This is a genomic window from Oleiagrimonas citrea, from assembly GCF_012395255.1.
Lineage (GTDB): Bacteria > Pseudomonadota > Gammaproteobacteria > Xanthomonadales > Rhodanobacteraceae > Oleiagrimonas > Oleiagrimonas citrea.
On the sequence record NZ_JAAZQD010000001.1, the window covers coordinates 516184 to 630106 of the forward strand.

Below are 113923 nucleotides of genomic sequence, written 5' to 3' on the forward strand. Positions count from 1 at the left end.
TGCTCTGCCTCAGGGAACCGAGACAGACGCCGCGGTTGCTGGCGAGGCGGATGAACTCGCGGCAGGTATCGCGGCCGAGGAAGCCGGTGCGGGCAGCGGCGCGACCGGCGTGGCGTCGCTGGCGCGCCACTTCATCTGGCCATTGTGGAACGTGTCATAGGCCACCTGATAGGACGCGATCGCCTCGTCGACTTCCTGCGTATCGACCGACTTGACCGGCGTGACATCGCCATTGGCGAAGTTCGGCGTCACCTGCTCGACTTCCCGGCGCGGCGAGAGGATTGTCAGCATGTCGCCCTTCAGATACCCCAGCCGCTGGTACGTCGACGGGAACGCACGCTCGCGCTCGCCCGGCGCCAGCTTGAACACGTCGTAGCCGAAGAAACGGCTGCGGTAGCTGAAATGCAGCAGACCGAGCAGCGTCGGCGGGATGTCCATCTGCGCCATCATCCGATTCACCACCTGCGGCTTGAATTGCGCGGGCGCGTAGATGATCAGCGGGATATGGTAGTGATTGACCGGAATCTCGGCGCTGCCGGCGCTGTGCGCGCAGTGGTCGGCCGTGATCACGAACACTGTATTGTCGAAGTACGGCTTCTTGCGCATGCGCTGGATGAAGTCGTTGATCGCCCAGTCGGTATAGCGGATGGCGCCGAAGCGGGTCTTCTGCTTGCCCTTCACGCGTCCGGTCGGGAACGTGTACGGCCGGTGGTTCGAGGTGGTCATGATGTGCAGGAAGAACGGCTTGCCCTTCGCATGGATCTTGTCCATCTGCAGCATCGCCAGCGAGAACAGATCCTCGTCGGACACGCCCCACACATTCTCGCTGTGGATCTTCATGCTCGAAGGAATGTCGCGGCGATCCACGGCCCGGTAGCCGTTTGCGGCGAAGAACGGATTCATGTTGTCGAACTCGCCGTAACCACCGTAGACGAATTCCGACTCATACCCGTGTTGATTGAATATGTCGGCCAGCGAGAACAGGCCCTGGTTGTGCTTCTGCTTGATCAGTGAATCGCCGGGCGTCGGCGGCACCGACAGCGACAATGCCTCCAGGCCGCGCACGGTACGTGTACCGTTGGCATACATGCGGGTGAAGAAGATGCTCTGGTCCGCCAGCTTGTCCAGATGCGGCGTCAGGTGCTTGGTGCTGCCGAAATGCGCCAGGTACTGGCCGGACAGACTCTCGACACTGATAAGCACCACGTTCAGATGCTTTTCGGGGCCGGGATTGCGGATGGCTCGGGTCAGATTGTGCGGATCATTGCTGACGTAGGTCGCATCCGGCGTCTTCAGCATCTTGCGCACAGTGGCGTAAGCCTGATCATCCGGCAGTGTCTTGTAGAACTGATCGAAATTGAGCTGATCGGCGCGGAACGCCGCGAAGAATTGATAGATGCCGTTGCCGCCCAGGTCGTTGACGTAGCGATTGGCGGTCTGGTTGCGCATGTTCGCATTGACGAAGTACGCCGTGGCGACCGTCGCGACCAGCCAGCCCAGCACGATCCCGGTGCGTCCGGCGAACGTGCTGCCGTCATCCTGCGCGCGAACGCTGCGGCGGCTGAGAAACATCACCGTCAGCGCGATCAGGCCGATGATCGTCAGCCACAGACCGACCGGATACGACTCCTCGATGTTGCCGACCACCTCTCGCGTGTAGACCAGGTAGTCCACCGCGATGAAATTGAAGCGCGCGCTGAACTCGTTCCAGAACGTCCACTCCGAGGCAGCGATGAACAGCAGCCCGAACGTCAGCAGCGTGCAGAATCCGTACAGCACCACGCGCCCTGTACGCGACGTATACGTGAACGCCGTCAGCGGCAGCATGAACAGCAGCGGGATCAGCACCGGCCACGTCACCTTCAGCGTGGCGTGATAAGCCACGTGCAGCGCCAGCAGCACCGCGCCGCAAATCGCACACAGCACCGCGGCGACAGCCAGCCAGCGCAACCAGCCTGGCAAGCGTCCCGGCTTCGTCGGCACCAGCCACAGGAACAACACCATGGGCCAGGCAAAATAAACGAATGCGATCAGATCGTAACCGAGCCCGACACCGAAGATGTACAACCAGTACAGCGGGTTGGCCGGTACACCGGAGCCGGTCTTGACGAGAAGTACCAGGCGGGTCAGAAACGAGATGACGAGAAAACAGACGCCCAGCCAGACCAGGGGACGGAAACGCTGGCGCAAGGGATTTACGGAAACGAACATCGATCTCATACGGGACCCTGCCCGAGGCAAAACATCCCCCATCATACGCCAGAAACCCGTGCGCATTCATGCGCCAGATCGTGATTCGGCGCCGTCCGCGCCATTGAAGCGCAACAAGAAAATCGCCCCCGGAAAGGGGGCGATGATGAGTGCATTCGTGCCGTGACGGATCTCTATCCCTACCAGCACTCGTCGAGCGGAGCCGCTCCCGTGATGGAACGCTGCCCGGTCTGGTCCAGTTTCAACGTACCGCACTTGGCATCACGGCTTGCCTGCACGCCTTGCGGCACGGCCTGAAGCGTGTAGGTCGCGCTGGTCGGCGTGCCATCGAACGAATACTTGTAGAAATTGCCCGTTTGCGACGTCGTGGCGCAACCCATCGTCGCGAACGGAGGCGCCGCGGAGCTACTCGAAGTCGGATAGGTCAGGCTCGTGGTGTAGGCGCGCTCCATGTAATTGGAGAACTCCGACAGACAGCCCTCGGCCGCGACACGATGCGTCTTCGTGATGTGCTGGATGTACGACGGATACGCGATGGCCGAGAGAATCGCGATCACGGCCACCACGATCATCAGTTCAAGCAGCGTGAAGCCATGCGTGCCCGCACGTCGCGACACAGCGCGGGAAGTTCCGGAGTACGGCCGTTGCATCATGATCATTCCTTACTGAGTCGTCAGTTCACGCCAGGACACTCGTCCCAGACCGCCCGTGCTGCCGGAGGTCTGCAGGCTGCCTGTCGTGCCGTTGTCGAAGCTGACCAGCATAGTGCCACCGACGAAGATCGGATTGTTGGGCAAGGAGCTGAAGCCGACGCCCGCCGAGGCATAGGTCTTGCCATTGATGGTGACGGAATCGCCGGAATTGATCTGCCCGTTTCCGTTCACGTCGAAGAAGTCGGAGACCGGATTGGTACCGGTGAACGGGTCTACTGCCATGATCCAGCCGCTGCCTGACGGGTTGCACAGATCCTTGGCCTGCGGAATGCGCGTCGTGCCCAGCAGCACATTGCCCTGGAACTGGTTCGGCGTGACCATGCGCTCGCCTTCGGCGATGTAGGACGTGGCCCCAGTCGAGGCGGACACGATAGGCGTGAGCAGATCCATGTACCAACCCGACTTTCCGGTCATGTCCGACGTGGACGGCGGCGGCGTGACGACGCGTGCAGGCAGTGTCGGCGGCGATGCCGTGGGATCACCCGGCGTCTGACCGATGATCTGTCGCTGCACCAGCGCCGAACGGCCGCTGGAGAGGTTGCTTACCAGACTGGTGGTCGCGGACTGCGCGATGATGCCGTACCAAGTCTGCGTGGACAGGTCGGTGAGGTCCGAGGAACTGAGATAGCGACCGGTTCCGAAGAACAACCAGACGTCGTTCGTCGTCGGATTCTTGCCTGCCAGCAGACCGCCCGTGATGGGCTGGATGTTGCCGCTCGCGTCCTTTGCGGTGAACAGCAGCGTGCCCGTACTGTCCGGCGTGGCCTTGTTGCCGCTGTTGTTCTGCAGCGCGAAGGACCAGACATGTCCGTCCAGATCGCCGGCATAGGCCGTGGTGCTGACACCGTTGGTCGGGGTATCGATCCAAACGGCCGGCGCGGACATGCCGTTGTCGGTGCTCGTATCCGAGGTCAGGTGGACCGAGAGATCGCCCGTCGCCAGATCGAACTGCAACAGTGCGGCGACGCCGTTGGTGCTGTTGTAGCCGTTGCCGATCAGTACCGACCAGCTACCGTCCAGGGTCTGCGCGATCACCGGCTTGCCGGTCATCTGTCCGATGTAGCCGCTGTTGGTCAGGCCATCTCCGGACGAGCGCTCCCAGAGCAACTTGATGTTGGAGGGGGACGTGATGTCCAGCGCATACACCGTCTTGGCGGTACCACGCCCGGTCGTGCCCACGAGCACCGTATGCCAGCTCCCGCTCATGTAGACATCGGCGACGGTCAATTCGCCGTCGTTGAAGTACTGATGCGGCGCGGCGATCGTGCCGTATTTCGGATCGGCCAGCGAAGCGATGCCATTGGTAATGACAGAGCCCGGCAGGTACGCGAACGTTTCCTTGCCGGTTGCGGCATCGAACGCATGCAGCATGCCGTCGTTGGCCGCCAGGTAGACCAGGGCCTTCCGGTTCTCGTTGTTCGTGGCGTAGAGCGGATAGTCCACCGAACCGGTGAACGACTCGCCGTAGAACTGGTTCGCGACCGGCGCACCCACGTAGACCGGCTGCGAGTCGACGATATCGCCGAGCGAGGTGTCACGCGTGCGGTAGATGCCGTTGGTCTGGCTCTGCTCCATCGAGGAGTCGCCGCGCAGGTAGTTGATGATGTTCTGCTGATCGGTGGCATTGAGACCCAGCGCCGCCTGCTGTGCCGCGGAAAGCGACGACAGCGTCTTGAACTGCACGTATTGCGCGCTCGGCGTGGAGCCCTGAGGGTTGTACGTGTAGATGTTGCGGGTCGACCACGAAGGCATCACGTTGGCGGCCTGCCACGCGGGACTGGCGGCGATCGCGCCCGTATTCGGATCGATCGTGAGCGCCTTGAGGTCGCCCTTCCACTTCACCGTGTAGTAGTTCGCCTGATAGGCGACCGTACCGGTCTTCAGCTCGGTCGAGTTGGCGGCAAGGCTTGCGCCGGTGCCGACACGTTCCGCGGCACGCTTCAGTGCATCCTGCAGGCCGTTGGTGAAGGCCTGCGGGCTCGTCGCCGAGTAGAACCCGCCGTGACCGTTCACGGCCGCATGTGCCAGGTCGGCAATGTTGTTGACGTCGTTCGAAGCCGGCTGCGGCCAGGAGAACCCGGAGATCGCGCTTCCACCGTTGGCCCAGTCGAAAACCTGATCGACCGTGGTGCCGGCAGGCGAGATGTGTTCCGGCTTGAAGCCCAGACCGAGGGTGAATGTCGTCATGTGCTGCCAGAACGCCGGATCGTCGGAACTCGGCGGCACTTCATTGCTCACCGAGGTGCGCAGATCGGTCAACCAGTACTTCATGGCCACATCGGCCAGCGTGTCGCTGTAGCTGTCCGCGTACGGCGCCACCGCATTGTAGGTATACGACTGGCCATTCGGTCCGGAACGCTGGGCGCCGCCGGTGCCGTCGACGTTGCCCACGCTGGGCGAGCCGCCGTTCCAGAAACCGTCGGTGGTCAGAATCGTGTAGGACTGACGGCAGGCCAGTTCGGTACTGTCGGAACTGGACGTCTGCCACGGCTGCGCGGACTCGTAGTACTTGCCCACCGCATCGAGCGAAAGACGCAATGGCGTGGAGTTGTTCGGCTCGACACCGGCCAGCCAGGTCCAGAAGGCGCTCTTCTGGGTGCCCGACGAACCATCCCCGAACGGCTGCACCTGGGCGATCGTCTTCGAGTTGTAGACGGCAGTGTTGGCCGGAAGATTGGCGTTGTTGCGCCCGTTGATCGAACCGAAACCGATCCGGAACGTCGGATCGATGTCGATGAACGAATTCATCAGGCCGCTCTTGGCCATCTCGATACGCGTGCGGTAGTACGAGAACCAGTTGGCGACACTCTGCTGCGTGGCCGCGCTGTAGTCACAGTCCGCACCTTCGGCGATCGCGACCGCGCAGTCCTGCTGCGTCTTGCCCACATAGTGACGTACATACCCACCGCTGCCGTCGGGCGTCGTGTAGGTGAAGAGCTTCGCGGTGACGTCCTGTACCTGGATGCACTTGTTCTGCGAACCGTCGAACGTGCCGCCCAGCGGGCAACTCGGCGTGTCCGGCGCGTAGTAGCTGTAGGTGATGTTCGCTTCCCGACAAGTCCAGCGATGATGATGGAAGACGAGCTTGTCATTGCCGTTGCACTGCAAATAGCGATCAGGCTTGTAGTAGCGGTACGAGACACTTTCCACATGCTGGCATTCCCCCTGATGATTGGGGTCGGTAGACAGCACATCCCCGTAATGACAGCTCATGACAGGGTCGTAGTTGTTCTGCACGTTGGACGTCAGCGTCTCGTAGTACCGATAGCTGCCCCAGTACTGGGTGATATCGACCTCGTTGCCGGTCGACTGATCGGTGAACCCGTCCCTGAACGCGTTGCCCAGGCCCGGAGAATTCGGATAGTCCGTGCCGTCCGCCTTCGGCGGCGGCGTGTAGATCAGGTTCGGGTTGTAGTAGGTGCCGTTGTTGCCGTAGTAGCGCAGACCGTCCACGGACGTATCGGGGATGTACGACCAATCGGGCATGAAATCCGAACTCATTGAACCGGAGTCATCCAGCATCAGGACGAGATTCGGCGGCAACGGCTGCTGAATGATGAGCGGCGACTGATCCACCGGCACGGCGGCCTGGGCGGCATACGGCGCGCCCAGCATCCACACGCCCAGACCGACGCAGAACAGGCTGCGCAGAAAGCGCACTGCACGTTCCTTCAAAGTATTCGTTGCATTCATGGCGGTATCGCTCTCGCTACGCGCATTCGCTTTCATGGTCATGCCCTATTCCGCTCAGCCTTTCTTGATGACGGCCTGAAGAGTGACGATCGCGCGGTTCTTGGTCGCGCTCAGACTCGGGTCGCCGCTGCGCGCCGTGACGCGATAGAACACCGACGTGGCCGACACGCCCTGCGCTCCGTAGTTGTGCGCGTTGGCGGTCTGGTTGAACCCTGTATTGGTACTGGCATCCGCCCAGTTGCCCATGTTCTCGATCACGTACTGCGGTTGTCCGGACGCCATGCTCGCTGCGGTGTACTTGCCTGCCGTTGTTCCAGTCTGCACCGTGTGGATCGAACCGCTGGGCAGGTTCGGGTCGTCGAAGGGATTGGTCAGACAGATGACGCCGCCCGCCTGGCAGTTGCGGGCGATCAAGGCGGGATTCGAGGAAATGAGATCCGCGGCGGCGCGCATGGCCGCCTCCGCATTCTGGAAGGCCACCTGGCGGTCGTACATGTTCGAGGCCAGCTTCTGCTGCACGATGGTGCCGCGCACGGCCGAGAAACCGACCAGGGTGATCACTACCAGCAGCAGCAGCGCGATAACCAAGGCGACGCCGCGCTGGCGCTCCTGGGCGAAACCCGGTGCGCGGCGCCCACGAAGAATAGGGAGAGACTGAACATGCATGATCATTTCACCCGATTGCGTACGGTGGTGGTCGAAGTGAATTCGCGTGTGAGCGCCTTGGTGTCGACGCCTGCCCGCTGGTCGGTGCTTTCAAGCTTCAAGTGCACCCGAACCGCATCGACCATGGACCAATTGGTCACGGATGCTGCGTTGACAAAATCGCTGTTCGGCGGCTGATGGAACGTGATCTGCATGTCGTCGACATTGCGGACCATTTCCTGAGGTTGTCCAGTGGGTGTACCGGAAACATTGGTCATCCGCATGTAGTAGAGCGAATGCCCTCCTTCCGGGTTGTTGCCGATGTACCAGTCCGATGCGACCAGCTTGGCAATGACCGAGTTGGGCGGGAACGCATAGCTGTTGCCGTTGGCCGTACAGGTCGTCGGGAAACCCAATCCCTTCGAACAGTTCCCCGGTGAACCCGTGCCGGTATTGTGAACAAGGGTCACGTTCGAGTCGTTGTAATTGGTGATCTGCGTGATCGCCGCATGGTCCGGATCACAGACGATGATGACATCGCCCGTTTTCAGGTCCGACGTGGCGTTATTGAGCTTGAACTGCGCGGACGTGGGGTTGTGACTGGCCACGCTCAATCCCGTCGAGCCAGACCCCAGAATCTGCAGCGAGGACGTGCTGGCGACACGCTGCTGGACCGCCGTGCCCGTAGTCACGGCCGGGTCCACCGTGTTGGGATCGTAGCCGCGCAGAGCATTGCCCCAGTTGGCGAACCAATCCGTGCTCTTGTCATTCAGCACATTGGCGACACGGCCATTGTTGTTGCACGCCGTCTGACCGGCATTGCGGATGTCGCGCGCCAGCAGCTCGAAGGCCACGCGCGCATTGGTCTGCACATCGCTCAGCGCCTGGTTCGTCTGGTACGTCCGTGAGCTGGCCAGAAACACACTACCGGCGCCCGCGATGACGACCAGACCGAGCACCATCGCGATCATCAGCTCGACCAGACTGAACCCCCGCTCGCGCCCGCTCGCACGAGCGAAAGACGTCTTGCGGGCAGGCATGTTCGATGTGTGCATGTTCATAGAATCGCCTTCGTGATGACCTGCTGCTTCTTGCCGCCACCCACGCCGGCACGGCTGTCGTCGAATTCGATCGTGATCGTGCACTCGCCGACATTGTCGCAATTGACGGTGCCCTTGGTGGTTGCTTCGGCGCCCATGTCGTGGCCGAGCTGGGCGCACCATGCATTCAACTGGAAAGCCGCCAGCGAGCCGCTCGCGGAAGGACAGGCATTCGCAATCACGGTCGTGTTGTAGTTGCCGGCCTTGGCGTTGGTCAGGTCGGCGCGCATCGCGTCGAGGATCGAGTAGCTGTTGACCGTCGCCATGCTTCGCGCCATCGCGCTGTTGTTGGTCGACAACGACATGGCCAGCAGCGCGCCAACACCAAGAAAGCCGATCGACAGCACCAGTACGGCGATCATGACCTCGATCAGGCCCACGCCGCCCTGGACGGAAGCCGACTTGCTGCGGTGGGCGAAAATGGGAAGTGAACGCTTCATCACGGGCAAGTCCCCGTAGTAGTGGTCGTCGTGATGATCGAACCCGTCACGATCTGGATCACGCGATGGTTGTTCGAACTGAGCTGGTCGGTGCAGATGTCGACCAGGGTGTCGTTCATCGGCGCCGTGCTGCCGATGGCGTGGCCGATGCCCTGGCCGTCGAAACGCACGGCCTTGATGTCGCCGTTGAGTTTCAGTGGCCCCGAGATCTGCGTGTTCTCGGCGTGCGCCAGGAACGTCTTGTCGCTGGCACTGGAGGCATTCGGGTCTTGCAGGAGAACCGCCGCGCCCGTCATGGTCCCGCACGCGGAACCCAGCGTGTCGGAGCCGTTGTTCGCCGCCACATTGCTGCAGAACTGCGCGAAATTGTTGCGCTTGACCGCCTCCAACTTCGCCGTGTTGATGGCATCCACCATATCGTTGGCGACCGTCGTCATGCGATTGGAGAGCGTGATCGACTTGAAGCTGGGGATCGCAATCGCAACCAGCACAGCGGCGACGGCCACGGTGATCATCAGCTCCACCAGAGTGAAGCCCCGCGCACGCGCGCACGAACCGTCATGACGGTAGGACACCGCGACAGGAACCGTCGGCTGCACTTCTCGAGTGCGGCGCTCCTGGCATGACGTAATCGAATGGATCATGGATCCGAACCCCTGACAGATATACCCCGCATACAGCATAAGCGGCGGGTACGGAATTGCCAGTTGGAAACGGACGAATGGTAGCGATTTCCCGATCAGCGGCGGCTCGAGGCCATAAAGCTGTGGCGCAAGTCACACCGACAGCGCCATCGGCGGCACGCCACGACACCCTGAAAACAAAAACGGACGCCCCGGGGGGGAGCGTCCGTCTGCTGCAAAGATGGTGCCGTTGAGAGGAGTCGAACCTCCGACCTACTGATTACGAATCAGTTGCTCTACCAACTGAGCTACAACGGCAGCGGCAAAGAGGCGAAATTCTAGGCGGACCGGCGCGATGACGCAAGCCGGAATCGCACGAATCCACCTGTTTTCTTGCTATGCGCTGATCTGGCGCAGTTCGCGCGGCAGCGCGAACGTGATGCTCTCCGGCTCACCGTCCAGTTCCTGCACGCTGTCGCCGCCGTGCGAACGCAGCCAGGCGATGACTTCCTGTACCAGATTCTCGGGTGCCGAGGCGCCGGCAGTGACCCCGACGCGCGAGACACCCTCGAGCCAGGACAGCTCGATGTGCTCCGCGCCGTCGATCAGGTACGAGGGCGTGCCCTCCTTCTGGGCCAGCTCGCGCAGGCGATTGGAATTGGAGCTGTTGACCGATCCCACCACCAACATCACATCGACGGCGTCGGCCAGCCGACGGACCGCATCCTGTCGATTCTGCGTGGCGTAGCAGATGTCGTCCTTGCGCGGCCCCTCGATGTCGGGGAAGCGCTCGCGCAGGGCGGCGATGATCGCCTTGGTGTCGTCGACCGACAGCGTCGTCTGCGTGACGTAGGCCAGGTTCCCAGGAGTCTTCGGCGCCAGCGCCTGCACATCGCCGACCGATTCCACCAGCAGGATCTCGCCCGTGTTGGCCGGATTCCACTGCCCCATGGTGCCCTCGACCTCGGGATGACCGGCGTGACCGATCAGCACCACGCTGCGCCCCTGCCGCCCCAGCCGCGCGACCTCCATGTGCACCTTGGTGACCAGCGGACAGGTCGCGTCGAACACCTTCAGCTTGCGCGCATCGGCCTCCTCGCGCACGGCCTTGGACACGCCGTGCGCGCTGAAGATCACCGTGGCGTCGTCCGGCACTTCGTGCAGCTCGTCGACGAACACCGCGCCCTTACGCTTGAGGTTGTCGACCACGTAGCGGTTGTGCACCACTTCGTGACGCACGTAGATCGGCGCGCCGTAGGATTCCAGCGCGCGTTCGACGATGGCGATGGCACGGTCCACGCCGGCGCAGAAGCCGCGAGGATTGGCGAGAAGAATGTCCATGAAACAACCTGGATCGTGATGGCCGATTGACGCCGCACACACCGGAACGGGCATGCCCTAGTGTACTGCAGCCACAGCGGTAGCCGGGTGCCGCCGTTCAGTCTCGCGGACTATTTGGAGCGGTGCGCGGGACCGCCGAACATACCGAAACCGATCAGCAGCACCGCCCCGACGAAGATCGACGAATCGGCCAGATTGAACGCGGGATAGGCCCAGCGCCCGAAGTACAGCAGCACGAAATCCGTCACCTGCCCGGCATGCAGACGGTCGATGAGGTTCCCCAGCGCCCCGCCGATGATCAATGCCAGCGGCAGCGCCGTGCGCCAGTCGCGGCGCGGCGTGCGCGCCATCCACACCGCCAGCACGGCACTGATGACCAGCGCCAGCCCGGTGAAGAACCAGCGCTGCCAGCCGCTACCGTCGGCCAGGAAGCTGAAGGCCGCCCCCTTGTTGAAGGCCAGCGTCCAGTACCAGAACCCGGAAATCACCGGCACCTGCTGGCCGGGATGGATGCTGGAAAGCACCCAGTACTTGCTCAGCTGGTCGAGCACGATGACCGCGGCGGTCAGCCACAGCCAGCTCAGCGCATTGGGTTTGGGCAGTTTGCTCATCGCCTGTCCTGCATGGTCCTTGCGTCACGGGCACGCACTGCGCGCCCGCATCGTTTCATCCGTTCACTTCGTGCACTGGTCAGAACCAGCGCCGTTCCTCGCCACCGGCATCCACGTTCTGCACGCAGCGCCCGCACAATTCCGGATGCTCCGCGTGGCTGCCGACGTCCTCGCGGTGGTGCCAGCAGCGCACGCACTTCGCGGCCGTGCTCGGCGTCGCAGACACCCAGGCTTCGCCCTCGTCCAGCTCCACGCGCACGGCGTCCTCGCCGCGCGCATCCAGCGCCGCCAGCTTGACATCCGAGGTGATGAAGAAGAAACGCAGCTCCTTGGCCATGTCCGCGTAGCGATCCAGTAGATCGGCATCCAGATACAGCGTGATCTCGGCCTGCAGCGAAGCGCCGATGTCACCGGCCTTGCGCATGCCTTCGAGCACGCGCGAGGCGGTCTCGCGAATATCCAGCAGGTCGCTCCAGAAGCAGCGCTGTTCGGCACTGCCCTGCTCTGCTTCCAGTCCGTCGTACCAGGTCTCGAACAGCACGCTCTCGCCGCGCTCGCCCGGCATGTGCTGCCACACTTCCTCGGCCGTGAAGCTGAGTACCGGTGCCAGCCAGCGCACCAGCGCCTCGAGGATGCGGTACATCGCACTCTGCGCCGAACGGCGGCCCAGGCTGTCGGCCTGCATGGTGTACAGGCGGTCCTTGGTCATGTCCAGGTACAACGCGCCCATCTCGTTGGTGCAGAAGTTCTGCACGCGCTGCACGATCTCCGGGAAATCGCAGCGCTCGTAGGCGCCGGTCACGGCCTGCTGCACGTCGTGCGCCACCTGCAGCGCCCATTGATCCAGCGGCAGGCACTGCGTCACCGGCAGCAGATCGTGCTTCGGATCGAAGCCGGCCAGGTTGCCGAGCAGGAAGCGGCAGGTGTTGCGGATACGGCGGTAGCTGTCGGCGACGCGCTTGAAGATCTCGTCGGAGACGGCCATCTCGTTGCGGTAGTCGGCCGCGGCCACCCACAGGCGCAGGATGTCGGCGCCGAGCGAGTCAGACACCTTCTGCGGCGCCACAACGTTCCTCTGCGATTTGGACATCTTGCGGCCGTTCTGGTCGACCGTGAAACCGTGCGTGAGCACCAAGTCGTACGGCGCACGACCGTGCATCGCCGCCGAGGTCAGCAGCGAGGACTGGAACCAGCCGCGATGCTGATCCGAGCCTTCCAGATACATGACGCGGTATTCCTCGGCATCGCCGGCCTGCAACTCGGGCCGCTGGTCGATCACGCAGGCGTGGGTGACGCCGGAATCGAACCACACGTCGAGCACGTCCGTGACTTTCTCGTACTCGCTCGCCTCGTCGCCCAGCAACTCGACCGGATCGAGCGTATCCCACATGTCGATGCCGTCCTTTTCGACACGCTGCGCGACCTGCTCCAGCAGTTCGATGCTGTCCGGATGCGGTTCCTGCGTCTGCTTGTGCACGAACAGGGCGATCGGCACGCCCCAGGTGCGCTGGCGCGAGATGCACCAGTCGGGACGGCCCTCGACCATGCCGGCGATGCGCTCCTGACCCCAGGACGGCACCCAGCGCACGCCCTTGATGGCGGTCAGCGCGGTGTCGCGCAGACCTTCCTTGTCCATGCTGATGAACCACTGCGGCGTGGCACGGAACGCCACGGGCGTCTTGTGCCGCCAGCAATGCGGATAGCTGTGCTCGATCTCGACGAAGGCCAGCAGCTTGCCGCGTTCGCGCAGCAGCTCGACGATGCCCGCATTGGCCTTCCAGATGTGCTGCCCCTCGAACAACGGCGTGCCCGGCAGGTACACGCCGCGCGCGTCGACCGGGTTCAGCACGTTGGCCGGGTAGCGGTCGACCAGACCGTAGCGGCGCGAGACGCTGAAGTCGTCGGCACCGTGGCCGGGGGCGGTATGCACCGCACCGGTGCCGTCCTCGGCCGACACATGGTCGCCGAGGATGACGGGGATCTCGCGCTCGTAGAACGGATGCGCCAGCAGCTGATTCTCCAGTTGCGCGCCGTTCGCCCGGCCGAGGATCGTCACAGACTCGACGCCGTAGCGGGTCGCGACCGATTCGGCCAGCGCCTCGGCGACGGCCAGCAGCACGCGACGGCCGTCACGAGCCACGCCCTCGATCAGCACGTAGTCCAGCTCGGGACCGACGCTGACCGCCAGACTGGCCGGCAGCGTCCACGGCGTGGTGGTCCAGATCGGCATGGCGACGATGGCATCGCCCGATTCGACGCCGAACAGCGCAGCGAAGCCCTTCGGGTCCAGCGCATCGTAGGCCACGTCGATGGCCGGCGAGCGCTTGTCGGCGTATTCGATCTCGGCCTCGGCCAGTGCCGAGCCACAGTCGAAGCACCAGTGCACCGGCTTGAAGCCGCGCACCACGTGATCGTTGCCGTAGATGCGCGCCAGCGCGCGCAACATGTCCGCCTCGAAGCGGAAGTCCATGCTGCGGTACGGCTTGTCCCAGTCGCCCAGCACACCCAGACGCTTGAAGCCCTCGCGCTGCTGATCGACCTGCTCGGCCGCGTACTCGCGGCACTTCTGGCGGAAGGCGGCGGCATCGAGCTTGTCGCCCGGCTTGCCGTGCTTCTTCTCGACCGCGATCTCGATGGGCAGGCCGTGGCAGTCCCAGCCCGGCACGTACGGCGCTCGGTAGCCGGCCAGCAGATGCGACTTGACCACAATGTCCTTGAGCACCTTGTTGACGGCGTGACCGATGTGAATCGCGCCGTTGGCGTACGGCGGGCCGTCGTGCAGCACGAACACGCGCTTGCGATCCGCGGTGTGCTGCTGGATCTGCGCGTAGCGGTCGACCTTCGCCCATTCGTCCAGCCAGGCCGGCTCGCGCTTGGGCAGGTTGCCGCGCATCGGGAAGTCCGTCTGCGGCAGATGGATGGTGCTCTTGTAGTCCTTGCTCATCGACAACTCGAATCCGGGTCGGTGTGATTTGTGTTCAATCAGGGCAGATTCCTGCATCGTCGACAACGGACAATGTGGAATAAACGAAACGGCATCTTTGACGACGCGCCAGCGCAAGGCAAGCCCGATCGTGGGTTTCAGGCTCCTTCGACCGGCGCGATGCCGAGCGCGGCACGTGCCGCGGCGGCGTCGCGATCCATCTGCACGACCAGCGCATCGAGGTCGTCGAACTTCTCCTCGTCGCGCAGGTGCGTCACGAACTCGACTCGGATGCGATGCCCGTAGATCTCCTCGTCGAAGTCGAACAGATGCGCTTCCAGCAACGGTTGCGGCAGACGATTCACAGTCGGCCGCACGCCCAGGCTGGCCACGCCCGGCAAGCCGGAGCGGCCATCGGGCAGATCCACGCGAACCGCGAAGATGCCCTGCAACGGCGTCACACGCCGGCCCAGCGGCACGTTCGCCGTCGGATATCCGAGCGTGCGGCCCAGCTTCTCGCCCTCGACCACATGCCCGCTCATCGCGAACGGGCGACCCAGAAGTCGCCCGGCGTGGGCAAAGTCGCCGTCCGCCAGCGCCTTGCGAATCGCGCTCGAAGAGACCTGCAGGCCGTCGATCTGCTGCACCGGCATGGCCCGCGCCGCAAAGCCGTGCTCCGCACCCATGCGCTCGAGCAGCGCGAAATCGCCGCCGCGCTTGTGTCCGAAGCGGAAATCGCCGCCGACCCAGACTTCGCGCGCGGCCACGCGCCGCACCAGCACGTCCCGCACGAACTGCTCGGCCGGCATCGCCGTCAACGCCCGGTTGAAGCGCAGCAGCAGCACGCGATCCATGCCCGCATCCCGCAGCCCCTCCAGCTTCTCGCGCATCGAGGCCAGGCGCGGCACCGGCTCGGGCGAGAAGAACGCGCGCGGCAACGGCTCGAAGCTGATCGCCACGGCCTCCACGCCGAGCACGTCCGCACGCTCGCGCACGCGCGCGAGCAGCGCGCGATGGCCGCGATGCAGCCCGTCGAACGCGCCAACGGTGACGACACTGCCGCCCGGGGCCACGCACGGCCCGGCGACATCCCGGTGAAGCTCAGTCATCGAGCCAGTATAGCGGCCCTGTCCAGCCCGGCGCATGCCGGAACCGCGCCCGGAAATGATTCGCCCCTCATGCACCGCGCAGGTCGCGAAGACGGAAGCCCGCCACGAACAGGCTTCCCGCGTAGGCCGCCGCGCCCGCCGCGACCAGCGCCGCCAGATGCCAGATACGCATCCAGGACGACTCAGTCGTCCACCCGGCCCAGTGTTCGCGCCCCAGCCACAACACCACTCCCATGACCGCGCAGGCGAACACCACGCGCCCCAGATGCCGCAGCCAGCCCGGCTGACGCTGGAAAACCCCTGCGCGACGCAAGCCGCGCCAGAGCAGCGCCAGCTGGATGTAGCTCGACAACGCACTGGCGATACCCAGCGCCATGTGCAGGCCCGGCACCTGCGCGATGCCGTCGAGCCAGCTGCCCTGCTTCAGGCTCGCCGGCGCCCACCACTGGTACAGCACGGCAATGAACGTCAACGCGAACGCCATGTTGGCGACCAGCACCACCACACTGATGCGCATCGGCGTGCGCGTGTCCTGGCGCGAATAGAACGCCGGCAGCATCACCTTGACCAGCGCGAACGCCGGCAGTCCGGACACGAAGGCCATGATCGACAGCGTCGCCATGTGGGTGTCGAAGGCGTTGAACTTGCCGTGCTGGAACAGCGTCGCGATCAGCGGCATGGCCAGCAACAGCAAGGCCAGCATCGCAGGGAGCGCAATCAGCAGGGCGATGCGCAGCCCCCAGTCCAGCGAGCGCGAGTAGCCATCGCCGTCCTTGTCGACGAAATGACGCGAAAGCGCCGGCAGGATCACCGTTCCCAGCGCCACGCCGAACACACCCAGCGGCAGCTCCAGGAAGCGCGTGGACAGCGACAGCCAGCTCTGCGAGCCGGTCAGCAGAAACGAGGCGATCACCGTGTCCAGCAGCAGATTGACCTGGTAGATCGACGAGCTGAACAGCGTCGGCAGCATCAGCCGCATGATCTTGCGCACGTCGGGATGCCCCCAGCCCCAACGTGGCCGCACCAGCAGACCGATCCGGCGCAGCGAGGGCACCAGGAACGCCAACTGGACCACGCCGCCGGCCATCACCGCCCAGCCCATCGCCATGATCGGCACCTGCAACCGCGGCGCCAGCCACACCGCACCGGCGATCATGCACAGATTCAGCAGCACCGGCGCGAAGGCCGGCATGGCGAACCGGTCGAAGCTGTTCAGCGCGCCCGCCACCATGGCTGTCATCGACACGAACCACAGGAACGGAAACGTCAGCCGCAGCAGATCGATGGTCAGGTCCAGCTTGTGCGGCTGGTCGATCGAACCCGGCGCGAACAGCGCGGCCACCTGCGGCGCGAAGAACATGCCCAGCGCGGTCACCACCAACAGCACGCCGCCCAGCGTGCCCGACACGCGCCGAACAAGGGCCTTCAGATCCTCGTGCGAACGGGTTTCCTTGATTTCGGTGAACACCGGCACGAAGGCCGTCGAGAACGAGCCTTCGGCGAACAGCCGGCGCATGAAATTGGGAATGCGGAACGCCACCCAGAACGCATCCGTGGCCGCATTGGCGCCGAAAGCCGTGTTGATGGCGATGTCGCGGATCAGGCCGAATACGCGTGACAGCATGGTCACGCTGCTGAACGAGAGCACGCCACGCAACAGACTATGCTTTTTCATGCCCGCAGCTCCCCTGCCGCGCACACGGAAGTAGCCACCAAGCCATTGACGGCACTATAATCTCGCCCCATAATTAGCGTCTTTTTCCACGCCAACAGATTCGGAGTCATCCCTTGGCCAACATCAAGTCCGCAAAGAAGCGCGCGCGTCAGTCCGAGCAGTCGCGTATGCGCAACGCCAGCGCGCGCTCCATGATGCGCACTGCCCTGAAGAAGGTCGTCAAGGCGATCGAAGCCAACGACAAGGCGGCTGCGACCGAAGCGTTCCAGAACGCCGCGCCGCTGCTGGATCGCTACGCCTCGCGTGGCCTGATCCACAAGAACAAGGCCGCTCGCCACAAGAGCCGCCTGAACGCGAAGATCCACGCTCTGGGCTGATTCAGCCTTCAGCACGCGTGCGAAAAAGCCGGCTTGCGCCGGCTTTTTTGTTGCCCGGCGCACGGGCAGAATCTGACGACCACGCACCGAAACCAGGCTCACGAACGCGGCTCCGCACCACCCTCGCCGCGCATGCGCACATCATCGCGCGCCTCGGCGGCCTCGCGCTCCTGCTCGCGCCGCGCATCGAAAAAGCGCTGCGCCTGCAGGCAGACCTCACGCGTGCCTTCGCGACCCACGGCGGAAATCAGGAACCACGGCTGCGTCCAGCCCAGCGCATCGACGATCTCCTGCGCGCGGGCCGCGCGCTCGTCCTCCGGCAACAGGTCGGCCTTGTTCAGTACCAGCCAGCGCGGGCGCTGCAGCAACTCGGGATCGAACTGCTCCAGCTCGGCCTCGATGGCGCGCACCTGCTCCACCGGGTCGCTGCCATCCATCGGCGCCATGTCGACCAGATGCAGCAGCAGGCTCGTGCGCGCCACGTGACGCAGGAACTGCATGCCCAGCCCCGCACCCTCGGCCGCGCCCTCGATCAGGCCGGGAATGTCAGCCACCACGAAGCTGCGGTCAGCCTCGACGCGCACCACACCCAGTCCGGGATGCAGGGTCGTGAACGGGTAGTCGGCCACGCGCGGCGTCGCCGCGGAGACGGCGCGAATGAAGGTCGACTTGCCGGCATTGGGGAAGCCCAGCAGGCCGACGTCGGCCAGCAACTTCAGCTCCATCTTCAGCTCGCGCTCGTCACCCACGGTTCCCGGCGTGGACTGCCGCGGCGCCCGGTTGACCGAGCTCTTGAAATGCATGTTGCCGAGGCCGCCCTTGCCACCCTGCGCGACCAGCAGGCGCTGCTCGTGCGTGGTCAGATCGCCGATGACCTCGTCGGTCTCGACGTTGGTGACGACGGTGCCGACCGGCACACGCACGACGATGTCCTCGCCGCCCTTGCCGTACATCTGGCTGCCCATGCCGTCCTGGCCGCGCGGCGCCTTGAACACGCGCTGATGGCGGAAGTCGATCAGCGTGTTCAGGCCTTCATCGGCCTCCAGCCACACCGAGCCGCCACGGCCGCCATCGCCGCCGTCTGGACCGCCGAAGGGAATGTATTTCTCCCGGCGGAAGCTGACGCAGCCGTTGCCGCCGTTGCCGGCCTTGACCCGAATTTTGACTTCATCGACGAATTTCATTGGACGGCTGGGAATGCTCAATCGGGAAAGGGGAATCCGCGGGCATGCGCCACGGAACCGAATGCACAAGCTTCGATCATAGGGCACACGTGACGCGAACACATCGGGACCGCGGAACTGTTCGGAAGCCGGTGCTCGCGAAGCCGGTCTCGCCGACTCCCCGCCACTCATGCTCTTCGCAGGACCTGCAAACAAAAGCCCCGCGCATGGCGGGGCTCTGTCGCGTCGATGGCGATGTCCGGGCAATCAGCCCTGGACGACGCTCACGAACTTGCGATTCTTCTCGCCGCGGGTCTTGAACTCGACCTTGCCGTCGACCAGCGCGAACAGCGTGTGGTCGCGGCCCAGGCCGACGCCGGTGCCGGCGTGGAACTTGGTGCCACGCTGACGCACGATGATGTTTCCGGCCTCGACTGCCTGGCCGCCGTAGATCTTCACGCCCAGGTATTTCGGGTTGGAGTCGCGGCCGTTACGGCTGGAACCTACGCCCTTTTTATGTGCCATGGTGTCTGACTCCTCTTACTTCGAGCCGCCGGCGATGCCGGTGATCTCGATTTCGGTGTAATACTGACGGTGGCCCTGCTGCTTCATGTGGTGCTTGCGGCGGCGGAACTTGATGATGCGGACCTTCTTGCCACGGCCGTGCGAAAGAACCTTCGCGCTGACCTTGGCGCCGTCGATGACCGGCGCGCCGACCGTCACGTTCTCGCCTTCGCCGACCAGCAGGACCTGGTCGAATTCGATGGTGCTGTCCACTTCGGCGTCGAGCTTCTCCACGCGCAGGTATTCGCCCTGCATCACGCGGTACTGCTTGCCGCCGGTCTTGATGACTGCGTACATGATGGGATCCTTCTGTAGTTTTTCTTCCGGGGTCTCGCGGATCGCTTTGCCCCGTTTGGTTGGTTTCGCGTCTTGCGCGAACCCGCGATTCTAGCGTTTCACCACATTCGCGCGCAAGCCCCTGATTCCCGTGGGCATGTCGTCCGCCGCCCAGGGACGACGGACGACGCCGCGGGTCACTTGCCGGTCTTGGCGTCCGGCTTGGTCGCCGGGCACTTGCCGTCGGCGGAGATGGTGCCGTCCTTCTTCAGCTGGGCGACCATCGCCTGCATGCGATTCTTGCCCCAGGACTGGCCGATCTGCATGGATTCGCGCATGGTCTCGGGCATCTCGTGGATGACCTTCTGGCCCAGCGGGGTGCGGTAGAACTTCAGCAGCCCGGTCATGTCGCGCTGCGTGAAGTGCTTCTGGTAGACCGGCACCAGCTTGTTGATCATGTCCTGCTCGGCCTTCGGACCGGCAAAATCCTGCCAGTAGCTGGCCGGCACGCAGGGCAGCGCCTGTTCCATGAACGAGGCCATGCGGCTGTTCATCTGCTCCATCATGCCGTGCATCATCTTGCCGCTGCCGGTGACTTCCAGCAGCTGGCGCACCTGCGCGGCCGTGGCCTGCTTGGGCTGGGCCTGGGCCACGCCGGCCGTCGCGAGGGAAAGGATCAGGGCGGCGGCCATGCCGGACGCGGAAAAGGCTTTCATGCGGTCTCTCCATTGAGTGAATTCGGCTGCATCGTCGCAGAACGTGCGACAACATCGCGTTGATATAGTAGCGGTTCGGCCGCATCTTCGGTGTCGGCCATCACCTACTCCACCTTTCCGGAACACCGCATGAGTCCCATCCGCATTCGCGGTGCGCGCACGCACAACCTGAAAAACCTGGATCTGGACCTGCCTCGCGACAAACTGATCGTGATCACCGGTCTGTCCGGTTCGGGCAAGTCCTCACTGGCTTTCGACACCGTGTATGCCGAAGGCCAGCGTCGCTATGTCGAATCGCTGTCGGCATACGCACGGCAGTTCCTGTCGATGATGGAGAAGCCCGATGTCGACAGCATCGAGGGCCTGTCGCCGGCGATTTCCATCGAACAGAAGGCGACCTCGCACAACCCGCGCTCGACCGTCGGCACCATCACCGAGGTGCACGACTATCTGCGCCTGCTGTTCGCCCGCGTCGGCAGCCCGCGCTGCCCGGACCACGGCACGCCGTTGGAGGCGCAGACCGTGAGCCAGATGGTCGACGCCACCCTGGCGCTGGACGCCGGCAAACGCTGGATGCTGCTGGCGCCGGTGATCCGCGAGCGCAAGGGCGAGCACGCGCAGATTTTCGAGCAGCTGCGCGCCCAGGGCTTCGTGCGCGCCCGCGTCGACGGCCACGTTCACGAACTGGACAGCGTGCCGCCGCTGGAACTGCGCAAGAAGCACACCATCGAGGCGGTGATCGACCGCTTCCGCCCGCGCGAGGAACTCAAGCAGCGCCTGGCCGAATCGTTCGAGACCGCGCTGCGCCTGGGCGACGGCCTGGCCATCGTCGCCGATCTGGACGACCCCAAGGCCGACGAGCACCTGTTCTCCTCGCGCTACGCCTGCCCGATCTGCGACTACGCCCTGCCCGAGCTGGAACCGCGCCTGTTCTCGTTCAATTCGCCGATCGGCGCCTGCCCGGCCTGTGACGGCCTGGGCGTGAACCAGGTGTTCGATGCCGCGCGCGTGGTGCGCCACCCCGAGCTGTCGCTGGCCGGCGGCGCGGTGCGCGGCTGGGACCGCCGCAATGCGCACTACTTCCAGCTGATCCTGTCGCTGGCCAAGCACTACGGCTTCGACGTCGACACACCCTGGAGCGAACTACCGAAGAAGGTGCAGGACGCCGTCATGCATGGCTCCGGCGGCGAGTCCATCGCCTTCCGCTACCTCACCGAGCGCGGCGGCAAGGTCACCCGCGAGCACGCTTTCGAAGGCATCCTGCCGAACCTGGAGCGCCGTTACCGCGAGACCGAATCCTCGGCCGTGCGCGAGGAGCTGTCGCGCTACATCGCCGAGAAACCCTGCGCCGAATGCGGCGGTCAGCGTCTGAACCGCTCCGCGCGCAACGTGTTCGTCGACGAACGCACGCTGCCCGAGATCGGCGCCGATTCCATCGAGGCCGCCGAACACTTCTTCGACCAGCTGAAACTGGACGGCTGGCGCGGCGAGATTGCGACCAAGATCGTCAAGGAGATCCGCGAGCGCCTGAAGTTCCTGGTCGACGTCGGCCTGGACTACCTGACCCTGGACCGCAAGGCCGACTCGCTGTCCGGCGGCGAAGCCCAGCGCATCCGCCTGGCCAGCCAGATCGGCGCCGGCCTGGTTGGCGTGATGTACGTGCTCGACGAGCCCTCCATCGGCCTGCACCAGCGCGACAACGAACGCCTGCTCGGCACGCTGACGCGCCTGCGCGATCTGGGCAATACCGTGATCGTGGTCGAGCACGACGAGGACGCCATCCGCGCCGCCGACCACATCCTCGACATCGGACCGGGTGCCGGCGTGCACGGCGGCGAGATCGTCGCCGAGGGTCAGCTCGAGGACGTGCTCGCATCCGAGCGATCCGTGACCGGTCAGTTCCTCTCCGGACAGCGCGCCATCGAAGTGCCCGAACAGCGGCGGCAACCGGATGACGAACTGTGGATGCGCCTGCGCGGCGCGTCCGGCAACAACCTGCAGAAGGTCGATCTGGACATCCCCGCCGGGCTGTTCACCTGCGTCACCGGCGTGTCCGGCTCGGGCAAGTCGACACTGATCAACGACACCCTGTTCCGCCTTGTCGCCGCCGAACTCAACGGCGCCAGCACCGAACCGGCACCGTACGAAAGCGTCGAGGGGCTGGACCTGTTCGACAAGGTGGTCGACATCGACCAGTCGCCGATCGGCCGCACGCCGCGTTCCAACCCGGCCACCTACACCGGCCTGTTCACGCCGCTGCGCGAACTGTTCGCGCAGGTGCCCGAATCGCGCGCGCGCGGTTACAAACCGGGCCGCTTCAGCTTCAACGTACGCGGCGGCCGCTGCGAGGCCTGCCAGGGCGACGGCCTGATCAAGGTCGAGATGCACTTCCTTCCCGACGTCTACGTGCCCTGCGACGTCTGCCACGGCAAGCGCTACAACCGCGAGACGCTGGAGATCCTCTACAAGGGCCACACCATCGCCGACGTGCTGGAGATGACCGTCGAGGATGCCCTGGAGCTGTTCGAGCCGGTGCCGGTGATCGCGCGCAAGCTGCAGACGCTGCGCGCGGTAGGCCTCGATTACATCAAGCTGGGCCAGAGCGCGACGACGCTGTCGGGCGGCGAAGCGCAGCGCGTGAAGCTGTCGCGCGAGCTGTCCAAGCGCGACACCGGACGCACCCTGTACATCCTCGACGAGCCGACCACCGGCCTGCACTTCCACGACATCGAGCAGCTGCTCGACGTTCTGCACCAGCTGGTCGACAACGGCAGCACGGTGGTGGTGATCGAGCATAACCTAGATGTCATCAAGACCGCCGACTGGATCGTCGACCTCGGCCCCGAGGGCGGCGCCGGCGGCGGACGCATCATTGCCGACGGTACGCCCGAAGACGTCGCCGCGAACAAGGCCTCGCACACGGGCCGCTTCCTCAAGCCGTACCTGAAGAAAGCGCCCGCGGCGAAGAAGACCGCGAAGAAAGCCGCAAAGAAAACCGCCAAGCCACGGAAACGCGCATGACCGAAGCCACCCCCACCCCGCTGTTCACCGCCCCGATCGAAGTGCGCTGGCGCGACCTGGACGCCTTCAACCACGTCAACAACGCGATGTACCTGACCTACCTGGAGCAGGCGCGCCTGGACTGGCTGCGGCACATCCCCGGCAACTGGATGAACGACCACGCCAAACCGGTGATGGCGGCCAGCGAACTGAACTACCGCGCGCCGATCCACTGGCCGGCCAGGGTCGAGATTCAGCTGTTCCGCGAACGCGTGGGCAACAGCTCGATGACCCTTGGACACCGCATCGTCGACGGCGAGGACCAACGGCTGTACTGCGACGGGCGTGTCACGCTGGTATGGATCGATCCCGCCAAGGGCACTTCGGTGGCGCTGCCCGACGCCCTCCGCAAGGCGGTCGAGAATCCTGCCTGAGAACACCTCGATCCGCGCGGCCCGCAGCGCCGCGCCCGGAGCCTGCGGACCCGCCCATCGGCACACCCCCGATTCAGCCCGGCCCGCTATGATGGGCGCCGGTCCACATCGGAGGTTGCCATCATGCATCGCGCCCTGCTCTCGCTGGCTCTGGCCGGCGTGCTCGTCACCCCCGTCGCGCTGGCCGCAAACGGCCCGGACATCACGCTCTACCGCAGCAACGACAATAACCTCTTCCAGGCCGGGCAGAACGCTGTCAACAGCGGGTACGCCGTCGTCCGCGAACAACGCAACATCGGCTACGCCAAGGGCACGCAGGATCTTGCCATCGGCAATCTGCCCAGCTACATCGAGCCGGAAGCCGTCACTCTGAGCTTCGGTTCCGGCCACGTGAAAGTGCTGTCCCAGCGCCTGCTGCTCGCGCAGGGCCACAACGGTGCGCTGATCGGCCAGATCGGCAAGCGTGTCACCGTGATCGGCGACAACGGACAAACCCTGGTGCAGGGGCAACTGGAAAGCGTCGGCGAGGATGGAAGCCTGGTCATCGGCGGCGATGTGTTCGGCCCGACCGTGGTCCGGCAGTACAGCGCGGTCAAACTGCTCAACGGCGAGATCGGCGGCGGCTCGCGCCTGATCGTGCGCACCCAGGCCGACGACGATGGTCACAGCGACGCCGTGCTGACCTACCCCACTCACGGCCTCGGCTGGCGCGCCGCCTACACCGCGACCCTGCAGTCCGGCAACAGCTGCCGCATGCGCCTGCGTGCGCAGGCCAGCATCGCCAACCGCAGCGGACGCGACTGGGACGATGCCGACATCAAGCTGATCGCCGGCCAGCCGAACATCGGAAACAACCGCTATATCGGACCACGCCCGGCCATGATGAGTGCCCGCGCCAAGGAAGCACCCATGCCGCAGCAGGGCACGCTGGACGCCTACCGTACCTTCACGCTTCCCGGCGCTGTCGATTTGCCCGACAACAGCGTCACCCTGACACCGCTCTACGCGCCCCGCATGATCGATTGCAAGCGCACCTGGACGTTCGAGAACGGCAATGCCTGGACGCCTTCGCGACCGATGACCAACCCCTCGATAGGCGCGGGCACCACCGAGGGAAGTATTCTCAGCGTGCTGCAATTCCAGGCACCCGACACCCTCCCCGAAGGGCACATGCGCGTCCTGACCGCCGACAAAGACGGCGCTCTGGAATTCATCGGCGAAGGCACCGTGGCCGACACGCCCAAGCACGCGCAGGTACGCCTGACACTCGGCTCGGCGTTCGATCTGCGCGCGAAGCGCGAGCGCACCTCGTTCGAGTATTCGAAGTCCCAGCGACGCATCGACGAAAGCTTCCACGTCACCCTGACCAACACCGGCGACCACGCCCGCACCATCAGCGTGATCGAGCATCCCAACCGCTGGACACAATGGACGCTGACCTCGTCGAGCGAGAAGCCCGCACGGCAGACGCCGGACACGCTCGAATTCCGCATCGACGTGCCCGCCAACGGCACCGCGACACTGGACTACGCCGTGCGCTACCAGTGGACATCGGCGGACGACTGAACGCATCCGCCGGCCCCTTCAGGAGAACGACATGCTCGACATCACCACTCGCGAAGGCGTCACCGAACTTCGCCTCAACCGACCGCCCGTGAACGCGCTTGACCCGGCCCTGGTCACGCGCCTGCGGACCGGCATCGAGGAGGCCGTGGCCGAAGGCGCGCAGGGTCTGCTTCTCACCGGCAACCAGGGCATGTTCTCGGCCGGTCTCGACGTGCCGACCCTGCTGACGCTGGACCGCGATGGCATGCGTGCGTTCTGGCGTGAATTCTTCGCCCTGTGCGCGACGCTCGCGCGCCTGCCGATTCCGTCGGTCGCGGCGATCTCCGGCCACAGCCCGGCCGGCGGCGCGGTGCTGGCGCTGTTCTGCGACTACCGCGTGATGGCGCGCGGCCCATTCCGCATCGGCCTCAACGAAGTGCAGGTCGGCCTGACCGTACCCGACTGCATCCAGTTGGCGCTTCGCCGCGTGGTCGGCGCCTATCGCGCCGAACGCCTGCTGGTGGCGGGAACCATGCTGACTGCCGAGGAGGCCCTGGCCTGCGGTTTCGTCGACGAACTGACGCCGGTCGAAGAGGTCACGGTACGCGCACAGCATTGGATGCACGAACTGCTGGCGTTGCCGCAGCAAGCCATGCGCAGCACCCGCGCCCTGGCCCGCGCCGACCTGGCCGATGCCTTCGCCGACCTCGACGCCCTGCCGGTCGAGGATTTTCTCGACGGCTGGTTCAGCGAGGAAACGCAGGGCGTGATGAAGGCGCTGGTCGCACAACTGAAGAGCAAGAAATAAGTCGCCGACAGCAAGGGCGGCGGCACATGCCTCGGCCGCCCCGACTACTTAGATCCGAGGTCTCACGCTTCGTCTTTCGCCACCGGCCGCTCGGGATCGCTGACCCAGCCGCTCCACGACGGCGTGTAAAGCCGCGCACCGGACAGACCCGCGTGCTCCATCGCCAGCAGATTGTGGCAGGCAGTCACGCCGGAGCCGCACATATGCACGACCCGCTCGGGCGACACGCCCTGCAGCAGCTGTTCGAACTCTGCACGCAGGACCTCGGGAGCGCGAAAACGACCTTCTTCGTCCAGATTGCCAGCGAACGGACGATTGACCGCGCCCGGCACATGCCCGGCAACGCGGTCGAGCGGCTCGGTCTCACCGCGATAGCGCGGCGCGGCGCGCGCGTCGACCAGGGTCACGCTGCCCGCGTCCAGTGCTTCCCGCAGCGCACGGGTCTCCATGTATGCCTGCGGATCGAATTGCAGCCGAACCTCGGTCGGCGTCACTTCGACCAGCCCCGTATCCAGCGCGCCACCGGCTTCGCGCCACGCGGCCAGACCGCCGTCCAGCACCGACGCCGACGCGCCGATGCTGCGCATCATCCACCACAACCTTCCCGCGATCGCGCCACCGGCCGTGTCGTAGGCGACCACGGTCCGCTGCGACGTCCAGCCCCAGCGTCCCAGCGTGCGCGCAAAGGCGTCCGGATCGGGCAAGGGGTGCCGGCCGAGTCCCTGCGGAATCTTGCCCAGGTCGGAAAGATCCTCGTCCAGACTGGCGTAGATCGCGCCGGGAAGATGGCCCTGCAGATAATCGCGCCGCCCCTGCTCCGGATCGGACAGCTCGAAGCGGCAGTCGACGATCAGCAGATCCTCGCCGGCACGGTCCATCAGGGTACGGGCATCGATCAACGGTCGGTTCATGGCTGGATTCCCATGCGGTCGAGCAGATTGGTCAACATGGCGGCGGTCGCGCCCCAGATGCGGTGCGGACCGTAGTGGAATTCCGCCATCTCGCGCTGATGTCCGCGGTACTGCATGGTGTAGCGGCGCAGATTCGCGGGGTCGAGCAGAAATGCCAACGGCACCTCGAATACTTCGTCGACTTCGCCGGGCTCGGGCCGCCAAGGCGGCCGCTGCGCCGAAACCATCGCCACCACCGGAGTCACGGCAAAGCCGCTGACGGTCTCGAAGCAGTCGAGAAATCCGACCGGCTCGACATGGTGCCGCGGCAAGCCGATTTCTTCCTCGGTCTCGCGCAGCGCGGCATCGACCACATCCGTGTCGGTATCGTCGACGCGGCCGCCAGGAAAGGCCACCTGGCCCGCGTGACGCGCCAGATGCTGCGTCCGGCGCGTCAGCACCACCGTGGGTTCCTCGACATCGAGTATCGGCACCAGCACCGCGGCAGGCGTCAGCGGCGCATCACCGATCAGATCGCGCATCATGGCGTGATTCCAGCCCGGCAGGCGCGGCGGAGCGGCCAGCGGCAGCAGCGCCTCGCGCCATTCGTTAGTCTGTGTGCGCATCATGCGGGCCAACGCTTGGGCAACTCCTCGCGCATCAGCCGCAGACGTTCGGTCTGGGACATCGTTCCCCAGCGCATGATCTCGTCGACGCTGCGCTTGCAGCCGACGCAGAACCCGGCCTCGTCCAGCCGACACACCTTCACGCAGGGGGTCAGCGGTTCACTTTCGTCGAGGCGTCGTGCTTGGGAAACCATCCAGACATGCTAGCGCAGTTGCGCATCGCGCAGGTGTGCGCCGTTCACTTCACGCCCAGCAGTTCGATCTCGAACACCAGCACCTCGTTCGGACCGATACGCGGCAGCTGCCCCCGCGCGCCATAGGCCTGATTGGGCGGAATCCAGACCTTCCATTTGCCGCCCACGCGCATGCGCGGCAGCACATCCTTCCAGCCCGGAAGCATGCGCTTGACCGGAAATGTCACCGGACGGCCGTGCGCATAGGAGCTGTCGAACTCCATGCCGTCGATAAGCGCGCCGCGGTAGTTGGCGACCACCGTGCTGCCCAGCGACGGATGCGCGCCGTTGCCCTTGCGCAGAATCTTGTACTGCACGCCCGACGGCAGCGTGACCACCCCGTCTTGCGTGCGATTCTGCGCCATGAAGCGACGGGCTTCGGCCGCGTTGGCCACGGCCTGCTTGTGGAAACCCTCCTCGGCACGCTTGTGCAGCTGCTGGCCGAGCAGATTCAGCTGCTCGCGCATCTGCGCGGCAGGCACTTTGGGCGCGCGACCGGCATACGCGTCGCGCAGCGCGCGCACCAGCGTGTCGATGTCGAACGTGCGCTTGCCCTGGGCCACTCGCGTACCGATCTGATAGCCCACCGCATACGATGCCTTGGTCCGGTCGAGACCGGCGGCCGGCTTGGACGACTGCGCTTTCTGCGCACCCCCGCCCTGCGCCCACGCCAGAGCCGGCGTGGCGAGCAGTGCAATCAGGGCAAGACGTGGATTCATCGATGCATTCGCCTCGGGCGTTTCATTCCGCCCACCATGGTAAGCCATGCGTATCGCCACCCGCATGCGCAGGACAACGACTCTCTGTTCAGATCACCATGGCGGGCGGATGGTTCCCCACTGGTACCATGCGCCTTTTCTCCACGGAGTCCACCCATGGCCTACCGCAACCTGCTCACCCGCGACGACGGCGCCGTCCGCACCATCACGGTCAACCGTCCCGACAAGCTCAACGCGCTCAATCTCGACACGCTGAACGAGCTGACCCTGGCCTTCAGCCAGGCCGCGCACGACAGCAGCATCCGCGCGGTTGTGCTGACTGGCGCCGGCGACAAGGCCTTCGTGGCTGGCGCCGACATCGCCGAGATGAACACCTACACGCCGACCCAGGCGCTGTCATTCTCCCGCGTCGGCCAGGCCTTGATGCTGACCATCGAACGTCTCGGCAAGCCCGTCATCGCGCGCATTCCCGGCTACGCGCTGGGCGGCGGCATGGAACTGGCGATGGCCTGCCATCTGCGCATCGCCTCCGCCAAGGCGAAGTTCGGCCAGCCGGAGATCAATCTCGGCCTGATTCCGGGCTTCGGTGGCACGCAGCGCCTGCTGCGCCTGGCCGGACGCGGCGCGGCGCTGGAACTGTGCCTGACGGGCAAGCAGATCGACGCCGCCCGCGCACATGCCCTGGGCGTGGTGACCGACGTGGTCGAACCGGAACAACTGGACGACGTCGTGAAGGACCTCGCCGAGCAGCTGGCCGCGAGCGCGCCGCGCGCCGCGGCGGGCATCCTCGACGCCGTGCTCAGCGGCGGCGAGTGCGCCATCGAACAGGGGCTGGACTACGAAAGCCAGGGCTTCGCGCTGTGCTTCGCCACCGAAGACATGCGCGAAGGCACCAGCGCCTTCCTGGAACGCCGCAAGCCCGCATTCAAGGGCCGCTGAACATCACCGACGGCATCGCGCGCCGCGTCAGGTTTCCAGGGCATCCAACCGGCGCGCGAGCCAAATCGTCAGTCCGCCGCACGAAGTATCTTCGGGGCAATGATCCACCACCTCGAAGCCGTGCTCATGCAGCAGCGCGCGGTAGGCCTCGGTATCCAGGCTGGCGTGGTACAGCGGCTCGCCACGGAACGTTCCCATCGCCACACCGTGCTCTGTGCCGCTGGTGAACATCAGCGGCGCACCGGGCGCGGCATGGCGGGCGAACACCGCGAACATGGCGCGCTGATCGTCGTGCGCGAGATGAAAGAAGCTGTTCCAGGCCAGCACGCCATCGAAGCGGCGCGCGAGATCCAGGCCGCGCATGTCGGCCTGCACCCAGGTCTGCGTCGGCAAGCGCGCTCGGCTCAACGCGACCATCGCCGCGCCATCCACGCCGGTCACGGCGCGGCCCTGCTCGACCAGATACGCCGCCACCGGCTCGCCGCAACCGCAGCCCAGGTCGAGCACCTCGCCCGACACCGGCACCATCTCCAGGAAGCGATCCATCCAGCTACGCTCGTCGAAATGCGTGCGCAGACGGTCGCTTTGCCAGGCCGCCGCGTGGCGCTGGTACAGGTCGAGAATGCGGTCGGCGCCCTTATTCACGGCGACGGCGCGCGGCGGCTCAGCCCTCGCCGCCCTTGTAGACCTTCTCGCCGGCCGTGACGCGGAAACCGAGCCGGTTCTCCGGCGGCGCCAGCGGACAGGTGGCGTACGGCGTGAAGGCGCACGGCGGGTTGTAGGCCTTGTTGAAGTCGATCACGACATGGCCGTCCTTCGGCTTGTCGATGTACAGGAAGCGCGCCGCGCCGTAGGTCTCCTTGCCGCTGGTGGCGTCGGCGAAGACCAGGAAGTACTGGCTGTCGCCCGGCACTTCGATCACCGGATACAACGTGTAATCGTGACCCTGGTAAGTGAATTCGGCCTTGCCCGGCACCGGAAAGGTATCCACCGCGCCGATCTCGTTGCCCATCTTCAGCGTGTGCGGTTTGGTGTACGGCACCCACTTGGCCACGATGCGCAGCGACGGGTCGACCGGGAAATGATCGATGCCGGCGAAATGCGTGCGCGTGGGCGATTCGCTGTCCTTCACGCGAAGACCCTTCCGGCCGTTGCGCGCGATCAGGTAGAACTCGGTGGTGCCGAAACGCACGACGGTCGGCTTGTCGTGGCTGTCGTCCAGCAGCGTGGCGCGGCGTTCGTGCTTGCCGTCGATGGTGGCGTGCGCGTCCGGCGCCAGCTCGATCGTCACCGTGCCGTCCTTGCGCCAGTCCACCGTACCCAGATGCGCAGGCGCCGTATCGATGACAATGGCGTTGTCCTTGGCGCTGCCAACTGTATTGGCGCCCTGCTCCAGCCACGGCAGTCCGATCAGGCTGAGCCAGCCGTACGGTGCAGTCAGCCGCTCCACGCGCTGCGTGCGCCAGTGTTCGATCTGCTGGGTGTAGGACGAGACGTCGGCGGCTTGCACGGTGGCGACTCCGGAAAGAGCGATGAGGAAGACAGCGAGAAGCGGGCTGGCGCGAAACATGGACGATCTCCGAGAACGACTTCCGAAAAATGGACTCCGTCGCAGGGTGCCCGACGGCGCATGGGACGTATACGAAATGTACGTCATGAGCTTATTGTCAACATGCCGAAAAGCATTCCCGCCCTCTTTCGTATACACGACGCGATGCCTTTCGCGAAACCCTTGAATGCCGACCGCCGACTCAGCGGCCACGGTTGAACAGACGGTCCAGTTCGTGCATGCCGAGCTGCACCCAGGTCGGGCGTCCGTGGTTGCACTGGCCGGAACGCTCGGTGGCCTCCATGTCGCGCAGCAGCGCGTTCATCTCGGCCACGGTCAGGCGGCGACCGGCGCGCACGGAACCGTGGCAGGCCATGGTCGACAGCAGCTCGTTCTCCAGCTCTTCCAGACGGCGGGAGCTGCCGTGCTGGGCCAGTTCGCCGAGTACGTCGCGGCTCAGCTGGGCCACGTCCGCACCTTCCAGCAGCGCGGGAATGCGGCGCACGGTGATCTGGTTCGGGCCGCTGCGGGAGAGTTCCAGCCCCCAGCCGGCCAGCGCTTCGGCGTGCTCCTCGGCCGCCTCGGCCTCGCGCGCGGAGACCGCCAACGCCAGCGGCACCAGCAGCATCTGCGTGCGCAGACCGCTACCGCTGCGCGCGTTCTTCATGCGCTCGTAGGTGATGCGCTCGTGCGCGGCGTGCATATCGACCAGCACCAGCCCGTGCGCGTTCTCGGCCAGCACGAAGATGCTCTTGAGCTGCGCCAGCGCGTAGCCGAGCGGCGGAATGTCCGCCTCGTCCGCCGACTCCGGCAGACCGCGCTGCGGCGCGTCGCCGACCAGCGCCTGATAGTCGGCCAGCGGCGCATCGCGCACGCCCAGCGACAGACCGGCCTGACTGCGCCAGACACCGCCATTGTGCGACCCGCCACCACCTCCACCGAACATCGCGGGCGAGGCGGCAGGAGCCGTGCCTTCGGGCGAGGACTGCGTTCCGGCCAGCGGGGCGACCGGCTGCGAAGTGATACTGCCCGCGCGCGTCTCCGACAGCGCCTCGTGCAGCGTACGGAACAGGAAATCGTGCACCAGCCGCTGCTCGCGAAAGCGCACCTCGCTCTTGGCCGGATGCACGTTGACGTCGACGCCGGCCGGGTCCAGTTCCAGAAACAGCACGAACGCCGGATGACGGCCGTGGAACAGCACGTCCGCATAGGCCTGGCGCACGGCATGCGCGACCACCTTGTCGCGCACCATGCGGCCGTTGACGTAGAAATACTGCTGATCGGCCTGGCTGCGCGCCGCCGTGGGCAGACCGACCCAGCCGGACAAGCGCATGCCCGCCGCCTGATGATCGATGCGCAGACTGGCCTCGGTGAAGCCCTCGCCCAGCACTTCGCCCACCCGCGCCAGCGCCGCGCGCTCGTCGTTCGCCGGACGCAGCATGCGCACTTGCCGGCCGTTGTGGCTGAGGCGGAATTCGACGTCCTCGTGCACCAGCGACAGGGTCTTCAGCAGTTCGTCGATGCGGCCGAACTCGGTACGCTCGGTACGCAGGAACTTGCGACGCGCCGGCACGTTGTAGAACAGGTCTCGCACGTCGACGCTGCTGCCCGGCGGATGCGGTGCGGGGCGCGAGTCGCCGATCGCGCCGCCGTCGACCTCGACACGGAACGCGGCTTCGGCGTCGCGCGGCCGCGAAGTCAGCGTGAAGCGCGACACCGAGGCGATCGAGGCCAGCGCCTCGCCACGGAACCCCATGGTGGCGACGTGCTCGAGATCGTCGAAGCTGCCGATCTTGCTGGTCGCGTGCGAGGCCACCGCCAGCGGCAGCTGCTCCGGGGCGATGCCGCCGCCGTCGTCGCGCACGCAGATGCGCCGTGCGCCACCGGCCTCGATCTCCACTTCGATGCGGCGCGCGCCGGCATCGAGGCTGTTCTCGACCAGCTCCTTGACCACCGATGCCGGCCGCTCGATGACCTCGCCGGCAGCAATCTGGTTGATGAGTTCGGGTGGAAGCGGACAGATATCGGACATGACGGACTCGCGGCTACGAGTCGCCAAGGATACCAGCGCGAACTCCGTGACCGGCGGGGATCAGCCGGTCGGAATCGCCAGCATGCTGCCGGCGCGAACCATGTTCGAGTCCATGTTGTTGGCGTTCTTGATGGCATCCATGCTGACGCCGTACTGATGCGCGATGCCCGACAGCGTCTCGCCGTTGCTGACCTTGTGCAGGTCCTGCACGCCGGAGTCGGCACTCGCCACACCCGAGGACGAAGACGCTGCTTCGGTCGAGGCGATCTTCACGCCGTGTTTCTTCGCCCACTGTGCAGCGAACCAGGTGCCTTGCGGCGGCGTGGTGGTGAAGTAGTGCTCGACGCCTTTCAGGATCGCGCGCGCCATCTTCTGGCGATATCTCGGCGAGCGCAGCAGACGCTCGTCGTGACGATTGCTGATGAAGGCGGTCTCGACCAGGATCGACGGCACGTCCGGCGAACGCAGCACCACGAAGTTGGCGTGCTGCACCCGCGGCTTGTACAGCGGAATGATGCCCTTCAGCGCGCCGAGCACATCGTGCCCGACCTGCTTGCTGGCCTGCATGCTGGCACCCTGGGAGAGATCCAGCAGCACCGCGGCCAGCGTGTGGCTGCGATTGTCCAGCGACACGCCGCCGACCAGGTCGGACGCGTTCTCGCTGCGCGCCAGCCACTTGCCTGCCTCGCTTTCCTTGCCGTGCGTGGACAGCACCCAGACCGAGGCGCCGCGCGCCGAGCAGTGGTTCGGGCAGGAGTTGGCGTGGATCGAGACGAACAGGTCGGCCTTGTGCTGGCGCGCGATCTCGAAACGGCGCTCCAGCGGAATGTAGGTGTCGTCATCACGGGTCAGGATGGCCTGCATGCCCGGCTGCTTGTCGACCAGCGCGGCCAACCGCTTGGCGATGGCCAGCGTGACGGTCTTCTCTTCCAGACCGCCCGGACCGTGCGCGCCGGAATCCTTGCCGCCGTGACCGGGGTCGATCGCGACCAGTACCTTGCGCTGGCTGACCGGCGCGGTGCGGCGCACGATGGCGCGCCCGGCGTCGGACGACGGGTACATGTCCAGCACCAGCCGGTAGCCGTTGCCGCCGGACGGATCGAGCAGGAAACTCTTGGGCCGCACGCCGGCCTTCATGTCCAGCACCACGCGCACGCCGTGCCGACCGTGCTTGCCCGTACGGACGTCCTTCAGCAATCCGCCGCCGTCCGGCGATTGGAATCCCTTCGCCAGATGGGCGCGACTGAAGTCCAGCACGACGCGATCCGGGTTCTTCAGCTGGAACAGCTTGTAATCCACCGGACCGGACAGATCGAACACCGCACGAGTGTGCTGGTCGCTCGTCGACATGCGTACGGCACGCACCTGCGTCGACGACGCCGCATACGCCGGACACAGGGCGACCGTCGCCGCAACGGCGAGCAGAAAAACAAGCAGTGGCCGGCAGAGTTCGCGCATGGTGGGTGTGATACCCCAATTTCTTTCGCGAAGCAAGACCTTTTCCCTTTTGAATCCGCGACCTGCACGACCTTTGTCAGAACTTACCTTCGTTCCAGTCGCGACCGAAAGAGCCCCAAAAATTCGACATTATTTCTTTCTATTCAAAAGGTTAACGATTCGATCAGGCGTTCACCCCGCGCGCTCGACGGCTCCATGCGCAATCGCCGGGCGGTATCGGCATGCTCCAGATGCAAGGAAAGATCCGCGGCCGGCAGCGCGCCCGCCCCCCGCTGCGGCCATTCGATCAGGATCACGGCGCGCGGATCGGCCAGCGCATCCAGGCCCAGCCATTCCAGTTCGCCGGGATCGGCGATGCGGTACAGATCCAGGTGCCAGGCCGGACGCCCGTCGTCCAGCGTGTACGGTTCGATCAGGCTGTAGGTCGGACTCTTGATGCGGTCGCCAGCGCCCAGCGCCGAGAGCCAGGCGCGCGCCAGCGAGGTCTTGCCGGCACCCAGGTCACCGTACAGGTAGATCACCAGACCGTCCGCGCCAGAGGCGGCCGCCAGCTGTCGTCCGAGCGTCTCGGTGGCTTCCGGGTCGGCCAACAGCAGAGACGGCGATTCAGTTCGGGTCGGCATTGAGCAACTCGCGCAAGGGAAGGAAAAGATCGGACGCCAGCAGACCGCGCTCGCCGTGGGCCGCCGCGGCGTGGTCCCCGGCGCGTGCATGCAGGCCGACGCCGAGTCCGGCCGCTTCCCAGGGCGAGAGGCCCTGCGCCAGCAGCGCCGCGATGACGCCGGTCAGCACGTCGCCCATGCCGCCGGCGGCCATGCCCGGATTGCCCCAGGGACAGACGGCCACGTGACCGTCGGGTGCGGCGATCAGGCTGCCGCTGCCCTTCAGCACCACAACGGCACCGTAGCGCTCGGCGAGGGCGCGCGCCGCCGCGAAGCGGTCGGCCTGAATGCTTGCCGTGTCGGTCTGCAGCAAACGCGCGGCCTCGCCCGGGTGCGGCGTGAGTACGGCATGCTCGGGCAACTCGACACGCTGGGCCGCCAGTAGATTCAGGGCGTCGGCATCGATCACGCACGGAAGCTCGCGGGTTCGCGCCGACTGCCACAGAGCACGCCCCCAGTCGTCCTGCCCCAGGCCGGGGCCGATGGCCAGCACGCTGGCCTGCCGTATCAGGGGTTCCAGATCGGCCTGCGCCTCGACGGCGTGCGCCATCAATTCGGGCCGCGCAGCGTTCAACCCGCCGATGTGCGCGGCCCGCGTCGCCACGCTGACCAGGCCGGCGCCCGCACGCAGCGCGGCCTCGGCGCACAGCCGGATCGCACCGCCCATGCCGGCGTCGCCGCCCAGCGCCAGCACGTGACCATTCGCGCCCTTGTGGCTGTTGCGACGGCGCGGTGGCAGACCGTGTGCGTGTAGCAGTTCAGCGTCAGGCGACTGAAAACCGGGTGGCGGCAGTTCGAGGCGATCCAGGTGCAGCGCGCCGCAGCAATCGCCGGCGTCGGCCGTGAACAGACCCCGCTTGTGCGCCACGAACGTGACCGTGGCCGCAGCGCGCACGCAAGGTTCGCGCGCAACGCCGGTATCCGCGTCCAGACCCGAAGGAAGATCCAGAGCCAGCAACGGACGACCGCTGGCGTTGACCTGCTCGATGAGCCGGGCAGCCGCGCCCTCCGGCGCACGGCTGAGTCCGGTGCCGAACAGGCCATCCACGATCACGTCGAACGCGCTCAGATCCGGCGCATCGTCCGCGCTCCCGCATGCCCCGCCGGCCTCTTCGTAAGCCTGCCTCGCGCGCAGCGCATCGCCCTCTGAAGTCGCACTCAACGCCAACGCATGAGCGCGGAGACCGGCCTGCAGGGCCAACGCGCCAAGCAGGAACGCATCGCCACCGTTGTTGCCCGGCCCGCACAGCAGCAGCAACGACCGCGCCTGCGGCCAGCGCGTGCGCAGGACACCGAGCGCGGCATGGGCCGCGCGCGTCATCAGGGTGAACCCGGGCACGCCGAGTTCCTCGATGGCGTGCCGATCCTGCGCACGCACCTGTGCTGCCGTGAACAGCGCGCGTTGCATGAGGAGCTTCATGCCGGAAGAAAGCGTCGGATCATGCGCGAAGCGTAGCAACGATGGCGCCCGCGCGGCAGTCCGTAGCGACGCGAACCACTACAATGCCACCATGTCCGCCCTGCCCGACCACATCGATCCGCACGCCCTCATCGCCGACATCCGCGGCTGGGCGAAGGAACTCGGATTCAGCGCGCTCGGCGTCACCGGCACATCTTTGCGTGAGGACGAATCCCACCTGGAAGACTGGCTCGACCAGGGCATGCACGGCGAGATGGCCTACATGCGCAGGCACGGCCGCAAGCGCAGCCGTCCCGAGGAGCTGGAACCGGGCACGCGGCGCGTGATCTGCGTGCGCATGGACTACATGCCGCCCGGCGTGCGCGGCGCCTGGAGCGTGATCGAAGATCCCGCTCTCGGCTACGTGGCGCGCTACGCGCTGGGCCGCGACTACCACAAGCTGATGCGCAACCGCCTGCAGAAGCTGGCCGACCGCATCGCTGGCGTCGTCGGACCGTTCGGCTACCGCGCCTTCGTCGATTCCGCCCCCGTGCTGGAAAAAGCGCTGGCGCGCAACGCCGGCCTCGGCTGGATCGGCAAGCACACGCTGCTGCTCAGCCGCGACGCCAGCTCCTGGTTCCTGCTCGGCGAACTGTTCACCGACCTGCCCCTGCCGCTGGACGAACCGGCCAGCGCGCACTGCGGCTCCTGCCGGCGCTGCATCGACATCTGCCCGACCCAGGCCATCGTCGCACCCTACCGGCTGGACGCGCGCCGCTGCATCTCCTACCTGACCATCGAACTGAAGGGATCGATTCCCGAACCACTGCGCGCGCCGATGGGCAACCGCATCTTCGGTTGTGACGACTGCCAGCTGGTGTGCCCGTGGAACAAGTTCGCGCAGCAGGCCACGGAGCCGGATTTCGCGCCAAGACACGGGCTGGACGGCGCGAAGCTGACCGAGCTATTCGCCTGGGACGAGGACACGTTCCTGCTGCGCACACAGGGCATGGCGATTCGTCGCACCGGCTACGAGGGCTGGCTGCGCAACATCGCCGTGGCGCTGGGCAACGCCGCACCCTCACCCGCCGTGGTCGATGCGCTGAAGGCGCGCGCCGACCATCCGTCCGCGCTGGTGCGCGAGCATGTCGCCTGGGCGCTGCGCGAACAGGACAAGAAAGCGGGGTGTGCCGGAACGGCCGGATGAATCAGGCGCCGATCAGCCAGCCCGGCATGCCCTCGGGCGCGCCGTACCAGCCCCAGGTGCGCAGCCGTTGCATGATCGCTTCATGGCTTTCGGCAACGTCGCGCTCAAATCCGAGCACGGTGTAGGCCCAGGCCTCGCGCATCAGCTCCTCACCGTAGTCCCCGATCTGTCCGGACTGCCCGAACAACAGCATGCCGCGCGGCGAGCCGAAGCCTTCGACCCACAGATCCGCGACCAGACACTTCGCCGAAGGAAGCAGCACCACGCGCCACGGCGTGACGTGCAACTCCAGTTCACGAGCAGCTTGCTGCCAGGTCTGTACGAAGCGGGTTCCGGGCATGCGCGGATGCACTCATCCAACGGGCGTCGAGTTCAGTACACGGCGCCACGCGGGGAATTGCAAGTTTTTTGTCGCCCCCGCGCATGGGCAACGGAGTGCCGGTCAGGCCGCCTGCTTCGGAATCGACGTGTTGGTATGGCTGATGCGGTTGTCGGCGTCGACGTAGACCAGCTGCGGCTTGTAGTCGGCCAGCTCGGCCTCGTCCAGGGTCACGAACGCGGCGATGATGATCAGATCGCCCGCCTGCGCGCTGCGCGCGGCGCTGCCGTTGACCGAGATGATCCCGGAGCCTTCTTCGGCACGCAGGGCGTAGGTCGTGAAGCGCTGCCCGCTGTTGATGTTCCAGGCGTGGATCTGCTCGTACTCACGGATGCCGGACGCATCCAGCAGATCGCCGTCGATGGCGATCGAACCTTCGTAGTGCAGCTCCGCGTGCGTGACGGTGGCGCGGTGGATCTTGGCCTTGAGCATGTTCAAATGCATGGCGTCGCCTCGACGGATGCGATGTGGGTGAAAGGGGAAATTATAGCGGCTGGGCGCGTTCGCTGCTGTATCCGCGTGCCGGACTAGTTCAGCAGCAGGTTGTCGATCAGTCGGGTCGCGCCCAGCCGGGCGGCGATCAGCGCGATGCGTTCCTCGCCCGGTTCGACACCCGGCTCGCCCAGATCGACGCTGCGCCGGACCGCCGCATAGTCGGGTTCGAAGCCCAGTTCGCGAAGCTGTGCGACGGCCTCCAGCTCGATTTCCTGCGGCGCGCGTCCCGCCTCGTGCGCGGTTTTCATCGCCAGCAGGGTGCGATGGATGCCTGTCGCACGCTTGCGTTCCTCGGGAGACAGGTACTGATTGCGCGAACTCATCGCCAGGCCATCCGCCTCGCGCACGATCGGCGCGGCCAGGACGGTCACCGGCAGGCCGAGATCGCGCACGAAGCGCTCGATCACGCGCAACTGCTGGAAATCCTTCTGTCCGAACACCGCGACATCCGGCTGCACCAGGTTGAACAACTTGCAGACCACGGTGGCCATGCCGTCGAAGTGCCCAGGACGATGCGCGCCCTCCAGCGACTCGGTCAGACGCGGCACCTGCACGCGCACGGACTGTTCCGGCCCGAACGGGTACATGGTTTCCACGCTGGGCGCGAACACCACATCGCAGTCGTGATCGGCCAGTCCGGCCTGATCCTGCGCCAGCGTGCGCGGGTAGCGCTCGAAGTCCTCGCCCGGCCCGAACTGGGTCGGGTTGACGAACACACTGGCGACCACGCGATCGCAACGCGCGCGCGCCTGCTTCAGGAGCGAATAGTGGCCCGCATGGAGATTGCCCATGGTGGGCACCAGGCCCACGGCCTGGCCGCTCTCGCGCCAGCCGCGCACGACGGCGCGCAGGGCCTGGATTTCGGTCACGGTCTGCATGCTTGGCGTCGCGCTCGCTCAGTACTGATGTTCGGCCGCGGGGAAGCTTCCCTCGCGCACATCGGCAGCGTAGGCAGCCATGGCTTCGACCACGGAGCCGCGACCAGCCAGGAAATCCTTGCTGAACTTGGGCCGTTTGCCGGGCGTGATCCCGAGCATGTCGTACACCACCAGCACCTGCCCATCGGTGTCCGCACCGGCACCGATGCCGATGGTCGGAATGTCCAGTTCTTCGGTGATGCGTGCAGCGAGCGCGGCCGGCACGGCCTCCAGCACCAGCAACTGCGCGCCGGCGGCGGCCACGGCATGCGCATCGGCCAGAATCTGTTCGGCGACGGCTTCCTCGCGCCCCTGCACACGATAGCCGCCTAGGCGATGCACCGACTGCGGCGTCAGACCCAGATGCGCACACACGGGGACGTTGCGTTCGACCAGCGCCTCGATCACGCCGCAGATGTGCCCGGCGCCCTCCAGCTTGACCATCGCCGCGCCGCCTTCGGCCATCAAGCGGCGTGCGGCCTCCAGCGCGAACGCGGGATCGCGATCGGCCATGAACGGCAGATCCGCCACCAGCAGCGCCTTGGACAGCCCGCGCGAGACCAGCGTGCTGTGATAGACCGCCTGATCCAGCGTCACCGGCAGCGTGCTGGCATGTCCCTGCACCACCATGCCCAGCGAATCACCAACCAGCACCACATCGACGCCAGCCATGTCCGCGCAGGTCGCGAAACTCGCGTCGTACGCGGTCAGCATGACGATCTTGCGGCCTTCGTTCTTCATCGCACGCAGACCGGGCACGGTCACGGGCTTGCGGTCGGCATGGGCGTTTTCGGTGTACACGTGAGGTGTTCTCGCGCAAAGAGTTCGATTATCGGGGGTGCGCCGTCCAGCGCTCAAGCGCGCGCGGCGCGAACCGTGAAGACGGCCGGCCCCGCAGTCATGTGGGCGACGCCAGTCGCTTGCAAGCACTGGCGTCGACTTTTTCCAACAGTGCGTCCACCCGGCCCCGTCCTGGAATATGCAGCGCAGACGCGAGTTCGGACAGCGGCAGCAGTACGAAGGCGCGTTCGGCGATGCGTGGATGCGGCACCGTCAGGTGCGGCTCGTCGATCTCGCGCTCACCGTAGACCAGCAGATCCAGATCCAGCGTGCGCGGCCCCCAGCGCCGCCCCTCTCGGGTGCGCCCGGCCAGGAGCTCGACTTCGAGCAGGGCCTGCATCAACGCCTGCGGCGGCAACGCGGTCTCCAGTTCGGCGACCGCGTTGATGAAGTCCGGCTGGTCGGTCACGCCCCAGGGCGGCGTCCGATACAGCGACGAACGCCGCTGCATCGTCGTCTGCGGCAGCGCATGCAGCGCGTCGAAGGCGGCGAGCACACGCGCCTGCGGATCGCCCTGATTGCTGCCCAGGGCCACGTATGCACGCATCGTCAATCCGCCTGATCGCCGCCACCGGCCTTCTTGCGCCCACCGCGGCGACGGCGACGCTTGCGCGTGCCACTGCCGGCGCTCTTGCTGCCGCGCGACGACGGCCCCAGTTGCTCGGCCAGTTGCTCGGCAGGCAGTTCCTGGGCCTCGGTCCACCATTGCCCCTGTTCGCGCAGCTCCTCGGATTCGCCCGCGCGCAGCAGCAGAAAATCGTAGGCAGCGCGAAAACGTGGATGCTCCAGCAGCCGGAACACACGCTTGCGGGTGCGCTGACCGAACCGCGACTGCAAGATCCAGATGTCTTCCATCACGTGCGTGAAGCGACGCGGGATCGCCACGTGCTGCGTCTGGTTCGCGAGCACGCGATGCGCCGCCCGCTGCCAGGCCAGCGCCGGCGACGTGCCGTCGTCGATCAACGCCTGCGCCTGGTCGCGCACATCACCCCACAGCAACACGGCGAAAAGGAACGCGGGCGTCACTGGCTTGCCCTCGGCGATGCGCGCATCGGTGTTGGCCATGCCCTGCTCGATCATAGCCAGCAGGCTTTCATCGCCCGCATCCAGCGCGCGCGCCGTGGCCGGGAACAGCGGCGCCAGCAGACCGTGACGGCGCAGCATGCGGAAGCTCTTCAGCGCGTAGCCGGCCATGAACAGCTTCAGCGACTCGTCGAACAGTCGCGCTGGCGCGGCGTCCTGCAGCAGCGGCGCCAGCTCGGCGAACGGCGCCGAAGCGGACGGGTCGATGTCGAAGTCCAGCTTCGCCGCCAGCCGCGCCGCGCGCAGCATGCGCACCGGGTCCTCGCGATAGCGGGTCTCCGGATCGCCGATCAGGTGCAGCACGCGGTCGTGCAGGTCCTGCATGCCGCCCACGTCGTCGCGCACGCTGAAATCGGCAATGTCGTAGTACATCGCGTTGACGCGGAAGTCGCGGCGCAGCGCGTCCTCCTCGATGGACCCCCAGATATTGTCGCGCACGATGCGGCCGTCGACGATGTGTCGGTCGCCGTCGCTATCGCCATCGCCGGATTCGCCGCTGCCGCGGAACGTGGCCACCTCGATGATCTCGCGGCCGAACACGACATGCGCCAGCCGGAAGCGTCGGCCGATCAGGCGGCAGTTGCGGAACAGCTTGCGCACTTCCTCGGGCGTGGCATCCGTGGCGATGTCGAAATCCTTCGGCTGCACATCAAGCAGCAGATCGCGCACGGCGCCGCCGACCAGCAGGGCGCGGTAGCCCGACTCGTGCAGGCGATACAGCACCTTCAGCGCCGCCTTGCTGATGTTGCGCCGTGAAACACTGTGCTGGTCACGGGGTATGATGCGCGTGGGGTGCGCGGAAAGGTTCGGTTTTTCTTGGTTCAAGCGGTCGGTTTCCTCGTTGGCCGCAAATCAGGCATTGCCCGGCGGCATATTTCCGTTATACTACCGCGCCTCGCGCTACAGCGCTCCCTTCGTCTAGCGGTCTAGGACGTCGCCCTCTCAAGGCGAAAACACGAGTTCGAGTCTCGTAGGGAGCGCCACTTAACTTTTGCGATCATCCCTGATCGCCGCTGAAAGCCTCTTGCGGCCAGTTTCAGGATGCGCGCAATGGATGCGACTCTGGAAGCGTCCATCCCTGGACGCGCTCCTTGAGAAGCGTCGTTACCATCTGCATCACCGGGGCAAACTTCATGACCTTCGTCGTTGTCGACAACTGCATCAAGTGCAAGTACACCGACTGCGTCGAAGTCTGTCCGGTCGACGCCTTCCACGAAGGCCCGAACTTCCTGGCCATCAACCCCGACGAATGCATCGACTGCACCCTGTGCGAGCCGGAGTGCCCCGTCAACGCCATCTATCCCGAGGACGACGTGCCGGCGGGACAGGAGGCGTTCACCGAGCTCAACGCCGAGCTGTGCAAGACCTGGCCGGTCATCACCGAACGCAAGGATGCTCCGGCCGACGCGGCCGAGTGGGAGAACAAGCCCAACAAACTTCCGCTGCTGGAGCGCTGATCCGGCAGCAGCACGATCGCCGGCCCCGCGACGAAAATCAAAACGCCGCCCGATGGGCGGCGTTTTCGTATCCGGACGAATGATCTCAGCCGCCCAGCCGCGCTCGCAGCGCGCCGATCAGACGACCGACCTGCTGCGGATCGCCCGTGGCGCTGACGATGCTCCCACCGTCCGCGGCCGGCTTGACCTGGACCATGACGGTCGGCGCAGCCTTGTCGCCCGACGTGGACGATCCGGACGAACCAGGCGCGTCCTGAGTGTTGCTGAAGTGGCGCTGCAGGAAGCCCTGCTTCGAGCCCAGCTCCATCTTCGGCGCCATCTTCACCTGATAGGTATGTTCGGCATCGCTCTGGCTGGCAATGGCGCCGATGTCGCCGTTGCCCAGCGCCAGGCCGACGCGCTTGTAGGCGCTGTCGACATCGTTGGGCAGATGCAGCGAATTCGGGCTGACCGTCGTCGCGGCGGCCTGCTCGTGCTGGGCGTTCACGGTCGGGATGGTCAGCGCATCGCTGACGTTGGGCCGATCCATGTTGGGCGGAATCTCGAGCGGGTTCTCCTGCTTGGCTTTCTCCCATGCCTTGCTGGAACGGAACATGCCGCAACCGGAAAGCATCACGGTGCTCAGCACGAGGGCGACGAGGATCTTCTTCATGTGGATATCCGTTGAAAGTCGTGTCAGTCCGCCAACGCCGCAGGCGTCAGACGGGCCAGTGTATCGCGTATGGCCTTGCGGTCCGAGTCATCTTCCAGCGCATGCAATGGAAGACGCAGGCTGCCGTCACCCAGCCCCAGCGTGGCCAGCCCCGCCTTGACCGGAATCGGGTTGGGCGCGCAATCCAGCGCCTGCAGCAGCGGCTGAATGGCCTGCGCCCGCTCGCGGGCCAGTGCGTGATCGCCATCGGTCGCCGCATCGCACAGGGAGCGGAAGGCCTCGGGAATCAGGTTCACCACCACCGAGATCGTGCCGGCGGCGCCCGCCAGCATGGCCTCGACGGCGCTGCCGTCATCCCCGGACAGATAGACGAAATCCTCGCCGGCAAGTTCCGCCATCGCATGAATGCGGGCGACATCCGCGCGCGCTTCCTTGATGCCGACGATACGCTCGTGACCGCGCAGCGCCGCGACCGTGTCCGGCAGCATGTCGCAGGCCGTGCGCGTGGGCACGTTGTACAGGATCACCGGCAGACCGCCCTGATCGGCCACTTCGTTGAAATGCCGGATCAGACCCTGCTGAGTCGGACGCACGTAGTACGGTGTGACCACCAGTGCCGCATCCGCGCCCAGATCCGCCGCATGCCGAGTCAGACGAACGGTTTTCGTCGTTCCGGCCTCACCGGTGCCGGCGATGACCGGCACACGGCCGTTCACGCGCGCCACGGCGCACGTCAGCAGGCGATCGTATTCATCGGCTTCGAGAAAGTGCGCCTCGCCGGTCGAGCCGGCCACCACGAGCGCCTGGGTACCGCCCTCGATCTGCTGTTCGATCAAGCGTTCGAAGGCTTCGATATCGAGTTCGCCGCCGGCGCGAAAAGGCGTCGCCAGGGCGCAAATGCTTCCACTGAGTTTCAACACGCGAACCTTGAGAAGGAATGTCGGCGATGTTACTTGCGGGTTCCGGTTGCGGGCAAGTAAGCTCGAACCGTGCGCGGCCGTCGGGCCGCGCCCGCTGACTCAGGTGTCCATGGTCTTGAACCGCAGCATCACGCAGCGCCCCGGGGGCGACAACCAACTGCTCGTGCAGACGCTTTCGCCGGCCTCTCGCTCGCCCTTGATGCCCCTCGTCCGTCGCATCGCCGACGCCGGATGCAATCTGGCCGACACGCGCGTGTCCACGCTCGGCAGCGACGTCTGCGTGATCCTGCTGGCGCAGGGTAGCTGGGACGCCGTGGCCAAGCTGGAAACGACGCTCGACAAGCTGGCCCGCGAGGACCGCGACCTGCACCTGGTGCACTACCGCACCCAGGCGCGCGCCGCGCAGACGCACCTGCTGCCGTACCTGGTCGAGGTGATCGCCGCCGACCGCAGCGGCGTGCTGGCCGACGTGATCGAGTTCTTCACCCGCAACGGCATCAGCATCGAGCAGCTGACCTCGATGCGCTACCAGGCCATGCAGACCGGCGCCGGCATGTTCCAGGCGCAGATCACCATCGGCATTCCCGCCGACAGCCACATCGCGACCCTGCGCGACGACTTCCTGGAACTGTGCGACCGCCTCAACCTCGATGCCATCATGGACCCGGTGAAATTCTGACCTTCCACGCCGTATCAAGGAGCACGCAATGATCGAAGTCGGCAAGACCGCCCCCGCACTCGAAGGCCCCACCGGCGACGGCGGCACGCTGTCGCTGAAGGACCTTCGCGGCAAGTGGGTGGTGGTGTACTTCTATCCGCGCGACAACACCCCCGGTTGCACCAACGAATCCAAGGACTTCCGCGACCTGTACAGCAAGTTCAAGCGCCGCGGCGCCGAAATCGTCGGCGTGTCGCGCGATTCGGTGAAGTCGCACGCCAACTTCGCCGCCAAGCACGAACTGCCCTTCCCGCTGGTCTCCGATCCGGACGAGACCTGGTGCAAGGCCTTCGACGTGATCCACGAGAAGAAGCTGTACGGCAAGACCCACATGGGCGTCGTCCGCAGCACCTTCCTGATCGACCCGAAGGGCAAACTGCAACATGAATGGCGCAAGGTGAAGGTACCCGGCCACGCTCAGGCCGTGCTGGACGAAGTGCCCACGAAGTGACTATCCGCTCTTTCCGACTCGTCGCCTGCCGCGGTTGCCGCCGCGGCCGGGCGGCGTCGTGCTGTCCGTCTTCCGACCAAAGCGAGGTCCGCGCATGACCCGAGGCAAGCGCATCTACGCCCTGGACACCAACGTGCTGCTGCATGACCCGACCGCCCTGTTCCGCTTCGAGGAACACGACGTGTTCATTCCCATGACCGTCCTGGAGGAGCTGGACGAGAAGAAGAAAGGCGGCTCGGAAGTGGCCCGCAACGCGCGTCAGGCCAGCCGTTTCCTCAACGAACTGATCGAACGCGGCAACGGCAGCGGCATCGCCGGCGGCCTGGAGCTGAGCAGTCCCGAGGGCCTGAACCTGCGTCGCGACAACAAGGTCGGCCGCCTGTACTTCCAGCATCGCTCCGAACGCACCCACGGCAAGGCGGACAACCAGATCCTCTCCGCCGTGGAGGAAGTCCGCGAGCAGCACCCGGACGCATCCGTCGCGCTGGTCACCAAGGACATCAATCTGCGCATCAAGGCGACCATCGCCGGCATCCACGCGGAGGACTACGAGAACGACCGCGCACTGGACGATTTCGCCCTGCTCTACACCGGTTCCACCGAACTGCCCGAGGACTTCTGGGACCGCCATCCCGAATTGCGCTCGTGGACCGAGAAGGGGCAGACCTGGTACGAGGTCGCGCCCGCCGAAGACGAACGCTGGCACCCCAACCAGTGCCTGTACCTGCCCGGCGAAAACAGCGTCGAGATGCGCGTGTTCGAGATCGCCGACGACAAGGTGCGCATGGTGCTGATGAACGACCACACGCACGCCAGCCACAGCGTCTGGGGCATCGCCGCGCGCAACCGCGAACAGAACTTCGCGCTGAATGTGCTGATGGACCCGGAGATCGATTTCGTCACCCTGCTCGGCAATGCCGGCACCGGCAAGACCCTCATCACCCTCGCCGCGGGTCTGGCGCAGGTGATGGACCAGCAGCGCTACCGCGAAATCATCATGACCCGCGCCACGGTCTCGGTCGGCGAGGACATCGGCTTCCTGCCCGGCACCGAGGAAGAGAAGATGACGCCGTGGATGGGCGCGCTGACCGACAACCTCGAAGTGCTCACCGACGGCGAGGAAGGCGGCAGTTGGGGCCGCGCGGCGACCAACGACCTGCTCGCCTCGCGCATCAAGATCCGCTCGCTGAACTTCATGCGCGGACGCACCTTCCTCAACCGCTACCTCATCATCGACGAGGCGCAGAACCTGACCTCAAAGCAGATGAAGACGCTGATCACGCGCGCCGGCCCCGGCACCAAGATCGTCTGCCTGGGCAACGTCGAGCAGATCGACACACCGTACCTGACCGAGACCACCTCGGGCCTGACCTACGCCGTCGACCGCTTCAAGGACTGGCCGCATTCGGCGCACGTCACGCTGCGTCGCGGCGAACGCTCGCGACTGGCGGACTTCGCGGCCGAGACGCTCTGATAAAAAGGAACGCACAAACCCGCACGGCCAGGCCGAACTCGAACACGACAAATTTCAGGGTCGTCATCCCGGCGAAAGCCGGGACCCAGCGCCTCCATGCAAGCCACTGGGTTCCCGCCTCCGCGGGAATGACGATCGTGAACAACCGATACCCGGCCAGCGTGCTCGACGGCTTCGAACCGCCCACACTGTCGCAGCCCGTATCCGCACACCAACAGCGTGCGTAAAATGGACGCGGATACCCAAGAATTCAGGCCTCGCCCGTGACCCCGCGTCTCATCATCTTCCTGATTCTCGCCGTCTTCGTGCTGTGCGTGCTGATCGTGCACCTGCGCGGCCGCGCGAAGCTGCGCTTCGACCGCCAACTGGTCGATCACTCGGCGGTCTTCGCGCCGTACAACCTGCTGATGTACGCCTTCTCCGCCGTCCCGGCCACGCCGATCCTCGACCGCGCCGGCTTCCCGCAGCTGGACCTGCTGAAGAACAACTGGCGCACCATCCGCGAAGAGGCCGCGCACCTGTTCGACCAGGGCTTCATCCGCGCCGCCGAGAAGAAGAACGACGCCAGCTTCAACTCGTTCTTCAAACAGGGATGGAAACGGTTCTACCTGAAGTGGTACGGCGAGGCCCTGCCGTCGGCCGAGGCGCTGTGTCCGCAGACCGTCGAACTGCTCAACCGCCTGCCCAACGTCAAGGCGGCGATGTTCGCGTTACTGCCGCCGGGCAGCAAACTCAACCCGCATCGCGACCCGTTCGCCGGCTCGCTGCGCTATCACCTGGGCCTGATCACGCCCAACTCCGACGACTGCCGTATCTTCGTCGACGGTCAGATCCACGCCTGGCGCGACGGCGAGGACGTAGTCTTCGACGAGACCTACGTGCACTGGGCCGAGAACAAGACCGATCAGACCCGTGTGATCCTGTTCTGCGACGTGGTCCGCCCGTTGCGCACCCGTGTGATGGCCGCCATCAACCGTCGCGTCAGCGCCTTCATGGGCCGCATCACCGCCTCGCCCAACGAGGAAAGCGACAGCACCGGCATCATCAATCGCCTGTACGCCTTCAACCACAGCGTCGGGCAGCGCAGCAAGTCGCTGAAGAAGCGCTGGCCGCGCGCCTTCCGGCTGACCAAGTACGCGCTGATCCTGATCGTGCTGTGGCTGATCTTCCTCGCGCCCTGGCCGTTCGCCGACTGAGCCTCCTCTCCGTGCGGACAGACCGCCCCACGAATCGACAAGGATGTGACCCCGTGACCGACACGCCCGAACTGGTCCTCACCGACGCGCCCGCCGCGACCGATGTCGCACTGATTTCCGATCACCTGGATCAGTTCAACATCGACGCCACCGACATCGAGGACCGCAAGCCCCTGGCCGTGCTGGCCAAGGACCCGGACACCGGCGAAGTGCTCGGCGGCGTGAGCGGAAGAACCTCGCTCGGCCTGCTGTTCGTGGACCTGTTCCACCTGCCCGCCTCTCTACGCGGCTCGGGCCTGGGCAGCCGCATGCTGCGCATGGCCGAAGAGGAAGCCAGACGCCGCGGCTGCAAGGCCGCCGTGCTGTACACCATCAGCTTCCAGGCCCCCGACTTCTACCGCCGTCACGGCTGGGAAGCCTTCGGAGAGATTCCCTGCGATCCACCCGGCACCAGCCGCATCTTCATGACCAAGTCCCTTGCGTGACGCATGACTGAAGAACGCACCGCGCCCGCACCCCGCGGAATATCCGACGACGACGCCATGCGCGCGGAACGGCCGCCGTTCCATCTCGCCTTCCCCGTGACCTCGCTGGCACAGGCCCGCGCGTTCTACGGCGAACTGCTGGGCTGCCCCGAAGGCCGCAGCGCCGACCACTGGGTCGACTTCGATTTCTTCGGCCACCAGATCGTCGCGCACCTCGCCCCGCAGCAGGCGACGCCGTACCGCAACGCCGTGGACGGCGACGACGTCCCGGTGCCGCACTTCGGCGTCGTACTGGACATGAGCACATGGGAAACGCTGGCCGACCGCCTGCGCGCCGCCGGCACACACTTCGTGATCGAACCGCACATCCGCTTCCGCGGCCTGCCCGGCGAACAGGCCACGATGTTCCTGCTCGACCCGTGCGGCAATGCGCTGGAGTTCAAGGCATTTGCCGACCGTCGCCAGATTTTCGCGCGGTGATTGGCGTGCTCGCTCTCGCTCTTTTTGAGCAAGCGGCTACGACGAACGTACCGGAAACCGTACGGCAGCCATCATCGAATGAAGCCGCGGATACAGTTTTTCCCACCGCCTGATATGGTTTCCGGCTGAGACCGGCGCAGCGCTGGTCTCAAGGGGGCGGGTCTTCGTCCTGAAGACCCAAGAAAGGAGTCCATTGCACATGTCTCAACCACTCAGCCGGATCGGCAACAAATTGCCGGTCGGCAAGCTCGTGATCGCACTGATCGCCGTCGTCCTGCTCTACAACAGTTTCTTCGTGGTCAAACCCAGCGATGAAGCCGGCGTGCGCTGGCTTGGCGGCACGGTCATCACCAAGGAGCCGCTGGATACCGGCCTGCACTTCAAGGTGCCGTTCCTGGAGGACGTCGACCGCCTGCAGACCTCACGCAGCGTGTACACGCTCAACAATCTGTCGGTCTACACCAACGACAACCAGTCGGTCGAACTGAGCATCAGCGTGATCTACGAGATCCCCAGCGCGTCGGTGCTCAACCTGCTGTACCACGTGGGTCGGTCCGGCAACGTGGATATCGACGACACCATTCTTCCGGTCGTGCGTGACCGGGCACTGGCAGCGTTCGCGCAGTACAACACGCTGAACATCTCCGACGAACGCGCCAAGATCAGTGCCAAGATGAAGTCGGAGATCTCCGAAGCCCTGCGTCGGCTGTTCGGCATTCAGGTCATCGACGTACAGCTGACCGGCATCAAGTATTCGCAGGTGTTCGTCGCCTCGGTCGAGGCCGCGGTGAAGGCCAAGGCCGACGCCGTGCGCGCGCAGAACACGGTCTTGCAGAAGAAATACGAAGGCCAGCAGAAGACTGTCACGGCCACGGCTGAAGCGCAGGCACGCATCGCCCAGGCCAAGGGCGAGGCACAATCGACCATCCTCGAAGCCGACGCCCAGGCCAAGGCCATCAAGACCGTCGGCGACGCCCTGCGCGCCAACCCGCAGTACGTGCGCTACTACGGCATCAAGCACTGGAACGGTGTCATGCCGCAGGTAGTCGGCGGCAAGGGCACGCTGCCGATGATCGACCTGGGCAAGAAGTAGCCATCGCCCGAGGGCGTGACGGCGGCTCCGAAAGCGGCCGTCACGCCTCGGCGTTCAGACACGGTTATTCGATTCAGATGCCCGTGCGCGTTCAGTCTGTGCCCAGAAGCGTCACCGTCAACGTGTCACCACTGTCCACATTGATCTCCGGCGCGTAGCCGCTGAGGAAATCGTTGAACGGGAAGGTGTAGACATCCGAGAAGTTCGCAACGAAGGCATTGGCCCAGGGGTTGTAGAACGGCTGGTTCGGCTGGATGTTGCTGAACACGTCCGTGGCGGATGCCTGCATCCAGGTCGAGCTATCCTTCGCGCCGTACTTCTCGCTGCCCACGAAACCATAGGCGAAACCCGCCATCAGATCGCGCGACACCGCCGAGAACACGTTGTTGTCGCCGGTATTGCCGTTGGCATCCGACGCACCGGGAATCGATCCCCCATTTCCGGCGTAGGACCAGCTGTAGTTCATCACCGCCAGGTAGATCACCGAATTGAACGTCTGCCAGATCATTTCGGAGCGCATGGTGAAGTCGCCCAGTAGGCTGGTGGTGCCCTTGATCTCGAGCGTCTGACCGGCATAGGTGACCGAGGTCGTCTGGAACGTCTGCGGCTTGAGGTCCGGTGAAGTTGATTTGCCGACGCCGCTGTAGGCATTGTTGATGGGAATCTGCTGGGTCGAGTCGATGAACACGCTCTTCAGATAATCCCTGAAGCTGGGATACAGCGGCAGCCAATTCGGATTGCCCGCGTTGGGGCTGATGACGCGCACGATCTGACCTTCGGCGTTTTTCACCACCGAGGCCGCATTCCCGCCGCTGAGCGCGGCCAGCGTGGCCGGCAGACCGGACAGGCTGGCGCCGGACCGCGGCGCGCCGCGCGTCTTCGAGGCCTGCTGCGTAGTGCTCTGCATTTCCAGCGGGATGGAATACCAGTTGATGTAGGTAATGTCCGCGCTGGCCGTGGAAGTCGAGCCCGCGAACTCCAGATACTGATAGCGGACGTGGTCACTGGTGTCCGTGTAGGCCATGTCCACCGGAAAGCTGCCGGAAGTAGGAGGTGTGAGCGCCGCATCGCTCAGGTATACGTGACCTTGCCAGTTTTCCGGCCCCATCTGCAGCGTGTTGCCGATCTCGGACAGGCTGTAGGACTTGCCGTTGACCAGCGCCGTCGTCTTGCCGCCGATGACGGCCGTGGCTTCGAGCTTCGGAGCGACCAACTCGGTGGATTTGCCCACCACCTTCGTCGCCTGGATGAAGGTCACCCAGGGTTCCGCGATGCCGGTGTTCTTGTTGCTGAATTCAATGGTGTACATCCGTGCACTCCTAGTTGATTGAGAAACCGATCCGCGGCGGATGTGCCGCGACGGTGGTTGATCGGGCTACCGACCGGCTCCGATCTTTCGAACGCTTGAATTATGCGTCATGCGTCATGCGCAATGCGTCACCGCATTGCGCTTCATCAGCTGTGGTGACGCTGGACCAAGCTACGGTCTGTTGCGGAGCATGCAACCGTATGGGCCCGAAGCGGTCGCCTGCTCTGCCCCGAGCATTCTCGCTCCGACTGTAGATCTGCTGACCGAACAGGATTCGAACGGTCGCAAGTGAACCTGGAACCGTTTTGCCTCTTGGCCAGGGACGCGTCTATGGCGGGGGCGATGATCTGCTTATCCTGACCTTTGACAACGGGCGTGCCGATGGGCCTGCACGCGGCGTATCGAGGCCGAGCATGGCTGGAAAGTGCGCGTGGTCGATCTGCGCTGACTGGGGCCGCTCAACGATGCCTTCATTATCGAACAGGTGCGCTCGACGCGGCGTGTGATCGTGCTCGACGAAGGCCGGCTCGGGATTTGATGACAGGCCCTAGTCGATCACACGCGGACGCGGGAGCAAGGTGCCGAGCTTTAGTCGATCACACGCGGATGCGGGAGCAAGGTGCCGAGCTTTGTGCGCGCTTTGTCGCCAGTCCGGCGTAGCAGACCGCGCTCGCCATCATCGACCAGCAGGTGCGCCAGCGCACTGCGGAAGGGCGTCACGCGTTGACTCAGGCGCAGCAAGCCTTCACGCATGGCCCGTGCCGGGGCGCGTTCATCGGTGTAAAGACCGACAATGCCACGGGTTATCTGGTACAGCGGCCAGGTGCCCAGGCGGTGACGATGCTGGTAGCGCGCCAGCAGCGTGGGATCGGCCAGACCGGTACCGTGCGCCAGTGCCTGGCGCAGACTGTCGCCGAGACGGCGCACGCTGGCCAGGCCGAAATTGAAGCCATGCGCGGTGACCGGATGCATGCCCACGGCGGCATCACCGGCCAATGCCAACCGCTGTCCGATGAAGCGGTGTGCATAGGTGCCCACCAGCGGATAGGCATGACGAGTACTTTCCAGCCTCATGTCGCCCAGCCGGTCGGCAAAACGCCGCCGCATATCGGCGTTGAAGTCGGCTTCGTCCATGTCCAGCAGGGCCTGCACCTCGGTGTCGGGCACCGTCAGGACGATGGAGGCGTGATGCTCGGCCAGTGGCAGCAGGGCCAGGGTCTGGCCGTGGTCGAACCACTCCCACGCCGTATGCGCGTGCTCGCCTTCGTGCTGCATGCGGCAGACCAGCATGGTCTTGCCAAAGTCCTGCATGTGCGCGCCGATGCCGCGCGCACGACGGGTTTCGGAGAAGCGGCTGTCGGCGGCGATCACCAGGTCTGCATGCACGCGCTGGCCGTTGCCCAGTTGCACCGTGCCGCGTTCGTGATCGGCGCCGGTGCCGGTGACCTCGACGCCGTCATGCAGCCGGATATCGGGGTGATCTTGTGCGGCGGCCCACGCGGCGCGACGAATCGCCTGGTTGGGCACCAGATGTCCCAGTTGTTGGCGGCGTGCCATCTGCGCATCGACGAACAGGCCCTGTTCTGCGGCGCCGTTCATGATGCGCGCACGTTGCAGTGGCGAGACATCTTCAGCGGCGATGTGCGCCGCGACGCCCAAGGTGCGCAGCTGCTGCATGGAGGCCTGAGTGAGGGCGATCTCGCGGCCATCGAAGGCCGGCTCGGCCAGCGCTTTGGCCGGCTGACGCTCGATCAATGCGACCGACAGTGACTGATCGGCCAATGCGCGGGCCAGGCAAAGACCGACCGGACCGGCACCAATGATGGCAACGTCGTAATGCATGGACAAACCCTCGAATGAGCTCAGGAGGTAGAGTCTAGGCAGCATCGCCGTGTGGCGGCCTGACCTGAGTCAAATACCAGGCTAGGCCGTGTTCGTGAATTTTTTTAAAGGGTGGCCAGTTCCGTGCCGGTGTAGGTGGCAAAACGGTTACAAAACGGTTCCAGGTTCACTTTCCCAACGCCCGCAAAGGGTCGTTCCCGGACAAATTTTTGAACTTCACCAATCACTGGCAATCAGCGAAGCCTGCCCCTTCGCCCACTATGTCGCCAAGAGCGAGCCACCCAGCTCCGGTCACAACCCCACCGACTCGCACGTCCTTGCGGTATGTTCGCACCGAGAATCGCCCATGGACCCGAAGACCGCCCAATTCCAGCAATTCCGCCCGCGCCTGTTCGGGCTGGCGTATCGCATGCTCGGCACGCCGGTCGATGCGGAGGACGTGCTGCATGAAGCCTGGCTGCGCTGGCATGCGCAGAAGGTGTCGGCGCTGGACGATGCCGAGGCATGGCTGGTCACAGTGACCACGCGGCTGGCGCTGGATCGGCTGCGGCGCGCGCGGACGGAGCGCGAGCGCTACACCGGACCCTGGCTGCCCGAGCCGGCGAGGATGGACACGGGATCGCCGGACGAGCGCATCGAGCGCGACGAGACGCTGACGCTGTCGTTCCTGCTGCTGCTCGAACGTCTGGCGCCGGAGGAGCGCGCGGCGTTTCTGCTGCGCGAGGTGTTCGACTACAGCCATGCCGAGACCGCCGCCATGCTGGGGATCGGTGAGGCCGCCTGCCGTCAGCGCGTGCACCGCGCGCGGACGCGGCTGCGCGAGGGACGTCCGCGCTTCCAGGTCGATGCGGATACACAGCGGCGTCTGCTGCAACGTTTCGTGGCGGCGCTGGAACAGCCCGATCTGGACACGCTGCGCGCACTATTCGCCGAAGACGCCGTGCACATCGCCGACGGCGGCGGACGCGCCAGCGCCACGCGGCGACCACTGTGCGGCGCGGATCGTCTGGCGCGGCTGTACCGGCAGATCGCACGCAACGTCGGCGCACAGCGCCCGTGCTACGAACTCGCCACGCTCAACGGCCTGCCCGCCCTGCTGACCTGGATCGACGGACAGCTGGTCACGGCCACCTGGATCGACGTCGAGACCGACGGCGAGCACATCGGCGCGATCCACGCCCTGCGCCATCCCGACAAGCTGGCGCGCCTGCGGGCAGTCACGAAACCGACGGCGGCGGCGTCCTTGCACTGAACGGTCCGTCGCGTCCGCCCATCCTGCAAGGAGTCCCCATGTCCCGTTTCGCCATCCGCGATCATCTCGACGCACTCGCGCCCCTGCTCACGCTGGGCCGAAACATCCGCACCGGCACACTGGAAGCGCCGCTCACCGAACTCGTCCTCGCCCGCGCCTCGCAGATCAACGGCTGCGCGTTCTGCCTGGACATGCATACCCAGGACGCGCGCAACGCCGGCGAGACCGAACAGCGTCTGCACCTGCTTCCCGCCTGGCGCGACACGGACCTGTACAGCCCGCGCGAGCGTGCGGCGCTGACCTGGTGCGAGGCGCTGACGCAACTGGGTCACGATGCGGTGCCCGATGCGCTGTACGAAACCGTGCGCGCACACTTTGACGAGAGTGAACTGGTTGATCTGACGCTGCTGATCACGCTCATCAACAGCTGGAACCGGGTCAATATCGCGGCCGCCACGCGCGGCGGCGACTACCGCCCGGGGATGTTCGCCTGACGCCCCCGGCTGATTGACGGGGAGCATCCGTGCCACGGACGCTTGCTACGGTCGCGTACCAGAGGCACTTCCTGCGGTCGCACCACGGGCACTTCCTACGGTCGCACCACGGGCACTTCCTACGGTCGTCATTCCTGTGCAAGCAGGAATCCAGCGCCTTGCCGCCTCGCGCAATAGTCACTGGGTCCCGGCTTTCGCCGGGATGACATGCAAGAGTGGGTTTTTCGAAACAGTCGGAGAGCAGGCACGAAAAAGGCCGCGGTAACGAACCGCGGCCTTTTCATGTTCACGCAGCGCGTCGGCTTCAGGCCGTAACGCGCTCGACCAGGGCGTCGGCGAAGCTGTCCGTGGTGCCGGTGCCGCCGAGATCCGGCGTGGTACGGTCGCCCGCGGCCAGAGTCTCGCGGATGGCGGTGCGGATCTTGGTGCCCTTCTCGGCCATGCCCAGATGGTCAAGCATGTCGGCCGCCGCCAGCAGCAGCGCGCAGGGGTTGGCCACGCCCTTGCCGGCGATGTCCGGCGCGGAGCCGTGCACGGCCTCGAAGATCGCCGCCTCGGCGCCGATGTTGGAACCCGGGGCCAGACCCAGGCCGCCGACCAGACCTGCGCACAGGTCGGAGATGATGTCGCCGAACAGGTTGGTGGTGACGATCACGTCGAACTGCTCCGGGCGCATCACCAGCTGCATGCAGGTGTTGTCGACGATCAGCTCGTTGAACTCGATGTCCGGATATTCCTTGGCGATCTCGCGCGCCACGTTCAGGAACAGGCCCGACGTGGTCTTCATGATGTTCGCCTTGTGCACCGCCGTGACCTTCTTGCGGCCCTTGCTGCGCGCCATCTCGAAGGCGTAGCGCACGATGCGATTGCAGCCGCGGCGCGTGGTGCGGATCATCGAGGAAGCGGTCTCGCCGTCCTCGGACAGGGTCTGACCCTCGGCCAGGTAGGCACCTTCAGTGTTCTCGCGCACCGTGATGATGTCGATGTTCTCGAAGCGCGCCTTGGTGCCCGGGAAGCTGATCGCCGGTCGCACGTTGGCGTACAGGTCGAAATGACGGCGCAGCTGCACGTTGATCGACGAGAAGCCGCCGCCGACCGGCGTGGTCAGCGGGCTCTTCAGCGCGATGCTGTGCTTGGCGATGGTGTCCAGCGTGGCGGTCGGCAGCAGTTCCCCGTGCTTGTCCAGCGCCTCCATGCCGGCCTCGACGAACTCGTAGTTCAGATCGCAGTCCAGGGCGTCGAGGACGCGCAGGGTGGCGTTCATGATTTCGGGGCCGATACCGTCCCCTCGAATCACGGCAATGGTCTTGCTCATGGGAAACTCCTTGACGACGCGCCGTCACGCGCGTGGTTGCGACATGGGACCGCGCGTAACGGAGTGCGGCAGGCGGGGGAGTTGCCTGCTGCGCGCGGCATCAGCCGCCCATTATAGCGTGCTTGCGTGAACGCGCGCCGACATTCAGGATTCGGCGCCGCCCTGCTCCAGTTCGTCCAGCGCATCCACGGCCCGCCGCAGGTGCGGAATCACGATCGATCCGCCCACCACCAGGCCGACCTGGAACACTTCGAAGAACTCGTCGCGGGTGACGCCGGCCGCATGCGCCTGGTTGACGTGATAGCGGATGCAATCGTCGCAACGCAGCACCATCGAGGCGACCAGGCCGAGCATTTCCTTGGTCTTCACGTTCAGCGCGCCGTCGCGGTAAGTCTGCGAATCCAGCGAGAAGAAGCGCTTCACAACCTGGTTGTCCTGCTCCAGGATGCGCTGATTCATGCGTTCGCGAAAATCCGCGAATTCGTCGTTCTTGCCGCTCATGCATCCGGTTCCAGCAGGGTCGCCAGCTTGCCACTGCGATCAGCGGCGGCGAGATCATCGAAACCGCCCACGTGTGCGCCGTTGACGAAAATCTGCGGCACGGTGCGGCGGCCGGAACTGCGTTCCAGCATCTCGCTCAGACGCGCGGGATCGGTATCAATGCGGATTTCCTGCCATTCCAGCCCCTTGGACTTCAACAGGTTCTTGGCCGCGACGCAGTACGGGCACACGGCCGTGGTGTACATCTGGATGTCAGGCATCTCGCAAAGTTCCTCGGTTCGGACTCGAAAGCACACAAGATGCGGATATCGTGGCCGATTAACAAGGGTGAACCGGCAACACGGCTCCTGCTGGCCGGTGAACCGGGCGTGGGGTATCGTGGTCGAACATCAGGACAACCCGCGCCGTTCGCGGCACGCCCGGCCCGTTCACGACCTTCGCGACCGTACATGTCCCTACGCTCTCCGCTGCTCGCCCTGTTCATCGCCAGCCTCAGCTTCGCCGCCGGGGCGCAGAATCGCGACGTGCGTCTGCCGGATCTGGGCAGCTCCGCCGGTGCGCTGATCTCGCCGCAGGAGGCCTCGCAGTACGGCTCCGCGATGCTGCATCAGATGCGCGCGCTGCACATGGTGCTGGACGACCCGCAGGCCAACGAATACCTCAACAGTGTCGGCTACCGCCTGGTCGCCGCCAGCGACGATCCGAAGCAGAAGTTCACGTTCTTCGTGGTCCGCGACAAGGAAATCAACGCCTTCGCCGCGCCCGGCGGCTACATTGGTGTGAACGCTGGTCTGATTACCATCGCCCAGGACGAGAGCGAACTGGCCGGCGTGATGGCGCACGAGATCGGCCACATCTCGCAGCATCATCTGGAACGCGCCTTCGAGGCCTCGAAGAAGGATGCGCCGCTGATGGCGCTGGTGCTGCTCGGCGCCATCGCCGCCGGCGCCTCCGGCCACAACAGTGGCGATGCCGGCATGGCCGTTCTGGCCGGCGGTCAGGGCCTGATCGCGCAGCGGCAGATCAACTTCACCCGCTCCGACGAGGCCGAGGCCGACCGCGTCGGCATCCAGACCCTGGCGCGCGCCGGCTACGACCCGGAGGCCATGGCCGACTTCTTCCAGCGCATGGAGGACACGCTGCGTCCCGGCAGCGGCGGGGTCTCCGTGCCCGAACTGCTGCAGACCCATCCGGTGACCGCCTCGCGCATCAGTGATGCCCGCGCCCGCGCACGTACGCTCGAACAGCAGATGAAGGAACAGCCGCATCCCACGCTGAACCGCGCCGCGCTGGAGAACAGCACCGTGCCGTTGCCGTTCGTGAAGGACCCGAGCACGCTGACCGCCCGGCCGACATCGAACGGTCACAAAGGCGTCGCGGGACTGTCATTGTTCAAGCTCATGCGCGAGCGTGTCCGTGTGCTCAGCGGCGACCCCAACAAGCTGCTGGACTACTACGCCGGCAATTTCTCGCGTCCGGGCTTCGACACGCCCTCCAACCGCTATGGCTACGCGCTGACCCTGATCCAGACCGGCCAGCCGGCGAAGGCCATCCGCCAGCTGCAGCCGCTGCTGAAACAGCATCCGGGCAACACCACGCTGCGCCTGGCACTGGCCCAGGCGGAATTCCAGAACGGCGAGCACGCCGCCGCGTTCGATCTCTACGCGGCCCTGTCCGCGAACGCGCCGGACGACCACGCCATCGCCATGGCCTATGCCCACGCGCTGACCCAGGCTGGCACGCAGAAGCAGGCGCGCAAGGCCGAGGACATGCTGCGTCCGATGCTGGACGACAGCGAGGACCCGGACCTGTTCACCAGCTACGCGCGCGCCAGCGAGAAAGCCGGCATGCCGGTCCGCGCCGGCGAAGCCTTCGCCTACGCCAGCTACCTGTCCGGGCGCCCCTTCGACGCCATGCAGCAATTCCGCCGCCTGCTCGATCGCCCGAACCTGGACTACTACCAGCGCGCACGCATCAACGCGCACATCGCCCAGTTGACGCCCCTTCTGCTGGAACTGCGCAAACGCAAGGTCGACACTCCCGACCGCGACGATGACAGTAATTCGCTGCCGGATCGCAGCAAGGAAGGCTCCGCATCGCAGTTATGTTTCAGTCTGACATGCGGATGAACCGGGTTGTCATCGCCCGGTAACACTGGGACGCTGCAATAATCGTGTCACAGCCCAACAAGGCAGGGAACGAGGCGTGCACAAGCGCATCCTGATCGTCGAAGATGAAGCCTCCATCCGCGAGATGGTGGCATTCGCTGTCCGCAAGGCGGACATGGAACCGATTCACGCCGAAGACGCGCAGGCCGCTCACCTGGCCATCGCCGACACGGTGCCGGACCTGATCCTGCTGGACTGGATGCTCCCCGGCACCAGCGGCCTGGAATTCGCCCGTCGACTGCGACGCGAAGAACTGACCCGCGAGGTGCCGATCATCATGCTCACCGCGCGCGGCGAGGAGATGGACCGCGTCAGCGGTCTGGAGGCCGGCGTCGACGACTACGTGGTCAAACCGTTCTCGACCCGCGAACTGATCGCCCGCATCAAGGCCGTGCTGCGCCGCAGCCACGGCGACGACGAGGCCGGCATGATCGAGATCGGCGGCCTGCGTCTGGACGGTCCGGCGCACCGCGTGTTCGCCGGCGAGGAACCGGTCCGCATCGGCCCGACCGAGTACCGCCTGCTGTACTTCTTCATGACCCACCCCGAGCGCGTCTACTCCCGTTCGCAACTGCTGGACCACGTCTGGGGCGGCAGCGTCTACGTGGAGGAACGCACCGTGGACGTGCATATCCGCCGCCTGCGCAAGGCGCTGGAGCCGTGGCAGCTGGACGGCCTGGTGCAGACCGTGCGCGGCGCCGGCTACCGTTTCTCCGGCAACGTGTGACGTGAAGCGCACCGTGTCCGCACCGGGGTTCACCACGACCGTGATCGCCATCGGCGGCGGCCTGCTGCTGGCCGGCCTGCTCGGCGCGGCGATCGGTCAGACGCTGCTGTGCCTGACGCTGGCGGCGCTGATCGCGATCATCGTGCTTCTGGTGCGCGTGTACCGGCTGGCCGTCACCGTCGAGAACAACCGCTTCATCCCCGACGCCCGCTATGAGCGCCTGCGCATGCGTTCGCGGCGCCTGTCGTTGCAGCTGCGCGATCTGCGCAGCGCCGCCGCTGCCCTGCCCGACGCCGCGGTGCTGCTCGATGGCGAGGGCCGCATCCGCTGGTTCAATCACGCCAGCGAGGATCTGCTCGGCTTGCGCCGCCCGCAAGACCGCGGCGTGCCGCTGATCGAACGCCTGCGCGAAAGCACGCTGGGGCCGTGGCTGGAGAGCGGCGCCAGGGAACCGCTCAACGACGTGCCCGCGCCCAACCGCCCGGCGCTGCGCCTGGGCATGGTGATGATGCCGTTCGGTCAGCACCAGCGGCTCATGCTCGGCCGCGACATCAGCGACCTGATGCGTCTGGAGCAGGTCCGCCAGGACTTCGTCGCCAACGTCTCGCACGAACTGCGCACGCCACTGACCGTGATCCACGGCTACCTCGAACTGCTCGACCCCGGCGAACAGCCGGAACTGGCACCGGTGATCGCCGAGATGCGCGTGCAGTCCGAACGCATGGGCCAGATCGTCGAGGACCTGCTGATGCTGTCGCGCCTGGAAACGCACCAGCCGCTGCAGGAAGAACACGTCGCCATGCGTCCGCTGCTGGCCACGCTGCGCAAGGAGGCCCTCGCGCTGAGCCACGGCCGCCACCACATCGAACTGCAGGAACGCACCGAGACCGACCTGTACGGTTCGGTGCGCGAGCTGCACAGCGCGTTCTCCAACCTGGTCTCCAACGCCGTGCGCTACACGCCCACGCAGGGCCGCATCACGCTGATCTGGGAACGCACCGAGGACGGCGCGCGCTTCACCGTCGAAGACACCGGCTACGGCATTCCCGCCAATCACCTGGCGCGCCTGACCGAACGCTTCTACCGCGTCTCGTCCAGCCGCTCGCGCGACACCGGCGGCACCGGCCTGGGCCTGTCCATCGTCAAGCACGTGCTGAACCGCCATCAGGCACAATTGCACATCGAGAGCGAGCCGGGCCAGGGTTCGCGCTTCAGCTGCCTGTTCGGTTCCATGCGCCTGCTCAAACCGGTGCGCATGGACGCCTGAACGGCGCGCCATCCCCTCGTCATCATCCCGGGTCTATCATGGACCCGAGCCGCCAGGATTCCGCCGTGAACGCCTCGCCCGAACACGCCCACTCCAAGCCCGCGCCCGATCTGCTGCAGCCGGAGCTGTACATCAACCGCGAACTGGCCGCGCTGGAATTCAATTTCCGCGTGCTGGCGCAGGCGCGCGACCCGGACGTGCCGCTGCTCGAACGCCTGCGCTTTCTGTGCATCACCAACACCAACCTCGACGAATTCTTCGAGGTGCGCGTGGCCGCGCTGCGTCATCACTACGCGTTCGGCGACGCCATCCCCGGCCCCGACCGCATGGCCGCGCGCGAGGTGCTGGACCAGATCCGCGAACGCGCGCTGGAGCTGACCGCCGAGCAGTACGTGGTCTGGCACGAGGAACTGCTCCCGGCGCTGGAGGCCGAGGGCATTCGCTTCGTCAGCCGGCGCGACTGGAGCGACAAGCAGCAGCGCTGGCTGAAGGGCTACTTCCAGAACGAGATCCTGCCGGTGCTGTCGCCGCTGGGTCTGGACCCGGCGCACCCGTTCCCGCGCATCCTCAACAAGAGCCTGAACCTGGCCGTGACGCTGGAAGGCCGCGACGCCTTCGGTCGCGAGGGTCACATGGCGCTGGTACGCGCGCCGCGTTCGCTGCCGCGCATCATCCGCCTGCCGGACGAAGTCGCCGGCGGACCGCACGATTTCGTGTTCCTGTCCGGCCTGCTGCACCACTTCGCCGATGACATGTTCCCCGGCTTCGAGGTCAAGGGTTCGTACCAGTTCCGCGTCACCCGCAACAGCGAGCTGATCGTCGACGAGGACGAGGTCGAGAACCTGGCCTCCGCGCTGTCCGAGGAACTGGCCGGACGCGGCTACGCCATGCCGGTGCGACTGGAAATCGCCAGCGACTGCCCGAAGCCGATCACCGACCTGCTGACCGCCAACTTCGGCCTCGGCGAACACGACGTCTACCGCTGCGACGGCCCGGTCAACCTGAACCGCGTCATCGCCATCTACGACATGATCGAGCGGCCGGACCTGAAGTTCGCGCCGTTCACCCCGCGCCTGGCGCCGGCCCTGGCCCAGCACACCAGCCTGTTCGAGGCCGTGGCGCATCGTGACATCCTGCTGCACCAGCCCTACGACGCCTTCCAGACCGTGGTCGAACTGCTGCGCCAGGCCGCGCAGGACCCGCAGGTGCTGGCGATCAAGCAGACCCTGTACCGCGTCGGCATCGAGTCGCCGCTGATCGACCTACTGGTGCAGGCCGCGCGCAACGGCAAGGACGTCACCGTCGTGGTCGAGTTGCGCGCACGTTTCGACGAAGCGGCCAACATCGAACTGGCCACACGCCTGCAGGAAGCCGGCGTGCAGGTCGTGTACGGCGTGGTCGGCCACAAGACCCACGCCAAGATGCTGCTGATCGTGCGCCGCGAGGAAGGCCGCCTGCGCCGCTACGCGCACCTGAGCACCGGCAACTACCACACCGGCACCTCGCGCGTGTACACGGACCTGTCGCTGATCACCGCGCATCCCGAGATCGGCGAGGACATGCACAACATCTTCCAGCAGCTGTCGGGCTTGGGACAGATGGCCCGGCTCAAGCGCCTGCTGCAATCGCCCTTCAGCCTGCACCAGGGCCTGCTCGAACGCATCGACCGCGAGATCGCGCATGCCCACGCCGGCAAGCCCGCGCGCATCATCGCGCGCATGAACGCCATCAACGAGCCCAGCGTGGTCGAGGCGCTGTACAAGGCGTCGTGCGCCGGCGTCGAGATCGACCTGATCGTGCGCGGCGCCTGCACGCTGCGCCCGGGACTGCCCGGCATCTCCGAGACCATCCGCGTGCGTTCCATCGTCGGCCGCTTCCTCGAACACAGCCGCGTGTACTGGTTCGGCAACGGCGGCGAACCGGAGCTGTACTGCTCCAGCGCCGACTGGATGGAACGCAACCTGCGCCATCGCATCGAGGTCGCCTTCCCGATCCTCGACCCGGAGCTGGCGCAGCGCGTCTACGACGAAGCGCTGGTCAACTATCTGCAGGACAACACCCAGGCGTGGCTGCTCAACTCGGACGGCCGCTACACGCGCACCGAACCCGGCGATGCGCCGCCGCACAGCGCGCAGAAGGCGCTGCTGGCGCCCCTGCTCTGACTGCCGGATCTGCAGCTTCGACCGCCGCCGTGTCATCATCCCAGCGGTGAACGCAAGGAACGGCTCGTGAGCGAAACCGGCGACAGCCTCCACGACGGCGACCTGCTGGCCGCCGCTGACCTCGGATCGAACAGCTTCCATCTGGTCGTGGCGCGCTATGACAAGGGCACGCCGCGCATCATCGATCGCGTGCGCGACAGCGTGCGGCTGGCTGCCGGCGTGCGCAGCGACGGCGCGCTTGACCCCGACTACCTGCAGCGCGCGCAGGACTGTCTGGCACGCTTCGGCCAGCGCATCGCCAGCATTCCCGGCGCGCACGTCCGCGCCATCGCCACCAATGCCGTGCGCCAGCTGGCCGACCCCGAAGGCTTTCTCGAGCAGGCCGAACAGGCACTCGGCCAGCCGGTGGAAGTCGTCTCCGGCCGCGAGGAAGGCCGTCTGATCTTCCTCGGCGTCAGCCACGGCCTGCCGCGCTCGAAGCAGCGCCGGCTGGTGATCGACATCGGCGGCGGCAGCACCGAATTCATCATCGGCCGCGGCCTCGAACCGCTGCAGACCGAAAGCATCCAGGTCGGCTGCGTGGCCTCGACGCTGCGCTTCTTCCCCGACGGCGCATTGACCGCCGCACGCTGGCAGCGCGCGCAGGACGAGATTGGCTTGCAGCTCCAGCAGTTTGCCGCCGACTACCGCGAACTGGGCTGGAACGAGACCATCGGCTCGTCCGGCACCGCAAAGGCCATTGGCACCATCGTGCAGAACATGAAGCTGTCCGACGACGGCGTGCGCATCGAACACCTGGCAGTTCTGCGTGATCGCCTGCTGGAAGCGGGTCGAATCGACGCCATCGACCTGCCCGGTCTCAGCGCCGAGCGCGCGCCAATCATCGCCGGCGGCGTGGCCATTCTCGAAGCCGCTTTCCGCGCGTTGAGCATCCGCCGCCTGCAGGTCTGCGAGATCGCCATGCGCGAAGGCGTGCTGTGGGATCTGGTCGGCCGCAGCAGCGACCGCGACCCGCGCATCGCCAGCATCCGCTCGCTGGCCGCGCGCTACGCCGTCGACACTGCCCAGGCCGAGCGCGTCGAGGACACCGCGCTGCAGCTGTTCGAACAAGCCGCCGCCGGCTGGGACTTCCACCCCGGCGAGCGCGAGTGGCTGAGCTGGGCGGCGCGCGTGCACGAGATCGGCCTGTCGATCGCGCACAGCCAGCATCACGTCCACGCCGGATACATTCTTCGCCACGCCGACCTGGCCGGTTTCTCGCGCCAGGAACAGGAACTGCTGGCCGCCATCGTGCAGGGCCATCGCCGCAAACCGGACGTCGCCTTGTTCGACGCCTTGCCCGTGCGCTACCGCACACTGGCCCGACGCATCGCCGCCCTACTGCGCCTCGCCGTGCTGCTGCGCCGCGCGCGCCGCGAACAGAAGCTGCCGCCCCTGCGCCTGCACGCCGAAAACGATCGCATCGACCTGCATCTGCCTCGCGCCTGGCTGCAACGACATCCGCTGACCGCCACCGATCTGGAGCGCGAAGCCTCGTACATGGCCGAACTGGGCCTCCGCCTGGACATCCATGCCGACCGCGCCTGAACGTCTGCCGCGCCGACCACGCGCACACCGCGCACGGCGGGTATCATGACCGCTCCGCTGCATCCGACCGAACGATTCCACGCCATGCAAAGAATCCTGATCGCCCTCGCCTTTCTGCTGCTGTCGCCGGCGCTCTGCGCACAACAGGACAACCCCGCACCGGCGTCGTCCTCGGCCGCCGGGACCCCGGCGCCGAATCCCGAAGTGCGGATCCACACCAGCATGGGCGACATCACCCTGGAGCTGTTCCCGCACAAATCGCCCAAGAGCGTGGCCAACTTTCTGCAGTACGTGCGTGACGGTTTCTACGACGGCACGGTGTTCCACCGCGTCATCGACGGCTACCTGATCCAGGGCGGCCTGTACACGCGCGAACTGACGCCCAAGCGCACCCGTGCACCGGTGCAGGCCGAGGCGGACAACGGCCTGTCCAATCTGCGCGGCACCATCGCCGTGGCGCGCGGCGCGGACCCGAACTCGGGCACCGCACAGTTCTTCATCAACCTGGTCGACAACCGCCGTCTGGACTACACCAGCGACCAGAGCGGCCTGACCTGGGGCTACACCGTGTTCGGCAAGGTCATCCAGGGCATGGACGTGGTCGACAAGATCGCCAAGCTGCCCACGCATCCGCAGGGCCCGTTCGCCGGCGACGTGCCCAAGCCGCTGGTCATCATCGAGAGCGCGAAGGTGATCGGCGAGGACCAGCCCGCCAGCAACGCCAGCGCAGCGACACCGGCCAAGGCCGCCTCGGCCGCGAACGCGCCCAAGGCCGACAAAGCCACGGCGAAGAAGACATCCGCATGAGCACCCTGTTCATTTCCGACCTGCATCTCGACGACAGCCGGCCGCACATCACCGCGCTGTTCGAGCAGTACCTTGCCAGCGACGAAGTGCGCGGCGCCGACGCGCTGTACATCCTGGGCGACCTCGTCGAGGCCTGGGTCGGCGACGACGACGACGCCGAACTGCCCGCGCGCATCGCCCGCGCCACCCGCGCCGTGCGGGAAGCGGGCGTGCCGGTGTATTTCATGCACGGCAACCGCGACTTCCTGCTCGGCGAGACCTTCGCCGAACGCGCCGGCCTGACCCTGCTGGACGATCCCACCGTGCACGACCTGTACGGCACACCGACGCTGCTGATGCACGGCGATCTGCTGTGCACCGACGACACCGTCTACCAGCAGGTGCGCGCCAACGTACGCACGCCGGAGTGGAAAGCGCAGGTGCTGGCCACGCCGCTGGAAGCGCGCCGCGCGCTGGCGGCCAAGTCGCGCGCCGAAAGCCAGGCGCACACCGGCAGCACCGGCGAGACCATCATGGACGTCAACCAGGGCGCCGTCGAAGCCGCCATGCGCGACGCCGGCGTGATCCAGCTCATTCACGGGCACACGCACCGCCCGGCTGTGCACGACCTCGAACTCGACGACCGCCACGCGCAGCGCATCGTGCTCGGCGACTGGTACGAGCAGGGTTCCGTGCTGCGGGTCGACGCGGACGGCATCGACCTGCGCAGCCTGCCCGTCTCCGACTGATCGCGATGCGCATCTGGGTCGACGCCGACGCCTGCCCCGTCGTCATCCGCGACATTCTCTTCCGCGCCGCCGAACGCACAGGCGTCGAACTGACGCTGGTCGCCAACCGCTGGCTGAAGGTGCCGCCCGCGCGCAACATCCGCGCGATCCAGGTCGAACCGGGCTTCGACGTCGCCGACAACGAAATCGTGCGCCGCGTGGCCGCCGGCGACCTGGTGGTGACCGCCGACATCCCGTTGGCCGCTGAAGTCGTCGCCAAGGACGCCGTGGCCCTGAACCCGCGCGGCGAACGCTATACCGCGGAAAACATCCGCGAACGCCTGAACATGCGCGACTTCATGGACACCCTGCGCGCCAGCGGCATCGACACCGGCGGCCAGTCCGCCCTCGGCACCCGCGACCGCCAGGCCTTCGCCAACCAGCTCGATCAACTGCTGGCGCAAGCCCGGCCGGCGCCTCGCCGCGACTGACACGTCTGCCTCGCCCGCAGCGCGTCGCCGCAAGACGGACGCCGCCCGCCTGACCATGAACCCGCTTGCCCGATATTCACAGCCGCAAGGCGGACAGCGCCACCCGACAAGGCGCCCGCTTGCCGGATTCTCGCCGCCCTAGCAGGCTGGACACTCCACCACGCCACGACACCGCCATGGCCGCCACCGACCCGCGCGTCGACGCCTAATCGCTAAATCCACCGACTTCGCTCCCTCGAACACCTGCGCGCCATCGCAAGAAATGGTCCCTGACACCGTCTTTACGAAAAAAGCAAAACCCTCCCAAGCGAACCAGGGAAGGGTTTGCTGATGCTTCCGTTAAAACAACAAATGTCGAGAACCGGCTATTGGTAGCGCGCAACAACGAACGTCGTTGGTGAATTGCCATAGCCCGCAACGACGATTTTTCCGTCACTTTGTATGGCGAGCCCTTGAACAGCAGCATTCGCGCTGCCAACCGTGGTGGTGACAGGTCCGAAGCTGTAGTCCAGGTTGCCGGACTGGTCGTAGCGATTCAGCGTCAACTGGCGGTAGCTGCCTGCACTGGAATAGCCGCCGACAATGATGCCTCCATTGACATCGATGGCTACGTCGTTGCCGATCGCATCGCTGCTACCGATGGCGGTAAGGACCTTGCCGGTGCCGGAGCCAAAGGTGGTGTCCAGCGCACCGGTAGTGGTGTAACGAACAGCCGCGAAGCGGTAGTAGCCGCTGCTTGATGTGTTCGCGTAACCGGCAACGACAATATCTCCATTGCTTTGCATGGCCAGCGAAGTGGCGATGGCGGAATTGCCGGCGAACGTGCCGCCCACATGGGTCAGAACCTTGCCGCCGGTACCGAACGTGGAGTCCAGCGTGCCATTCGTGGTGTAACGCACCACCGCGAATACAGTGCCGCTACTCGACGCGTAGCCGGCCAACACAGGTTTACCGTCCGCCTGGATGACCAGGTTGTTTGCAAAGGCGGAGCCGGTACCAACTGCCGAGGTGACGGTACCGGAACCACCGCCGAAGCTGTAATCCAGCGTTCCGCTGCTGGTAAGGCGCGCCAGCGCAAAGTCGGAACCGGCATAGCCAGCCACCCAGATCAAACCATCCTGTACGGCAACGGCCCAGGCTTCCGAAGCCTTTCCGTAGAAATTGACGGTCGCCTTGCCCGAGCTGCCAAAGGTGGTATCCAGCGAGCCATCCGGGTTGTAGCGATAGATGGTGAAGTTGCGGGTGGAAGTGAAATTCGGGCACGAGGTGCCCACCACGACGATCTTGCCATCCGCCTGCAAAGCGAGTGCGCGCGCCTGTCCGTGGCAACTTCCGGAAAGACTGGTGACAACCTTGCCGGTACCGTTGAAGCTCGTATCCAACGCGCCACTCGTCGTATAACGTGCAAGGACGAAGTCGCCCAAGGCGTCCTGGCCTGTTGTGACAATCCGTCCGTCCGGTTGGACAACAACTCGGGCGGCGGCACCGTAGCTCCCGAAGGCAGTGGACGTGATGCCCGCCGAACCGAACGAGGGGTCCAGCGAAGCCGCACGCGTGGGCGCGGCGAAGGCGATGAGGGTGATGAGGGCGATGCCAAACGACATCCTTATCGTGTTGCTGATCACTGCTTACTCTCCTTGTTGAAAGTGGTTGTATCCATCTGATTTTTCAATTCACCGTCGCTTACTTCCAAGCCTCACTCGTTAGCTTCCAGAAACTCGCTAACCTCGCAAAAAAATTGTCCCCGACACTGTTTTTTCTCTTCCGCGCCGCCGAACGCACCGGCGTCGAACTGACGCTGGTCGCCAACCGCTGGCTGAAGGTGCCGCCCGCGCGCAACATCCGCGCGATCCAGGTCGAGCCGGGCTTCGACGTCGCCGACAACGAAATCGTGCGCCGCGTGACCGCCGACATACCGCTTGCCGCCGAAGTCGTCGCCAAGGACGCCGTGGCCCTGAACCCGCGCGGCGAACGCTACATCGCGGAAAACATCCGCGAACGCCTGAACATGCGCGACTTCATGGACACCCTGCGCGCCAGCGGCATCGACACCGGCGGCCAGTCCGCACTCGGCACCCGCGACCGCCAAGCCTTCGCCAACCAGCTCGATCAACTGCTGGCGCAGGCCCGGCCGGCGACTCGCCGCGACTGACGTTCCAGCTTCAGCAGACACTGCCCGCCCTACTTTTGATGCTCAGAGATTCTGACACCGGGCGCTTCCAAGAAATTGCCCCGTCACCGCCTCTCGGGCTCACGATGCCTACGACTCGGTTTGAGGCGACGCCATTGCAATGCTCGCTGCCTCAGAAATGAGATCATATAGTTCTGAGGCTGCCTCTCTGGCATCGGGGAGCTCAAGATTCCAGAATGAAATAACTCCTGGTCCGACGCTAAGCCGCGATTCCTTTGAGGCGTAACGGTCGTAAATGGCTGACACTTTGACCTTGATGCTCTTATGCATAGCAAATAGTGCCTTATCAATGTTCGGCGGATAAGTCATGTAGTCCCACTGAACAATTGCGAGTTTCGAGCGTGCCTTGATGGTGATATACGGAATGCGCTCCTTTTCGCAAACGCTGTACCAAGAATTCTCCTTGTCGAACCCGCTGTCCTTTCTTGTGATCTCAACAAACTTTTGCATTTCTGCCTCGGAGTTAATACACCCAACATTGGACATGATCGGCACCTGAAATAATTATCCCTGACACCATTATCGTTGGGTGAGTTTTTAGCATGATATTAGCCTAGCCACATAAAAAAACCGAAAGCGACGAGACCTAACCCGTATAAAACCCCACTCAAGTGTCTACAGAGCATTTCGATACACCCAGACTTAGGTGAGAATGCGTGGAGCCACTCGACAGCCTTACAAGATATCCTGCCTGGCTTGACTGCTCGATTGATCAACGCCTCATAAGCACCTAATTCAAAGATAGCACTGAGAACAAAGCCGCTAACGGAAATATAAGCCACCCAATGGTAATGTGAGTTTTCGTAAAGCGTCTTGGCAATAGTTATCGCACCGCCTGCAGTAGCGAGTATCAAAGACAGCCCAGATTTGTAGAAACCAGCTACCAACTCAAGCAATTTCTCGTCGTCCGGTTTCGACATATCGTTACTCCGATTATGAGATGTACCCAACGCTGGAGTTAAGCGGCGGCGTAGCCGTCCGCCTCGAACGAGTGGTTAGACCACCGCCGATGCATATGGCGTGTCGCCATTGTATTGCAACAGATCCCAGCGGTTTCCATAAAGATCCTCGAACACTGCTACGGTACCGTATGGTACGTCACTTGGAGGCCGAACGAACATGACACCCGCCGTAACCATACGGTTGTAGTCACGCCAGAAATCGTCGGTTTGCAGAAAGAGGAAAACGCGGCCACCAGCCTGATTGCCGATAAATGCTTCCTGATTGGGAGCGGATGCGCGCGCCAGAAGCAACGATGTGCCAGATGAACCAGGCGGCGAGACCACTACCCAGCGCTTATTTTGCTCCGGTTGATACGTGTCTTCGATGATGTGAAAGCCAAGCGTGCCAACGTAGAAATCGAGCGCCTCGTCGTAGTCACGGACCACGAGCGCAATGTGGGCGATTGACTGTTGCATGAGGTTGAACTGTCCTTGTGGTCTAACGCTGGAATTGAGCGGCGGCGTAGCCGTCCGCCTCGAATGAACTGTTAGACCACATCACCATGCTCCATCTGCTGGCGGCGCGACAATTTCGAGAGGCTCAATTTTGCCGAAGTTGTCGAGAAGAGCCATACCTTCCAATGGTTCAGGGTACGGCTTATACCAAGCATCAATAGCCATTAGCAGATCCACATGATTAGGTCTCTGCATGAACTCATCCACGAAGTAGTCGCTTAACTCCGGATCTGGCAGCGTTTAAAAATCGCCAGTCTTTCCGAGGCCATTGATTGATGCACTTTCACTACCTCTTAGGCGCTGGAACATTCGTCTCGGAACATGCATTTTCCCCTGTATCGACTCATACAAAATTGGAGCGATGAAGTCAATTACGTGATGCTCTGTCTGAACCCACATGTGAAAACTATTCTTATCCCACCCTATTTTATCGCCCTCATCCTTTCCGATGCATATGACACTTGGGACAGCATCTAAGCAAAGGAGAAAAGCTCCGGCAACAGGGCGCGCAGCGACTTGATGGTACTTGTTTAGGATGAAGGACCCCGCGATGGCAAAAAACATACATGCGTGAGGCGTGTTGGCGCGATTTTCCAACACGGCATGAATAACCTGATATATCCGCAGGTACTCGTTGGCTGACAAGGGGTTCTTCGGCTGAGTTGTCGGGATGTTTAGCGTGTGGTCTAACGCTTGAATTAAGGCGCCGACCGCTGGCGTAGCCAGTGGGCGGTCGGCTTGAATGAACTGTTAGGTCCCTAGCTTGCACAGGAACAAATAGACCAGCAAGCCCGCACCAGCTGCAGCCAAAAGCACTGACGGTATGAAGAATGAAGCCCAATAGCGGAAGAAACGCTTGCCCTCGTTACCGGACTTACGCTGCTCAAGTGCAAGTTTGATGTTGTTGACGAGCTCATATGCCACGAAGATCGCCGCGGATAGAGCGACGAATAGCCCTGCCCAGAACAACAGCGAACTCTGAACTTTACCTTGCAGGAAAAACAACAGCCCAAAAAAGGTCGCGTAGCCAATCGTAATGATAGTGGTGTTATACGACTGGACCTGATGAAAATATTCCTTAGTATCCTTGAGCCATTGCTCGCGAGATTGGTTAGTCATTGGATCCTAACGCCTTAATTAATCCGCGCCGCGAAGCGGCGTCGGCTTGAATGAATTGTTAGGCCTTAGCCGGAATACCATCCCATCCGCTCCTACCCCATACCGCCTGTACACGGTGCCATATCTCATCGCTCATTTGGAACCGCCAAACGCCACCGAGTGTCCATGCGAATTTTGGGTCTACCTTTGCTTGGTGCTCTACGCGATCTATGAAATCCGGGCCGTGATATGACAGCAGGTTTTTAAGTACGCCGGCGGCCAACAGGCCCAAGTGATCCGAAAAGCGCGTATCTGGAACAGCATAAAGAATGCACTCCCAAGCTTTTTCAGGGTCATCACTTGCCAAATCAGACAGTTCCCATTCAGCCCATACATGATCATCTGCAGTGGTAGGTATATTGGATTGCGAGAGCAGCCAGCACTCCATGAGATGGTCAGTAGGTTTGCCTAGTTTTTTCCACTGCTGATATGCGCTCATGAGGCCTAACGCCGGAGTTAAGGCGCCGACCGCTGGCGTAGCCAGTGGGCGGTCGGCTTGGACGATGAGTTAGATGCCTGTCGAGCAGCCACCTATTTGACGCGTATATTGATTGCCAAGAGGCGCGCAACGACCGCTTCGCCGATTTCTTGAAACTGCTCGTCTGACAATTCCATGTTGTCTAGGGATTCGTTGGGGTACGCATTGTCGGTGAAGAAAACTTTATGCCTCCAGACTCGCTGCGGCGCAACCGGGTCGTCCGCAACGACGTCATCGAATATCAATCGAGAACGGCCGTCACCGAGATCGCGAAGGCAGATGACTATGCCTTCCTTTGCGCGATGAGTGCTATCAGTTTCCTGCGACATGTGCGCTCCATGCATCTAACTTAAATTCGACCCCCTAAATGGGGTGTTGCACCGAGTATGCATGCCGCTTCCCACAGGCGCAATCAGCGAAACCCTACATAAAATCATTGAGTTGGGTTCTTTTCGACAAGAGCTCCACTGCCCGCCACGCCTGTTGTTATGCGGCGGAATACAGGGCGTATGAGTTACGCCGACGAAGCATAGGGTGTAACAGGCCGTAAGCTGCTGAAGCTGCTCGACACCGCGTATACGTGTGTGCTCAATCAGAAATGGGACAACGAAGCCCGCGCCTGGGTCAGAGTCCGGCTTCCAGCGCTTCCAGCTCGGCTTCGTCGAAGCCCGCTTCGCGGCGCGCGTCGTGATTGAACGGGCCACGCAAGTTGCTGCCCATGTATTCCTGTAGCAACTTGCGGAAGGTCGCGCGCGGTTCCAGGCCGTCGCGTTCGCAGCACCAGCGGAACCAGCGGCTTCCGAAGGCAACGTGGGCGACTTCCTCGCGCAGGATCACTTCCAGCACGGCCACGGTGGCGTCGTCGCCGACACGCTGCAGGCGTTCGATCATGCCGGGCGTGACGTCCAGGCCGCGCGCTTCGAGTACGCGCGGGACCAGGGCCATGCGGGCGGTGTCGCTGTGAGCGGTCTTTTCGGCCATTTCCCACAGGCCATTGTGGGCATCGAAGTCGCCGTAGGCGTGCCCCAGTTCCTTCAGCCGCGTGGACAGCAGCGCGAAGTGCCGCGCTTCGTCGTGCGCGACGCTGGCCCAGTCGCGGTAGTACTGCGCGGGCATGCCGCGGAAGCGGTAGACCGCGTCCCAGGCCAGGTTGATGGCGTTGAACTCGATGTGCGCGACGGCGTGCACCAGCGCGACGCGACCCTCGGGCGTACCCAGACCGCGCTGCGCGAGTTCGCGCGGGTGCACCAGACGCGGGCGTTCGGGACGCCCTGCCGAGATTGGCTGTGGCGGCAGCGCATCCACATCGGGCGCGAGCTCGCCGCGCAGCAGTGCGTCCCAGGCCGCATGCGTCCGACGCAGCTTTTCCTGCGGATCGGCGCAATCAAGGCACTGCTTGGCGGTTGCGTGAAGGTCGGGCATGCAAGACAAACGTGGCGTCGGGTCGGACAGGCGTGGAGCGCAAAGGATATACGGACGAGGCCGAAGCAGCAGATCATCCGGCAGCTTGCGCACAAGACACTGGGTTCCTGCCTACGCAGGAATGACGGCAAAGAGACTGCGCGCTACTCCTGCCGTAGCGCTTGCCACACTCGCAGCTTCGCCCTCGCAGCAGCCCTTTCTCAGGCGCTGCGCAGCTTGGCCTTGGCCTCGTCCGAACGCAGCATTTCGATCTGCGCGAGATAGGCCGGATCGACGCCGGTGATGTACTCGCCGGAGAAGCACGACGTATCGAAGTGCTTCAGCGATTCGTTGCCGTCGGCCACGGCCCAGATCAGGTCTTCCAGATCCTGGTAGATCAGGCGGTCGGCGCCGATCAGGCGCTGGATCTCGTCGACACTGCGGCCGGCGGCGATCAGCTCGGATGCAGCGGGCATGTCGATGCCGTAGACGTTGGGGAAGCGCACCGGCGGCGCGGCCGAGGCTACGTAGACCTTGCGCGCGCCGGCTTCGCGCGCCATCTGGATGATCTGCCGCGAAGTCGTGCCGCGCACGATGGAGTCGTCCACCAGCAGCACGTTCTTCTTGCGGAATTCCAGGTCGATGGCGTTGAGCTTGCGGCGCACCGACTGCACGCGCTCGCCCTGCCCCGGCATGATGAAGGTGCGGCCGATGTAGCGGTTCTTGACGAAACCCTCGCGGAACGGCACACCGAGCTGCATGGCCAGCGTGCTGGCCGCGGTGCGCGAGGTGTCGGGAATCGGGATCACCGCGTCGATGTCGTGGTCGGGCCACTCGCGCAGGATCTTCTCGCCCAGCTTCTCGCCCATGCGCAGACGCGCCTTGTACACCGACACGTCCTCGATCATCGAATCGGGACGCGCCAGGTAGACGTATTCGAAGATGCACGGTGCGTGCACCGCGCCCTCGGCGCAGTGGCGCGCGGTGATGCGACCGTTCTCGCTGATGATGACGGCCTCGCCCGGCTCCACGTCACGCATGAACTTGAAGCCGAGGATGTCCAGCGCCACGGACTCCGAAGCGACGGCGTATTCGCGGCCGTTCGGCGTCTCGCGCTGACCCAGCACCAGTGGGCGGATGCCGTGCGGATCGCGGAACGCGACCAGGCCGTAGCCCAGGACCAGGCCGACGCAGGCGTAGCCGCCGCTGGCGCGCGCATGCACGCCGGCCACCGCCTTGAAGATGTGATCGGGCGTCAGCTGCATCCGCTCCTGGATCTGCAGCTCGTGCGCCAGGATGTTGAGCAGGATTTCCGAATCGGAATTGGTGTTGATGTGGCGGCGGTCCTGCTCGAACATCTCGCGGCGCAGCGCCTCGGTGTTGACCAGGTTGCCGTTGTGCGCGAAGGCGATGCCGTAGGGCGAATTCACGTAGAACGGCTGCGCCTCGTCGACGTCTTCGCTTCCGGCCGTCGGATAGCGGCAATGGCCGATGCCGATGCGACCGTGCAGCTTCTCCATGGCCTTCTGCGTGAATACGTCGCGCACCAGGCCCTTCCGCTTGTGGAGACGCAGCTTGGCGCCGTCCACCGTGGCGATGCCGGCGGCGTCCTGGCCGCGGTGCTGCAGCACGGTCAGGCCGTCGTACAGGGCCGACGCCACGTTCGCGGTGCCGACGATTCCGATGATTCCACACATGAGCAGGCGTTCTCTGAAGCTGGGGCCGGTGGCGGAGGACGGCGCAAGCCGTCGCGCATCCGCGGGGCGGGATCATCCCGCGCCTCGCGGGCGGGGCATATTGTACGACCAAGCGGCCTCCCGCCGCATGGTTCGACTCGACCTCCTGTCTGCAGATGCGGCATCCCCTGCCGCCGGGGGCGTACGCGCAACGCGCGCCGAAGGTCGGAAGCTAGGGTGTTCCCGTCCTCACCGAGAGCGGCTGCGGGCGCGCTGCGGCACTGGACGGCACCGCTGCCCGGGCCGCACCCGCCATACCGGAAAGACCCGTCTGCACGGCTTCCGGCAGGTGATCGGCGGCGGCCGGAAGCGTCGGCGTGCGGTCGTCGGGATGCACGTAGCGGCGCACGCTGTCCGGCAGGCGCTGGGCCAGCCAGTCGGCGACCACCTGGGCCTGCCCCAGCAGCACCGACTGCTGCCACCACGGATCGCGCGAAAACGGCGTGAAACCGAGCAGGAAGACCGCGAGGGTGACCAGCAGCACGCCGCGCACGAAGCCGAAGCCCATGCCCAGCAGGCGGTCGGTGCCGGAAAGTCCAGTGCTCTCGACCAGTCGCGCGATAATGAACCGCACCAGCGCGCCGAGCAGCAGTACGGCGACGAAGCACAAGCCGTAGCCCACCAGCATGCGCGCGGACGGCAGTTCGATGGAGTGCTCGAAGTAGGCCGCGACGCTGGGACCGAACAGCCAGGCCACCCAGAACGCGGCGATCCAGATGACCAGCGCCATGACCTCGGACACGAACCCGCGCCACAGACCGATCAGCACGGACAGGACGATGACGCCCAGCACCACATAGTCGGCCCAGTTCATGGCGTCGAGCGCATCCACGTCAGGGCACGGTGACGACGACGCCGCCCAGCTTCAGCTTGGACTGCAGGTCGCGACGCACCTTCTCGGCGTCGGCGCGCTGAGTCTGCGGTCCCACACGCACGCGCCACAGGGTGCGGCCGCCGCTGCGCACGTCGTCGACGAAACCGTCAAAGCCGGCCTTGCGCAGCTTGTCGCGCAAGGCGGTGGCGTCGGCCTTGTGGCTGTAGGCGCCGATCTGCACCGCCCAGCCACCAGCGCGACCGGCCGGCAAGGCGCTGGCCGGCGCGTCGCCCTTCTGATCGTGCGCGGAGGACACCACGCTGGCCGGCGCGCCCGGAATGGCCTGCTTCAGGCGCAAACGCGCAGTCTCGGCCGCGGCCCGCGTGGCGAACGGCCCGGCGCTGACGCGCGCGCCGACCTTGCCGGAAATCGTGACCTTGTCGGTCTGTACGCCGTAGCCCAGCTTGCGCACGCGCTCGACCAGGCTGCGCGCATTCGCGGTATCGCTGTAGGCGCCGAGGTTGACTCGATACGCGCCGTCAGCCGCCTGTCCGGGCGCGGAAGCCGGTTGCTGCGCGGCCGGCTTCGGCTTGGAAACTGCCGGTTTGGGCACGGGCTTGGACGGTGCCGCGTCGGCTTGCGTCGTCGACGGGGTCGGCGACATGGCCGGAGGCGTCTGCGCCGGCTGCGCATCGTTTTCCGGGTGCACGTCCGGCGGGCGGCGCGACGGGATATCCACGGTCGCGAGCTGGTCATCGCCGGAGGCGGATGCCGTGGCCGCGTTCGCGGGCATCGCCGCGCTGGACGGCGGCGCCACGCTCATGGTTCGCGTGGTCAGCTCCTGATCCGGCGAGGCGGGCAGCGCGAGGCTGAGCGTCTTGCCGTTGTCGGACGGCGGCGAACCGCCGGAAAAGAACATCGGCACGATGATGACAGCAAGCGCGATCAGCACCAGGGCACCGATCAGACGCGTTTTCAGAGCGGGCTCCATGGAAGTCCCCGTTGGCGCGATGCGGAAATTATACCTGTCGTCGAAACGCTTTACGGCATGTGCGGCGGATCGCCGTTCATGCGCCGTAACACTGCCGCGACCAGAAAGAACGAACCGAAAGCGACGATGCGCGCCGGCGCAGCCCTGCGCGCGGCATGCAGCGCACTGCCGACGTCATCGTACAGGTCGTGTTCCGCCGTGTCCGGCAAGGCGAATGCACAAGCCTGTGCGGAAAGCCCGCGCGATGTCTCCGCCGTCAACGACGCCAGATGCCAATGCGCGATGCGGTTGCCGAGCGTGGCATACACGTTGCCCACATCCTTGTCGTCGAGCGCGCCGAACACGGCATGCACGGGGCCATCGACGGGATGCTCGTCAAGCCACTGCGCCAGCACGCCCGCAGCCTGCAGATTGTGCGCTACGTCGACAATCAACTCCGGCGCCTCCGCCAGCCGCTGCAACCGGCCGCGCACCCGCGCCGCGCGCACACCCTGCGCCAACTCCTGCTCCGTACACGGCAGCACGCCATCGAGCGCATGCAAGGTCGCGATGGCGGCCGCCGCATTGGTCCGCTGCGCGGAAGCGTCCAATGCCGGATTCGGCAGCGTCAGGCGCGTGCCATCTTCGTGCTGCCAGATCCACCCGTCGTCGGCGTCCTGCACGTGATAGTCCACGCCGTTGCGCTGCACCCGTGCACCGACGCGATGGACGGTCGCCAGCAGCGCCTCCGGCGGGTCCAGCTCGCCAACGATCAGCGGCCGGCCGGCGCGCGCGATGCCGCCCTTCTCGGCGCCAATGCTGTCACGGTCCGGACCCAGCCAACTCTGGTGATCCAGGTCCACCGTGGTGACGATGGCGGCATCGGCGTCGACGATGTTGGTCGCATCCAGGCGTCCGCCCAGACCGACTTCCAGCAGCGCCACGTCGACACCGGCGCGCGCAAACAAGTCCAGCGCGGCCAGCGTGCCGAACTCGAAATAGGTCAGCTCGGTCTCGCCGCGCGCGTGCTCGATGCGCTCGAAGGCCGCGCACAGATCGGCGTCGGAAGCATCCGCGCCATCCACACGCACGCGCTCGTTGTAGGCCAGCAGATGCGGCGAGGTGTACGCGCCGACGCGATAGCCCGCCGCCTCCAGCATGGCTTTGAGGAACGCCACGGTGGACCCCTTGCCGTTGGTGCCGCCGACGATCACGCTGCGTGGCGCGTTCGGCGCACCCATGCGCTGCCACACCGCGCGCACCCGGTCGAGACCGAGATCGATCTCGCGCGGATGCACGCGCAACTGGTAATCGAGCCATTCATCGAGCGTGCGTTTCGTCATGGCGCGAAGTGTAACGGGGATGTGCGCGCGTCGGTCCTTCACGCTACCTTTCCGGCAACGACACCATCACGGAACGAACATCATGGACACCTTCATGCAAGCCGCCATCGAGGAAGCCCGCCAGGGACGCGACGAAGGCGGTATTCCCATCGGCTCGGTGATCGTGCACGAAGGCCGCATCCTCGGCCGCGGCCACAACCGCCGCGTGCAGCAAGGCAGCGCCATCCTGCACGGCGAAATGGACGCCTTCGAGAACGCCGGCCGCCAACCCGCCGCGGTCTACCGCGAAGCGACGCTCTACACCACGCTCTCCCCCTGCTCCATGTGCAGCGGCGCGATCCTGCTGTACGGCATCCGCCACGTCATCGTCGGCGAGAACCAGACCTTCATGGGCGAAGAAGAACTGCTGCGCTCGCGCGGCGTGCGCGTGGAGGTGCTCGATGATGCGACCTGCATCGAGATGATGCGCGACTTCATCGCCGACAAACCGGAGCTGTGGAATGAGGACATCGGTGTCTGACTACGCTCCCGACTGCAGCACTTCGTGGTCGGTGCAGGTCGTCGCCATCACCGGCGAATTGATTAGTTCCCACCTTAGGGTGGGTTTCTGCGGGTTCGACCAGCCAGGTCAGTGGAAGTATGTTGGATGTCGTCTTACGACATGAAGGGAGCAGTCGGCACGGACTTAATTGCCTCCGCCCCCTTATTCCGGGCTTAACCGGCGTCGTTTCATTCCAGCGTTAGGCCCAAGAGAAGAAGCCATGTCCGTAGTCGTTCGCCAAGCCACCATCGAAGATCTGGAACAACTTGCGCCGTTGTTCGATAGCTTTCGGCAATTCTGCCAACAGAAAGCAGATGTGCGCCTGGCGCACGCCTTTCTCGCGGAACGCATTCAGCGCGAAGAGTCGCTGATACTGGTGGCCGAACTGTCCGACCGTCTCGCAGGGTTCACCCAACTCTATCCCAGCTTTTCGTCCGTCGACGCCAGCCGCACATTCATACTGAGCGATCTGTTCGTCGCTCCCGAAGCGCGCCGCAAGGGCGTAGCGCAGGCCCTGCTCGCAAAGGCCGTTCAGGTCGCACGCACCCGAGGGGCGGCAAGCCTAAGCCTGTCCACCGCGCGCGCGAACCAGCAGGCTAAGAAGTTGTATGGGTCTCAAGGGTGGAAGCAAGATGACTTCTTCCTTCATTACAACTTGGCGCTCTAGATCCGACAGGTGCATGCCGTCAGTCGAGCATTCTCCGTTTCGCAGCGTCAGCCTTCCGGGTAGCGCTCGACGTTGAACGACCACTTCTGTCCGAACGCAGCCCTCGCAGGCTGCGCGAGTCCCGATCAAGCTGCGAGGGGCGGCTTTCGACCCGAAGCGGACAGTCGCGCTGACCCTGGTCACGGCCATCCAAGGCCGCAAGCGCATCCAAAGGGATACACTCGAGCAGCCGCGACTCGAACCGGCAGCGCATGAACTCGGAACTCTGCGTTGGTGTTGTCCTATCGGTAACGTGGGGTCTCGGGCACGGCGATGTGCTTCAGTGTCAGTAAACGATGCCGTGATTGACGGCGCAGAAAACACGACTATGGCACTGGTTAATCACATTCATGTTGAAGCTACGCAGCAAGTCCATGTTTTCATGGGCAAGATACAGACTGACCGGCAGGTCGGATTGCATGAAAGCGTCAATGGATGCTTGAGGCATCCAAGCCGGTACGTTTCTGGGCTTTCGATCCATCACGATGTACCGGATGAATGCATCGCTACGCAGGTTGAAGTCGAATCCGTCTACGCATTCACTACGTAAATTCGTGCTGAAACCACGATCCGACAGCAGGCATGTCGGCGAATTGTAGGTGCTCACAAGCACGCCGATCGCAAAGTCCTTCGAGTTGAACATGTCATTTACCAACTGATCCAGCATCGGCGGAAATCCGGGTGCCAGCTCCATCAGCATGTTGAAGAGCATGCGAAGCCACTGGTCGTACTGCGCGTCCGTGATGCCAAGTTCGCCGCAGAGGTGTATCTGGTGCTTTCGACGGCCAAACAAAACCTTGTGGAAGAGTTGTGTGACCTCTTGTCGCAATGGTGTGAGGTTCGCGAACGCACCAAAGGTGTTGAGAATCTTCTGAACGGAGAACGGATTCCTCGCAAAGTTCAAGATCTTCGCTGCGAAGATATTTGTAGCCTCGTGCCCGACCGAATGGTCGCCGGCGGCGAGCTTGGCAAGCAAACTCTCAGTGTGCGTCCTCACATCCGTCTCGTATCGATTGAACAGCGTCTCGAAGTTGTGGCGAAGCGGCTGCTTTCTGTCCACGTCGAAGCTGAACAGGTCGAGCATCGCGAGGTTCTTCTCAATGCGAGCGTTCTGTGCGGGGCCGAGCTGGATCGGCTCCCGGCTAAGTACCTCAAACTCGTAAATGCTCTGCTTTTCGTTGCAGATCGTCGGATCAATGGCGTTCAGCCGCTGCTCGACCTGTGGCAGGAAGTGCTGGTTCCGCGTCGGGTCTAGCAGGTTTATGGACATTGGCCGATTCTGCTGGATGCGCATACGCTATTGCGACCTTGGTGATGCACATCGTGCACCGTGCAGACGGTGCGGAGGCCGTTCATTGGACACCCAAAAGCAGCCGCTTACGAGTGTCGGCTTATGGCCGACAGCCGCCGTTCGTGCATGCCTCCATGGCATCTGCCCTCATCGGGCCTGACGAGGTGGTTCTTCCCGGGTCACGGTTCCGGAATGCGGGACTTCGGCCAGTAGCGTGTTCAGTTCGCTGGCGATGGTCGGGAGCATGTCCTTGTCGTAGCCCACGTGTACGTGGGCGATGTGTCCGTCCGGCCCGATTATCACCATGTGCGGGATACCGTTCACGCCGAAGGCGTGGGCGGCCTTGTTGACGCGGTCGTAGGCCAGCACCATGCCCAGCTTGTGCAGCTTGCGATGCACGTACAGATAGGTGCGGCGGGTTTCGTCGTGGCTGATGGCGACCACCTGCAATCGGTCGCCGGTCAGGCGCTGGATGTTGGCCAGGACCGGCAACTCATGCATGCAGTAGTGACACCAGGTGGCCCAGAAGGTCACTACCAGGACCTTGCCGCGGTATTGCGATGAATGGATGGCGGTGCCGTCGACCTTGTTGCCAAGGTAGTCGGGCACCTTGTCGCCGGATTTCAGCGCGGCATGCGCGCTGGCGGCTACGAGCACCAGCAGCATGGCCAGTACGGTTCGCAATCGTGGGTGCTTCATGCAAGTACTCCCCCTGTCCCTGGGTCAATATAGCCTGAAGCCGCGCGGTCCGCGAACGAATCCGCGTTCGCTTATGGCTGTTTGAATTGGGTGAAGCGAGGGAAGCAGTTCCCTCACTGGGTGGCCGTTCATGGCCGGCTTCAGCCGCCCATGAAAGACCTCCGTGCAACCCCATCAACAAGATGGCTCAATCCAAGCCCACCCGTCTCAACCGCAAAGCATTGCTGACCACCGACACCGACGACAGGCTCATCGCCAACGCCGCGATCATCGGCGACAGCAGCAGACCGAACCACGGGTACAGCACGCCGGCCGCCAGCGGTACGCCTAGAGCGTTGTAGACAAAGGCGAAGAACAGGTTCTGCCGGATATTGCGCACAGTCGCGCGCGACAGGGTGCGAGCGCGGCGCAGACCGCCGAGGTCGCCTTTCACCAACGTCACCTGCGCGCTTTCCATCGCCACGTCGGTGCCGCTGCCCATGGCGATGCCGACATCGGCGGCGGCCAGTGCGGGGGCGTCGTTGATGCCGTCGCCGGCCATCGCCACGCGATGTCCGTTCGCCTTCAGCGCCTGCACCGCTTCGGCCTTGTCTTCGGGCGACAGGCCCGCCTGCACGTCGTCGATGCCGAGCGCGTCGGCGACGGCTTTCGCCGTGGTGGCGTTGTCGCCGGTGAGCATGCGCAGGGTCAGGCCCTCGGCGTGCAGTGCCTTGACGGCCTCGGCCGCGCCTTCGCGGATGCGGTCGGCGACGGCCAGCAGGGCCAGCACGCGCCGGCCGTCGGCCAGGAACATCACCGTGGCACCGTCCGCGCGCAGCGCTTCGGCGCGCTGTTCGACGGACTCGTCCAGCGTCACGTCGTGTTCGCGCAGCAGGCGCGCGTTGCCCAGCATCACGCGCTGGCCGCCGATGCGGCCCAGCACGCCGCGCCCGGTCGGCGCTTTGAAGTCTTCGACGTCGGGGAGCTTTAGGTCCGACTCCTCGGCGGCGGCCAGGATGGCACGCGCCAACGGATGTTCGCTGGAACGTTCCAGTGCGGCGGCCAGCGTCAGCGCGCGGTCGCGTTCGATGTCGCCCAGCGCGACCACGTCACGCAGCGACGGCCTGCCTTCGGTCAGCGTGCCGGTTTTGTCCATGACCAGCGTGTCGACGTCGCGCAGCGCCTCGATGGCGCCGGCATCGCGGAACAACACGCCGTGCTGCGCGCCGCGTCCGCTGGCGACCATGATCGAGATCGGCGTCGCCAGCCCCAGCGCGCATGGACAGGCGATCACCAGCACCGACACCGCCGCCACCAGCGCGTGCGCCAGGCGCGGATCGGGGCCGATCAGCGTCCACGTCACGAACGCCAGCACCGCGACGGTCACCACCGCCGGCACGAACCACGCCGCGACCTTGTCGGCGATGCGCTGCAGCGGCGCCTTGCTGCGCTGCGCCTGCGCCACCAGCGCGACGATCTGCGACAGCATGGTTTCGCCGCCGACCTTCTGCGCGCGCATGACCAGACCGCCGTCCTGATTGACGGTACCGCCGGTGACGGTATCGCCGGCCTGCTTGGCGACCGGCAGCGGTTCGCCGGTCAGCATGGATTCGTCGACATGGCTGGCACCCTCGATGACTTCGCCATCCACCGGCAGCTTTTCGCCGGGACGCACGCGCAGGCGGTCGCCGACTTTCACGTCATCCAGCGAGACGTCGTGTTCCTTGCCGTCCTCGCCGATGCGGCGCGCGGTCTTTGGCGCGAGGTTGAGCAGCGCCTTCAGCGCATCACCGGTGCGACGACGCGCGCGCAGTTCGAGAAAGTCGCCGAGTGTGACCAGGGTGACGATGACCGCCGCCGACTCGAAATACACGCCGACCTGCCCCTGCGCATCGCGGAAGCCGACCGGGAACAGGTCCGGCCACAGGAACGCCACCGCGCTGTACACCCAGGTCACGCCGGTACCCAGCGCAATCAGCGTGTACATGTTCGGATTCCAGGGCTTGAGCGAATTCCATCCGCGCTTGAAGAAGCTGGCGCCGCCCCACAGCACGACCACGCTGGCGAGCACAGCTTCCACCCATGCGCCGACGCGCGACCACGGCGCGGGTAGATGCACGTCGAACGCATGCGGCACCATCGCCAGCAGGAACACCGGGATCGTCAGCACGACCAGCGTCCAGAACTTGCGCGACATGGCCTGCAGTTCGCCGCCGTCATCATCGTCGGCGCTCGGCATCATCGGCTCCAGCGCCATGCCGCACTTGGGACAGTCGCCCGGCCCCTGCTGCTGGATTTCCGGATGCATCGGACAGGTGTACATCGCGTTCTTCGGCGCCGCCGGCTGCACCGGCGCCGGACCCAGCCAGCGCTCGGGATCGGCCTCGAACTTCTCGCGGCAGCGCGCCGAGCAGAAGTGGTAGGCGTGACCCTCGTGTTCGGTCGCGTGCCTGGGCGCATCGGGATCGGTGCGCATGCCGCAGACCGGGTCCATGCGTCCCTTGTCGATCTCGCGGCGACGGCCCTTGGCGTGGATCGCCTCGGGATCGTCGCGGAACTTGTTCAGGCAGCCGTCGCCGCAGAAGAAGTAGCGACGACCTTCGTGATCGACGTGACGATGCGAATCCAGCGCCACGCGCATGCCGCAGTTGGGGTCGACGGCGTGGGCGTCGTCGAACGGGAATGCGGTCTTCGGGGTGTGGATGTGCGTGTCGTGGCTCATGACGCTTCCTTGGCGGACAGCGCCTTGAGAATGGGACATTGCGCCAGCTCGCCGTGGCCGGGACAGGCGTCGATCAGTTTCTTCAGCCCGCGCTGCATGCGCTTGAGCTCGCGGATGCGATGCTCGACATCCTCCAGCCTCGCCTCGGCGCGCGCCTTGACGCCGGCTACGCCGCGGTTGCGGTCCGTGGACAGCGCCAGCAGTTCGCGGATGTCGTCGAGGCTGAAACCCAGGTCTTTGGCGCGGCGAATGAAGCGCAGCTGGGCGATAGCCGAGGCGTCGTAGTCGCGATAGCCCGAGGCACGCCGGCGCGGTTCGGGCAGCAGCCCCTCGCGCTCGTAGTAGCGGATGGTGTCGACGCCGACGCCGGCCTCGCGGGCCGCCGCGCCGATGCGGTAGCGGGGTGTGGGTGCGGTATCCATGCGGAAAGTCTAAACCCTGGACCATGGTCCAGAGTCAAGACTTCCGCCGCCTGGATTACATCCTCACTTCGAAGCGCTGCACCTGCTCCTCGGCTTCGTCGCGGGCGATGCCGTAGCGTTCCTGGATCCTGCCGATCAGGTAGCTTCGATGCCCTTCAGCGATATCCAGGTCCTCATCGGTGAGCCGGTCCCACTCTTTCTTGAATGGGCCCTTCCAATCGGCCCAACGGCTTTTGAAACGATCTTCACTCATGACGCGTCTCCGTATCCGGAATAGATGCACGACCGCATGTTCGCGCCGCCTCATTACAGCAAGTCGCGCATGAACCTGAGGCGACCTATGACGTACCTTGCACGGTATGCCGATGGCTTCACGGCCGCAACCACCACCAGGCCAGCGTCAGCACGACGAAAAAATATGGCACGGAAATGCGGTGGAACACGCGCCATGCCGCTGCACTGCCTTCCATCCGCAAGGCGATGAGATTGGCCAGTGAACCGATCGCCAGCCCGCTGCCGCCGATGTTGACCGCCACCGCAAGCCACAAGGGATCGGACACCTGCTGCTTCAACGCCACGGTAGCCGGCACATTGCTGACCGCCTGCGACAGCAGCGCGCCGACGAACAGCGTGACGTCGGGGCGGTCCCACGCCAGATGCGCCATCATCGACCGCACCTGCGGCAACGCTGCGAGATGACCCAGCGCAAGCAGCATCAGGGCGATGCTGACCATCAACGACCAATCCAGACGCGCCAGCGCGCCACGCCGAACGACACGCAACGCGACCAGCACGAACACCAGCGCCGTGAACTCGAACCGCCATTCGAGCAGCGCCAGCAGAACGATGAACAGCACCCCGCCGATCACGGCGAGCCGCCGATCCAGCGGCGTGCGCGGCGGCGACGGGGCGAGCCGTTCGAACCGTCCCCGCGGAATCAGCAGCCATGCCGCGACCAGCAGGCAGAACACCATGATCGCGACAACCGGCGCCATCGCGACGACGAAATGCAGCATGCCCACGTTCGCCTGCCGCCACAGCAGCAGATTCTGTGGATTGCCGATCGGGCTGAGGGCCGACCCGGCATTCACCGCCAGCGCCACCAGCGCGACCACGCGCAGGCGCGGCAGTGCAGTCAGCTCGCAAAGCGCCAGCGCCAGCGGCAGCACCAGGAACAGACTGACGTCGTTGGTCAGCAACATCGCCGCGCACGCGGACAGCGTCATCAACGCAAGCACCAGCATGCGCTGCGAATGCACATGCGCGAGCAGACGTTGCGCCGCCCATTGCACCAGACCACTCTCCCGCAGCACCTGCGCCACGGCCAGCAAGGCCAGAAGACTGCACAGCGCCGGCGCATCCAGCCAACGCAGCCAGTCGTTCCAGGGACGCGGGTCGACCCAGGCCAGCACCAGCGTCAGCGCGATCAGCAGCGCCGGCATCCAGTGCCGGCGCAACGGGGCGGTGACTCGGGTCGGCAACACGTGCATCGCCCCAGCATATCGCCAAGCACCGCGCAGAATGTCATGTCATAACACTGCGCCGTCGGCGTATGCTCGCGCCACCGAAGCCGCCTGCATGCGAGGAACGCGTTGCACGCCCATCATCACGACCACGACCACCACGGTCACGATCATCATGCACACGGTGTCTCCGCCGATGCGGATCGTCGCTATCTGACGCTCGCCCTGTTGCTGCTGACCGGCTACATGGCGCTGGAAGTCGTGGCCGGCATCATCGCCTCGTCGCTGGCGCTGATCTCCGACGCCGGACACATGCTCACCGACGTCGCCGCCATCGGTTTGGCACTGGTCGCGATGCATCTGGCGCGGCGGCCCGCCGACGGCCATTACACCTTCGGTTTCAAGCGCGCCGAAATTCTCAGCGCGCAGGCCAACGGCATCACCCTGCTGTTGCTGTCGGGCTGGTTCATCATCGAGGCGGTGTTTCGTCTGGTCGATCCGCCGCAGGTCGAAGGCCGCTGGGTGTTCTTCGTCGCCCTGGCCGGCATCGTGGTGAACCTGCTCGCGGTGTGGATCATGAGCAAGGCCAACCGGCGCAGTCTGAATGTCGAAGGCAGCTTCCAGCACATCCTCACCGATCTCTACGCTTTCATCGCCACCGCCGTGGCCGGTGCGGTGATCTGGGCAACGGGCTGGAACCGCGTCGATGCGCTGGCGGCACTGGTCGTCGCCGGACTGATGCTGCGCGCCGGCTACGGCCTGGTGCGCGATTCCGGCCGCGTGTTCCTCGAAGCCGCGCCGCGCGACCTGCATCCGGCCGCGATCTCCGAGGCAATCCTGGCCATGCCGCACGTCAACCGGCTGGACGATCTGCATGTCTGGGAAGTCACCTCGGAGATGCCGGCGCTGTCCGCGCACGTGCTGGTCAGTCACGAAGTCGACTGCCACGACACCCGGCGCGAGATCGAACACATGCTCAAGCAACACTTCGGCATCACCCACACGACTCTTCAGACCGACCACTGCGCCGAGGGCGAACCGACGGAAGCTGCGCCCTGCGCCTTCGGACGCGGGCACGTCCACGAACACGCTTGACGCAGGAAGCCAGCCACGCGCCGACTCCAACGCCAGCGCCGTCAAACGCGGCGCATGCGACAATTGCGGGAAGGGCAAGGTGCGCACAGCACCCGCTGTCCTTCGCTCCATCCGCCCGCTCAACGCTGGACCCGGGTCCAGCCTCGCCGCGCACGACTGCCGAATGAACTACCGCCATGCCTACCATGCCGGCAATTTCGCCGACGTTCTGAAACATTGCGTGCTGATCGCGCTGATCGAGGCGCTGCAGGCCAAGCCCAAGCCGCTGTGCTATCTCGACACGCACGCCGGCGCCGGTCGCTATGACCTGAGCGGCGAAGCCGCGCGCAAGACCGCCGAGGCCGACGCCGGCATCGGTCGCCTGCGCGCGCTGCACGGCCGGCTTCCGCTGCTGGACCGCTACCTCGACCTGGTCGCCGCCGAGGGCGCGGACCACTACCCCGGCTCGCCGCGCATCGCCGCTCGCCTGCTGCGCGCCGACGATGCCGCGCAGCTATGCGAACTGCTGCCCGAGGAAGCCGCGAAGCTGCGCGCGCTGTTCCGCGAGGACCGCCGTATTCACGTGCACGAGCGCGACGGCTACGCGGCCATGAAAGCGCTGCTTCCGCCCACGCAGAAACGTGGTCTGGTCCTGATCGATCCGCCGTTCGAGGAGCAGATCGACGAGTACGCTCGGATCCAGACGGCCTTGGACACGGCGCTGACGCGCTGGCCCAGCGGCGTCTACGCCGTGTGGTATCCGATCAAGCTGGGCCGCGAGCTGCATCCGTTCCGCCGCTGGCTGCGCGGCTGCGCGGCGAAGACCGTGCTCGACATCGAGCTGTTGACCCGCCCGGACACCGTGCCGCAACGCCTCAACGGCGCCGGCATAGCCGTGCTGAATCCACCTTGGCGCCTGGATGCGACGCTGCACCCGCTGCTGCGCCTGCTCGCCACGCAACTCGCGGCCGACGGCGAACGCGGCACGGCACGCCTGAACTGGCTGAAAACCGAAGACGGCACAGCGGCCTGAACCGCTTGCCGTCCGCGCCGCTTGGGCTAAGCTGGCGGCACGCTCGCGCGCACAGGAACCGATCATGACCCGCTTCGCCCGCCTTCTTCCGAGCCTCGCCGTCGCCACCCTGCTGACGCTCGTCGCCGGCTGCGCGCCCGCGCCGATCTACACCGTCGCGCCCGGCACCGCGATCATCACGCCGACGCAGGTCGCACAGACGCCGGAGCAATACCAGAACCAGACGGTCATCTGGGGCGGCACCGTGGTACGCGTGGAGAACTTCAGCGACCACACCGACGTCGAGCTGCTGGCCTACCCGCTGGACCGCTCGCAGCGGCCGCGCATCGCCCGCGACAAGGGCATCGGCCGCTTCATCGCCGTGCTGCCCGGCTACGTCGAACCGCTGAGCTTGCCACCGGGTTCGCCGGTAACCGTGCGTGGCACGCTGGATGGCGTGCATGCGGGCCAGGTCGGCGAAGCCAGCTACGTGTTCCCGCGCGTCAAGGTGGAACAGCACCACGCCTGGACGGCGGAGGAAATGCGCCAGGGGCACCCGAACTTCAGCTTCGGCATGGGCGTCGGGGTCGGCAGCGGCGGCCGCAGCGGGGTCGGCGTGGGCGTTGGCGTGCACTGACCCTCAGTCGTCGACGTCGGGCTCGAAGAAGCACCAGCGCACCGCGGCAAAGCGGGCACGGAAATCCCGTTCCACGGCATTGATGTCGTCGACCTGCGCGCGACCCGACGATGCCGGGCGCATGCGCGCCTTGATCGCCACCATCACCTCCGGCCCCATGTGCAGGGTCAGCAGGTTGTAGACGCACTCGACTTCCGGGCGCTCGCGCAGGAAGGCCAGCATCGTCTCGCGCTGCTTCGGCTCTACGCCGTGCCCGATCAGCAGGCCCTTCACCTCGACCGCGACCAGCACGGCGACCACCACCAGCAGCACGCCGATGGCGATGGTGCCCAGCGCATCGAAAAGCAGGTTGCCGGTCAGCATCGTCGCCAGCACCGCGAGCAGCGCCAGCAGCAACCCCAGCAGCGCGGCGGAATCCTCGCCGAAGATCACCAGCAGCTCGCTGGAACGGCTCTCGCGGAACCACTGCCACAGGCTGCGATCGCCCTGTTCTTTGCGCACTTCCTGCAGACAGCCACGCATCGAGAGACCCTCGGCGACAAGGCCGAACACCAGCACGCCGACCGCCAGCCACGGCCAGCTGAGCGGTTCGGGATGCGTCAGCTTGTGCACGCCCTCGTAGATCGAGAACACGCCGCCCACACTGAATAGCAGGATCGCGACCAGGAATGACCAGAAATACAGCGCACGCCCCCAACCCAGCGGATAGTCGTCCGAGGGCGGCCGCTTGGCCTGGCGCAGTCCCAGCAGCAGCAGCCCCTGATTGCCGCAGTCGGCCAGCGAGTGCACGGCCTCGGCCAGCATCGCGCCGGAACGGGTGATCAGGGCCGCCGCCAGCTTGGCGACGAAGATCGCGAAGTTGGCACCCAGCGCCAACAGGATGACCTTCAGGGAATTGGCGTGTCCGGACATCGGTCCCCCGTAATCGCCTCGAAACGAGAATCGAGTGTAGCCGAGCCACCCGCAGGCGCGTGAACCCGGCGCCTGAAGGCTCATGCGCACGGCAATTGACCAAGATCAAGATGGCCTAGCCACCCAGCCCCTAGAGTCTCGCTCGATGCGCAATCACTTTGGGGAACCGCATGGACTCGACGAAGACCTATAACGACAAGGTCGTACGGCAGTTCACCGCCGCCACGATCCTGTGGGGCGTGGTCGGCATGCTGGTCGGCCTGTACATCGCCGCCCAGCTGGCCTGGCCCGCACTGAATTTCGACATCCCGTACCTGACCTTCAGCCGCCTGCGTCCGCTGCACACCAGCGCGGTGATCTTCGCCTTCGGCGGCAGCGCGCTGATGGGCACCGCCTTCTACGTGGTCCAGCGCACCTGCCAGGTGCGACTGATCAGCGACAAGCTGGCGGCCTTCACCTTCTGGGGCTGGCAACTGGTCATCGTGCTGGTGGCGATCACCTATCCGCTAGGCATCACCCAGAGCAAGGAATACGCCGAGCCGGAGTGGTTCATCGACATCATCATCACGGTGGTGTGGGTGGTCTTCGCGATCGTGTTCTTCGGCACCCTGGCCAAACGCCGCGTCAAGCACATCTACGTGGCGAACTGGTTCTACGGCGCCTTCATCATCACCATCGCGGTGCTGCACATCGTCAACAACATCGCCATCCCGGTGTCGTGGACGAAGTCCTACATCGTCTACTCCGGCGCGGTCGACGCCATGGTGCAGTGGTGGTACGGCCACAACGCCGTGGGCTTCTTCCTCACCGCCGGCTTCCTGGCGATGATGTACTACTTCGTGCCCAAGCAGGCCGAGCGTCCGATCTATTCCTATCGCCTGTCGGTGGTGCACTTCTGGGCACTGATCGCGATCTACATGTGGGCCGGCCCGCACCACCTGATGTACACCGCGCTGCCCGACTGGGCGCAGTCCCTGGGCATGGTGTTCTCGCTGATCCTGCTGGCGCCGTCGTGGGGCGGCATGCTCAACGGCATCCTCACGCTGTCCGGCGCATGGCACAAGCTGCGCACCGATCCGGTCCTGAAGTTCATGATCGTGTCGCTGTCGTTCTACGGCATGTCGACCTTCGAGGGGCCGATGATGTCGATCAAGACGGTCAACTCGCTGTCGCACTACACCGACTGGACCATCGGCCACGTGCACTCGGGCGCGCTGGGCTGGGTCGGTTTCATCACCATGGGTTCGCTGTACTGCCTGATCCCGCGGCTGTACGGCCGCAAGCAGATGTACTCGCAGAAGCTGGTCGAGACGCACTTCTGGGTGGCCACCATCGGCGTGGTGATCTACATCGCCGCGATGTGGATGGCCGGCGTGATGCAGGGCCTGATGTGGCGCGCGACCAACGACGACGGAACGTTGACCTACACCTTCATCGAGTCGCTCAAGCAGACCTATCCGTTCTACTACGCGCGCTTCTTCGGCGGCCTGCTGTACCTGAGCGGCATGCTGATGATGGCGTGGAACACCTGGATGACCTGGCGCACTTCGCGCGAACCCGCGCCGGCGCTGATTCCCACCGCCGTGCACGCCTGAGGAGCCCGCCATGCTGCATGCAAAGATCGAGAAGAACGTGGGCCTGATGGCCGTGCTGATCGCGGTCGCGATCAGCTTCGGCGGCCTGGCCGAGATCGTGCCGCTGATGTTCGAGGCCAACGCCACCCAGCCCGTGCCCGGTCTGAAGCCGCCCGCCGCGCTGCAACTAGCCGGACGCGACATCTACGTCCGCGAAGGCTGCTACAACTGCCATTCGCAGATGATCCGCACCCTGTCGTTCGAGACCCAACGCTACGGCCACTACTCGGTGGCCGGCGAGTCGGTCTACGACCATCCGTTCCTGTGGGGCTCCAAGCGCACCGGCCCGGATCTGGCCCGCGTCGGCGGACGCTACAGCGATGACTGGCACCGCGTGCATCTGATGAACCCGCGCGATGTGGTGCCGGAGTCGAACATGCCCGGCTTCCCGTGGCTGGCCGAACGCACGCTGGACGCGAAGGAAGTCGCCTCGCACATGCGCGCGCTGCGCAGCATCGGCGATCCGTACACCGACGCCGACATCGCCGCCGTTCCCGCTGCGGTCAAGGGCAAGACCGAGATGGACGCCCTGATCGCCTACCTGCAAAGCCTGGGCACGCACGGCCCGAAGGAGGACACGCCATGATTTCCGGCATCCTGACCGCCCTGCTCATGATCCTGTTCATCGGGGTCGCCGTCTGGGCCTACAGCGCACGGCAGAAGCCGCGCTTCCGCGAAGCCGAGATGCTTCCGCTGATTGAGGACACGCGCGCCACGAAGGAGGATCAGGCATGAGCACCTTCTGGAGCATTTTCGTGATGGTCCTGGTGACCATCAACGTGGTCGGCGCGGTATGGCTGCTGTTCGGCAACGCCAAGAGCGACCCGAGCGAGACCACCGGCCACACCTGGGACGAGAATCTGACCGAGTACAACAAGCCGCTGCCGATGTGGTGGATCGGTCTGTTCGTGCTGTCGGTCGCCTTCGGCATCGGCTACCTGGTGCTCTACCCGGGCTTCGGCGCGACCAAGGGCAGCCTCGGCTGGAGTTCGGTGAAGCAGCACGACGCCCACGTGGCCGAGGCCAACGCGCGCCTGGAGAAGCTGTTCGCGCAGTTCCGCGACATACCGATGAACAAGCTGGTCGACGATCCCAAGGCGCTGAGCATCGGTCACAACGTGTTCGCCAACAACTGCGCGATGTGCCACGGCTCGGATGCGCGCGGCGCACGCGGCTTTCCCAACCTGACCGACGACGACTGGCTGTACGGCGGCGATCCGCAGCAGGTCATCACGACCATCACGCACGGCCGCAACGGCGTCATGCCGGCGTGGGGCGCGGTCGCCGGCGACCAGGGCGTGACCGAGTTGGCCAACTACGTGCGCGAGCTGTCCGGGCAGTCCCACGACGCCACGCTCGCCACGGCCGGCAAGGCGCGCTACATGACGCTGTGCATCGCCTGCCACGGCCCAACGGGCAAGGGCAACCAGGCACTCGGCGCGCCGAATCTGACCGACAACACCTGGCTGTACGGCGGCGACCTGGCGACCATCGAGGCCACCATCCGCAACGGCCGCAACGGACAGATGCCGGCCTGGGACAAGACCCTCGGTCCGGACCGCATCCGCATGGCCGCGGCATGGGTGCTCGCGCAGTCGCAGCAGGCCCCGGCCGACACGGCGGAGGCGGCGCAGTGATCGCGCCACGCGTATCCGCGTCGACGTCGCGTCTGCCGCTCGCGGCACGCGTCGGCGCGGTGGCGTGGCCGTCGTTCTTCGCCGCCGGGGTCGCGACCATGGTGTTCTTCGCCGTCGTCGATCCCGACCGTCTGGCCACGATCACCTGGCCGACGCTGAACGTGAGTCGCGGCGTCGGCTACACGCTAGGCTTCTTCATGTTCTGGGTCTGCACGCTGGCCTCGAGCCTGTTCACGTCGCTGCTGCTGAAACCGCGCGGCGACGTTCCGGTGGATGACGAGAACGCATGAACGAACGCATTCCCCTGCAGTTAGTCGACGGCGACGAGGGCACCCTCTACGCGCGCCAGCCCAAGGTCTACCCGCGCGAGATCAAAGGCCGCTTCCAGCGCCTGCGCAACGCCGCCGTGCTGTGGCTGCTGGGCATGTTCTACGTGTTTCCGTGGCTGAACTGGGACGGTCGGCAGATGGTGCTGTTCGACCTGCCGCACCGCAAGTTCTACATCCTCGGTCTGACCTTCTGGCCGCAGGACTTCTTCTTCATGGCCTGGCTGCTGATCATGGCCGGGCTGTCGCTGTTCTTCTTCACCGCCCTCGCCGGCCGGCTTTGGTGCGGCTACGCCTGTCCACAGACGGTATGGACCGAGGCGTTCCTGTGGATCGAACGCAAGATCGAAGGCGACCGCAACCAGCGCATGCGTCTGGACAAGGCGCCGTGGGGCGCGAAGAAGTTCGCGCGCAAGGGCCTCAAGCAGCTGGCGTGGATCGCCTTCGCGCTGTGGACCGGTTTCACCTTCGTCGGTTTCTTCACGCCGATCCGCGAACTGGCCGGCGAAGTCGCGCACTTCGATCTGGGCGGCTGGGAGATGTTCTGGATCGCGTTCTACGGCTTCGCCACCTACGGCAATGCCGGCTTCCTGCGCGAACAGGTCTGCAAGTACATGTGCCCGTACGCGCGCTTCCAGGGCGCGATGTTCGACCGCGACACGCTGATCATCAGCTACGACGAACCGCGCGGCGAGGATCGCGGTCACCGCAAGCGCGGCACACCGAGCGTGCTGGACTGGGCGGACAAGGACGGCGAACGTCCCGCGCTGGGCGACTGCATCGACTGCCAGGCCTGCGTGCAGGTCTGTCCGACCGGCATCGACATCCGCAACGGCCTGCAGGTCGGCTGCATCGCCTGCGCGGCGTGCATCGACGCCTGCGACGCGATCATGGACAAGATGGCGTACCCGCGCGGGCTGATCCGCTACACCACCGAGCACGCCATGGAAGGCAAGCCGAGCCGCGTGCTGCGCGTGCGCACACTGATCTACGCGACCGTGCTGCTGCTCCTGGCCGGCGCCTTCGCCTGGAGCATCGGTCATCGCAGCATGCTGCTGGCCGAAGTGCTGCGCGACCGCAACGCACTGTGGCGCGCGGGACCCGCCGGCAGCGTGGAGAACAGTTACACCCTGAAGTTGGTCAACAAGAGCGACCAACCGATGACGCTGACCCTGAGCCTGGACGGCGACACGCCGCTGGTGCTGGTCGGCCGCCAGCGTCTGGACATCGCCGGCGGCGAAGTCGCCTCCGTGCCGGTCACCCTGCGCGCGCCGGCCGGCAGCGTGCACGGCCGGCAGCGCGTGACGCTGCAACTGAACTCCACCGACCCGAACGCCTCCCAGCCCGTCGCCGACGTGACGACGGCCTTCTTCGCACCGAGTGATTCGCCATGAACACACCCACGCTCCCCTGGTACCGCGTTCCCGAGGTCTGGCTGATGATCGTGCTGCTCAGCGCGGCCGTGGCCGGCGGCATCACCACGCTGGTGATCGCCGAACGCCTGCCGGACGCGCAGATCCACAACCCGAACACGCAGGGCCGGCTGCACGGCCACTGACATGACGCAGGCCTGCTTCCACTGCGGCGAGCCGGTGCCGTCCGACTGCACCCTCACGGTGCGGGCGAACGGCGTCGACGCGCCCGTCTGCTGCCGCGGCTGCGAGGCCGCGGCGACGTGGATTCAGGGGCTGGGCCTGTCCGACTACTACCGTCTGCGCAGCGAACCCGCCGAACGCGCCGAGCCGCTGGCCGACTTCAGCGCCTGGGACCGACCGGCCATGGCGCGGCTGCATGTGCGCATGCACGCCGACGACCGCGCCGAAGTCGTGGTGCTGGTCGACGGCATGCGCTGCGCCGCCTGCGGCTGGCTGATCGAACGCGCATTGGGTGCCGAATCTGGTGTGTGCGAGGTCGGCGTCAACGCGCCGGCACGCCGGGTGCGGCTGGTGTTCGATCCGCGCGACACGCCGCTGTCGCACCTGCTCACGGCACTGGCGCGACTCGGCTACGACCCGCATCCGCTGGACCTGGCCGCACTCGACGCGCTGCGTCAGCGCGAGAGCCGCGACGCGCTGAAACGCCTGGTGGTCGCCGGACTCGGCACCATGCAGGCGATGATGTACGCGGTGGCGCTGTACGCCGGCCACTTCGACGGCATGGATGTCGCCACGCGCGACTTCTTCCGCTGGCTCGGCTTTCTGGTCACGACACCCGTGGTGCTGTACGCCGCCCGCCCCTTCTTCGCCGGCGCGCTGCGCGAACTACGCGCGCGGCATGTGTCGATGGACACGCCGGTGGCGCTGGCCATCGCACTGATCTACCTGGCCAGCCTGATCGCCACGCTCGGCCGCGGCGGCGAGATCTACTTCGATTCGGTCAGCATGTTCGTGCTGTTCCTGCTCGGCGCGCGCTATGTGGAAATGCGCGCCCGCCATCGCGCCGGCGATCTGGTCGATGCCCTGGCCCGTCTGCAGCCCGCCACCGCCGAGCGGCTGATCGACGGCGACCGGGTGGAAACCGTCGGCGTGCACGAACTCGAGACCGGCGATCGCGTGCGCGTCAGTGCAGGCGCCGGTGTGCCCGCCGACGGCGTGCTGCTGGACGGGCCGTGCCAGGTCGACGAATCGCTGCTCACCGGCGAGTCCACGCCGCGTCGCCACGTGTCCGGCGACACGCTGATGGCCGGCACGCTGCTGCAGGACGGGCCGGTACAGGTGCGGGTGACCCAGGTCGGCGCCGATACGGTGCTGGCCGGCATCGTGCGCATGATTACCCGCGCGGCCAGCGACAAGCCGGCGCTGGCGCGGGCCGCCGACGCACACGCGCGTCGCTTCGTCACGCGCACGCTCGCCCTGACCGTGCTAACCGCGCTGGCCTGGAGTGTGTTCGATCCCTCGCGCGCCTTCGACGCCGCCATCGCGGTGCTGGTCATCAGTTGCCCCTGCGCGTTCGCGCTGGCCGTGCCGGCAGCGCTGACCCGCGCCGTCGCCGTGCTCGCCCGGCGCGGCGTGCTGGTGGTCGACGGCGACGCGCTGGAACGGCTGGCCGGCGTCGACACCGTCGTGTTCGACAAGACCGGCACCCTGACCGTGCCCAGGCTGGATCGCGCACGGAGCGAGGCCGTTCGCGGCGAACTCGAGCATGCACTGCATATCGCCGCCGCACTCGAACAATCCAGCACGCATCCGCTGGCGCGCGCCCTGCGCAGCGCCGCCGACGAGGCCGTTCTACCGACGGTCCACGATCGCCACGATACCGCCGGCTGCGGTGTCGAGGGCGTGATCGACGGCGTGCGTTACCGCCTGGGCCGTGCCGACTGGACCGGCGAAAGCCGCGGCGACGAACGTCTGGTGCTGCGCGACGAACGCGGCACGCTCGCCCGCTTCGCCCTGCGCGAGTGCCCACGAACCGAGGCCGCCAGCACCGTGAGCGTCCTGCGTGAAGCCGGTCTGCGGGTGATCCTGCTCAGTGGCGATCGCCGCGCGCGCGTGGCGCGCATCGCCGAAGCGCTGGGCATCGAGACCTGGCGTGCCGAGGCCACGCCGACCGACAAGCTGGACAACCTGAAACAGCTCCGCCGCGAAGGCCGTGTCGTGGCGATGGTCGGCGATGGCATCAACGACGCCCCCGTACTGGCCGGCGCCGATGTCGCCATCGCGCTGGGCAGCGGTGCGGCGCTGGCCCAGGCCAGCAGCGGTCTGTTGCTGGCCGGCGACCGACTGGATCGGCTGCTGGACGCGCGCGCGGTCGCGCGGGAAATGCTGCAGGCCACCCATCGCAACCTGCGCTGGGCCATCGGCTACAACCTGGCCGCCGTGCCGCTGGCTGCATTCGGACTGGTGCCGCCGTGGCTGGCCGCCATCGGCATGTCCGCCAGTTCGCTGCTGGTGCTGCTGCAATCACTGCGCATCGGTCGTCATGTGTCCACACAGGCCACGACGAAGTCCGTCGCGCCGACTCCCCGCGAGGCGCTGGCATGAACGTGATCCTGCTGCTGATTCCACTGAGCATGGTGCTGCTGGGCGCCGGCGTCTGGGCCTTCTTCTGGGCGGTCAATCACGCGCAGTTCGACGACCTCGACACGCCGGCGCTGATGCCGCTGTCCGACGATGCGCACCCGGACGAGGACACGGACGCATGACCGGCGCCCTGACCATCGCCGCCGCCGCGCTGCTGGGCCTGGCCGGCTCCGGGCACTGCGCGCTGATGTGCGGCGGCATCTCGCACGCGCTGGGACTGGCCACGCAACGGCGCCCCGACGGCCGCCCCCGTCGCGCCTTGCTGCTTACCTACCAGTTCGGTCGCATCAGCGGCTACGCCCTGGCCGGCCTGCTGCTCGGCAGCGTCGGCGCCGCGCTGTACGGATGGCTGGACGACGCCACGCTGCGGCTGGGGCTGCGCGTGCTGATGGCGACGGCCTTCGTCGTCATCGGTGTCGGCCTGTGGACGGGGCGGGGCGTGCTCGACCGCATCGCCGGCACGCGCGTGTGGGCCTGGCTGTCACCGCGAATGCGTCGTCTGCTGCCCGTCGACAGCCTGCCCAAGGCCTGGATGCTGGGACTGGCTTGGGGCTGGATGCCCTGCGGTTTCGTCTACACCGTGCTGCTTCTGGCCTGGACCAGCCTGGACCCGTGGAGCAGCGCCGCCACCATGGCCGCGTTCGGTCTCGGCACCCTGCCCGCGGTGCTGGGGGTGTCGCTGGGCGCGGATTTCCTGTCGCGCACGGCCGGCGCGCATCTGCGGCGCGGTACCGCCGTGGTCATGCTGGGCATGGCGGCGCTGACGCTAGCCGGCCCGTGGCTGGCGCCGCTGGGCATGCCCGACGCCCTGTTGCCGTTCGACTGTGTGGCGCGCGGCTGACCGCTCAGGAGGACGAGGACGCGGACTTCTGCGTGTCCGTCGGCGTGTCGCCGCCGTGCGCCATCGCGCGCAGCGCATCCATGTCGCGGATGCGGACGATGCGGCGTTCGACCTCGAGCACGCCCGCCGTCTGGAACCGACCCATCAGACGGCTGACCGTCTCGATCACCAGCCCCAGGTAATTGGCGATGTCCTGCCGCGACATGCTGAGGTTCAACTCCAGCGGATCCAGACCCAACCGCTTGCGCCGCTCGGACAGGCTGTGCAGGAAGATCGCCAGTCGCGCCGGAGCCTGACGCCGCCCCATCATCACCATGTGTTCCTGCTCGAGCGCGAACTGATCGCTCATGACCCGGTACAGCTGCTGCTGCAGACCGGGCAGTTTCGACGCCACCACCGACAGGTCGTTGAACGGCACTTCGCACACCGTCGAGCGTTCCAGCGCCTCGGCGCTGCAGCGGTGCCGCTCGGATGGCAGCGCATCCAGCCCCAGCAGATCGCCGGGCAAATGGAAACCGAGCACCTGATGGTCGCCGTCGGGCAGATCGACATACGTCTTGAACGAACCGGAGCGCACGACGTAGAGCCTGGCATGCGAGCTGCCGGTATCGAACAGCGTCGTGCCGCGATCGGTCGGCTTGCGCTGCTGCACCAGATGGTCCAGACGGGTCAGGTCGTCGGCACCGATCGACGCCGGCAAACACAGCTGCGCCAACGCACAGGACCCGCAGGACTTGCGCAAGGCATTGAAATCGATGACCTCTGTAGCCACAGCGGACTCCCTGACCGCGGATGCTTCCGTCACCATAACGATTTCGCGCGCATCCTGCCACGATCGCTTGCTCGCACCTGAACGTCGCACCCTCTACATCTTCCGCCCGGTAGACACCCTCGACCCGGACCCTCAGACTATACGCATGAGTATGGTCAACGTCTTGCGAAGCGAACGCATCGTGCCCGTGCCGGCGCAGGCCACGCCCCTGCCGCCTCGCGGACGCGCCCGCTTCGGTCAAGCAGCGGACGAATCCGAGCGCGCGAAAGGCGAGCAAGTCCGTCTCGACGACGGGCGCACGCTCTACCTGCGCCCGATCCGTCCCGACGACGTCGACGCCGTGCGCCGCTGTTTTACTCGCCTGCATCCAGACGAAGTACGCATGCGCTTCATGCAGGCCATGCGCGAGCTGCCGCTGCCTCTGGCCAGACGGCTATGCACGCTGGACCCGGCCGAGGCTTCGGCCTACGTACTGATGGACGAGACCTGCAACCCCGCCGAACTGCGCGGCGTCGGCCGCATCCACCTCGATGCCGCCACCCACAGCGCCGAATTCGCGGTCCTGGTCGAGCGCGCCTGGACCGGCAAGGGGCTGGGCCATCTGCTGATGTTGCGCCTGATCGAGGAATGCAAACGACGCGGCCTCGAGGAAATCTGGGGCTACGTGCTGGTGGACAACCGGCCGATGCTCGATCTGTGCCGAGAACTGGGCTTCCGCCACCGCCTGTCGGTCGACGATCCCGGCATGCGGCTGCTCAGCCTCGCGCTCGATGGTGCGTCCGAGCCGGTTTCGCGCCCCACGGAACGCGACTGCTAGAATCGACCTCTTTCCTTTACGCGCTGGCCGCCCGAGCGACCGGCGCTGTCCTGCGTTGCCGAACATGCCCACAGCACTGATCCAGCCGCCCCTGCCGACCACCCCGAAACAGCGCCGCTTCTGGAGCGCGCCGGACGGCGCCTCGATGGCGCTGGCCGTCGTCGCTGCCGCTCGCGAGCACGAAGGCTTGGTGGTCGTCGCGGTGCGCGACAACCTGCGCGCGCACCAGCTGGAGCAGGAACTGGAGGTCTTCGCCGGCGATCTTCCGGTGCTGCATTTCCCGGACTGGGAGACCCTGCCCTACGACCTGTTCAGTCCGCACCCTGAGATCGTGTCGCGGCGCATCGCCACGCTGTACCGCCTGCCGACCGTGACCCGGGGCGTGCTGGTGGTACCCGTCTCCACACTGATGCAGCGCCTGGCGCCACGCAGCTATGTCGCCGGCAGCGGCCTGTCCATCCGCGTCGGCCAGACGCTGACCATCGCCGACGAACAGCAACGCATGGAAGCCGCCGGCTACCGCCACGTGCCGCAGGTTGGCGATCCGGGCGAGTTCGCGGTGCGCGGCGCATTGATCGACATCTTCCCGATGGGCGCGGCCGAACCGTACCGCATCGAGCTGTTCGACGAGGAAATCGAATCGATCCGCAGCTTCGATCCGGAAACCCAGCTGTCCGCGCACAAGGTCGAATCGGTGGAACTGCTGCCGGCGCGCGAGTTCCCGCTGACCGATCACGCCACGCGCGATTTCCGCAACCGCCTGCGCGAGCGCTTCCCCATCGACGTGCGCCGCTGCCCGGTCTACCAGGACATCAAGCAGGGCGTCGCACCGGGCGGCATCGAGTACTACCTGCCGCTGTTCTTCGAGACCACCGAGACGCTGTTCGACTACCTCGCCGACAACGCGCTGTTCGTGCTCGGCGAACGCGCCCTGGAGTCGTCCGACGCATTCTGGACGCAGGTCGGCGAGCGCCACGAACAGCGCGCGCACGACATCGAGCGCCCGATCCTTCCGCCCGAGGATCTGTACCTGCCGCCGGACGCGCTGCGCGAACGGCTCAATCGCCAGTTGCGCGTGGAACTGGTCGACAAGGATCATGAGCACGCCCGTGCCCTGGGCACGCAACCGGCGCCCTCGCTGCCGCTCAACACGCGCGGCGAAGAGGCCGGCGAATCGCTGAAGCGCTTCCTCGATGCCTATCCGGGCCGCGTGCTGATCGCCACCGATTCCGCCGGCCGGCGCGAGGCGCTGTATGACCAGCTCGGCACGTTCGGCGTGCATCCGCAGCCCGTCGACGGCTGGCGCGCATTCGCCGAGACCGAAGGCGACGACGCGCCGAAACTGGCGATCACCGTCGCCGAACTGGAACAGGGCTTCGCACTGACCCAGCCCGCACTGACGGTGCTGACCGAGCGCGAACTGCTGGGCGAACGCGTGCGCCAGGAGCGTCGCGGCCGCCGCACCGCCACGCGCGATCCCGACACCATCATCCGCGACCTTACCGAGCTGGAAATCGGTTCGCCCATTGTGCATCTCGACCACGGCGTCGGCCGCTACCGCGGACTGACCTCGCTGGACGTCGGCGACACCGCCAACGAATTCCTGGTCATCGAGTACGCCAAGCAAGCCAAGCTCTACGTGCCGGTCGCACAGCTGGGCCTGGTCAGCCGCTACACCGGCACCGCGCCGGAACTGGCACCGCTGCATTCGCTGGGCGGCGACGCCTGGGAGAAGGCGCGCAAGAAGGCCGCCGAGAAAGTCCGCGACGTGGCCGCCGAACTGCTCGCCATCTACGCCCAGCGCGAGGCGCGCAAGGGCGCGGCGATGCCCATCGACCGCGTGATGTACGCCGACTTCGCTGCCAACTTCCCGTTCGAGGAAACGCCGGACCAGCGCAACGCCATCGAAGCCGTGCTGAACGATCTGGCCGCGCCGAAACCGATGGACCGCGTGGTCTGCGGCGACGTCGGCTTCGGCAAGACCGAAGTCGCGCTGCGCGCCGCCTTCGTCACCGCCGCCGCCGGCCGTCAGGTCGCGGTGCTGGTGCCGACCACCCTGCTCGCCCAGCAGCACTACCAGAACTTCGCCGACCGCTTCGCCGACTGGCCGATGCGGGTCGAGGTGCTGTCGCGCTTCCGCGCCAAGAAGGACGTAGACGCCGCACTGAAAGGCATCGTCGATGGCACGGTCGACATCATCATCGGCACCCACAAGCTGTTGCAGAAGGATGTGAAGTTCAAGGACCTGGGTCTGGTCATCGTCGACGAGGAACAGCGTTTCGGCGTGCGTCAGAAGGAAGCGCTGAAGAAGCTGCGCGCCGAGGTCGACCTGCTGACGCTGACCGCCACGCCGATCCCGCGCACGCTGAACATGTCGATGAACGGCCTACGCGACCTGTCCATCATCGCCACGCCACCCGCACACCGCATGGCGGTGAAGACACTGATCAGCGAATACGATCCGGCGCTGGTGCGCGAGGCCGTGCAGCGCGAACTGGCGCGCGGCGGCCAGATCTACTTCCTGCACAACAACGTCGAAACCATCGAGCGCACCGCGCGCGAACTGGAAGACCTGCTGCCCGACGCCCGCGTACGCGTGGCCCACGGCCAGATGCCCGAGCGCGAGCTGGAGCAGGTGATGCTGGACTTCCATCGCCAGCGCTTCCACATCCTGGTCTGCACCACCATCATCGAGACCGGCATCGACATTCCGACGGCGAACACCATCGTCATCGACCGCGCCGACCGCTTCGGCCTGGCTCAGTTGCACCAGTTGCGCGGCCGCGTCGGCCGCTCGCATCACCGCGCCTACGCCTACCTGATCGTACCCGACCGCAAGGCCATCAGCGCCGACGCGCAGAAGCGTCTGGAAGCACTGGCCTCGCTGGAGGAACTCGGCGCCGGCTTCACCCTGGCCACGCACGACCTGGAAATCCGCGGCGCGGGTGAACTGCTCGGCGACGAACAATCCGGCCAAATCCAGCAGATCGGCTTCGGCCTGTACACCGAACTGCTGGAACGCGCGGTCAAGGCGCTGCGCAGCGGCAAGGTACCCGACTTCGATCTCACCGCCGACCACGAAACCGAGGTCGAACTGCATCTTCCCGCGCTGATCCCGGACGACTACCTGCCCGACGTGCACACGCGCCTGACCCTCTACAAACGCATCGCCAGCGCCCGCGACACCGATGCATTGCGCGAACTCCAGGTGGAAATGGTCGACCGCTTCGGTCTGCTTCCCGATGCCGTCAAGCAACTGTTCGCGGTGACCGAGTTGAAGCTGCGCGCCACGCCGATGGGCATCCGCAAGCTCGAATTCGGTCCCGTGGGCGGGCGCATCCTGTTCCAAGAGAAACCCGAGATCGATCCGATGGCGATCCTGCGCCTGATCCAGGGTCAGCCGCGCGTGTACAAGCTCGACGGCCAGGACAAGCTGCGTATCACGCTGGACCTTCCGGGCGCCGCCGAACGTCTGCGCACCGCACACGATCTGCTGGACACGCTGGGCGCGCGCAAAGCGGCCTGATCCACACGCAGCGCCGGAATCTTGAACGCAAACTGATCCGCCGTCGCCGCTTCGCCGAATCCTGCCTGCCGCATGCGGTCCAAAGACACGCGTGCGGCAAGCCCGAAGCATGCCGCACGCATCTCCCCCCGATTCGCAAGGAGCGTGTGCCATGTTCACGAAACCGATGCCTCGTTCGCTTTCTCTCGTCCTCGGACTGGCCTTGGCCGGCGTCGCCGCCGGCGCGATGGCGCAGGGTGCCCCCGCCGCGTCCGACCACGCGACGAACGGACCCGCCATGAAATCATCGTCCTCGCAGCCGGCGATCTACCACACCCGGCAGGGCACACTGATCGTCAAGAGCTCGATGCCTGCACCGCCGAAATACGGCCCGGCCCCGACCTTCGCTGCGCTGGACAGCAACCACAATGGCCGCCTGAACGCCGAGGAAGCCAATGCGTATGCACCGTTGGCCAACGACTTCCTGTACGTGAGCCACGGCACCAAGACGATCTCGCGCGGCGCCTATCGGCGGTGGGTGCACCAGCGCTCGACCACGTCCTGATCCGAGCGCGGCGAGGCCTCGCGGACACGGTCGCAGTCATGGCAGCCGTGTCCGCGTGCTTGCACCCCAACGCATGAACCCGCATGGTAGGGACACCCGAACCGAGCGGAGATGCTCATGCGTCCTGCAAGCCTGTTCGCCGCATTGTTCCTGTGCGCGCCGGTACTCGCGGCGGCGCCCGCAAAACCGCCCCGACCGGCCCTGCTCTCTGATCACGATCTCGGCAAGACCTGCGCGGCACCTGTCTTCCGCCAGTTCGACTTCTGGCTCGGACGCTGGCACGTGACCAACCCCGCCGGTGTGACCGTCGGGCACAGCCGTATCACGCGCATCTCGCGGGGATGCGCCATCCGCGAACAATGGTTCGGACGCAAATCGACCGGCAACAGCCTCAACTACTACGACGCCGGAACCAAACAGTGGCACCAGGACTGGGTCGGCAGTGGCGGCCAGGTACTGCATCTGCACGGTCGCCTGCAGGGCGCGTCGATGGTGCTGACCGGCACCCGCAAGGACAAGCGAGGCCATGTGCGCGACCGCATCACCTGGACGCCGCTGAACAGTGGCCGCGTGCGCCAGCACTGGGAGATCTCCCGAGACAGCGGCACAAGCTGGAAGACGATTTTCCTCGGCACCTACACGCGCGCAACGACAAACGGCACGCTCTGACACCGGCCAATTCACCGCAGATTGCACGGCTCCGCGCTAGCCTGTCCGGTGGTTTTTGCAAAGGAGTCGCACATGCCTTCCTGGCTGATCCTCCTGGCCGAATGCTCCCTGGGTCTCGCCATCGCCTGCGCGGTCTGGATCGCGTGGGATATCGTCCGCGGCTATCGTCAGCACATGGCGATCATGAATCTGGTCTGGCCCATCACCGCGCTGTATGCCGGCCCACTAGCCGTGTGGAGCTACCTGCGGGTCGGTCGACGGCACAGTCCGCGGGGGCGTCGCGAAGCCGAGGATCGCGGGAAGGCCGATCGTGAACCCGGACGCCTCCAGCACGCCGCGCTGGCCGCGACGCATTGCGGCAGCGGCTGCACCCTGGCCGACCTATTGATTGAATCGGCGCTGATCGCCCTGCCGCTGACGCTCTTCGGCAGCGAGGTCGCCGCCGCGTGGACGCTGGACTATATGTTCGCGTTCGCCATCGGCATCGCGTTCCAGTACTTCAGCATCCGGCCGATGAGCGACGAGCCGCCGATGGCCGTGCTGAAGGCTGCCGTGAAGGCCGACGCGCTGTCGCTGACGTCCTGGCAAATCGGCATGTACGGATGGATGGCCATCACGCTGTTCGTGCTGTTCCCGGCCGGACTGCCGAAGACGGGCGCGATGTTCTGGTTCATGATGCAAATCGCCATGTTGGCCGGTTTCGCCACGGCGATGCCGGTGAACGCCTGGCTGCTCAAGCGCGGCATCAAGGAGCCGATGTAGTGACTCCGGCCGCCGCGCCCGCAGCCATCCGCCCACCCCGACGACGGAGACGCGACATGAAACTGGAAGGTTCCTGCCACTGCGGAAGCGTGCGCTTCAGCTGCAAGGCCTATGCGCCGGTCCCGTACATGCACTGCTACTGCTCGATCTGCCGCAAGACAGCCGGTGGCGGCGGTTACGCGATCAACCTCGGCGCCTACGCGGAGAGTCTCAAGGTCGAGGGTCGCGAGCATCTCGCGGTCTATCAGGCCGTGATCCACGACGAGCACGGCGACACCCGCACCAGCAGCGGCCAGCGGCACTTCTGCAGGTTGTGCGGTAGCGCGCTGTGGCTGTACGACCCGACCTGGCCCGAGCTGGTCCACCCGCACGCCTCCGCCATCGACACACCGCTGCCCGAAGCACCCGAGCGAGTGCATATCCAGCTCGACTCGAAGGCTTCCTGGGTGCCGGCCCCCGAGGGGCCGCACGATGCACACTTCCCGGAGTACCCGGATGAATCGCTGCGCGAGTGGCATCGACGGCACGGCCTTCTGGACGACTGAGCGCCTCGGAAAACCTACTCAATCTGAGGAGTTGCGGTGCAGCGTGACGCTCACCGCATCGTCATGTCATGGTGATTTCGTTCGTACCGCGGAGCGCAGGGAACGCCCCGCATCAGCGACGAACAGGTCGCGGTCGTGCTGGGGAGCAGGGGGAGACGGCCGCATCTTTCGGATTGGGAGGAAATCCATACATGTTGCAGAAAAAAGTTGCCTGCGCCGTGCTCGGCGCACTGGGTATGTTCGGCCTTTCGATGGCGTCCGCCGCACCGGGGAACGTGCGCATGGGCGCGATGGGTCACGTCAACGATCGCGGCCTGGCGCAGGGCATCGGCCTGAGCGCCGATGCGTCGCTGATGCCGGCGCAGTCCGCGCGCACCGCGCACGGCACCCTGAAGACACGTGAGCACCAAATGTTCCGCGGCGTGCCCGTGTACGGCCGCAGCGTTGTCGTCGAACGCGATGCGTCGGGTGCGGTGATGAGCGTGACCGGCCATGTCGCCCACGGTCTGGGCCTCGGCCTGACTTCGATGCGTCCAGGCCTGAGCAGCGACGACGCCGTGCAGCGCCTGCGCAATCATGTCGGCCTGCTGCCGCTGGGCATCGGCGTCAACGGCGTGCGCGATGCCGACCTGCGCAACGTGCAGAGCAAACTGTTCGTCTACGCCGAGGGTGCCAAGCCGCGTCTGGCCTACCTGACCTCGTTCTTCAACGACAGCACCGGCAAGCCGATGCGTCCGATGGCGCTTATCGACGCCAACACCGGCGACGTCATCGAGAGCTGGGACGGCCTCACCACCAAGGGCAAGCCCGGCGGTGGCGGCAGCACTGGCGGTTCGCCTTCGACGGCGACCGGCCCCGGCGGCAACCAGAAGACGGGTCAGTACTTCTACGGTACCGACTACGCCGCATTGCAGGTCCAGCAGTCCGGCAGCACGTGCTACATGCAGAACGACAACGTGCAGACCTACGACATGGGCCAGAGCCGCAACCGCGTCACGCTGTGGACCTTCGCTTGCTCGTACAGCGACGGCGACGGCATCAACGGCGCGTACTCGCCGATCAACGACGCGCACCACTTCGGCGGCGTCGTGCACGACATGTACAACGACTGGTTCGGCGCCCCGCCGCTCAACCAGGTGCTGAAGATGTACGTGCACTACAACCGCAACTACGAAAACGCGTTCTGGGACGGCTCGGAGATGGTGTTCGGCGACGGCGCCAGCCATTTCTATCCGCTGGTGTCGCTGGACGTGACCAGCCACGAAATCAGCCATGGCTTCACCGAGCAGAACTCGGGCCTGCAGTATTCCGGCCAGTCCGGCGGCATGAACGAGGCCTTCTCGGACATGGCCGGCGAAGCCGCCGAGTACTATGACCGCGGCAGCAACGACTTCGAGGTCGGTGCGGACATCGTCAAGCCGGGCACCAGCCTGGGCAACGCGTTGCGCTACATGTGCAACCCGACCCAGGACGGCGCGTCGATCGACAACGCGGCGGACTACTACAGTGGCCTGGATGTGCATTACTCCAGCGGCGTCTACAACAAGGCGTTCTGCGATCTGGCCAAGACCGGCGGCTGGAACACCAAGATGGCCTTCGAGGTGTTCAAGCGCGCCAACGAGCTGTACTGGACGTCGACCGCGACGTTCAACAGCGGCGCCTGCGGTGTGGAGACCGCCGCTGACGACTACGGCTACTCGCGCAGCGACGTGACGGCCGCCTTCGCCGGTGTGGGTGTGAGCTGTCAGTAAGTCCTGTCTTCGACGTCAGGATGAAAAGGGCCGGCGCCATGCCGGCCCTTTTCTTTTGCCTCCGGCACGGCCTGCCGCGCGAGGAAGTCGAATGCAGGATGGCCTGCCCGCCCATGCGCACCGGCTGCCTTACCGTCGATCATCACACTGCAAGAAACGCGATGGTCGACGCAGACGGTGTCTCGAGGAGTGCTCGATCAAGCTCGTGACTTCGGACGCCCCTGCGTGACGCGCGGCCCCGTGCGATCAGGCCGCCACCAGATACTGCAGACTGAAGAGCTCGTCCGGATCGGTCCAGACCCGTTCGACACGCAGTCCGGCTTCGCCGGCCAGCCGCGCAAAGGATTCGCGGGAATACTTGCAGCTGTATTCGACGAGGATCGATTCGCCGGCATCGAAGTGGAAGGCGCGCCCCTCGATGTGCACGTCCTGCTTACGCAAGCTGTCGATATGCGTCTCGATACGCTCGGTCTGCGGATTGAAGCGCGCCCGGTGGGCGAATCCGTCCACGTCGAAATCCGCGCCCAGTTCACGGTTGATGTGCACCAGCATGTTGAGCGTGAAGGCGGCGGTCACGCCAGCCGCGTCGTTGTAGGCTGCCTCGATGATCGCGGGGTCCTTGAGCAGATCGACGCCGACCAACGCCGCACCGTTCTCGCCCATTTCCTCGCGCATCTGCCGAAGCAGGCGCACCGCCTGCGAGGCCTCGAAATTGCCGATGGTCGAACCAGGGAAATAGATCACGGTCCGACGCTGTTTGCGATCCGGGATCGGCAGTTCGATGGGCTGCGTGAAGTCCGCGCACACCGGCAGCATCTGGATCGACGGATGGTCGTCGGCCAGGCGTTCGACGCTGGCCATCAGCGCGCTGCGCGAGATCTCCACCGGCATGTACGCCACCGGCGCATGCAGGTGCTCCAGCAGCAGACGTGTCTTGATGCCACTGCCGCTGCCGTATTCCACCAGCAGCACTTCGGGTCCGAGCGCATCGGCGATCTGCGACAGATGCTCGCGCATCAGAGCCAGTTCGGCGCGCGTCAGGTAGTACTCCGGCTGCTCGCAGATGCGCTCGAACAGGCGCGAGCCGCGCGCATCGTAGAAGTACTTCGAGGACAACTGCTTGGGCTGTCGCGAGAGTCCTTCGAGCACGTCGCCGAGCATGTCGTCGGCACTGGGCTGGAGATCATGGAGTTGCACGTCCAAGGCGGCGGATGTCATGCGTCGCGTCCCAGTCGGATCCCGCTGAACTGCCAGCGGCTGGCGGGATAGAAGAAATTGCGGTAGCTGGCACGGATGTGGTCGCCCGGCGTCACGCAGGAACCGCCGCGCAGCACCCACTGACCGCACATGAACTTGCCGTTGTACTCGCCCAACGTGCCCGGCAGCGGGCGGAATCCGGGATAGCTGACGTACGGGCTGGACGTCCATTCCCAGACATCGCCGAACAGCTGCAGCGGTGCGTCCTCATCGGCGTCGTCTGGCGCCGCGCACGGTTGCAGCAGGCCGCGATCGCGCAGATTGCCCTGCCCCGGATCGCGGTCGGCGGCCAGTACCTCCCACTCGGCTTCCGTGGGCAGTCGCGCGCCGGCCCAGCGCGCGAAGGCATCGGCTTCGAAATAGCTCACGTGCGCCACCGGCGCGTGCGGATCGAGCGCGCGCAGGCCGCCGAGCGTGAAAGCGCTGTCCAGGTCCTCGCTCCAGTACAGCGGGCGGTTCCAGCCTTCGCGCTGCACCGTATCCCACCCCTCGGACATCCACAGCGTCGGCGTGCGGTAGCCGCCGTCACGGATGAACTCGATGAATTCGGCATTACTGACCGGGCGCTGCGCGATGGCGTGCGGGTGCAGCAGTTCTCGATGACGCGGCCGCTCGTTGTCGTAGGCGAATCCATGCGCCGGCGCGCCGGTCTCGACAAGTCCCTCACGTCCGCGCAGGAAGCGCTGCGGGCGCGCGCGGCCGCGCGGCGGTTCGGGCAGCTCGGCATACGCGGGCAACAGCGGATTGCATGCGAACAGATGCTTGATGTCGGTCAGCAGCAGCTCCTGATGCTGCTGCTCGTGGTGCAGACCGATAACCACGATCGCGGCAGTGTCCTCGTCCACGCCGGCTTGCAGTCGCTCGCGCATGCACGCATCGACGTGGCGACGGAAGTCGACCACCTCCAGCAGACTCGGCCGCGTGATCAGGCCACGCTGCGGCCGCGCATGCATCGGACCGGCCGACTGGTAATAGGAATTGAACAGGTAGTGCCAGTCCGCGTGCATCGGCGCATAGCCGGGATCGCGGCAGAGCACGAATTTCTCGAAGAACCAGGTGGTGTGCGCCAGATGCCATTTGGCCGGACTGGCGTCGGGCATGGACTGTGCGACCGTATCCTCGGGCGTCAGCGTGGCGCACAGCGCCATCGTCGCATCGCGCACCCGCGCATACCGCGCGTCCAGTGCTTCGATAGGCTCCATGCCCTGGGGCGATTCGGGTTGGGCGTTCATCCGATACGCTCGCTGCGTGCATCCACCGGATGCGCGTTCGATGACCCTACCAGAGCCGCGAAGATGGCACAAAAGCCTCGACAGCAAAACGCGAAACACCTTCGCGCACGCGAACCGTTACGCTCGAAGACATCCGCAAACCGGAGCTTCGCCATGCCGCACACCCTACGCATCCGCCAGGGGCTGCTCGACGACCTCGACATCCTCGCACCGCTGTTCGATGCCTACCGCCGCTTCTACGAGCAACCGGCCGACCTCGACGCCGCACGTCGTTTCCTCCACGAACGCCTGGCCCTGCGCGAGTCGGTGATCTTCGTGGCCGAACGCGTCGAGACTTCGGACAACCAGGCACTCGGTTTCACGCAGCTGTACCCGGGATTTTCCTCGGTGGCGGCGCAGCGTCTCTGGATTCTCAACGACCTGTTCGTGATACCCGAAGCACGCGGTCAGGGCGTGGGCCGCGCGTTGCTCGAACGTGCCCGCGAGCATGCGGGCCGCACCGGCGCCTGTCGCGTGACGCTGTCCACCGCCAACGACAACACCGGCGCGCAGCGACTGTACGAAGACGTCGGCTACCTGCGCGATACCGATGTGCACTACGCCCTGCCGGTCCCATGAGCGACGCATAAAAGAAAAGCCCGGCCATGCCGGGCTTTTCGTGCAGCGCTGCGACGATCTTCAATCGTCGTCGTACGAATCGTCGTGACCGATGTAGCGTGTCTGGTACGGATCGCTGTAGACCGTGCGCTGTTCGTAGACCCGCTCCACCGGACGGTCGCGATAGATCACGCGAGTGCGCGAGTACGTCACCGGAGGATTGTCGTAGTACACGACGCGCGGCTGACTGGCCTCGACCACCAAGTGCGTCAAAGCGCCCAGTACCACGGCACCGGCCACCCACCGCCCCACATGGTCGCGATGGCGATGGTAGTAGTAGTGATGCCCGTATCCGCCGTGATAGCGCACGGCGTGACCGTAGTGCCCACGGTAATGGTGGTATCCGCCATGACGACCATGACCGGCGAATGCGCTGGGCGCGCAAGCCAGCGCGGCGACGGCCGCGGCGCATACGATCGATTTGAACAGGGGCGTGGTCATGTCGGTTCTCCGCAATCTGGAGTCAGCGTGGTGCTTCGCTCCTGAATCGATACTGAAAAGTGCAGGCCTTCAGGCGTGTCGCTTCAGAAGCCAGCAGCCGTGGATATCGGCGCGGCGCGCGAAGTCGAAGGGAATCGACTGTGCACTCCAGTCCTGGATCGCGAAGGTTGCCGAAAGCGCTTCCACATCCAGCTTGAATCGCCTGAAATTATTGGAGAAAACGATCACACCACCGTCCTCGAGCCGCGCCGCGCACGCCTGCAGAAGCGCCACATGGTCGCGCTGGACATCGAAGTCCTCCTCGGTTCGCTTGGAGTTGGAGAAGGTCGGCGGATCAACGTAGATCAGGCCGTAGCGGCTGCGATCCTCGCGCACCCAGGCCATGGCATCGGCCTGCGCCAGCCGGTGCGCCTCGCCGGTGAAGCCGTTCAGCGCCAGATTCTTCGAGGCCCAGTCCAGATAGGTCCCGGACAAATCCACGCTGACCGTCTCGCGCGCGCCGCCCGCCGCGGCGTACACCGAGGCCGTGGCGGTATAGGCAAACAGGTTCAGGAAGCGCTTGCCCGACGCCAGTTCGCGCAGCTTGGCGCGCACCAGGCGATGATCGAGGAACAGGCCGGTGTCGAGATAATCGGTCAGGTTGACCAGAAAGCGCAGGCCGCCCTCGCCCACTTCGATCATCTCGCCGCGCTGATCGAACTGCCCGTACTTGGAACCGCCCTTGCCGCGACGGCGCTGCTTCACCGCGATGCGTTCACGTGGCACCTCGAAGACTTCCGCCGCGGCGCGCACGGCCTCGCGCACACGCCCGGCAGCCACGTGCTCGGGCACATCGGCCGGCGCGCGATACTCCTGCAGGTGCAGCCAGTCTTCGTAGACATCGATGGCCAGCGCGTATTCCGGCAGATCCTGATCATAGGCGCGGTAGCAGGTGATGCCCTCGCGCATCAGACGCTTGCGCAGATGCTTGAGGTTCTTGCGCAGGCGGTTGGCCAGCATCTGCGCCGAGTCGGACAAGGGCTTCGGCGCCGGCGGCGGAGCGTCGGCGGCGCGCAGCGAGAAGGTGACCAGCGTGGTTTCCAGCGCGCCGTTGTACAGCGCGTAACGCTTGTCCGCGCGCACACCCAGCGCACTGCCGAGCGCGGCGTCACCGCACAGCACCGCAGCGTGCCAGCCGGGATAGCGTTCGCGCAGCACCGTGCCGAGTTCGTGGTACAGAGCCGGCAGCCGTTCGCGATCGCCGAGCCGCTCGCCGTAAGGTGGATTGGTCACGATCAGGCCACCGGCATCGTCGGCCGCCGGCGGCAAATGCGCGACGTCATGGCGTTCCAGCCGCATGAACCCGGCCACGCCCGCCGACTGCGCGTTGCGCACGGCGATGCGCAGCACGCGCTCATCGCGGTCGCTGCCAAAGAAACAGGGACGCAGTGCCCGCAGTCCCTCATCGGCGCGTGCCTGCGCGTCGTCCTTCAGACGCTGCCACAGCGCCGCGTCATGACCACGCCAGCCGAGGAAGCCGAAGTAGTCACGATGCAGGCCCGGCGCGACATCGGCCGCCATCCAGGCCGCCTCGATCAGCAGCGTGCCGGAGCCGCACATCGGGTCGACCAGCGAACCGCCCTCGGCGTAGATCCGCGGCCACTGCGCACGCAGCAGAATGGCCGCGGCCAGATTCTCCTTCAGCGGCGCCTCGCCCTGCCCGCTGCGCCAGCCGCGCCGATGCAGCGGCGCGCCGGACAGATCCAGCGACAGCGCCGCGCGATTGCGCTTCAGGCGCAGGTGCACGCGCACATCCGGTCGCTCGGTGTCGACCGAGGGACGCGTGCCCAGCTCCTCGCGGAACTGGTCGACGATGGCGTCCTTGACCCGCTGCGCGGCGTAGCGGTTGTGCCGAACCGTGCTGCGCGAGACCACGGCATCCACCGCCAGCGTGCCGTCCGCCGCCAGATGCGGCGCCCAGTCGACCCCGCGCACGCCGTCGTACAGCGCCTGCTCGTCGGCGGCGTCGAACTGCATCAGCGGCCACAGCACGCGGCTGGCCAGGCGCGAATGCAGGCAGGCGCGATAGGCCATTTCCAGATTGCCCTCGACATGCACGCCGGCCAGCGCCTCGCGCGCCGATGTCGCACCCAGGGCCAGCAACTCATCGCGCAGCAGGTATTCCAGACCGCGCGGACAACTGACAAAGAAATCGCTCACGCCGAGAGTCGCTCCAGGAAGAGGCGGAACTGCTGCTCGATCACGGCCACGTGATCAGACAGGCGATGGCCGTCGGCAACCAGCAGGGCCGGCATGCCGACGCGGTCGGCGAAGGCCAGCGCGGCGTCGGCCGGGCACAGGTCGTCGGCGAAACCGTGGATCAGCATCGACGGCACGTCGCGCGCCATGTCGAACTGCGGCTCCACGCCGGGGATGCCGATCGGCAGGGCCAACAGGAACAGCGCGCGACACGGCGCACGCAGCGAGGCCAGCCCGGACACGAACGCGCCCATGCTCGAACCGACCAGGATCGGCGGCTGCGGCGCGGCATGGATGCG

At 65.6% G+C, this 113923-nt stretch carries 113 protein-coding genes and 2 tRNA genes (1 of these 115 cut by a window edge); 50 read left to right on the forward strand and 65 right to left on the reverse strand.

All coding sequences use genetic code 11. The features are described 5' to 3' along the window. Nucleotides 1–9 precede the first annotated feature (9 nt). The 13 genes from HF690_RS02215 to murJ form a co-directional block, all read right to left on the reverse strand. Nucleotides 10–2220: a sulfatase-like hydrolase/transferase gene (locus tag HF690_RS02215; protein ID WP_168608295.1), complete on the reverse strand. Its 2211-nt coding sequence runs from the start codon at nt 2218–2220 to the stop codon at nt 10–12. Nucleotides 2221–2390: 170 nt separating this feature from the next. Beyond that, nucleotides 2391–2864: a type IV pilin protein gene (locus HF690_RS02220; RefSeq protein WP_240151524.1), complete on the reverse strand. Its 474-nt coding sequence runs from the start codon at nt 2862–2864 to the stop codon at nt 2391–2393. 9 nt (nt 2865–2873) lie between these two features. Beyond that, a complete protein-coding gene (locus HF690_RS02225) occupies nt 2874–6659 on the reverse strand; it encodes a pilus assembly protein (RefSeq protein WP_240151525.1) in 3786 nt (1261 codons plus the stop codon). Nucleotides 6660–6671: 12 nt separating this feature from the next. Further along, complete coding sequence (locus HF690_RS02230) at nt 6672–7283, reverse strand: pilus assembly PilX family protein (RefSeq protein WP_168608296.1); 612 nt, start codon at nt 7281–7283, stop codon at nt 6672–6674. A 2-nt stretch (nt 7284–7285) separates the two neighbouring features. Beyond that, entirely contained in the window at nt 7286–8323 is a 1038-nt protein-coding gene (locus HF690_RS02235) for a prepilin-type N-terminal cleavage/methylation domain-containing protein (RefSeq protein ID WP_425495897.1), read from the reverse strand. Continuing rightward, nucleotides 8320–8742: a type IV pilus modification protein PilV gene (gene pilV, locus HF690_RS02240; RefSeq protein ID WP_338042863.1), complete on the reverse strand. Its 423-nt coding sequence runs from the start codon at nt 8740–8742 to the stop codon at nt 8320–8322. The genes HF690_RS02235 and pilV overlap by 4 nt, the downstream gene beginning before the upstream one ends. A gap of 59 nt (nt 8743–8801) precedes the next feature. After that, entirely contained in the window at nt 8802–9446 is a 645-nt protein-coding gene (locus HF690_RS02245; RefSeq protein ID WP_168608298.1) for a pilus assembly FimT family protein, read from the reverse strand. 221 nt (nt 9447–9667) lie between these two features. Further along, nucleotides 9668–9743, reverse strand: a tRNA-Thr gene (locus HF690_RS02250). A 78-nt stretch (nt 9744–9821) separates the two neighbouring features. Further along, a complete protein-coding gene (gene ispH, locus HF690_RS02255) occupies nt 9822–10766 on the reverse strand; it encodes a 4-hydroxy-3-methylbut-2-enyl diphosphate reductase (protein WP_113065125.1) in 945 nt (314 codons plus the stop codon). 110 nt (nt 10767–10876) lie between these two features. Then, complete coding sequence (lspA, locus tag HF690_RS02260; RefSeq protein ID WP_113065126.1) at nt 10877–11377, reverse strand: signal peptidase II; 501 nt, start codon at nt 11375–11377, stop codon at nt 10877–10879. Between the two features lie 79 nt (nt 11378–11456). Beyond that, a complete protein-coding gene (gene ileS, locus HF690_RS02265; RefSeq protein WP_168608299.1) occupies nt 11457–14321 on the reverse strand; it encodes an isoleucine--tRNA ligase in 2865 nt (954 codons plus the stop codon). 137 nt (nt 14322–14458) lie between these two features. Next, the gene (locus HF690_RS02270) at nt 14459–15409 is read right to left on the reverse strand and encodes a bifunctional riboflavin kinase/FAD synthetase (RefSeq protein ID WP_168608300.1); all 951 of its coding nucleotides are present in this window, start codon (nt 15407–15409) and stop codon (nt 14459–14461) included. A 67-nt stretch (nt 15410–15476) separates the two neighbouring features. Then, nucleotides 15477–17084 (reverse strand): murein biosynthesis integral membrane protein MurJ, encoded by a 1608-nt coding sequence (gene murJ, locus HF690_RS02275; protein WP_168608301.1) that lies wholly within the window; start codon nt 17082–17084, stop codon nt 15477–15479. A gap of 113 nt (nt 17085–17197) precedes the next feature. Here murJ and rpsT point away from each other — a divergent pair, with 113 nt between their 5' ends. Further along, the gene (gene rpsT / locus HF690_RS02280) at nt 17198–17461 is read left to right on the forward strand and encodes a 30S ribosomal protein S20 (RefSeq protein ID WP_113065130.1); all 264 of its coding nucleotides are present in this window, start codon (nt 17198–17200) and stop codon (nt 17459–17461) included. Between the two features lie 98 nt (nt 17462–17559). Here the strand turns inward: rpsT and cgtA are convergent, their stop codons facing one another. The 4 genes from cgtA to HF690_RS02300 all read right to left on the reverse strand — a co-directional run bounded on the left by cgtA (nt 17560) and on the right by HF690_RS02300 (nt 20180). Then, nucleotides 17560–18645, reverse strand: coding sequence for an Obg family GTPase CgtA (gene cgtA / locus HF690_RS02285; RefSeq protein WP_113065131.1), 1086 nt, complete (start codon nt 18643–18645; stop codon nt 17560–17562). A gap of 246 nt (nt 18646–18891) precedes the next feature. Then, complete coding sequence (rpmA, locus tag HF690_RS02290) at nt 18892–19149, reverse strand: 50S ribosomal protein L27 (protein WP_113065132.1); 258 nt, start codon at nt 19147–19149, stop codon at nt 18892–18894. A gap of 15 nt (nt 19150–19164) precedes the next feature. Continuing rightward, nucleotides 19165–19485, reverse strand: coding sequence for a 50S ribosomal protein L21 (rplU, locus tag HF690_RS02295; protein ID WP_113065133.1), 321 nt, complete (start codon nt 19483–19485; stop codon nt 19165–19167). Nucleotides 19486–19661: 176 nt separating this feature from the next. Further along, a complete protein-coding gene (locus tag HF690_RS02300; RefSeq protein ID WP_168608302.1) occupies nt 19662–20180 on the reverse strand; it encodes a DUF2059 domain-containing protein in 519 nt (172 codons plus the stop codon). 129 nt (nt 20181–20309) lie between these two features. On the opposite strand from HF690_RS02300, the gene uvrA reads away from it, so the two are divergent. From uvrA to HF690_RS02320, 4 genes are all read left to right on the forward strand, one after another. Continuing rightward, entirely contained in the window at nt 20310–23201 is a 2892-nt protein-coding gene (uvrA, locus tag HF690_RS02305) for an excinuclease ABC subunit UvrA (protein ID WP_168608303.1), read from the forward strand. Then, complete coding sequence (locus HF690_RS02310) at nt 23198–23614, forward strand: acyl-CoA thioesterase (RefSeq protein ID WP_338042864.1); 417 nt, start codon at nt 23198–23200, stop codon at nt 23612–23614. Before uvrA ends, HF690_RS02310 begins: the two co-directional genes overlap by 4 nt. Before the next feature lie 123 nt (nt 23615–23737). Then, nucleotides 23738–25180: a DUF4139 domain-containing protein gene (locus tag HF690_RS02315; RefSeq protein ID WP_168608304.1), complete on the forward strand. Its 1443-nt coding sequence runs from the start codon at nt 23738–23740 to the stop codon at nt 25178–25180. A 31-nt stretch (nt 25181–25211) separates the two neighbouring features. Beyond that, the gene (locus tag HF690_RS02320) at nt 25212–25967 is read left to right on the forward strand and encodes an enoyl-CoA hydratase/isomerase family protein (RefSeq protein ID WP_113065136.1); all 756 of its coding nucleotides are present in this window, start codon (nt 25212–25214) and stop codon (nt 25965–25967) included. A 62-nt stretch (nt 25968–26029) separates the two neighbouring features. Here HF690_RS02320 and HF690_RS02325 read toward each other — a convergent pair whose 3' ends face one another. From HF690_RS02325 to HF690_RS02335, 4 genes are read right to left on the reverse strand one after another with little or no spacing between them, the layout of a single operon-like run. Continuing rightward, entirely contained in the window at nt 26030–26878 is an 849-nt protein-coding gene (locus tag HF690_RS02325) for a sulfurtransferase (RefSeq protein WP_168608305.1), read from the reverse strand. Continuing rightward, nucleotides 26875–27486: a CoA pyrophosphatase gene (locus HF690_RS02330; RefSeq protein WP_240151527.1), complete on the reverse strand. Its 612-nt coding sequence runs from the start codon at nt 27484–27486 to the stop codon at nt 26875–26877. Before HF690_RS02330 ends, HF690_RS02325 begins: the two co-directional genes overlap by 4 nt. Further along, entirely contained in the window at nt 27483–27677 is a 195-nt protein-coding gene (locus tag HF690_RS15260) for a DUF1289 domain-containing protein (RefSeq protein ID WP_240151528.1), read from the reverse strand. Before HF690_RS15260 ends, HF690_RS02330 begins: the two co-directional genes overlap by 4 nt. Before the next feature lie 44 nt (nt 27678–27721). Beyond that, the gene (locus HF690_RS02335) at nt 27722–28435 is read right to left on the reverse strand and encodes an FKBP-type peptidyl-prolyl cis-trans isomerase (protein WP_113065139.1); all 714 of its coding nucleotides are present in this window, start codon (nt 28433–28435) and stop codon (nt 27722–27724) included. A 156-nt stretch (nt 28436–28591) separates the two neighbouring features. Here HF690_RS02335 and HF690_RS02340 point away from each other — a divergent pair, with 156 nt between their 5' ends. Further along, nucleotides 28592–29374: an enoyl-CoA hydratase-related protein gene (locus tag HF690_RS02340; protein WP_113065140.1), complete on the forward strand. Its 783-nt coding sequence runs from the start codon at nt 28592–28594 to the stop codon at nt 29372–29374. A gap of 27 nt (nt 29375–29401) precedes the next feature. Here the strand turns inward: HF690_RS02340 and HF690_RS02345 are convergent, their stop codons facing one another. From HF690_RS02345 to HF690_RS02370, 6 genes are all read right to left on the reverse strand, one after another. Beyond that, nucleotides 29402–30019: a methyltransferase domain-containing protein gene (locus tag HF690_RS02345; protein WP_205300783.1), complete on the reverse strand. Its 618-nt coding sequence runs from the start codon at nt 30017–30019 to the stop codon at nt 29402–29404. 19 nt (nt 30020–30038) lie between these two features. Beyond that, nucleotides 30039–30944, reverse strand: a complete 906-nt coding sequence (locus HF690_RS02350; RefSeq protein WP_113065141.1) for a DUF1684 domain-containing protein — start codon at nt 30942–30944, stop codon at nt 30039–30041. Nucleotides 30945–31125: 181 nt separating this feature from the next. Continuing rightward, nucleotides 31126–32955, reverse strand: coding sequence for a DNA mismatch repair endonuclease MutL (mutL, locus tag HF690_RS02355; RefSeq protein WP_168608306.1), 1830 nt, complete (start codon nt 32953–32955; stop codon nt 31126–31128). Between the two features lie 60 nt (nt 32956–33015). Further along, the gene (locus tag HF690_RS02360; protein ID WP_240151529.1) at nt 33016–34305 is read right to left on the reverse strand and encodes an N-acetylmuramoyl-L-alanine amidase; all 1290 of its coding nucleotides are present in this window, start codon (nt 34303–34305) and stop codon (nt 33016–33018) included. A 251-nt stretch (nt 34306–34556) separates the two neighbouring features. Then, nucleotides 34557–35036 (reverse strand): tRNA (adenosine(37)-N6)-threonylcarbamoyltransferase complex ATPase subunit type 1 TsaE, encoded by a 480-nt coding sequence (gene tsaE / locus HF690_RS02365; protein ID WP_168608307.1) that lies wholly within the window; start codon nt 35034–35036, stop codon nt 34557–34559. After that, on the reverse strand, nt 35020–36483 hold the full coding sequence (locus HF690_RS02370) for an NAD(P)H-hydrate dehydratase (protein WP_240151530.1): 1464 nt from the start codon (nt 36481–36483) through the stop codon (nt 35020–35022). The genes tsaE and HF690_RS02370 overlap by 17 nt, the downstream gene beginning before the upstream one ends. A gap of 103 nt (nt 36484–36586) precedes the next feature. Between HF690_RS02370 and queG the strand changes: the two genes are divergently transcribed. Beyond that, nucleotides 36587–37681, forward strand: coding sequence for a tRNA epoxyqueuosine(34) reductase QueG (queG, locus tag HF690_RS02375; protein WP_168608309.1), 1095 nt, complete (start codon nt 36587–36589; stop codon nt 37679–37681). Nucleotide 37682: 1 nt separating this feature from the next. On the opposite strand, the gene HF690_RS02380 is transcribed toward queG, so the two are convergent. The 6 genes from HF690_RS02380 to pcnB all read right to left on the reverse strand — a co-directional run bounded on the left by HF690_RS02380 (nt 37683) and on the right by pcnB (nt 42220). After that, nucleotides 37683–38021: a hypothetical protein gene (locus HF690_RS02380; protein WP_113065146.1), complete on the reverse strand. Its 339-nt coding sequence runs from the start codon at nt 38019–38021 to the stop codon at nt 37683–37685. A 102-nt stretch (nt 38022–38123) separates the two neighbouring features. After that, the gene (panD, locus tag HF690_RS02385; protein WP_113065147.1) at nt 38124–38504 is read right to left on the reverse strand and encodes an aspartate 1-decarboxylase; all 381 of its coding nucleotides are present in this window, start codon (nt 38502–38504) and stop codon (nt 38124–38126) included. Nucleotides 38505–38587: 83 nt separating this feature from the next. After that, entirely contained in the window at nt 38588–39433 is an 846-nt protein-coding gene (gene panC, locus HF690_RS02390) for a pantoate--beta-alanine ligase (protein WP_168608310.1), read from the reverse strand. 18 nt (nt 39434–39451) lie between these two features. Continuing rightward, nucleotides 39452–40273 (reverse strand): 3-methyl-2-oxobutanoate hydroxymethyltransferase, encoded by an 822-nt coding sequence (gene panB, locus HF690_RS02395; protein ID WP_113065149.1) that lies wholly within the window; start codon nt 40271–40273, stop codon nt 39452–39454. A gap of 97 nt (nt 40274–40370) precedes the next feature. After that, entirely contained in the window at nt 40371–40859 is a 489-nt protein-coding gene (gene folK / locus HF690_RS02400; RefSeq protein WP_193568359.1) for a 2-amino-4-hydroxy-6-hydroxymethyldihydropteridine diphosphokinase, read from the reverse strand. Between the two features lie 2 nt (nt 40860–40861). After that, nucleotides 40862–42220: a polynucleotide adenylyltransferase PcnB gene (gene pcnB, locus HF690_RS02405; protein ID WP_168608311.1), complete on the reverse strand. Its 1359-nt coding sequence runs from the start codon at nt 42218–42220 to the stop codon at nt 40862–40864. 82 nt (nt 42221–42302) lie between these two features. Between pcnB and HF690_RS02410 the strand changes: the two genes are divergently transcribed. Both HF690_RS02410 and fdxA read left to right on the forward strand, forming a co-directional pair. Next, nucleotides 42303–42378, forward strand: a tRNA-Glu gene (locus HF690_RS02410). Nucleotides 42379–42528: 150 nt separating this feature from the next. Beyond that, nucleotides 42529–42852 (forward strand): ferredoxin FdxA, encoded by a 324-nt coding sequence (gene fdxA, locus HF690_RS02415; RefSeq protein ID WP_113065152.1) that lies wholly within the window; start codon nt 42529–42531, stop codon nt 42850–42852. A gap of 85 nt (nt 42853–42937) precedes the next feature. Here the strand turns inward: fdxA and HF690_RS02420 are convergent, their stop codons facing one another. Both HF690_RS02420 and dapA read right to left on the reverse strand, forming a co-directional pair. Further along, a complete protein-coding gene (locus tag HF690_RS02420; protein ID WP_168608312.1) occupies nt 42938–43504 on the reverse strand; it encodes a hypothetical protein in 567 nt (188 codons plus the stop codon). Nucleotides 43505–43527: 23 nt separating this feature from the next. Beyond that, nucleotides 43528–44421, reverse strand: a complete 894-nt coding sequence (gene dapA, locus HF690_RS02425) for a 4-hydroxy-tetrahydrodipicolinate synthase (RefSeq protein WP_168608313.1) — start codon at nt 44419–44421, stop codon at nt 43528–43530. A 112-nt stretch (nt 44422–44533) separates the two neighbouring features. On the opposite strand from dapA, the gene HF690_RS02430 reads away from it, so the two are divergent. The 7 genes from HF690_RS02430 to HF690_RS02460 all read left to right on the forward strand — a co-directional run bounded on the left by HF690_RS02430 (nt 44534) and on the right by HF690_RS02460 (nt 50321). Further along, nucleotides 44534–45103 (forward strand): glycine cleavage system transcriptional repressor, encoded by a 570-nt coding sequence (locus HF690_RS02430; protein ID WP_113065154.1) that lies wholly within the window; start codon nt 44534–44536, stop codon nt 45101–45103. Nucleotides 45104–45131: 28 nt separating this feature from the next. After that, on the forward strand, nt 45132–45593 hold the full coding sequence (locus HF690_RS02435) for a peroxiredoxin (protein ID WP_168608314.1): 462 nt from the start codon (nt 45132–45134) through the stop codon (nt 45591–45593). A gap of 94 nt (nt 45594–45687) precedes the next feature. After that, nucleotides 45688–47067, forward strand: a complete 1380-nt coding sequence (locus tag HF690_RS02440; RefSeq protein WP_168608315.1) for a PhoH family protein — start codon at nt 45688–45690, stop codon at nt 47065–47067. Nucleotides 47068–47330: 263 nt separating this feature from the next. Continuing rightward, complete coding sequence (locus HF690_RS02445) at nt 47331–48263, forward strand: aspartyl/asparaginyl beta-hydroxylase domain-containing protein (protein ID WP_168608316.1); 933 nt, start codon at nt 47331–47333, stop codon at nt 48261–48263. A gap of 53 nt (nt 48264–48316) precedes the next feature. Continuing rightward, on the forward strand, nt 48317–48748 hold the full coding sequence (locus HF690_RS02450) for a GNAT family N-acetyltransferase (RefSeq protein ID WP_338042865.1): 432 nt from the start codon (nt 48317–48319) through the stop codon (nt 48746–48748). 3 nt (nt 48749–48751) lie between these two features. Beyond that, the gene (locus HF690_RS02455; protein WP_240151531.1) at nt 48752–49228 is read left to right on the forward strand and encodes a VOC family protein; all 477 of its coding nucleotides are present in this window, start codon (nt 48752–48754) and stop codon (nt 49226–49228) included. A gap of 199 nt (nt 49229–49427) precedes the next feature. Next, entirely contained in the window at nt 49428–50321 is an 894-nt protein-coding gene (locus tag HF690_RS02460; RefSeq protein WP_168608317.1) for an SPFH domain-containing protein, read from the forward strand. A gap of 91 nt (nt 50322–50412) precedes the next feature. On the opposite strand, the gene HF690_RS02465 is transcribed toward HF690_RS02460, so the two are convergent. Continuing rightward, nucleotides 50413–51630: a beta-1,3-glucanase family protein gene (locus HF690_RS02465; protein WP_168608318.1), complete on the reverse strand. Its 1218-nt coding sequence runs from the start codon at nt 51628–51630 to the stop codon at nt 50413–50415. A 588-nt stretch (nt 51631–52218) separates the two neighbouring features. Further along, the gene (ubiM, locus tag HF690_RS02470) at nt 52219–53472 is read right to left on the reverse strand and encodes a 5-demethoxyubiquinol-8 5-hydroxylase UbiM (protein ID WP_168608319.1); all 1254 of its coding nucleotides are present in this window, start codon (nt 53470–53472) and stop codon (nt 52219–52221) included. A gap of 346 nt (nt 53473–53818) precedes the next feature. Between ubiM and sigJ the strand changes: the two genes are divergently transcribed. Together sigJ and HF690_RS02480 are read left to right on the forward strand one after the other, a co-directional pair. Next, nucleotides 53819–54724 (forward strand): RNA polymerase sigma factor SigJ, encoded by a 906-nt coding sequence (sigJ, locus tag HF690_RS02475; protein ID WP_168608320.1) that lies wholly within the window; start codon nt 53819–53821, stop codon nt 54722–54724. 38 nt (nt 54725–54762) lie between these two features. After that, nucleotides 54763–55218, forward strand: coding sequence for a carboxymuconolactone decarboxylase family protein (locus HF690_RS02480; protein ID WP_168608321.1), 456 nt, complete (start codon nt 54763–54765; stop codon nt 55216–55218). A 304-nt stretch (nt 55219–55522) separates the two neighbouring features. Here the strand turns inward: HF690_RS02480 and HF690_RS02485 are convergent, their stop codons facing one another. The 3 genes from HF690_RS02485 to grxC all read right to left on the reverse strand — a co-directional run bounded on the left by HF690_RS02485 (nt 55523) and on the right by grxC (nt 57294). Beyond that, nucleotides 55523–56533, reverse strand: a complete 1011-nt coding sequence (locus tag HF690_RS02485; protein WP_168608322.1) for an isocitrate dehydrogenase — start codon at nt 56531–56533, stop codon at nt 55523–55525. Nucleotides 56534–56677: 144 nt separating this feature from the next. Further along, nucleotides 56678–57034, reverse strand: coding sequence for a carboxymuconolactone decarboxylase family protein (locus tag HF690_RS02490; protein WP_168608323.1), 357 nt, complete (start codon nt 57032–57034; stop codon nt 56678–56680). After that, nucleotides 57031–57294 (reverse strand): glutaredoxin 3, encoded by a 264-nt coding sequence (gene grxC, locus HF690_RS02495; protein WP_113065170.1) that lies wholly within the window; start codon nt 57292–57294, stop codon nt 57031–57033. Before grxC ends, HF690_RS02490 begins: the two co-directional genes overlap by 4 nt. 189 nt (nt 57295–57483) lie before the next feature. Between grxC and HF690_RS02500 the strand changes: the two genes are divergently transcribed. The 8 genes from HF690_RS02500 (at nt 57484) to HF690_RS02535 (ending at nt 66950) form a co-directional block, all read left to right on the forward strand. Continuing rightward, the gene (locus HF690_RS02500) at nt 57484–59163 is read left to right on the forward strand and encodes a beta-barrel assembly-enhancing protease (RefSeq protein WP_168608324.1); all 1680 of its coding nucleotides are present in this window, start codon (nt 57484–57486) and stop codon (nt 59161–59163) included. Between the two features lie 76 nt (nt 59164–59239). Beyond that, nucleotides 59240–59929: a phosphate regulon transcriptional regulator PhoB gene (gene phoB, locus HF690_RS02505; protein ID WP_168608325.1), complete on the forward strand. Its 690-nt coding sequence runs from the start codon at nt 59240–59242 to the stop codon at nt 59927–59929. Between the two features lies 1 nt (nt 59930). Continuing rightward, nucleotides 59931–61196 (forward strand): phosphate regulon sensor histidine kinase PhoR, encoded by a 1266-nt coding sequence (gene phoR / locus HF690_RS02510; protein WP_425495892.1) that lies wholly within the window; start codon nt 59931–59933, stop codon nt 61194–61196. 38 nt (nt 61197–61234) lie between these two features. Beyond that, a complete protein-coding gene (gene ppk1 / locus HF690_RS02515) occupies nt 61235–63358 on the forward strand; it encodes a polyphosphate kinase 1 (protein WP_113065173.1) in 2124 nt (707 codons plus the stop codon). Between the two features lie 66 nt (nt 63359–63424). Beyond that, nucleotides 63425–64945 carry a Ppx/GppA phosphatase family protein gene (locus HF690_RS02520; protein ID WP_168608326.1) on the forward strand — a complete coding sequence of 507 codons (1521 nt, stop codon included), beginning with the start codon at nt 63425–63427 and terminating at the stop codon, nt 64943–64945. A gap of 84 nt (nt 64946–65029) precedes the next feature. Further along, nucleotides 65030–65752: a peptidylprolyl isomerase gene (locus tag HF690_RS02525; protein WP_113065379.1), complete on the forward strand. Its 723-nt coding sequence runs from the start codon at nt 65030–65032 to the stop codon at nt 65750–65752. After that, entirely contained in the window at nt 65749–66480 is a 732-nt protein-coding gene (locus HF690_RS02530; protein WP_168608327.1) for a UDP-2,3-diacylglucosamine diphosphatase, read from the forward strand. The genes HF690_RS02525 and HF690_RS02530 overlap by 4 nt, the downstream gene beginning before the upstream one ends. Nucleotides 66481–66485: 5 nt before the next feature. Beyond that, nucleotides 66486–66950, forward strand: a complete 465-nt coding sequence (locus tag HF690_RS02535; protein ID WP_113065176.1) for a YaiI/YqxD family protein — start codon at nt 66486–66488, stop codon at nt 66948–66950. 365 nt (nt 66951–67315) lie between these two features. Here the strand turns inward: HF690_RS02535 and HF690_RS02540 are convergent, their stop codons facing one another. Next, complete coding sequence (locus HF690_RS02540; protein ID WP_168608328.1) at nt 67316–68575, reverse strand: NHL repeat-containing protein; 1260 nt, start codon at nt 68573–68575, stop codon at nt 67316–67318. Between the two features lie 113 nt (nt 68576–68688). On the opposite strand from HF690_RS02540, the gene HF690_RS02545 reads away from it, so the two are divergent. Further along, nucleotides 68689–69102: a YaiI/YqxD family protein gene (locus tag HF690_RS02545; RefSeq protein WP_168608329.1), complete on the forward strand. Its 414-nt coding sequence runs from the start codon at nt 68689–68691 to the stop codon at nt 69100–69102. A 108-nt stretch (nt 69103–69210) separates the two neighbouring features. Here HF690_RS02545 and HF690_RS02550 read toward each other — a convergent pair whose 3' ends face one another. From HF690_RS02550 to folC, 11 genes are all read right to left on the reverse strand, one after another. After that, a complete protein-coding gene (locus HF690_RS02550) occupies nt 69211–69591 on the reverse strand; it encodes a hypothetical protein (RefSeq protein ID WP_205300784.1) in 381 nt (126 codons plus the stop codon). 545 nt (nt 69592–70136) lie between these two features. Next, the gene (locus HF690_RS02555; protein WP_168608331.1) at nt 70137–70559 is read right to left on the reverse strand and encodes a VOC family protein; all 423 of its coding nucleotides are present in this window, start codon (nt 70557–70559) and stop codon (nt 70137–70139) included. Nucleotides 70560–70838: 279 nt separating this feature from the next. Further along, on the reverse strand, nt 70839–71243 hold the full coding sequence (locus HF690_RS15265; RefSeq protein WP_168608332.1) for a DUF2026 family protein: 405 nt from the start codon (nt 71241–71243) through the stop codon (nt 70839–70841). A 105-nt stretch (nt 71244–71348) separates the two neighbouring features. Then, nucleotides 71349–71717 (reverse strand): hypothetical protein, encoded by a 369-nt coding sequence (locus HF690_RS02565; RefSeq protein ID WP_168608333.1) that lies wholly within the window; start codon nt 71715–71717, stop codon nt 71349–71351. A 58-nt stretch (nt 71718–71775) separates the two neighbouring features. Beyond that, the gene (locus HF690_RS02570; RefSeq protein ID WP_168608334.1) at nt 71776–72195 is read right to left on the reverse strand and encodes a DUF6869 domain-containing protein; all 420 of its coding nucleotides are present in this window, start codon (nt 72193–72195) and stop codon (nt 71776–71778) included. 92 nt (nt 72196–72287) lie between these two features. After that, nucleotides 72288–72563 (reverse strand): hypothetical protein, encoded by a 276-nt coding sequence (locus tag HF690_RS02575; RefSeq protein WP_168608335.1) that lies wholly within the window; start codon nt 72561–72563, stop codon nt 72288–72290. 295 nt (nt 72564–72858) lie between these two features. Then, nucleotides 72859–73656 (reverse strand): ferritin-like domain-containing protein, encoded by a 798-nt coding sequence (locus HF690_RS02580; RefSeq protein WP_168608336.1) that lies wholly within the window; start codon nt 73654–73656, stop codon nt 72859–72861. 200 nt (nt 73657–73856) lie between these two features. Beyond that, complete coding sequence (purF, locus tag HF690_RS02585; protein WP_168608337.1) at nt 73857–75332, reverse strand: amidophosphoribosyltransferase; 1476 nt, start codon at nt 75330–75332, stop codon at nt 73857–73859. A 211-nt stretch (nt 75333–75543) separates the two neighbouring features. Further along, entirely contained in the window at nt 75544–76185 is a 642-nt protein-coding gene (locus HF690_RS02590) for a CvpA family protein (protein ID WP_113065380.1), read from the reverse strand. Nucleotides 76186–76204: 19 nt separating this feature from the next. Then, nucleotides 76205–77176, reverse strand: coding sequence for an SPOR domain-containing protein (locus HF690_RS02595; RefSeq protein WP_240151532.1), 972 nt, complete (start codon nt 77174–77176; stop codon nt 76205–76207). Between the two features lie 50 nt (nt 77177–77226). Continuing rightward, nucleotides 77227–78498, reverse strand: coding sequence for a bifunctional tetrahydrofolate synthase/dihydrofolate synthase (folC, locus tag HF690_RS02600; RefSeq protein WP_168608525.1), 1272 nt, complete (start codon nt 78496–78498; stop codon nt 77227–77229). A gap of 82 nt (nt 78499–78580) precedes the next feature. Here folC and HF690_RS02605 point away from each other — a divergent pair, with 82 nt between their 5' ends. Next, a complete protein-coding gene (locus tag HF690_RS02605; protein WP_168608338.1) occupies nt 78581–79018 on the forward strand; it encodes a nucleoside deaminase in 438 nt (145 codons plus the stop codon). Between the two features lie 241 nt (nt 79019–79259). Further along, nucleotides 79260–79706: a GNAT family N-acetyltransferase gene (locus tag HF690_RS02610; RefSeq protein WP_168608339.1), complete on the forward strand. Its 447-nt coding sequence runs from the start codon at nt 79260–79262 to the stop codon at nt 79704–79706. A 325-nt stretch (nt 79707–80031) separates the two neighbouring features. Here the strand turns inward: HF690_RS02610 and HF690_RS02615 are convergent, their stop codons facing one another. From HF690_RS02615 to HF690_RS02640, 6 genes are all read right to left on the reverse strand, one after another. Then, nucleotides 80032–81039, reverse strand: a complete 1008-nt coding sequence (locus HF690_RS02615; RefSeq protein WP_168608340.1) for a hypothetical protein — start codon at nt 81037–81039, stop codon at nt 80032–80034. Nucleotides 81040–81183: 144 nt separating this feature from the next. Beyond that, complete coding sequence (locus HF690_RS02620; RefSeq protein ID WP_168608341.1) at nt 81184–81735, reverse strand: TlpA family protein disulfide reductase; 552 nt, start codon at nt 81733–81735, stop codon at nt 81184–81186. Nucleotides 81736–81922: 187 nt separating this feature from the next. Continuing rightward, nucleotides 81923–84436 (reverse strand): heavy metal translocating P-type ATPase, encoded by a 2514-nt coding sequence (locus tag HF690_RS02625; RefSeq protein ID WP_168608342.1) that lies wholly within the window; start codon nt 84434–84436, stop codon nt 81923–81925. Beyond that, nucleotides 84433–84858, reverse strand: coding sequence for a heavy metal-responsive transcriptional regulator (locus tag HF690_RS02630; RefSeq protein WP_113065191.1), 426 nt, complete (start codon nt 84856–84858; stop codon nt 84433–84435). The genes HF690_RS02625 and HF690_RS02630 overlap by 4 nt, the downstream gene beginning before the upstream one ends. Nucleotides 84859–84913: 55 nt before the next feature. Continuing rightward, nucleotides 84914–85111, reverse strand: coding sequence for a CsbD family protein (locus HF690_RS02635; protein WP_113065192.1), 198 nt, complete (start codon nt 85109–85111; stop codon nt 84914–84916). Nucleotides 85112–85229: 118 nt separating this feature from the next. Then, a complete protein-coding gene (locus HF690_RS02640; protein WP_168608343.1) occupies nt 85230–86342 on the reverse strand; it encodes an SLC13 family permease in 1113 nt (370 codons plus the stop codon). A gap of 108 nt (nt 86343–86450) precedes the next feature. On the opposite strand from HF690_RS02640, the gene HF690_RS02645 reads away from it, so the two are divergent. The 3 genes from HF690_RS02645 (at nt 86451) to HF690_RS02655 (ending at nt 89044) form a co-directional block, all read left to right on the forward strand. Continuing rightward, on the forward strand, nt 86451–87416 hold the full coding sequence (locus tag HF690_RS02645; RefSeq protein ID WP_193568360.1) for a cation diffusion facilitator family transporter: 966 nt from the start codon (nt 86451–86453) through the stop codon (nt 87414–87416). 163 nt (nt 87417–87579) lie between these two features. Further along, nucleotides 87580–88428, forward strand: coding sequence for a 23S rRNA (adenine(2030)-N(6))-methyltransferase RlmJ (locus HF690_RS02650; RefSeq protein WP_168608344.1), 849 nt, complete (start codon nt 87580–87582; stop codon nt 88426–88428). A 64-nt stretch (nt 88429–88492) separates the two neighbouring features. After that, nucleotides 88493–89044, forward strand: a complete 552-nt coding sequence (locus HF690_RS02655; RefSeq protein WP_193568361.1) for a Slp family lipoprotein — start codon at nt 88493–88495, stop codon at nt 89042–89044. 3 nt (nt 89045–89047) lie between these two features. Here the strand turns inward: HF690_RS02655 and HF690_RS02660 are convergent, their stop codons facing one another. Continuing rightward, complete coding sequence (locus tag HF690_RS02660; protein WP_113065201.1) at nt 89048–89956, reverse strand: cation diffusion facilitator family transporter; 909 nt, start codon at nt 89954–89956, stop codon at nt 89048–89050. Nucleotides 89957–90126: 170 nt separating this feature from the next. Here HF690_RS02660 and ccoN point away from each other — a divergent pair, with 170 nt between their 5' ends. From ccoN to HF690_RS02710, 10 genes are read left to right on the forward strand one after another with little or no spacing between them, the layout of a single operon-like run. Then, nucleotides 90127–91551, forward strand: a complete 1425-nt coding sequence (gene ccoN, locus HF690_RS02665; protein ID WP_168608345.1) for a cytochrome-c oxidase, cbb3-type subunit I — start codon at nt 90127–90129, stop codon at nt 91549–91551. 10 nt (nt 91552–91561) lie between these two features. Next, nucleotides 91562–92176 (forward strand): cytochrome-c oxidase, cbb3-type subunit II, encoded by a 615-nt coding sequence (ccoO, locus tag HF690_RS02670; RefSeq protein ID WP_113065203.1) that lies wholly within the window; start codon nt 91562–91564, stop codon nt 92174–92176. After that, a complete protein-coding gene (locus HF690_RS02675; protein ID WP_113065204.1) occupies nt 92173–92325 on the forward strand; it encodes a cbb3-type cytochrome oxidase subunit 3 in 153 nt (50 codons plus the stop codon). The genes ccoO and HF690_RS02675 overlap by 4 nt, the downstream gene beginning before the upstream one ends. After that, entirely contained in the window at nt 92322–93227 is a 906-nt protein-coding gene (ccoP, locus tag HF690_RS02680) for a cytochrome-c oxidase, cbb3-type subunit III (protein WP_168608346.1), read from the forward strand. The genes HF690_RS02675 and ccoP overlap by 4 nt, the downstream gene beginning before the upstream one ends. Beyond that, complete coding sequence (locus tag HF690_RS02685) at nt 93224–93517, forward strand: hypothetical protein (RefSeq protein WP_113065206.1); 294 nt, start codon at nt 93224–93226, stop codon at nt 93515–93517. Before ccoP ends, HF690_RS02685 begins: the two co-directional genes overlap by 4 nt. Further along, complete coding sequence (ccoG, locus tag HF690_RS02690) at nt 93514–94947, forward strand: cytochrome c oxidase accessory protein CcoG (protein ID WP_168608347.1); 1434 nt, start codon at nt 93514–93516, stop codon at nt 94945–94947. The genes HF690_RS02685 and ccoG overlap by 4 nt, the downstream gene beginning before the upstream one ends. Beyond that, nucleotides 94944–95111: a hypothetical protein gene (locus tag HF690_RS02695; protein ID WP_168184709.1), complete on the forward strand. Its 168-nt coding sequence runs from the start codon at nt 94944–94946 to the stop codon at nt 95109–95111. The genes ccoG and HF690_RS02695 overlap by 4 nt, the downstream gene beginning before the upstream one ends. 1 nt (nt 95112) lies before the next feature. Then, complete coding sequence (locus HF690_RS02700; RefSeq protein ID WP_168608348.1) at nt 95113–97533, forward strand: heavy metal translocating P-type ATPase; 2421 nt, start codon at nt 95113–95115, stop codon at nt 97531–97533. Next, entirely contained in the window at nt 97530–97694 is a 165-nt protein-coding gene (gene ccoS / locus HF690_RS02705) for a cbb3-type cytochrome oxidase assembly protein CcoS (protein WP_113065209.1), read from the forward strand. The genes HF690_RS02700 and ccoS overlap by 4 nt, the downstream gene beginning before the upstream one ends. After that, nucleotides 97691–98413, forward strand: a complete 723-nt coding sequence (locus tag HF690_RS02710; protein WP_113065210.1) for a sulfite exporter TauE/SafE family protein — start codon at nt 97691–97693, stop codon at nt 98411–98413. The genes ccoS and HF690_RS02710 overlap by 4 nt, the downstream gene beginning before the upstream one ends. 4 nt (nt 98414–98417) lie before the next feature. Here HF690_RS02710 and fnr read toward each other — a convergent pair whose 3' ends face one another. Next, nucleotides 98418–99185, reverse strand: coding sequence for a fumarate/nitrate reduction transcriptional regulator Fnr (gene fnr / locus HF690_RS02715; protein WP_240601800.1), 768 nt, complete (start codon nt 99183–99185; stop codon nt 98418–98420). A gap of 145 nt (nt 99186–99330) precedes the next feature. Between fnr and HF690_RS02720 the strand changes: the two genes are divergently transcribed. The 7 genes from HF690_RS02720 to HF690_RS02750 all read left to right on the forward strand — a co-directional run bounded on the left by HF690_RS02720 (nt 99331) and on the right by HF690_RS02750 (nt 107799). Further along, nucleotides 99331–100002 (forward strand): GNAT family N-acetyltransferase, encoded by a 672-nt coding sequence (locus tag HF690_RS02720; RefSeq protein ID WP_240151533.1) that lies wholly within the window; start codon nt 99331–99333, stop codon nt 100000–100002. Nucleotides 100003–100066: 64 nt separating this feature from the next. Then, entirely contained in the window at nt 100067–103528 is a 3462-nt protein-coding gene (gene mfd / locus HF690_RS02725; RefSeq protein WP_168608349.1) for a transcription-repair coupling factor, read from the forward strand. Nucleotides 103529–103679: 151 nt separating this feature from the next. Next, nucleotides 103680–104072: a hypothetical protein gene (locus tag HF690_RS02730; RefSeq protein ID WP_168608350.1), complete on the forward strand. Its 393-nt coding sequence runs from the start codon at nt 103680–103682 to the stop codon at nt 104070–104072. Between the two features lie 117 nt (nt 104073–104189). After that, nucleotides 104190–104741 (forward strand): hypothetical protein, encoded by a 552-nt coding sequence (locus HF690_RS02735; RefSeq protein WP_168608351.1) that lies wholly within the window; start codon nt 104190–104192, stop codon nt 104739–104741. A gap of 72 nt (nt 104742–104813) precedes the next feature. Next, nucleotides 104814–105503, forward strand: coding sequence for a DUF4396 domain-containing protein (locus tag HF690_RS02740; protein WP_168608352.1), 690 nt, complete (start codon nt 104814–104816; stop codon nt 105501–105503). Nucleotides 105504–105559: 56 nt separating this feature from the next. Next, complete coding sequence (locus tag HF690_RS02745; protein WP_168608353.1) at nt 105560–106048, forward strand: GFA family protein; 489 nt, start codon at nt 105560–105562, stop codon at nt 106046–106048. Between the two features lie 191 nt (nt 106049–106239). After that, nucleotides 106240–107799, forward strand: coding sequence for a M4 family metallopeptidase (locus tag HF690_RS02750; RefSeq protein ID WP_113065218.1), 1560 nt, complete (start codon nt 106240–106242; stop codon nt 107797–107799). A gap of 246 nt (nt 107800–108045) precedes the next feature. On the opposite strand, the gene egtD is transcribed toward HF690_RS02750, so the two are convergent. Together egtD and egtB are read right to left on the reverse strand one after the other, a co-directional pair. Beyond that, nucleotides 108046–109017: an L-histidine N(alpha)-methyltransferase gene (egtD, locus tag HF690_RS02755; protein ID WP_168608354.1), complete on the reverse strand. Its 972-nt coding sequence runs from the start codon at nt 109015–109017 to the stop codon at nt 108046–108048. Beyond that, entirely contained in the window at nt 109014–110288 is a 1275-nt protein-coding gene (gene egtB, locus HF690_RS02760; RefSeq protein WP_240151534.1) for an ergothioneine biosynthesis protein EgtB, read from the reverse strand. Before egtB ends, egtD begins: the two co-directional genes overlap by 4 nt. Before the next feature lie 153 nt (nt 110289–110441). Here egtB and HF690_RS02765 point away from each other — a divergent pair, with 153 nt between their 5' ends. Continuing rightward, the gene (locus tag HF690_RS02765) at nt 110442–110906 is read left to right on the forward strand and encodes a GNAT family N-acetyltransferase (protein ID WP_168608355.1); all 465 of its coding nucleotides are present in this window, start codon (nt 110442–110444) and stop codon (nt 110904–110906) included. 60 nt (nt 110907–110966) lie between these two features. Here HF690_RS02765 and HF690_RS02770 read toward each other — a convergent pair whose 3' ends face one another. The 3 genes from HF690_RS02770 to HF690_RS02780 all read right to left on the reverse strand — a co-directional run. Further along, nucleotides 110967–111386, reverse strand: a complete 420-nt coding sequence (locus tag HF690_RS02770; protein ID WP_113065221.1) for a hypothetical protein — start codon at nt 111384–111386, stop codon at nt 110967–110969. Between the two features lie 69 nt (nt 111387–111455). Beyond that, entirely contained in the window at nt 111456–113585 is a 2130-nt protein-coding gene (gene rlmKL, locus HF690_RS02775) for a bifunctional 23S rRNA (guanine(2069)-N(7))-methyltransferase RlmK/23S rRNA (guanine(2445)-N(2))-methyltransferase RlmL (protein WP_168608356.1), read from the reverse strand. After that, nucleotides 113582–113923, reverse strand: partial view of an alpha/beta hydrolase gene (locus HF690_RS02780; RefSeq protein ID WP_168608357.1) — the 3' portion only. The gene runs 180 nt beyond the window's last position; 342 of the gene's 522 nt are visible here — the last part of the coding sequence; the start codon falls outside the window, past its right edge; its stop codon occupies nt 113582–113584. Before HF690_RS02780 ends, rlmKL begins: the two co-directional genes overlap by 4 nt.

Coding starts and splice junctions, on each gene's coding strand:
- HF690_RS02765 (WP_168608355.1), top strand. CDS start 110,442: ATGCCGCACACCCTACGCATCCGCCAGGGGCTGCTCGACGACCTCGAC.
- rpmA (WP_113065132.1), bottom strand. CDS start 19,149: ATGGCACATAAAAAGGGCGTAGGTTCCAGCCGTAACGGCCGCGACTCC.
- HF690_RS02580 (WP_168608336.1), bottom strand. CDS start 73,656: ATGCCCGACCTTCACGCAACCGCCAAGCAGTGCCTTGATTGCGCCGAT.
- HF690_RS02570 (WP_168608334.1), bottom strand. CDS start 72,195: ATGAGCGCATATCAGCAGTGGAAAAAACTAGGCAAACCTACTGACCAT.
- lspA (WP_113065126.1), bottom strand. CDS start 11,377: ATGAGCAAACTGCCCAAACCCAATGCGCTGAGCTGGCTGTGGCTGACC.
- HF690_RS02625 (WP_168608342.1), bottom strand. CDS start 84,436: ATGAGCCACGACACGCACATCCACACCCCGAAGACCGCATTCCCGTTC.
- ccoO (WP_113065203.1), top strand. CDS start 91,562: ATGCTGCATGCAAAGATCGAGAAGAACGTGGGCCTGATGGCCGTGCTG.
- HF690_RS02350 (WP_113065141.1), bottom strand. CDS start 30,944: ATGTTTCGCGCCAGCCCGCTTCTCGCTGTCTTCCTCATCGCTCTTTCC.
- HF690_RS02235 (WP_425495897.1), bottom strand. CDS start 8,323: ATGAACATGCACACATCGAACATGCCTGCCCGCAAGACGTCTTTCGCT.
- HF690_RS02435 (WP_168608314.1), top strand. CDS start 45,132: ATGATCGAAGTCGGCAAGACCGCCCCCGCACTCGAAGGCCCCACCGGC.
- HF690_RS02735 (WP_168608351.1), top strand. CDS start 104,190: ATGCGTCCTGCAAGCCTGTTCGCCGCATTGTTCCTGTGCGCGCCGGTA.
- HF690_RS02380 (WP_113065146.1), bottom strand. CDS start 38,021: ATGCCCGGAACCCGCTTCGTACAGACCTGGCAGCAAGCTGCTCGTGAA.
- HF690_RS02650 (WP_168608344.1), top strand. CDS start 87,580: ATGAACTACCGCCATGCCTACCATGCCGGCAATTTCGCCGACGTTCTG.
- ccoP (WP_168608346.1), top strand. CDS start 92,322: ATGAGCACCTTCTGGAGCATTTTCGTGATGGTCCTGGTGACCATCAAC.
- HF690_RS02300 (WP_168608302.1), bottom strand. CDS start 20,180: ATGAAAGCCTTTTCCGCGTCCGGCATGGCCGCCGCCCTGATCCTTTCC.
- HF690_RS02770 (WP_113065221.1), bottom strand. CDS start 111,386: ATGACCACGCCCCTGTTCAAATCGATCGTATGCGCCGCGGCCGTCGCC.
- HF690_RS02695 (WP_168184709.1), top strand. CDS start 94,944: ATGAACACACCCACGCTCCCCTGGTACCGCGTTCCCGAGGTCTGGCTG.
- HF690_RS02745 (WP_168608353.1), top strand. CDS start 105,560: ATGAAACTGGAAGGTTCCTGCCACTGCGGAAGCGTGCGCTTCAGCTGC.
- HF690_RS02270 (WP_168608300.1), bottom strand. CDS start 15,409: ATGACTGAGCTTCACCGGGATGTCGCCGGGCCGTGCGTGGCCCCGGGC.
- mutL (WP_168608306.1), bottom strand. CDS start 32,955: ATGTCCGATATCTGTCCGCTTCCACCCGAACTCATCAACCAGATTGCT.
- tsaE (WP_168608307.1), bottom strand. CDS start 35,036: ATGCCGACCCGAACTGAATCGCCGTCTCTGCTGTTGGCCGACCCGGAA.
- HF690_RS02700 (WP_168608348.1), top strand. CDS start 95,113: ATGACGCAGGCCTGCTTCCACTGCGGCGAGCCGGTGCCGTCCGACTGC.
- HF690_RS02675 (WP_113065204.1), top strand. CDS start 92,173: ATGATTTCCGGCATCCTGACCGCCCTGCTCATGATCCTGTTCATCGGG.
- HF690_RS02630 (WP_113065191.1), bottom strand. CDS start 84,858: ATGGATACCGCACCCACACCCCGCTACCGCATCGGCGCGGCGGCCCGC.
- HF690_RS02525 (WP_113065379.1), top strand. CDS start 65,030: ATGCAAAGAATCCTGATCGCCCTCGCCTTTCTGCTGCTGTCGCCGGCG.
- ispH (WP_113065125.1), bottom strand. CDS start 10,766: ATGGACATTCTTCTCGCCAATCCTCGCGGCTTCTGCGCCGGCGTGGAC.
- egtD (WP_168608354.1), bottom strand. CDS start 109,017: ATGACATCCGCCGCCTTGGACGTGCAACTCCATGATCTCCAGCCCAGT.
- HF690_RS02225 (WP_240151525.1), bottom strand. CDS start 6,659: ATGACCATGAAAGCGAATGCGCGTAGCGAGAGCGATACCGCCATGAAT.
- panD (WP_113065147.1), bottom strand. CDS start 38,504: ATGCATTTGAACATGCTCAAGGCCAAGATCCACCGCGCCACCGTCACG.
- HF690_RS02750 (WP_113065218.1), top strand. CDS start 106,240: ATGTTGCAGAAAAAAGTTGCCTGCGCCGTGCTCGGCGCACTGGGTATG.
- HF690_RS02460 (WP_168608317.1), top strand. CDS start 49,428: ATGTCTCAACCACTCAGCCGGATCGGCAACAAATTGCCGGTCGGCAAG.
- HF690_RS02615 (WP_168608340.1), bottom strand. CDS start 81,039: ATGCGCATCCAGCAGAATCGGCCAATGTCCATAAACCTGCTAGACCCG.
- HF690_RS02730 (WP_168608350.1), top strand. CDS start 103,680: ATGTTCACGAAACCGATGCCTCGTTCGCTTTCTCTCGTCCTCGGACTG.
- HF690_RS02740 (WP_168608352.1), top strand. CDS start 104,814: ATGCCTTCCTGGCTGATCCTCCTGGCCGAATGCTCCCTGGGTCTCGCC.
- ccoN (WP_168608345.1), top strand. CDS start 90,127: ATGGACTCGACGAAGACCTATAACGACAAGGTCGTACGGCAGTTCACC.
- cgtA (WP_113065131.1), bottom strand. CDS start 18,645: ATGAAATTCGTCGATGAAGTCAAAATTCGGGTCAAGGCCGGCAACGGC.
- uvrA (WP_168608303.1), top strand. CDS start 20,310: ATGAGTCCCATCCGCATTCGCGGTGCGCGCACGCACAACCTGAAAAAC.
- rplU (WP_113065133.1), bottom strand. CDS start 19,485: ATGTACGCAGTCATCAAGACCGGCGGCAAGCAGTACCGCGTGATGCAG.
- HF690_RS02610 (WP_168608339.1), top strand. CDS start 79,260: ATGTCCGTAGTCGTTCGCCAAGCCACCATCGAAGATCTGGAACAACTT.
- HF690_RS15260 (WP_240151528.1), bottom strand. CDS start 27,677: ATGGTTTCCCAAGCACGACGCCTCGACGAAAGTGAACCGCTGACCCCC.
- HF690_RS02575 (WP_168608335.1), bottom strand. CDS start 72,563: ATGTCGCAGGAAACTGATAGCACTCATCGCGCAAAGGAAGGCATAGTC.
- HF690_RS02440 (WP_168608315.1), top strand. CDS start 45,688: ATGACCCGAGGCAAGCGCATCTACGCCCTGGACACCAACGTGCTGCTG.
- HF690_RS02620 (WP_168608341.1), bottom strand. CDS start 81,735: ATGAAGCACCCACGATTGCGAACCGTACTGGCCATGCTGCTGGTGCTC.
- HF690_RS02555 (WP_168608331.1), bottom strand. CDS start 70,559: ATGCAACAGTCAATCGCCCACATTGCGCTCGTGGTCCGTGACTACGAC.
- HF690_RS02230 (WP_168608296.1), bottom strand. CDS start 7,283: ATGCATGTTCAGTCTCTCCCTATTCTTCGTGGGCGCCGCGCACCGGGT.
- HF690_RS02490 (WP_168608323.1), bottom strand. CDS start 57,034: ATGAGCGGCAAGAACGACGAATTCGCGGATTTTCGCGAACGCATGAAT.
- HF690_RS02315 (WP_168608304.1), top strand. CDS start 23,738: ATGCATCGCGCCCTGCTCTCGCTGGCTCTGGCCGGCGTGCTCGTCACC.
- egtB (WP_240151534.1), bottom strand. CDS start 110,288: ATGAACGCCCAACCCGAATCGCCCCAGGGCATGGAGCCTATCGAAGCA.
- HF690_RS02335 (WP_113065139.1), bottom strand. CDS start 28,435: ATGAATCCACGTCTTGCCCTGATTGCACTGCTCGCCACGCCGGCTCTG.
- HF690_RS02370 (WP_240151530.1), bottom strand. CDS start 36,483: ATGCAACGCGCGCTGTTCACGGCAGCACAGGTGCGTGCGCAGGATCGG.
- HF690_RS02340 (WP_113065140.1), top strand. CDS start 28,592: ATGGCCTACCGCAACCTGCTCACCCGCGACGACGGCGCCGTCCGCACC.
- queG (WP_168608309.1), top strand. CDS start 36,587: ATGTCCGCCCTGCCCGACCACATCGATCCGCACGCCCTCATCGCCGAC.
- grxC (WP_113065170.1), bottom strand. CDS start 57,294: ATGCCTGACATCCAGATGTACACCACGGCCGTGTGCCCGTACTGCGTC.
- purF (WP_168608337.1), bottom strand. CDS start 75,332: ATGTGTGGAATCATCGGAATCGTCGGCACCGCGAACGTGGCGTCGGCC.
- HF690_RS02325 (WP_168608305.1), bottom strand. CDS start 26,878: ATGAACCGACCGTTGATCGATGCCCGTACCCTGATGGACCGTGCCGGC.
- HF690_RS02310 (WP_338042864.1), top strand. CDS start 23,198: ATGACCGAAGCCACCCCCACCCCGCTGTTCACCGCCCCGATCGAAGTG.
- HF690_RS02535 (WP_113065176.1), top strand. CDS start 66,486: ATGCGCATCTGGGTCGACGCCGACGCCTGCCCCGTCGTCATCCGCGAC.
- HF690_RS02590 (WP_113065380.1), bottom strand. CDS start 76,185: ATGAACTGGGCCGACTATGTGGTGCTGGGCGTCATCGTCCTGTCCGTG.
- folK (WP_193568359.1), bottom strand. CDS start 40,859: ATGCGTGCATACGTGGCCCTGGGCAGCAATCAGGGCGATCCGCAGGCG.
- HF690_RS02485 (WP_168608322.1), bottom strand. CDS start 56,533: ATGAGCAAGACCATTGCCGTGATTCGAGGGGACGGTATCGGCCCCGAA.
- HF690_RS02500 (WP_168608324.1), top strand. CDS start 57,484: ATGTCCCTACGCTCTCCGCTGCTCGCCCTGTTCATCGCCAGCCTCAGC.
- HF690_RS02660 (WP_113065201.1), bottom strand. CDS start 89,956: ATGTCCGGACACGCCAATTCCCTGAAGGTCATCCTGTTGGCGCTGGGT.
- HF690_RS02360 (WP_240151529.1), bottom strand. CDS start 34,305: ATGTCGACGAGCGACCAGCACACTCGTGCGGTGTTCGATCTGTCCGGT.
- HF690_RS02605 (WP_168608338.1), top strand. CDS start 78,581: ATGGACACCTTCATGCAAGCCGCCATCGAGGAAGCCCGCCAGGGACGC.
- HF690_RS02455 (WP_240151531.1), top strand. CDS start 48,752: ATGACTGAAGAACGCACCGCGCCCGCACCCCGCGGAATATCCGACGAC.
- HF690_RS02215 (WP_168608295.1), bottom strand. CDS start 2,220: ATGAGATCGATGTTCGTTTCCGTAAATCCCTTGCGCCAGCGTTTCCGT.
- HF690_RS02420 (WP_168608312.1), bottom strand. CDS start 43,504: ATGAAGAAGATCCTCGTCGCCCTCGTGCTGAGCACCGTGATGCTTTCC.
- HF690_RS02565 (WP_168608333.1), bottom strand. CDS start 71,717: ATGACTAACCAATCTCGCGAGCAATGGCTCAAGGATACTAAGGAATAT.
- HF690_RS02480 (WP_168608321.1), top strand. CDS start 54,763: ATGTCCCGTTTCGCCATCCGCGATCATCTCGACGCACTCGCGCCCCTG.
- HF690_RS02245 (WP_168608298.1), bottom strand. CDS start 9,446: ATGATCCATTCGATTACGTCATGCCAGGAGCGCCGCACTCGAGAAGTG.
- ubiM (WP_168608319.1), bottom strand. CDS start 53,472: ATGCATTACGACGTTGCCATCATTGGTGCCGGTCCGGTCGGTCTTTGC.
- HF690_RS02550 (WP_205300784.1), bottom strand. CDS start 69,591: ATGCAAAAGTTTGTTGAGATCACAAGAAAGGACAGCGGGTTCGACAAG.
- HF690_RS02655 (WP_193568361.1), top strand. CDS start 88,493: ATGACCCGCTTCGCCCGCCTTCTTCCGAGCCTCGCCGTCGCCACCCTG.
- HF690_RS02465 (WP_168608318.1), bottom strand. CDS start 51,630: ATGTACACCATTGAATTCAGCAACAAGAACACCGGCATCGCGGAACCC.
- sigJ (WP_168608320.1), top strand. CDS start 53,819: ATGGACCCGAAGACCGCCCAATTCCAGCAATTCCGCCCGCGCCTGTTC.
- HF690_RS02530 (WP_168608327.1), top strand. CDS start 65,749: ATGAGCACCCTGTTCATTTCCGACCTGCATCTCGACGACAGCCGGCCG.
- panC (WP_168608310.1), bottom strand. CDS start 39,433: ATGCAGACCGTGACCGAAATCCAGGCCCTGCGCGCCGTCGTGCGCGGC.
- ppk1 (WP_113065173.1), top strand. CDS start 61,235: ATGGACCCGAGCCGCCAGGATTCCGCCGTGAACGCCTCGCCCGAACAC.
- HF690_RS02430 (WP_113065154.1), top strand. CDS start 44,534: ATGGTCTTGAACCGCAGCATCACGCAGCGCCCCGGGGGCGACAACCAA.
- HF690_RS02595 (WP_240151532.1), bottom strand. CDS start 77,176: ATGGAGCCCGCTCTGAAAACGCGTCTGATCGGTGCCCTGGTGCTGATC.
- HF690_RS02220 (WP_240151524.1), bottom strand. CDS start 2,864: ATGATGCAACGGCCGTACTCCGGAACTTCCCGCGCTGTGTCGCGACGT.
- HF690_RS02330 (WP_240151527.1), bottom strand. CDS start 27,486: ATGATGCGCACACAGACTAACGAATGGCGCGAGGCGCTGCTGCCGCTG.
- mfd (WP_168608349.1), top strand. CDS start 100,067: ATGCCCACAGCACTGATCCAGCCGCCCCTGCCGACCACCCCGAAACAG.
- HF690_RS02635 (WP_113065192.1), bottom strand. CDS start 85,111: ATGAGTGAAGATCGTTTCAAAAGCCGTTGGGCCGATTGGAAGGGCCCA.
- folC (WP_168608525.1), bottom strand. CDS start 78,498: ATGACGAAACGCACGCTCGATGAATGGCTCGATTACCAGTTGCGCGTG.
- HF690_RS02720 (WP_240151533.1), top strand. CDS start 99,331: ATGAGTATGGTCAACGTCTTGCGAAGCGAACGCATCGTGCCCGTGCCG.
- HF690_RS02320 (WP_113065136.1), top strand. CDS start 25,212: ATGCTCGACATCACCACTCGCGAAGGCGTCACCGAACTTCGCCTCAAC.
- ileS (WP_168608299.1), bottom strand. CDS start 14,321: ATGAGCAAGGACTACAAGAGCACCATCCATCTGCCGCAGACGGACTTC.
- murJ (WP_168608301.1), bottom strand. CDS start 17,084: ATGAAAAAGCATAGTCTGTTGCGTGGCGTGCTCTCGTTCAGCAGCGTG.
- ccoG (WP_168608347.1), top strand. CDS start 93,514: ATGAACGAACGCATTCCCCTGCAGTTAGTCGACGGCGACGAGGGCACC.
- HF690_RS02710 (WP_113065210.1), top strand. CDS start 97,691: ATGACCGGCGCCCTGACCATCGCCGCCGCCGCGCTGCTGGGCCTGGCC.
- fdxA (WP_113065152.1), top strand. CDS start 42,529: ATGACCTTCGTCGTTGTCGACAACTGCATCAAGTGCAAGTACACCGAC.
- ccoS (WP_113065209.1), top strand. CDS start 97,530: ATGAACGTGATCCTGCTGCTGATTCCACTGAGCATGGTGCTGCTGGGC.